The following is a 115,343-nucleotide window of genomic DNA, read 5'->3' as shown; positions in this document are numbered from 1 at the left end:
TTGCATATTCCATACGGGTCGGCCCAAGGATCCCAATGCTTCCTAGTGCCTGCCCATCAAGTGAATAAGTGGCGGTGATCAGACTACAGTTAGCGAACGCTTCGTGATTGTTTTCTGTTCCTATTCGTACTTGAATACCTGTGCCACCCACTGTAGGGGCTAGCATTTTGAGCAGTGTCGGTGTCTCTTCCAGCAGATCAAGAATACTCTTCACCTTGTCTACGTCTTTGAACTCAGGCTGTGTCAGCATATTCGTTGCTCCGCTGAGATAGATGCGCTGCTCTTGATCGCTTTCCAGCGCGGTGTCCAGCACCTGCATTAATTCTTCATAATGTGAGATGTGACGCTGCATTTCTTCGCCAAGCTCGGAATAGAGCCGAGTCTTCAGCTTATAGAGTGGTACATTGACCAGTTTACTATTCAGTAGGTTAACCACTTTCTCCATCTCGGAAACAGAAATCTCCGGCGGAATGTTCACCGTACGATTCTCAACTTGCCCCGTACTTGTGACGATAATGGCCACAGCGGTTGTATCATCTAGTGGTAACAACTGAAAATGACGCAATGAAGTATGAAAAACCTCCGGTCCCAGCAGGATGGAAGTATAATTCGTCATATTGGAAAGAATCATCGCCGCATGTTGGATTACCTGCTCCATTGCATTTAGCTTCTCGGCAAAAAAAGCGCGGATCGTGCCCATTTCTGCCGTTTCGGCGGAATTCCACGGTACCAAATGATCCACATAATATCGGTATCCTTTATGGGAAGGAATTCTTCCCGCCGATGTATGAGGCTGCTCGAGATAACCTAAATCCTCCAGGTCAGCCATTTCATTTCGAATCGTAGCCGGACTGTATCCTACATCTCCCCGTTTAGAAATGCTGCGAGATCCTACTGGCTCTGCCGATGAAATATAATCATCCACAATTGCATTTAGTATCATTCTCTGGCGATCAGTTAACATGTTATTCCCTCCTATCGGCTGTGGCTCCGATTCGTTAGCACTCGACTCAGATGAGTGCTAACCACTAATACAAAAATACCAAACTGACATTGACATTGTCAAGTCAGTTCAGTATCTTAAGTACTGCTATTTCATCGCATGCATGCTGCTTTTTACAATTCACGCAATCTGTCCATACTTTTTCAGGGAAAATCTCTTTCTGGACAACTTCAAATCCATTTCTAAGAAAAAAATCAACAGCATAGGTTAGTGCCATAACCTTTGGGATTTTCTGGTTCCTAGCTTCCTCGACCAGCTTCGCCAATATCATGGAGCCTACGCCTTTACCCTTACCTTCATCATTCAATCCAATTGAACGAATCTCTACGAGATCATTCCCGAGCTTGAAAAGTGAACCACAGCCTACGAATCTGCCTTCGATTTCGGCAACTACGAATTGATCGATCTGGCGTGTCAGCGCCTGCCGGGAACGGGGCAACATGATGCCGCGCTGGGCATACTCTTCTATCATTAGATACAATGGCTCAACGTCTTCTACCACAGCATTTCTACAAATCACCTGTGCGTCTCCCGCTGGAGACGAATGGCGAATCATTTCCGTCTTGGCAAGCACTTTGGTTCACCCCTCTGTTGATAATATGAATAAATATACAACAGAGTGAATTACAATTCAAGGGGTATTTTAAAATTAAACTTCTGTCAGGGCGCCTACAAATTCAGCAAAAACATCGTTCCCAAACAAGATTCCTTGCTTGCTGAGTCGGTAAACCCCTGCTTCTTGTTCCAACAGCCCTGCATGCAGCATTTTATGCAAGGATTTCTCGAATACTTCCTCTATTGAACGCCCGAATTGCGCCTGAAAAGCTTCATTAGAGACGCCCTCATGCATACGCAAGCCGACCATCATAAAGTCTTCCATCGCTTCTGCTTCTGAGATTGGGTATGCATCCAGTCGTGGCAGCCCTTTACGTGTGGCTTCTACATATGGATTTACGCCCTTAACATTAATATGCCGCTGACGTCCCACATATCCATGCGCTCCTGCTCCTAGACCATAATAATCTTCATTACGCCAGTAGGTGATATTATGGCGGCTCTCCATTCCTGGTTTCGCGAAGTTACTGATCTCGTATTGATTGTAACCCGCTTCCTTCATAGAGGACATCAACAGGAGGTACATTTGCAATTCATCTTCTTCATTAGGAAGAGGAAGTTTGTTCTTATTAAACAGCGTGTGAAAAAGAGTATTCTCCTCCACCTTCAAGCTGTAAATAGAATAGTGGGGTAGATCCAGCTCCAACGCCTTGGTGATACTTTCGCCCAACATCTCAACAGTTTGATTAGGCAGCCCAAACATCAGGTCAACCGAAAGATTATTTAGTCCAACTGCACGTGCATTCTCTAGGCTCCGGTATACATCATCTACATTATGAATCCGGCCGATGCCTGTGAGCAGCTCGTTCTGAAATGCTTGAACACCAAAGCTCACCCGGTTCACGCCGCCTTCTTTCATAACCGTCAGCTTGTCCAGATCCGTTGTTCCAGGGTTAGCTTCCATAGAGAACTCAATATCTTTATCCCAGTTTGGGAAATGCGTGCGAACAGACTTTAAGAAATAAGCCATTTCATCAGGTTTTAAAACAGTGGGTGTGCCTCCGCCGACGAAGATCGTTTTGATAACACCCGGAGGGGTGTTCTTGACGGTCTGCTCCATCTCTCGATCCAAAGCTTCGAGATAATCCATAACTGGCTGATCCTTGAGTACATAGGAATTGAAATCACAATAAAAGCACTTATTGGTACAAAAAGGGATATGAATGTATACAGCCTCAGGGGGACGGCCATTAGTCTTCGTTGTCATTAGCTGTCTCCTTTATATAAAAATATCGTTTGAATAGTGTAATCTAAAAAACAAGAAAAGGGAAGCCTGACGGCTTCCCTCCGAGGGCGTTCATTTATAAATGAACTCTATTTTATAATATAAGAAAGTATAAGTTTTACGTTATCCTATATATTTTGTATTTCCCGCAGAAACGGATACCGTCCCTATAAGGACGGCAAAGCCGTTGCTTCTTGATAAATCCGCATTTCCACAAGTTCGGCATGTACTCCACCGTTAGTTTCATGAATAACGATCCGGACAGCATCTGTAAGGACAGGCGTCTCTAATCGATGAACATTCTTCCGGCGATGGTTATCTTTGACACGGAGCATGACTTGCCACGCGCCATCAATGAGCAGCTCTACATCATAGTTCTTTACCAGTTCAGGAATCACTAGAAATGGCGTTTCATGGTGATGTAAGTTGATGAGATCTTCATTGACATCATCATTAAAGGTGAAGTGGATTTCGGAGACTGGAGCAGCATCCGGGAGACGCACCTCTACCCACTCCGATCTACCCGCGGTCATCGGCTCAGAAACCCAGCTATGCGGCCCCGCGAAAGGTCGAACATATCCATCAATGACTTTAGATGCAGCATATGCCGATGTTTCTACTGCAAAGCAGAAATGCCTGCGTACAAGTTGTTTCATGCTCCACTCTATCACCGGCTGATCTGGCTGATGATCCTCCAGCGCTGAATCAACAACGGATTTAGCACCGCGCTCAAATGTAATGACACCTGTGATTGAGGTTTGTGAAATATGCAATTGAAGGTGTTCATTAGCTCGAATAATAGCGAAGATATTACATTCACCGATAAGACTACATTTCTCCTCTTGTATCGGTACTTCAATCCATTGCTGCTCTCCAGCCTGTACTGGTATAACATCAACCTGTTTGCACTCCGCCGGCACGTAATTTTCCGCGCGTCCAGTCGTCCATATCTCCACGGTCAGCTGCGTCTGAATAGTTGCTGACACAAGCAGCCTTAACCCACGGATACTTCCTTCAACCGGAAACAAAATCCCTACATCATGAGAAAGCTCATAAGCTTCGGCTGGACGATCCAGCAGGATACCATTCAACGTGCTGGATGCATGAATCTCGCTTTTTCTGGCGAGGTCCAGTGGATCTTCGTTACGTAATCCAATAATCGAAGCATCTTGCTTTAACATCACCTGTTGTAATTCATGCATATGATGCTCGCGAATTACACGTGGGGTCACACCTTTGATGACGGATAAAGCTGCACCTGCTCCAGCTGCTTCACCCATGATCGCACAGGTTGCCATAACACGTGTGGTTCCAAAAGCCACATGAGATGCACTGATATTACGACCCGCGAAGAATAGATTCCGCACATTCTTCGAATATAGCGAACCAAATGGAATATGGTAGATCCCGTCCGCATGCAGATGCTTGGAGCCACTCTCTTCTGCGTACATCCCTTGCGGTGGATGCAGATCAATCGACCATCCTCCGAATCCAATCCGGTCTGCAAATTCACGCTGCGCAAGAATATCATTTTGCGTTAAGATCGTATCGCCAACAAACCGTCTGTATTCACGTTTACCCGGAATTGAGCCAACCCACTCCAGCGTCATATTTTCGGCATCAAAATGACCTGAGTTTTTAATGTAATCCCAAATCCCATAAATAACAGAGGATAGTTCATCACGTATACGTTCATTCTCATCCACCGTATCAAGCTCGCCGCCCCACTCAATCCACCAGTAGTGACAGCCTGAATCCCCACTCCGAATGACCCGGCGGATCGGGATAGACGTTGTTGTAATATCCTTCGCGAATGAGGGTGCAACATAACGTACCGGTTTTCCAGTATCCTGTGTATAGAATAATAATGTACTGCCTAATGTAATATTATCAGGCACTTCTGGTGCCCATTCCTCATTAAATTCATGACGGGCTTCACGTCCTAATCGAAAATCCGCTCCTGCTAGGAAGCCCACTAAACCATCACCCGTACAATCGATGAAAGCATCGCTCTCGAACGTGATTAAACGCTCAGATCCCATCATCCAGCCGGTCACACTCTGAATCGTACGCTCCTCTGCCTCACCTTCCGCTTCCACTTCACGTACATCGGTATTTAGGAACAAGCTGATATTCGATTCTGCCTTCACCGCTTCGAGCAAGGTTAGATCCCATAGATATGGATTCCCTTCCGGGTTCCGGTATTGATTCTCGATGAACAGCTCACCCATAATGCCTGTCTCCCGTGCATAGCGATTTACACCATGTCCTGTTGCACCACATACCCATACCCGAACCTCTGAACTCGAGTTACCACCAAGTACAGGACGATTCTGTACCAGTGCTACCTTTAACCCAAGACGTGCTGCAGCAATCGCCGCGTTCATCCCTGCAAGTCCACCCCCGACCACTGTCACATCGGATTTAACCGTTTCTGTTCTCATGTCAGTATCCCTCCTATAGTTAGCCTTTCACAGCCGAGCTAGAAATCCCTTGAATAATATATTTCTGACCTATGAAGAAGATAACAATCATTGGAATGATCGCAGCCGACGAAGCGGCCATCATCCCGTTGTAATCCACATTGTTCTCAAGAATAAAATTCTGCAATCCAAGCGGAATGGTATATAGCTTAGGGCTCTGCAAAAATACAAGCGCATTCTCATAATCATTCCATTGCCAGGAGAAATCAAGAATAGCAAACGTAGCGATTGCCGGCTTCGCTAATGGCAGAATTAAGCGGAAAAATATTTTGTAATGACCGGCTCCATCCAGAAAAGCAGATTCCGTAATTTCCTTAGGAATGCCCATAAAGAACTGCCGAAGCATAAATACACCGAAGATCGAGAACATGGCTGGAAGGATTAGGGCCAAATGCGTATTGTAAATCCCAACCCAGTTAAACATGATAAACTTAGGAACAAAAAGCACCTGCGGTGGAACCATCATCATGGATAGATATATGACAAATAGGCCATCCCGCCCTTTAAACGAAGTACGTGAAAATCCGTAAGCGGCAAGGGCAGATAGAAACACAGCTCCCGCAGTCCCAATAATCGATATCTTAAGTGAATTTAAATAATACGGAACAAAATCATAACTTCCTGTCCACACCCGAATATGATTGCTCCAGTTGAGAGATGAAGGCAGCCATTCGTTAAACACCTCGGCAGGTGTCTGAAAAGATGTGCTGAGCATCCATAGAAAAGGCACAATCATAAATAGTCCTAGAACAAACATGATGATCGTTACTGGCAGCTTCACCTTCATGTTTCCTGCTTTTTCATTCATACCGCCTGCTCCTTTAATTTATGGTTTCGGGGTCCCGCAAAGCACCACTTTGTAGGGTTATTTAGTAATGAACCCAGCGCTTTTGGCCGATCCACTGAATGACTGTAATGATGAGAATGATGGCGAACAAGAACCATGAAATGACTGAAGCGTATCCCATATCGTAATAACTGAATGCTGTTTTATAAACGAATAGTGATAAGACCGTCGTACTTCCGCTAGGTCCTCCAGCCGTAATGGCTTGAATAATCGAGAACGATTTCATCGTCATAATTAATCCGGTAATCATTAATAAAAAAGTTGTTGGACTAACAAGAGGCCATACAATTTTCCATGTTGTTTTGAATGTGCTTGCACCATCGATCCGGGCAGCTTCCAGCTGTTCTGTCGAAATTTCCTGTAGTGCTGCTAAATATATGATCATATTGTAGCCAAGCATCAGCCAGATCTGTACGATATCAATGGCATACATTGCGGTTTCCGTATCCGCAAACCACCCTGGCGGCGATGTTATGCCAATCCAGCGAAGCAGTTCATTGATGGGTCCCTGTGAAGGCTGAAATAGCAGCATCCAGACAAATGCAACGGCTACTCCACTAGAGATATACGGCAGGAAAAACATTCCACGCAATAATCCTTTAAGATACACACTGCGGTTTAGAAATAGCGCCACAATAAAAGCGAGCACCATCGATACTGGAACCGATATCAGGAATATCACCGTATATTTGATCGAGGCATAGAAATTATCGTCATGGAACAACCGTTTGAGATTATCCAGCCCGGTAAATTGCCAATTCGGATTTGAAAATTGATAATTCGTAAACATCAGGACAAAGGAAAAGATTGCAGGAATCACAAAGAATAAGAGAATACCAATCATATTCGGGAGAATAAAAGTCATGCCGATCCAGCCTTGTCTGTCCATCCAGCTTCTCCGCTTCACGGTATCGCCGCCTTTCGTATGCTGAAAAATGGGTACACGAAAGAGAAGAACGAAGAATTCTTCCTCCTTCTCTTTTGTGCCAGCTATTTCTTTATTTCATTAACTCTTGCGAACGGGTTTGCATATTTTTCATCGTGGTATCAATATCTTGCTTATTTAAGAAGTATTTTTCATACTCTTCTTTACGTGCATCAATGGCTTGTTGAGGTACATTTAGCTGGAAGGATGGGAATTTGCCGAATACAATATTATTCATTGAATCTGTATCATATTTGTCTTCTACACCATTCAAGAGAAGGCTCATCGCTTCCTTACTGTCCACACTCTTAGAGGCTGGAATACGACCCCCGCTTGCCATTGGCAGCATACCGCCATCCGCATACCATTTTGCGAACTCCCAAGCCGCATCCAGGTTCTTGGACTTTGCATTAAGAGCAAGCATGTCGCCCACACCGCCCGAATATTTATAATCCTTTTGATCTTTATTCACTTTTGGAATAGCGGCGAACGCGGTTTTGAAATCATGCGGATAGTCCTTCAAGTTGTTCGCATTGCGGAAAATAAACTCACCGGCTGCCAGCATTGCCGCTTTGCCTTGCAGGAACATGGTGTCAACCGGCATTTTACTGGTCAGCTGCTCCCCATATTCCGGTGTGGATTTGTCCACGAACATCATGTTATGCAATATTTCCAGTTGCTGTTTCCAGAGATCATTTCCAAAGTTTGAAGTACCATCCGCCTGTTTCACACCCATTCCAGCAAGCGTACCGTCCATCGTTGTTGCGAAGGAGGAATCTGCCTGCAATAATCCGTACACACCAGGTTTCGTTAGCTTCTTCGCATACTCCTCAAGATCTGACCAAGTCCAGTCCACCGCAGGAATCGGTAATCCTGCTGCATCCAGCATATCTTTGTTCAACCATACAAACGCCATGTTTTTCTTTGTAGGAATCCCATAGTATTTATCATTGATTTTCCACATCGCTGCGTCCTCGCCGATCTGGCTGTCGATATCATAATCTGTTTTCGTGCTTAGATCCAAGGCAACGCCTGCATCCATACGTTTCTGTAAATGAGCAAGATCGTAGTTCATGAAAAGGTCTATGTTTTGATTGGTCATCAAAGCAGTGTCCAGCTTTAAGTTGCCTGCATCGTCATTTACATTACGGATATACTCGACTTGAATATCTGGATGATCTTTATTCCAGTTATCAACTACAGCTTGAGGCCCGGCTTCTGCAGGAACTGCCCCCCACATCGTAAGCTTTATTTTCTCCTTTGCTGGTTCTCCATTTGCACTGCCCTGCGATTCATTACTTCCACCACTCCCACAACCAGCCAGCATCGTACCTGCTAATAAGACAGAAAGCAATGCAGGATACCACTTTTTCTTCATAGATAGCTTCCCCCTTGGAAGGATTATGTGTTGTGCTCTACATCTATAACTTTATCATCAGAGCGGATTCTGGGGGATGAACTACATTTGGGAACTTATAGAACGTTTTTTGGTTCTTTACGGAATTCATTTGGCGTGACACCACACCACTTTTTGAAGATTTTTATAAAATAATTATCGTTCTCAAAGCCTACTTGCTGCCCAATCTCGCTAATTGTTAGCTTCGTTTCTGCAAGCAGCATTTTCCCAGCCTGAATCCGACGCTCTTGAATATAATTGGTCAACGTTTTCCCTGTCTTTTTCTTGAATAAGTCACTTATATAGCTGGCATCCATCCGGATCAACTCTGACATGGATTTGAGCGAGATGTCCTCAGCATAATGTTCTTCAATATAAGCTATAATTTTGTTCATCTCCACATGATCTGTCGGTCCCGTTTGTTGCTTCTCAGGAAACCATTTATCGGCTTTCTTCATCTTCACCATTCGCTCCAGCTCGGCCTGAACCTTACCCATCGTCTGCTTCAAACCTTGGAGATCTAAAGATAACTTCAAAATGTAGTCCGAAGCCCCAAATACGAGCGCCTGCCGGGCGTATTCAAATTCACTCAATGCAGTTAACATTACAAACCGGCAGTCGAAGCCTTCCTCTCGCGCAATTTGAAGAAGCTTCACCCCATCCATCACTGGCATATTGATATCCGTCACTACCACATCAGGCTGCAGCTCACGAATCATTTGCAAGCCTACTTCTCCATTCTCCGCCTCACCTATAATTTCAAACGGGATTCCAGCCTTTAAGAATAGCTTCCGTATACTTTTAACCGCAGGTTGTTCATCATCCACAATTAACGTTCTCCACATGTGAGCTTACCTCCATCGTAAGGTTTTGAAATAAGGAATGGAAAATGGATGATCACTTCAGTTCCTGTGTCTGATGACACAATGTCCATACCTGTCCGTTGATTCTTGAACAACAGTTCTAAGCTCTCCCTAATATTCTGAACACCGATTCCTTTACGTTTCCGTATAGCCTTATTCAGCTGTGCTCTTTCTATCCCCATGCCGTTATCTCTAACCTTTAGATACAGCTGTTGCTCAGTCACTTTAGCGGAGATATCAATTCTCCCTTGTTTTACAGACTGACCGAAGCCGTGAATCAAGCTATTTTCAATTAAGGGCTGCAGACAAAATTTAGGGATTAATGCGTATTGCAGTTCCTCGTTGATATCATATTGAATTTCAATCCCATGTCCAAAACGTTGCCGCTGTATCTCCATGTAAGATTCTATTAGTACGATTTCATCCTTTAACAGGATCAAATCGACTTCAGTATTTAAGGTTGTCTCCAATATTTTTCCTAGTGCAACACAAATTCCATAAATTTCATCATCATCTTTATCTAAGGCAATGCTCTTTATCGTATTCAATGTATTTAGTAGAAAATGCGGGTTCATCTGCGAAAGTAATACCTGAAATCGAACGAATTGCTTCTGTTTTTCTTCAAGCTGAAGTCGCTGCAACAGCTCATTTAAATCATGGATCATGATATTGAAACTCTGAGTCAGGGCAAGAATCTCTCCCCGCCCTTGCTCGGGTAATTTCATTTTGAGATTCGTCTTAGCGGTCATTTCCATCTTCTTCTGTAGCTTCTTAAGCGGTACTGTAATCGTCGATGATATGAAATAAGTTAATAGAACAAATAGCAGTAGAATGATTCCAAATCCACCAAAAAACCGTCGTTTCTGCTTGTCTACCTCAAGAAATAGCTGTGCTAGCTGCACCTTTTTAACAACATAGCCATTTAACTCCTCGATGTAGCTGTATGTGTATAAACTTTCCTCCTTCGGATCGACAATGGATGCAGCACGCCCCGTCTGCCGCTGGTTGGCACTCTTCACAATACTCTGCGCAATATCAGGGGAAAAAGTCTCATCCTTAAGCGGATTAAGCATCACACCCCCCAAGGCATCGAGTAGAAATAAAGCCCCTTCCTGTTTACTCCCTAACGTTGATCTGGTAAACCACTCCTCATAATCGATACTTAATCTTGCATAGGCATAAATATTCAAACCATTATCACGCATAACCTCATAAAGACTAAGCATTTTCTTACTTGTTGTACTTTCCCGGACCACATTATTCTTGTCATTCGGATTCCATATATATCGATTCGTTCCTTCTCGCTTCAATGCTTGAACCCAATCCTCTGATTGGATTTCGTCGTAGCTCAAAGTTTCCTTTGGCATAAAGGAAGTGTATGCGTTTCCATGAAGGTCGATTAATGTATAATACACCGTCGCTCCACTCATAAAGAATGTATTTTCAATCGCTCCAAACTTGTTTTCAACGAGTTTTTTTCTCGTGATTTCATCAGATTGCTCGGGATTCTTCATTATCGATAAAATCGTCGTATCTTGTTCGAGTAATGACCCTGTTTTCATCACGAGACTCATGAGATCAACAAAACCATTCTTAATACCAATAAGCTGCTCTATGTTCTTCGTTTCCGCATTATCCTGCAGCATTTGTTCTGTCTCTTTAAAGTTATATAGAACGAGTATGGCAATGGGTGTTAGTACCAACAGCAAGAAGGCTAACAAAATCCGATTCTTAAAGGTACTTGGCGTAAGTTTCAAATATAATCGCTTCACGAGGACTCCCCTCACTTTGTATGTGCTTACAATCCTTCCCCCTATTGTAATCTGCTCCTGCTTAAAAAAATAGAGCCGGGATATTCTCCCGGCTCTACCTATTTTCTACTCATCGATCTTCAGTACTGCCATAAACGCTTCTTGTGGTACTTCTACACTACCCACTTGCTTCATGCGTTTCTTACCTTCTTTTTGCTTCTCCAGCAGCTTCCGTTTACGGGAAATATCGCCGCCGTAACATTTAGCAAGTACGTTTTTGCGCATCGCCTTAACGGTTTCACGCGCAACCACCTTCGTACCCACAGAGGCTTGAATCGGCACTTCGAACATTTGACGCGGGATAATCCCCCGCAGCTTCTCACAAATGATACGTCCGCGGTTGTAGGCACGATCGCGGTGAACGATAAAGGACAAGGCATCGACCTGCTCATTGTTAAGCAAGATATCCATCTTGACCAGATTCGAACGACGGTATCCGCAAATTTCATAGTCGTAAGAAGCATAACCTTTCGTACCGGATTTCAACTGATCAAAGAAATCATAAACGATCTCTGACAGCGGAATCTCGTACGTAATCGTTACACGATTAGTATCTAGATATTCCATATTTACGAACTCGCCGCGTTTGTTCTGGCACAGCTCCATTACAGTACCCACGAAGTCGTTAGGCACAATGATCGCTGCTTTAACATACGGCTCTTCAATATAGTCAATCGTACCGATCTCCGGATAATGTGACGGGTTGTCGATTTGGATCATTTCGCCATTGGTCAACATAATTCGGTAAATAACACTCGGCGCTGTTGTGATTAGCGGCAAATTGAACTCGCGCTCAATCCGCTCTTGAATGATCTCCATATGCAAGAGTCCAAGGAAACCACAACGGAAACCAAATCCAAGTGCGCTTGAACTTTCCGGCTCAAAGCTTAGCGAAGCATCATTCAACTGGAGCTTCTCCAGCGCCTCACGAAGATCGTTATAATCGGAGGTCTCAATCGGATACAACCCGCAATATACCATCGGGTTGATCTTACGGTAACCTGGAAGCGGCTCAGCAGTAGGATTCTTTGCGTCAGTGACAGTATCACCGACACGGGTATCTCCAACATGCTTGATCCCAGCTACGATAAAGCCAACATCACCGATGTTCAATTCATCGACAATGGTCATACGCGGCATAAATGCGCCAACTTCAATGACCTCGAAGGTCTTCTCAGTTGCCATCATCTTAATCTTCGAACCCGCACGGATCTTCCCGTCCATTACGCGCACATAGACGATAACGCCTTTGTAAGGATCGTAGTGAGAGTCAAAGATCAATGCTTTAAGCGGCTCTTCTGAATTACCGGATGGCGCAGGAACCTGCTTCACCACCTGCTCCAGAATTTCCTTGATTCCGATACCGGCTTTGGCAGATGCCATAACCGCTTCGCTGGTATCCAGCCCGATAACATCCTCGATCTCCTGCTTTACCCGGTCAGGGTCAGCGTTTGGCAAATCAATTTTGTTGAGCACAGGTAGGATTTCCAAGTTGTTATCCAGTGCTAAATACACATTGGCCAGTGTCTGTGCTTCAATTCCTTGAGCCGCATCCACAACCAGCAGTGCACCTTCACATGCTGCAAGACTGCGGGAAACTTCATAGGTGAAATCGACGTGCCCCGGTGTATCAATCAAGTTGAGATAATACTCTACACCATCGTCTGCACGATAGGTTAAACGCACGGCTTGCAGCTTTATTGTGATACCACGTTCGCGCTCCAGATCCATCTGATCGAGTACCTGTTCCTGCATTTCACGCGTGGTTAGTGCCCCCGTGTATTCCAAAATGCGGTCAGCTAGTGTCGATTTACCATGGTCTATATGTGCAATAATCGAGAAATTGCGAATTTGTTGTTGTCTTTTCTGAACGTCAGTCATTCCTTACCCCCACAGACAGCCTGATATTAATCCACTTATTATAACAGTACAAGCTTACTCCATCAATCCCGCGCTGGCCCAAAACAAAAGAAACAGCTATACACGATCCCGTGAAATAACCGTTTCTTCTAAATTTGCTGTTAATTTTCTGCCGAAGCGAACAATGAAACTACCCAGCGGATTCCCTTCTGGGAAGCCTGCTGCAAGAGACCTGCCGTCTTATCTGCCAGAACATCGACTGTAGGCTTTTGCTCCTCAGGAATTAGAATTTGCTCCGGAGATTTCGTACTATAATCATCCACAACTTGTTGAGGAGGATCTGCGGCTGGCGTTGTATTGCTATTTTGAGGCAAAGGAGAGACGGCCGTATAAGCACCTGTGACAGGATCGATCACCATTGGCACATATACATAAGTCTGCCCACCCTGTGTCACACCATTCTTTTGCAGTTGTGGCTGTGGCTGCATGCCTGTTACTTGACTGGTGGGTGTAGTCGGGCTGGCATTCCAGCCGGGCAGAATCTTAGAGACTGTTGAACCACCGCTTCCGCCGAACTGCATCCCTAAGAGGATGCCAATCCCTGCCCAAATCCCGACCATAACCAGTTTTTTTCCGAAACGCGACATGTACACCACTCCTTTTTAATCCTTGGTAATTTATTTTAAGAAGCTCCGTTTGATTTCTTTGGTGTTGTAGTGGGATTCGCCACTTTTTCAGGTGCGTTCACCTTCTCAGCGTCATGACTGCTCCAGTAAACATCAGCGATAGCATCCGCCAAAATATCAGCCGTACGCTTTAATTCCTCAGCCGAGTTATCAATTCCGCCCACTTCAATCAAAACACTATTAGGAGAGAGGGTCTGATTGTACTCCCCGTTATTTCCTTTACCCGCAGCTTTTCCCCATATCCCACGAGATATTCCCGGGTAATTCTTTTCAAGCTGTTGATGAATCTTATTGGCAAACTCTTCGTTCTTCTTCCAGTCTTTATTTGCATGTCCAATGATAAAATAGACCTGTGCATAGCTTTTCCCGTCAATAACAGCTGTTGTTTTGCTATGACGCTGCGAATCGCGGTGAATGTCGATAAAACTATCCATTTCCTCATTTGCGCTGAGTGCTGATTTAACCAAGATCCGGGAATATTTATAGGAAAAGTTCCAGTTATAGTCGGTGATTTTGGTTGGAAAATCTTCTTTGGCATGAACCGTACCAATCCCGAGCTGTTCCAGTCTTTTCGTAATATATGATCCTACCAGCATTACATTTTTAGTTGAAACTCCGGAGCTGGGATTTTCATTTGCTGCCCCTAACAGAGGATTGTAGGCCTCTCTAGGATGTGAATGATAGATTAGAATCCGTTTGATCGAGGTATCTTTAGTGCTGTCTGTGCCGCTTTGCGGATCACTCTTATCCGTCCCTTCCTCCGCTGATGGTTCAGGGGATGGTGCAACCGTCGCTTCAGGCTGCTGTGTTGTAGTATCTCCATGCTTGTCCCCTTCGTCCGGAACAGAAGTTTCTGCATCTTCACCACCCTCAGCCAGTTCATCAGTCCCAGGATGATAATCCACTGGTGCTCCTGTAGATCCACCTGAACCTTTCCGCAAAAGAAATGGATCATCCGCCGCCATCCCCGGCACTTCACGAGAGACTAGACTCTTAGGGTCGCCTGGATTCACGCTGGTCAGCAACTGAAATACGAAAGAAGTTACCTTTTCACCTGAAAAAGCGGATGGCTCTTTACCCTGCGGTAAATGCGGCACCTCCATCCCCAGCAGCTCCATGAAAAAACCACTGGACAGGGAGGCGGCAAGCCCCTTCATTGAAGGAATGGGTGAAGAGCTAAGCTTCTGTCCGGCCAATCCACCGGCTCCAAGCAGCATAAAAAATACTAGTGAACCTCCGGCCAACAGCAGCATCGTTCTCCCCAGCGATAAAACATCCAGCATTTTTCCCCTTAAACGGCCGATGTTCCAAAGCTGAAACCATTTTTTATTCATTGTAGTTATGTCCTCCTCCAGCCCTCTGTAATCTCTTATACTCCAAATCTATGAGTGCAAGAGCAATACTAGAACCGAAAATGAGAGAATAGACATAAAGCCCGTACAGGATACCTTAATTCAGCATCCCGCCGGGCTAAACAAACCATAATTCAGTTAGTGGGTATACGCGCCAACATTCTCAGGATCAACCGCATCATGTAAAGCCGCATTCAGACCACTGGCCACAATATTCGCGATCCCTTCAATAAATTCATCGATTTCCTTGGGAGTGACGATCAAATCGTGCCCCAGAGGTTCAAGCACTTCCTTCACTAATGACAAGCGTTCCTGCTCAGAGATATCGTCCAGCATCCCCATGATTTCCTTCGTATGGTTTGCTCCTTGCCCGAAGTGATTTTTCATCATCTCCAGCACATTATTCACAATAGTTGAGGCATAGCAGACAGTGGGCACTCCGATTGCGATACAAGGAACACCCAGAATTTCTTGGGTTAATCCACGTCGCTTGTTGCCAATTCCCGAACCGGGATGGATCCCAATGTCGGCAATTTGAATCGTCGTATTGATACGCTCCAGTGACCGGGATGCCAACGCATCTATGGCGATAATAAGCTCAGGTTTCGTCCGATCCACGATTCCCTGCACGACTTCACTCGACTCAATCCCAGTCAGCCCAAGCACTCCAGGAGCAATAGCGCTCACCTTACGATAACCAGGGGAGATCTGATCCGGAACCAGCTCATAGAACTGCCGCGTAATGAGTGAGTTCTCCACCACCAACGGACCCAGTGAATCCGGTGTAACATTCCAGTTACCAAGACCAACAATCAACACAGATGCATCCTTGCCAATCCCAATTCTGATCAAAAAGTCCTCAAATTCGCGGGCAAAAACTTCTGCCACCTTTTGCTGCAAGCCTGTATCTCCGCCACGCAGAGCGGGTACCTCAAGGGTTACATAGTTGCCAATTGCGCGTCCTATTGCCTGTGATCCGGCAGCATTAGCTACACCAAGACGGGTCACTTTAATCCCATCAGACTCTTCCACTTCTTCGTTCACACCAGGGATCGGCGTTCTTTGTGGGCCTTGAGCCATTTCCTTTGCCTCTAATGCCAAATCGGTGCGCACAGAATATAGCTGCAGATCCGGTTCCATTGTGTACCAGCCTCCTAAAAGTTTTGTAAGCATACACTTCCATGAGTTACTTCGAACAAAACTCACTTCGAAAGCGGCTGCTTAGTTTTGTAAGCATACACTTCCATGAGTTCATCCTCATTTGGCAAGCTTCTGCCTATGCTCTTTTGTCGATAGTGTGCGAGAGAAAGCCAATGTTTATGCAGGATACGGAGGTTTAATTTGAAAGCTTTAAGTATTGCTTTTTGCTACCGGTCATGCTAAACTATTTTAAGTTGTGAATCATTTGATAATGATTTCGAATGTCTTACAGGAGGTGAATGCAATGCCAAATATTAAATCCGCGGTTAAACGCGTAAACACGAACGAAAAACGCCGTGCACTGAATGCTTCCCAAAAATCCGCGCTTCGTACAGCTGTGAAAACTGCTGATGTAGCTCTGACTGGTACGGAAGTAGAAACTGCTCAAGCTGCTTTCCTAGCTGCTTCCAAAAAGCTGGACAAGGCCGTAAGTAAAGGTCTGGTTCATAAAAATGCGGCTGCCCGCAAAAAATCCCGCTTGGCGAAGAAATTGAACGCTCTTACGGCTCAAGCCTAAGACGACATTCATAATGAGCAATTGAAGAACCTGACCGCTATGCTTCATACGGTTAGGTTTTTTTGTGTCTATTAATTAATAATAAGTAGTGTTAGTTACTTTTAAGAGATGTTTATTAAATGAAAGAAGACCGCCTCAGAGAGGCGGTCTTCTTTCATTTATTTATTCTCTTTTTTCATTTCATAATAGTTACCATCCCATAAAAAAATCATCGTTTGATCGTCTTTAACAATAAAACTGCTGCCGGGATTCGTCCAATTATTTATAGATACCGTCTTAACCGATTCCGTCTCGATGCCAAGGTCACTTAATTCATTTCTGTATTCGTTAAAAAAGTCATCCTTTGTAATGCTCTCTTCTTTATATTCAGGGTTCATAATTTCATCTTTATCAAAAGATGCCTTTTCTTGCGAATAAGTTACCCGCATGCCAATAAGCTTTTCATCCTCCGCTGCCGAGACAGGTGTAGAACCTACTAGACCTTGTACACTCCATTCCCCAAAATAAGAAGGTGCATCTGCAGAGGTATTCGAATTCGCAGGCGACTCAGAAGCTGAACCTGACGGTGAATTAGTATCCGTTTTGCCACAGGAACTAATTAATAGAACGAGTAACAGCAGTGCCGAATATTGAAATATTCTTTTCATAGTCAGATCATCTCCAATACTTTTTCCCCTTCTTAGCTCAGACACCTAAACGCAGCATGAACAGCTCCAGCCCTAGCACTTTGTCTATAGCCCCTGTTTTCATTTTATAATCCAGATCCGCCAATGCACTTAAGATTTGCCGCAATCGTTCACTGGAGAACTTATGGGCCTGCTCCCCAGCAAGCTTAACCGCATATGGATGCAATCCGATCTGTGACGCAATCTGTCCCTGCGAATAACTATGTGCTGATAAATCCTTAACCTGCAAAATAATGCGGAACTGCCGCGCAACCAACGCTGCGATCTTGATCGGTTCCTCACGCTGCTTCAGCAGCTCATATAAGGTATCAAGCGCCTTATCAAGACGCAGATTAGCGATATCCTCAACAAGCGTAAACACATTTTGTTCTGTACCACGGTGTACCAGACTCTCTACGGCCCCCGCATCCACAGTGCCGCCCTTACCAGCAAATAAACAAAGCTTGTCCATCTCTGCAGATAAACCTTGCAAGCCTGTGCCTGCATTCGTTATAAGAATTTCTGCCGTGCCAGGTGCCATTACACAACCCCGCTCACGAATTCCTTTTTCCACCCAGCGCAGCAGCTCTTCTGCTCCCAGCGGATTAAAGGCTAATACTGTGCCCACTGATTTGACAGTCTTCACAATTTTTTTACGCTCATCCAGCTTATCATTATTCACCATAAAGACGATTACACTGAAGTCTACAGGATGCTGCAAATAGTCACTTAAAAGATCTATACGATGCTCCAGTTTGGCATTTTCTTTGCCCGCTGTAAATAACGAGGCATCCCGCACCAGCAATAATTTACGTTCTACCATAAATGGCACAGTCTCCGCTTCTTCTACCACAGCCTGCACCGGCGTCTCAGAGAGATCAAAGGGAATAACTGCGAAATCACGATCCTCTTTAGCAATCAGCTGTTCTTCCAGCAGTGCCGTGAATTCATTCATTCGAAATTTCTCACTGCCATATAAAACATATAACGGTGAGATCTTCCCTTGTTTGATTTCTTTTATCGCCGTTTTGGCATCCATCCCGCCACTTCCTTTTCCATTCATCTAGCCCATTTTGTCCAGAGTTCTATTGTAGCAAAAAAAACTACAAAAATGCATGCAAAAACGGAGAAACTCTGGCAGCCATGGCCAAAGCCTCTCCGTTTAAGCGGCGCATCTATATAAACGACGGAGTGCGAAGCTCTAGAAACTCCGCATCCGGCGGTCATACCGATGTTCTGCAAAACCTATACTTTCTAGTTCCTGTCCTGTTGATATAGTATATTCAGAAACTTCGAAAAAAGTTCCAACCCCACTTTAATTTGTTGAAGATGAGGTTGGAGTGTTCGTTGGTGTCGCCCCAGGGGATGCAGCCGGACTTGAAGAAACTGCTTCCTGTACAGTGTACACCTTGGTTACATTCACACCATCTTTTTCAGTCACGTACGTAAACTTCGAGCTGTCCGCAGACCATTCACCAGAAATCCAATTTCCTTCCAGCGGATAAGAGTTTACGGCTAACCGTTCTTCCGTTGAGCCCGCTGGCGACTTCTTATAAATCACAAGCTGCAGCCCAACAAATTCTATAGCATACTGACCATCAGGGGAAGTCCAGGTCTGCACATTAGATTCATCAGAACTGCTTAAGCTCATAACTTCCCGTCCATAGTCATAAGGAATCTTTAAAGAATCCTCCATCAGCGGAGCAGAATCAGCTGCGCTGTCTGAATTCATATCAGCAGTTTGCTCCTTATTATCCACCTTTAGCTGATTGCTACTGGCATTACTAGAATCTGAATTTTGAGATTTCGTGGCGACATCCTGCTTTGGCGAAACAATTTTCTCTGTAGGCTTAGGATCTGCGCTTTGAGGCGGTTCGGTGATCGACCGCCCTCCAGCTCCAGCTCCCGCATCAGCTGCATCCGCCGGTGCACTTGGCATCGAGGTAGGGTCCACTGGTCCCGTCGCTCTATCTAAAGCGGCGTTATCTTCGTTCATCTCTGTTGCATCCGTCTTATACTGGGCAGCGCCCTCGTTCTCTCCACCAGCTGCAGGTGAAGCTCCATCAGAGTTAGCAGTAATAGAAGCTTGTGATTCCATTGCTGTATCCTTAGTATCATCGCTGGCTGTTTTAGCACTATCCTGCATCCTTTGTTCTACTTCTGCCCCAGGCATTTTATCGGGCATATTAAATATTGCGATCCCTAATAGAACGGCAGCTGCAATAGCTCCAATGCCTGTCCGTGTTGCTATAGAGGTTCCCTTGGAAGGTTTACCGCGGGAGCTTTCACGTGAAAATGGAACAACAACCGGCTCCTCAGATCTCACAGCACTTTGTTCACGACTGCTTCGATCCAATTCTGCAAGCTGAGGTAAAATAGAGTCAACCAGACTAAACGGGGGTTTCACGTCTGGCAACTGCTCCAATTCATTGGAGAGAAGTGTCAGGCGCTCAAAGACTTCCGCGCAGGAAGGACAATTATCGATATGACGGAACATCTCAACAATCTCATCTTGACTCAAATCTTTGTCTAAATAGCGGTGCATCCATTCCATCACCTCCGCGCATTTCATCCCGATACACCACCTTTCTGGTACTCCTGAAGTCTATTCTGCAGTTGCTGTCTAGCCCGAAATAAGTATGATTTCACTGTATTCAAGGGCAAATCCAGACAATCTGCAATCTCGTTGTAAGAAAAATCCTGTAAATAGCGCAGGACGATGACTGTCCGATGATGCTCGGGCAATTGATCAATCGCTTCGCGTATATCCTCAGCTAAATAAGAGGATAGAACCTCACGTTCCACATTGTGTTTATCCTGAAACACCATTTCATGTTCATCAATAGAAACTGTAGGTTTAGTTCTTCTGAATTTATCAATGCAAATGTTAGTGACGATTCGCTGAACCCACGTTTTGAACTGGGCCTTCTCCTCATATGAGCCGATTTTTGTATAAACCCGGATCAAGGCTTCCTGAGATGCATCTAACGCATCTTGTTCATTATGCAAAATGTAGAAGGCCGTTTTATATACATGTCCTTCAATTTCTCGCAATAGGGTGATTAGAGCGTCGCGATCGCCCGCTTGAGCGGCTCTGATGAGTCCCTGCTCCACCACGAAGGTTCCCCCTCTCTATGCAATCTTACTGACGCGCAAGACTGCGAATTTGTTGCAACCGTGTAATTAATATTTTTAGAATACCAAACTTTTCTTAGAACGTCATGTTAAGCCAGCCGTTACAACGCGCTATCCCGCATTGCACAGCCAATAATTCCTACTAAGCATACAGGGGAAACAACAATCATTCAAATACTCTTTTTCACTATCTTAGTAACAAAAATGACATCAAAAGAAACGGCCTATCCCCTTGTCGGAAATGAAGCCGTCTGTCTTAAATATTACCCTCCGGTATCGAGCAAGAAACTCTATTTATAGAGCGCAATTTTGCAGAGCATGAAGACCGCGTAGTTTTCCCTAGTCTCATCATCCACCACATAGGCTTCTCCATTCTCAAATAATTGAGGGTTATTGTAATTGCGCTCTAATCTGTAGATCTGCCCTTCCGTCACCTTACAACCATGGAATGCCGACTCAATTTCTACGTACTCAGCATCATCTTCATCCGCTGCTTGATACAGCTTTTTATCATTATAAGCAGGCATATACTCACTCCCGGCTGGATAATAAATCCTGACGTTCAGTCCATGTATCACTACTCTTCTATTATATAGTTTATTATCTTTATCCCGATTCTATACTTTCTAAAAAGCATAGAATAAAAGGAATATGGACAGCTCAAAGAAAATCAACATAAAAAGGCTGCATGGCCAACGTTTGTCAGCCACACAGCCTATAAATAAAAACGCGAATCTGGATTTCAATCTCCGTTCGAACTATACATTAAATCCCTTTTATCTCTTTAAACTTCGCCACATATTGGGCAGCAAGATCGGTAATCTGATCATATCGGCCATTCTTCGCCGGTGCAGTCAAATTCCCCCCAATGCCCACAGCCATGCAGCCGTTTGCAATCCACTTCTCCATATTGTTCAAATCCACGCCACCGGTCGGCATAATATTTACATGTGGCATAGGACCTTTAACCGCTTTTACATAATCCGGACCGAAAGCACTGCCAGGGAACAATTTAAGCACATCCACGCCGTACTTCAGCGCTTCCTTCATTTCATTTAATGTCATGCAACCAGGCATATAGGGAATGCCGTAAAGATTACACATCTTAGCTGTCTCCACTTCAAAGGAGGGACTAACGACAAACTCTGAACCTGCAAGAATGGCTATTCTAGCTGTTAAGGGGTCCAAGACAGTTCCGGCGCCAATCACCGCACGACTTCCGTACTCTGCAACCAATCTCTTAATCGCCACATCCGCGTCTGGTGTAGTAAAAGTTACCTCAATATTATTTAGACCGCCTTCTATACAAGCAACGGACATCTTAAAAGCTTCCTCAGCACTATCTGCTCGAATAACCGCTACAACCCCGACGGATGCCACATTCTGCAATACTTTCATTTTCTTCATCAGTAGACTCCCTTTCTCTTGGTACGATCATAGATAAACAGGAAATACTTTTTAGATAAACTTTTTTATTAAATTTACTAATTATTGCGTTTTGTTCTATAAGGAAATAGTAATAACAATACGATTAACAGTCAATACATTTTTATTACATCAGGTGGAAATAAGTAATAAAACCTAAGAAAAACCTTTATAAAACAAGGGTTTATGGAAACATTATTTTCTTTTTACGAAAAAAGTTTTTTGGTTAACAATCATTCTTTTATTGTACAAAACCGATTTATGTGATAATTTCAAATTACAAATCATTATACTGGGATAAAATCATTACCCTAGGAGGAACTAAAAATGAGTAAACAGCTGGATGCCGTCACTTTCGGGGAGCCGATGGCGATGTTTTATGCGAATGAGGCCGGTCCTCTGCATGAAGTATTTTCGTTCTCCAAAGCATTAGCAGGTGCAGAAAGCAACGTGGCTACAGGCTTGTCGCGTTTGAATCATCCTACAGGTTATGTTACGAAGCTCGGCGAAGATAACTTTGGCACATTCATTGCTCAGGCGATGAAGAACGAGAACATTAATACGGACAATATTACTTTTACTAAAGAGTATTCAACAGGCATGCTTATCAAATCGAAAGTGGTTACCGGCGATCCAAAGGTCGAATACTTCCGCAAAAACTCCGCGGCCTCCACGCTTAGTCTGGAGGATTTCGACGAGGCCTACTTCAATTCCGCAGGACATCTGCATGTTACAAGTATCTCCGCCGCTTTGTCCAAGAGCTGTCATGAATTTTCTATTCACGCTATGGAATTTATGAAGAGTAAAGGAAAGACGATCTCTCTGGATCCTAATCTGCGTCCTAGCTTATGGCCGGATACAGAAACAATGGTGAGTACTATCAATGATCTGGCTACACGCTGCGACTGGTTCCTGCCGGGACTCGGTGAAGGTAAAATCCTTACCGGACTGAGCACACCCGAAGAGATTGCAGACTATTACCTGGAGCGTGGCATAAGTTTAGTCGTCATCAAGCTTGGCCCTGAAGGCGCTTACTATAAATCCTCTGCTGGGGAAGGTTACGTGGACGGATTCAAGGTGGAGCAGGTTGTTGATACGGTGGGTGCAGGTGATGGATTTGCGGTTGGCGTAATCAGTGCGATGCTGGAAAAGCTTCCGATTGCTGAGGCCGTCAAACGCGGCAATGCGATCGGTGCGTTAGCCGTCATGTCGCCAGGCGATATGGACGGACTTCCCACCCGTGAGGAACTTGCGAAGTTTATGCAACAAGAAGTCTAATAATTGCAAAAAGACACAGAGCAGCGATTCTCCTGTTATTGGGGGAGCGCTGCTCTGCTTTTTGGGTCGCTAATTGGCTGCTATGGCTATGCTATGCCTTTGGCTTTGGCTTTGGCTTTGGCTTTGGCTTTGGCTTTGGCTTTGGCTTTGGCTTTGGCTTTGGCTTTGCTATGCTAAGCTTTTGCTATTGCTATTGCTATTGCTATACTTCAGCAGTGTAATCACTTACCTCAGGGCTTTCGGACCCAAAAGACGCTATTTGCAATTTTTTTACCTTTGCGGCGTAGTTTCGGACTCCAGTGACACTATTCCTTATGAAAAAGGGCATTTAGCATGTTTTCCATGCCGATAGCTGCGATGGGGTCCGATAGTACTCCAAATATGGGATTATACCGCATATAAGGTCAGCTGAGTCCGATAGTGACTTCCTACGCGAAAATATTACCCAATCAAACCCAAGTTTAGTGTTTAGATAAACTTAGGTCCAATAAAAGGGGGAGTGCCCAACAAGCTAAGAAATAGCTGCTGGGCACTCCCCTTTTTATAGTTCAAACTTATTTGTAAGACTTCACCGACTGCCCTTGCTGCAAGGTCGGCGGGAAACGATATGTAATTGGAACAGAAGCTCCCTTATCCTCGATACAAGAGAGTATAATCTTGGCAGCCTGCATCCCCATCTCGTAAGCAGGCTGACGGATTGTCGTAATGACCGGATTATAAATTTGCGCGAATTCCGCATCATCTATCCCGATGACCGACAACTGTTCTGGAATAGAGATGGCATTTCGATTCGCATATTTCAGAATTTCCGCTAGTGTGATGTCGTTCGTAGCCAGCAGTGCAGTTGGCGGCTCCGGCAGTGCTAATAAGTGTTCCAGCCCCGAAGCTAATTCCTCTTTGGATACACTGCAAATATACTCCTCACGCAGCGTTATGCCCGCTTCTTCCATCGCTTTTTTGTAGCCACTAATCCGCTCTTTCCGAGGGGTAATCGCATGCTCCCCAATTGGAAGGGACACCAGAGCAATCCGCTCATGGCCTTGCTGAATTAGCTGCCCTACGCCTATCTTTGCCGCCATTTCATTATCCAGCAATAGACTCTGCGTGGTGATTCCATCTACCAGACGATCCATAAAGACTAGCGGGAAATCAGCCTCTACCAGCTTGCTATAGGCAGACGGGTTATTCCCTGTAGGAAAAATAATCAGCCCATCCACCTGACGAGCGATTAAGGTTTCTACATATTTGCTTTCTTTCTCCGCATTCTCATCTGCGTTGCATATGATCACTTGGATTCCGTGATGCTGCAGCTCATTCTCAATCGCCCGGATACATTGGATTGACAGCGTGTAGTCAATATTAGCTACGATGATCCCGACCATATGCGTCCGGTTCTGCTTCAGACTGCGCGCCAGACCATTTGGCTGATAATTAAGCTCCTCAATTACGGCCTCAATCCGGTTTTTCGTCGCTTCGCTCATATATTTAAAACGTTTGTTCAAAAATTGGGAGACCGTACTTTTCGAAACTCCCGCTTTTTGAGCCACATCTTCAATCGTTAACTTCTTCATCGCTTCGGCTCCACTCTTCTCAAAAGAAAATACTTTATCAAAAAGTATAGCTTTTATTTAGTGATTTATCTACTAGGGAGTCTGACTGTAAAATTCCTGATACAGCTCATTTTGTCGCTCTTCTGATAAAAATGCCCAATCTTCATCTAACCACCCTGGTCCACCTTTCGTAAGAATATCCGCTTTATAAAGTTCTCCATTCATCTCATATTCCATGGTTAACGATTGTCCATTAATGTCTCTAAATCCAATGGTCGATGCAGGTGTTTGAATGCTTAAGGTCTCCATATCATAAAGCACTGTTTTGTCTTGGTATGTCTTATCTACCGGGTATTCTAGGTAACTAAATACGATCTGGTCATGCTCCTTATCCACTGCGATTATTGACTTATATTCTAATAGCTCCCAATCAAAGGACGTAAGCTCTTTCGGTACCACAGATTCTCCTGTCGCTGCTTTTTTAACATTTAGAATAAAAAATCTACCATTCTCCATAATGCCTGAACCTATAGTCTTCGTATAGGTAAATAGCAGAGCGTAATCGCCCGCTCCAAAAAATCCACTCAAATATTGATAAGTACTTGCCCCTCCTGCATAAAGAGGTAAAGTATAAATCCTAGTAGCTGAAGAAGCCGATAATTCCGTCTGGTCCTTCGAGCTCAGGTAAAGAGTGAACGGTTCTGTAGGATGTGTGTACTTTGGCTTCTTGTAGTCCACCATCGGGGGTGGCGGCGACCAAAGGATTCCCGCTGTTGTCTCAACGGCATACGCTTTACTCTTATCTCTGTTCATTGGCAAAGGCATGTAGTATTTCTTACCGCTAATCTCAAATTCTACTGGACTTGTCGGAGGCTCTATTGCTTTATCATTAGTTGCAGGACTAGAAGAAGGCAGTATGCCTGCGCCTTGTGACTGAACGGATGACGAATGAATTGGCCCTGTGTTTTTCCATATGCCCATAGGGAAGGTAAGCGCACCTATCAACAAAATCGTAGCCAGACTGGTCAACACCACATTTTTATTTATCCAATAACGTTTGTAAGCTGAACTTTTATTCGCAGCAGCCTGTTCGATCCGCATCATTAACTCAGGCGTAAAACCATCTTCAATGAAAGGATTTTTGCCTGCTTGCGCATACCAATCCGTCTGCCCGATCATCACTGGATTACTATCATCGGCGTTGCGTTTCATTCCCTCTCCTCCTTCTGGATAGCCTCTTTAACCTTCTCTCTCGCCCGCGCGAGCCGAGATTTCACGGTTCCTTGTGCTACATTCAGCAAATCTGACATTTCGGCAATGGATAATCCATGTTGAATATCTAGCACAAGCACCTCTCTGTTCTTCTCTGGAAGGGTCATAATAATTTCCCAGATCCGGTTCGCATACTGATTGCCAAGGGCTTCTTTTTCCGCAGAAGGTGCATTAACAGCAGCAGGTTGATCACCCAAAGCTATGAATCTGCGCCAAAAGCTATTTTTGCTCCAACTGAAGGCCGTATTTCTGGTAATCGTAAGCAGCCAGGTTTTCATCGAAGATTGCCCCCGGTATTTCCCAACATTCTTGTACGCCTTCAAAAACACTTCTTGGCTGATATCATTTGCCTGCTCTCGACTTCTAGTTAAGAAAAAAGCATAATTCCACACATCCGAGCCATACGCCTCCATCATTTCCCGCAAACTCATTGCGGGCGCGTACGCTGCTGTATATGGTATATCTTCGCTTAGCATGTTTCGCCTCACCCCTTGCCTAATAAGACTTTCCAAATTTGAAAAAGTTCCCTCTAAAATAAAAAATAGGTCATTCATAAAAAAACACCACCGATGAACGTTTAAGCGTTCACTAGTGGTGTGTGGATATTTTTTAAAGAGAGCTGAATTTCTCCTGTAGCCGCCGTGCAAGCTCATCGTCCGGTAACGGATTACGATGCGTATTTTCCAGATAGATATGCTTTTCGGTCTCGGGCATCAAATATTCCTTATACCATAAAAACATATCCGGACTATCCCCCTGAATCCGCAAAAATTTACGGGCCGTTTCTACATGATCTATAGTGTTGGCAATATTGGTCAACCAATCAGCCCGATAAAAATGCTCCCACTGGCCGATCTCTGCCCGTAAAAGAGCCTGCTGGCCCTCCTTATAATCCCAAACCGCATGAGAAGCTTCGATAAACGCCTCTGGAAATCGCTCTTCTTGGTAACACATATACGCCTGGCAAAGAGAGGATAATCCTCTGCACCCGCTCCAATGCAGCTCAATTTGAACTAGCAGTTGAACATGCAGCCTGTTTCGCTCTTTTTCGGGTAAAAGTTCCATCACCTCTAGGCACTGCTTTCGCAGCAGATACCAGACTAGTACAACTCGCTCAGCTCGATCCCTGAACCATCGAACCTGCTCTACAAAAGGAACATCCCCTGCGGCCCAGCGCAGTCGCTCATCGCTCTCCGTCTTATTTTGCAGCCAATGCCCTATAATCTGCCTTGCCGGATGATGATAGAATTCATCGCCTGCGCGGTCGTCAGCATTAGGACCATATACTATGGTGTTTTTGAAGTAGCTTTTGTACAATTGTGCAATTCGCCCCTGCTGCGCTGTGTAGAAACGGTTAACGAAGGTCTGAAGCTGTTCATCAGCATCTGCTGTTCCATCCATCCACAACTTTGCTGTCAGATCTAATGTATAGAGATGAGGCAAAATATTCCCTGAATTCACTAGCAGATATTCACTAGCCCCTGCCGCAAATGCCCCCTGTAATTCCTCCACTATAAAGGACGGATCCGTTGGGAATTGTGTTAGATGATTGGAGGCCTGCAAGTCGTGGAAGGTGACGTGGTAATATACCCCGTTTTTGCCTTGATCTCCTGCCTCGGGTAGAGCAGGCACGCGCAGATTCAGATGGCCATGTCGTCGCGACACCATTTTACCGTATCCGTTATCCGCCCATATTTTAATAACACCTTCTGGCACTTCGATCTTTCCTTGTTTATACAGCTCCGCAATTTCTCCGTACATCGCCATACAGCACACAGGCTGGTCCACATATTCACAGATCATATCGTATTGCTTGCGAACTACAAATGAGATCAAATCGCCCCGTTTCTCCGGAGTATCAAAAGAGGGATCATTCTCCCAAAAAGGTTTATCACCCTGTCCGCGGAAAGAGAGCACCCAGAGTGTTTTTTCATCTTTTTGCCGCTCAATGGCCTCTCTCCACAGCTTTTCAAACAATTCTGGATATTCTTTATAGCTGGCTTGCTTGCCCGGAAAAGCACGTAGGAACATTTGCGCGCCAAGCGGCTCCGCATGATGATGTGTGATCCACAGTCCCATATCCACCGCAAGCTGATGATGAATTCCGTTTCTCGGCAAATCCGTCCCGGGGATTACCATATTTCCACCACAGCGCAGCAGCGCTTCAAAAACAGGCTCCCATACCTCCGCCGTCGGAGGATAATCCTCCTTCCAGCCGATAAGACACACTTCATCATTCACGAACCAACCTCGGTAGCGTACCTTTGGCTGAATGCTGTTGTAATCAGAAACAGGTAGATTGATCGCATCTTTCTTAACAGGAGGAAGCTCCGCCCAGAACCAGAAGGGATCGACACCAAGCACGTGGCGGCTATAATGAAGCATCCCATAAATAATGCCCAATTCATCGCGGCCGATAATATGCAAGATCCGATCCTCTTCACTACCTGTAAAACGCAAACAAAAACCCTCCGCCCATTCCGGGCAGCCATCATCCTCTGTCGCATAACGAATAATTACAGTAGCTGCTGCTCCTTGTACCGGAGCTTTTCCGAACACCTGCTCATGATCCCTGGCGATCATCCGCCAAGCATATCCAATTGGATTACTGCGTTCTACTTGAACATCATATACACTTTCCGCTGTGACTCTAAATTCTGCATATGTATTCACTATCGCTTCATCTCCTAATTCGCTACAAAACACGGAGGACACAAGCTTCTCACCACCGCACTTTGCAACATAGTTTAAGTAGGCATAGAGTTTACCAGAATCTTCTATCTCTATTATAAAGCGTTTACATATATTGTGCATGCGTAATAATTACTGGAGGAGGACGACGGCAACTGGATTAGAGCAGCTGGTGCTAGAACAAATGGACTGGGATCATCAGCAAGTAACAGGAACTTATGTGAAAGTTAGTATCGCTACAACGATAATATGTAACTGAGATGCTTTGATATGTTCATATAGAGCGTTTAGTTGCACTTTGTGCAACTAAAAAAGATCTTTCCAGCTCATAAAGTGATTTAGTTGCACTTCATGCAACTATTTCTGCTCAAATTTAGAAAAATAGGCGTTTTTCCAGATTTTAAGTGTACAAAGTGCAACTAAATGAAGAACCAGCTACTTTAAAGTGCGATCTATTGCACAAAGTGCAACTAAACAAGGTTTTAGTTTTATAGTGGTGTAAAAGACCACGAAAGGAGCTTTAAAGGGGCTTTAAAGGGACTTTATAGAGTCTGCGAAAATTAACATACACCACCCAGCGCTCAATCACATTACTCGACTACCTCCCTAATCCGCTCCCTCCGCCAACTTATGACGCACAATAATCCCTTCGGCCCGCACACGCATCTGAATCTCTCCCTGCTGATCCGTTCTATAAATAGCAGCTTGATTAGCTTTCAAACGTTCCAATACCTCAGCTTTCGGATGACCATATAGATTATTTACTCCTGCAGAAATTACAGCAGCGGCTGGGTGCCAAAACTGCAGCCAAGACTCGCCTGTTGAAGTTTTGCTCCCATGGTGAGCTACTTTTAAAACGTCAATGACAGGTCCTGCGTTAATGCGCTTTTGCAGGGCTTGCTGCACAATCTCGTCCTCGGCTTCCAGATCCATATCTCCGGTAAACAGAAAATTTCTTCCGTTCATCTCTAGACGAAAAACTACAGAATCGTGGTTCTGATCCTCCAGCAGTGGGATGCTATTCAGCATAGAAGAACCTGACGCTGCTCCCTCTCTATCTTGTTCTTCCGGCCATAAAAAGGACAGCTCCGTCTTATCATCCGGGGAAAGCCTCATTCCCTGATGTACGGCATACAGTTGAACATTGTTCTCCAGCGCAGTCCGCATCATCTCCATATAAGATTCACGGTCAGCGAGTGTGCCATTAAAAAGCAGTGCCGAAACCGGAATCGCCTCCATAACGGCTTGGAGTCCCCCGGCATGATCCTGATCCCCATGAGTCAAAATAATCGCGTCCAGACGGTGGATCCCACGTTTTTTAAGCAAAGGCACCAACACTTTAGCCCCTACCTCGAACGGGCTGCGGCGAATGCGCCATTCTTCTTTTTGCCCAAAATTTAACGTTCCTCCACCATCTACAAGAATATGAGCTCCTTTTGGTGTAGTGATGAGGATACTGTCGCCTTGCCCGATATCCAGGTAACTAATCGTCCCTTTACCCGCCTGACGTTCTGACTGATAACCCTTGTACAGCATTAGGCCCAGTCCAACCGCAGATAGTAGAACAATCGCTCCGCTCCAACGTACAATCTTAGGTTCATCCAAAAAATACTGTGCGCTCCCCGTTCCCCCAAACCCGCCGTGCTTGTTCACAGATAAACCAATCTCAGCTAACGGCCTCGTCTCATCCTCCATATACTGAGGTGTTGCGCGGGCTTCTACTCTTAGCTTGGCAGCATACAACAGCCCATACAATAAGACATAATACACTCCAATCCACAGCAGTGAAGGCGAGCGCCAAATCAGAACTCCACCAGCAAAACCATTAATCCATTCAACCGCATAAAAAGTAACGTTATTCAGCAGCTCCGTAATATGTGCCAAAAAAATCGCGGCATCTCCCCACAATCGTCCAAGCACTAGCGCAAGCGTTCCTAACGGCAATACGATAAAAGTAATAAAGGGCACAAAAACCAGATTAGCCACTAAAGACAGGAGAGAAAATTGATTAAAATAATAAATCGTCAATGGAAATGAGACCAACTGGGCAACTAGAGTCACAGAGACGGCGCTTTTAAGCCAGCGTGGCAGTGCGCTCAGCAGAGGGTCCATAAGCGGAACGTAGACCATTAATCCTAAGGTCACCAGAAACGACAACTGGAAACTGACACTGAGCAGCATGTAAGGATTCCAAATCAGCATAACCAGTGCCGCTGCAGCCAAAATATTCAGTCCATCCTTCAGCATGCCAACTCGTGCAGCGAGCAATGCAATCATACTCATTAATCCCGCACGCACGATAGACGGACCCGCACCTGTCAACAGGACGTATACAGGAACGAGCACTAAGGTGACTGTTAGCGTGGTTTCTTTTGTCATCCGTAAGCGCCTGAATATAAATAAAAGAACACCAACATACACCGCAACATGCATACCTGAAATAGCGAGGATATGTGTCAAACCAAGTTGTGAGAACTGCTTAAAGGTATCCGGATCGAGATCATCCTGCATCCCAATCACCAAACCCTTCATATATCCAGAGTGGCGCGCTTGAAACAGCCGATCCGTCTCCGCTCCAAGAATTGCCCGCGCTTTATCATTCCAGCGTAAGATCATTAACGGATTCCATGAATCTGGAGCAGTTGCTTGTACATTTTCTGCACCTTGACTCTTTAGAATCCAGTGAATCTTCTGCGTATGCAAATAGGCCCGATAATCAAACCCTCCGTAATTCCGCGCTGTTGCTGGCTCTTCAAGTACACCGTTTAGCGACACCTGATCCCCTCTGCGCCACTCCGCAGCAATAGCGATTTCTTGCTCGGCAAGTAGTTTGATCTGCACCATAATTAACTCCCCATGCACTCTTTTATCTTGTTCGTCCCGCGGATCAGGCGAAGCGGCATCTTCCTCAGTAATCAACGATAACTCTGAGAGCTTCATCGTGAAATCAACCCGGTCCCCGTCCCGTTCCACAACGGAAACTATCGTCCCCTTAGCCTCCACGGCAGTCTCATTCAACTCCGACAATAATCTCCCTAGCGCTTCAGGCAGGTGACTTACATTGCGGCCTTCATTCCATTCCCAATATCCAGCGGATAAACTAATCGCCAAACAAAATATCGCCAGCTGTTTCCATCTCATGTTCACCCAAACCCTCATACTCACCAGTAAAATTAATAAACCAGCCCACGCCAACCACGTTCTAAACCCTGAACCTAAACACGCTGCTGCGCTTCCAGCAATCCAGCACACTGTAAAACTTAATAAGGGTCTCTCCTTCATGCCTCCACTCTCCTCCTTTCGCAAGATTTAACAAAAAAAAAATAACCTCTGCATACGCCATAAAAGCGCACGAGAGGTTCTTCCTCAAGCCATCTTATTCAATTAGGGTTGTACAATACAGCTACTCAGCTACTTTAATCATCGTTTCACTTGGCGGCTCATAGTTCTCCAATTGGCGAAATACGATGCCTTTGGCAGCCATCATTGCTTCTACCTTTTCCATATCCTTACGGTAAGGACGATAATACACAATCTCCACAATACCGCTATTAGCCAGCATATTTGCACAGGTCCAGCAAGGCTCATCCGTCACGTAGACGGTACTGCCTTCCCGGTCAATCCGGTCTGTGAATAGCAAAAGATTCTGTTCGGCATGAATCGTGCGAATGCAGCGCTGTTTCTTCACCATAGTCTCTACGCCATCCACGATCTCCATCTCATATTGCTCCGAGAGCATACAACCTGCCTCTGAGCAATCAGGTACGCCCATTGGCGCCCCGTTGTACGCGGTACCAAGCAGCTTCTTGCCTTGCACCAGTACAGCACCTACATGTCGTCGTGAGCAGCGTGAACGAGTTGAGACCATACAGGCAATGTCCATGAAATAAGTATCCCAGTCTTTACGATAGGCAGTAGTCATAATCAATCTCCATATCCTTCTAAATAGTTGTTAACTATTGTAGCACATCCCCGCAAGTTTTCACTAGGACAACGGTTGTGGCACTTCCAACGATCTTCATTTCTTATTATCTTCAAAATATTACTAAAGCTTTTAACTTCTCCAGCATTTTAGGTCCTATCCCCTTTACCTTCCCCAGATCAGAAAGGCTGCGAAAGGTCCCTGCACGGTTGCGGTAATCCATAATTGCCTGAGCCTTCTTTTCTCCGATACCCGGAAGATCCATCAGCTCCTTAACACCCGCAGTATTCACATTTACTTTACCTTCCTGTGAAGCTGCTGATATGGAAAGCTCAGTCTCCTCCTTAGCCGCAAGTACCTTGCCCCCTGCCGGCGTTTGCTTCCCTGCAATGTTTGGCGTTTGAACTTCTGCCCCTGCTGGTGCTTGGCCTTCTGCCATTGGCGTTTGGCCCGCTCCTTCTGCTCTCTCCCCCGCAACTGCTGTCGAAGCTTTTTCAGCTTCCGAAGTTTGATCAGCTTGTTCTGCTTGCGCTGCCTCCTTAACCTTCTCACCTTCTTCAGCATTCCCAGCAGCTTCAGCCTGCCCTGCATCTTTCTCTAAATGTAGCTTATTTCCCTTCGTCTGATGACCTCCCTCACTGCCCCCAGCAGCTGGAGCGGCACCAGACTCAGCGATTCCAACCGCTTGCTCCATACCAACATTCAAAGTCTCCCACCCGGCAATCCCGGAATCGCCCTTGCTCCCTGCCGCCCATAAAAGCCCACTTCCTATTACAGCAGCAGCCACTCCGAGTACGATACTTCCTTTATTCATATTACTTTCCTCCTCACAAAAATTCTGCTTATGCCTTTTTGTGAATCTTCATACATTCCTGCGGCTGGAAACTCCTTTAATAATTCATACAAAACCTGTCATCTGTCCAAGTCTATCCTGCATACATATAACGAAGAGCATTCATGTCAGTTAGTAAATAAGCAACGCTAGAAAGGAGGAACCACAGGTGAAAGTTGGATTTATCGGAACAGGCAGCATGGGCAGCCTGCTGATTGACGCCTTTCTTTCTTCCGGAGCCCTGAATCCGTGCGATGTACTCGCCAGCAACCGCAGTCTGAATAAACTGCTGGAGCTAGAAGATCGTCATCCCGGCATAAACTTATGCGGAAGCAATAGTGAAACAGCGACTGGAAGTGACATTGTTTTTTTATGTGTAAAACCGCTGGAATTCAAAACCTTAACAGATGAGATCGGCCCTTATCTCCGTAGCGATCAAATCGTCGTATCCATTACAAGTCCCGTTCAATTGCAACATCTGGAATCCGCTTTGCCGTCCAAAATAGCCAAGATCATCCCCAGCATTACACACTGTGTCAAAAGTGGGACATCACTGTGCATATTTGGCAGCAGGCTTAATAAAGAAGACAGGCTCGTGCTGCTGCAGCTGTTGTCTTTCATAGGTGTTCCTTTGGAAATTCAAGAGGCCCATACCCGAATCGCTTCTGATTTCTCCAGCTGCGGACCTGCGTTCTTGAGCTATTTCATTGAACGCTGGATTGAAGCTGCGGTGGAAGTTACCGGGATTGAAGAGACGTTAATCAGCCGGCTTGCAGGTGAAATGCTGCTTGGAACAGGCAAGCTGCTAACAGAAGGAGAATTCACCCCGCAAGAGCTTCAAGAACGTGTAGCTGTCCGTGGTGGGATTACCGCAGAGGCACTGAACCATCTTCGCATTAGCCTTGAGGGCGTATTCGAACGTCTCATCATGACTACCCATGATAAATACGATGAGGATGTTACCAAGCTGGATGCGTTATTTGGGCATGACGGTATTATTCAAAGTCCCGTAGACCGTTAGAAAACAATAAAACCCGCAGCACGGAATTCTCCGTTGCTGCGGGCAATATTGCGTTCTTCGCTTAACCCACTACGATATTTACAAGCTTGCCAGGAACCGCAATGATCTTGCGTACGGTTTTACCTTCTACTGCTGCACTCACATTCGGGAGTGACAACGCATGAGCTTGCATCTCTTCTTGACCCATATCCTGCGGGATCAATGCGCGTTGTACGATTTTACCATTTACCTGAATAACGATTTCAACCTCAGCATCCACCGTCCATGCTTCATCATACGTTGGCCAAGCCACGTAGCTGATACTTCCTTCGTGACCGAGCAGCTGCCACAGCTCTTCAGCGATGTGAGGCGCCAGTGGTGACAACATTTGTACGAAGTGTTCAGCAGCTTCTTGGGACAAAGTTTCTTGCTTATAAGCATCGTTAATAAAAATCATCAATTGGCTAATTGAGGTATTGAAACGCAGATGCTCGAAATCATCAGTGACCTTCTTAATGGTCTTGTGCCAAGTGCGTTTGAACTCGTCAGTGCCACCGTCTGCTGTGATTTTGGTGCTCAGCTTACCATCTTCACTCACGAACAGGCGCCATACACGGGACAAGAAACGGTGAACTCCTTCTACACCCTTTTCATTCCAAGGTTTGGTTGCTTCCAGAGGGCCCATAAACATTTCATACACACGCAGCGTATCTGCACCAAATGCTTCTACAATCTCATCAGGGTTGATGACATTTCCGCGTGATTTACTCATTTTTTCATTATTATTTCCAAGAATCATACCTTGGTTAACCAGCTTATGGAAAGGTTCTTTTGTTTCAACTACGCCGAGATCATAAAGCACCTTGTGCCAGAAACGTGCATAGAGCAAGTGAAGCACGGCATGTTCTGCTCCACCAATATACAGATCTACTGGAAGCCATGCTTTTTGCTTCTCAGGGGAGCAAAGCTCTTGATCGTTTTTCGGATCAATATAACGCAGGTAATACCAGCAGCTGCCCGCCCATTGCGGCATGGTGTTCGTCTCGCGGCGAGCCTTCATGCCAGTCTCAGGATCGATAGTTTCCACCCACTCTGTTACATTCGCAAGTGGAGATTCCCCTGTACCCGAAGGTTTGATTGCCTCTACATCTGGCAGTACCAGCGGCAGCTGATCCACCGGAACAGTCTTCATTGTGCCGTCTTCCAAATGCAGAATTGGAATCGGCTCTCCCCAGTAGCGTTGACGGCTGAACAGCCAGTCACGCAGACGATAGGTTACTTTGCCCTTACCTACGCCCTTCTCTTCCAACCAAGCAATCATCTTCGCAATCGCTTCTTCATTCTTGAGTCCATTCAGGAAATCAGAATTGACATGCGGTCCATCTCCGGAATAAGCCTCTTCTTCAACGTTGCCGCCTTGAACGACTTCCACGATATTCAGGCCGAATTGTTTAGCAAATTCCCAGTCGCGAGTATCGTGACCCGGAACTGCCATAATTGCTCCCGTTCCGTAACCAGCAAGCACATAATCTGCAATCCAGATTGGCGCCTTCGCACCATTCACAAGATTAATTGCATATGCGCCTGTGAAGACACCGCTCTTCTCTTTCGCCAAATCCGTACGCTCCAGATCGCTCTTACGAGAAGCTTTTTCACGATATTCTGCCACAGCAGCACGCTGTGCTTCAGTTGTAATCACATCAACAAGCTCATGCTCTGGTGCCAATACGCAGTAACTTGCTCCGAACAGTGTATCTGGTCGTGTAGTAAACACGGTCAGGTTAGCTTCGTGACCTTCAATGTTAAAGTTCACTTCTGCACCTGTTGATTTCCCGATCCAGTTGCGCTGCATATCCTTGATGCTTTCGGACCAATCCAGCTCTTCCAGATCCTCCAGCAAACGCTCAGCGTACTCTGTAATTCTCAGAATCCATTGACGCATCGGTTTGCGCACGACAGGGTGACCTCCGCGCTCACTTTTACCATCGATAACCTCTTCGTTGGCAAGTACCGTACCCAGTGCCTCACACCAGTTAACAGGTACTTCTGCTACATAAGCCAGGCCTTTGTTATACAACTGGATAAAAATCCATTGTGTCCATTTATAATAATCCGGATCTGTCGTACTGATCTCGCGGTCCCAATCGTAGGAGAAACCCAGCGATTTGATCTGACGACGGAAATTATCGATGTTCTTATCGGTAAAATCACGTGGATGCTGGCCGGTATCCATCGCATACTGCTCTGCCGGAAGTCCAAAAGCATCCCAGCCCATCGGATGCAAAACGTTGAAACCGCGCATCCGTTTGTAGCGAGAAACGATATCCGTCGCTGTGTAACCTTCTGGATGACCTACGTGCAGTCCTGCACCTGACGGATACGGAAACATATCCAGTGCATAAAAATTAGGTTTTTCAGGATCTTCTCCTGTCTTAAAGCTTTTGTTCTCATCCCAGAATTTTTGCCATTTCGGCTCAATAGCCTGCGCCCGGTAACCAGTAGCGGGTATGCTATTTGTTTGATTGTCGCTCATTGTCTGCTCCTCCTTGGAGTGTTACTTCTTAGATTTCTTATTTCTTAACCAAGCATATACGCCCTCGTTGTCTTTATAAGGACAGTAAGCATTTATGCGGGAAATATAAGACATGAAGTATTGCGTGAAACGTATACTCTCTTATATTTACAAAAAAACCTCCCATCCCTAGCGTATTATCGCTAGGGACGAGAGGTTATAATTCCCGTGGTACCACCCTAGTTAGCGGCTGAATATACTTTATTCTGCCACTCACTTTGCACCCTTTAGCGGGGGTGAGGCGACGGCGGTTCATTCATGACATCCATTATCTCTTATGGATATCCTGTAAACTTGCACCGTTACTCCGAGGTGAGTTCACTCTGTTCCGTTAACCGACTCGCACCTTAGTGCCGGCTCTCTGCAATAACGGTATAGAATTAATACTCCTCATCATCGAACAACTATATACTGAGTCATCAGTAATATTCCCCAACATTATATACAAAACTGTTATCAATAGTCAATGATTATCCCTTTATACAGGCTTTCGTTTGATTAAAAACGCCATAAAGTGTTGAATAACGACTTTTGCAGCTGCAAAGAACGGTACAGCAAGGATCAGTCCAATCATCCCTGCCAGCTCACCACCTACCAGCAATGCAAAGATAATAAGCAGCGGATGCAAATGTAGCGTCCTGCCTACTACCTGTGGAGAAATAATATTGCTCTCCACAATTTGGCATAAAGTGTTTACCACAGCAACCAGTAGAACTAATCGAAAAGAGACGGTCGAAGCCATCACAATAGCAGGTGCAGCCCCTAGAAAAGGACCCATATACGGAACAATATTAAATACTGCCACCACACTGGCGAACAGTAAGGCATAAGGCATTCCGACGATAGCATAGCCGATATAGGCGAGCACACCTATAATGATGCAGACCAGAAATTGTCCGCGAATGTAATTGCCGAGCGCGGCATCAATATCTTTTAACAAAGTAACAATAGACTTGCGGCGTGCGCGGGGCAGACAAGAGACCACCGTCCGTTCAAATACGTCAAAATCCTTCAGAATATAGAATACCAGAAACGGCACGATAAAAGCATTGAACAGCAAGTTAATCGTTGTCCCTATGTTATCGAGAAAATGAGAAATCCCTTCGGCCAGACGATTCTCCAGTTGAAAAAACCAGTTGTTCATCCCCATTTCAACCCCAGGTGGTATTAGCCTTGTATTCATATGGCTCATCAGGCCTTGGGCTTGCAGTGTGATCTCAGGCAGATGTTCATTTAACTCTTCAAGCTGCTCAATAAACATCGGGATAAGGTTGATGGCGATCACGGTAATCGCCGTTAGAAACACTGCATATATAAGTAGAACAGCTACGCTACGCGGCATCTTCCGTCCGGCCAGCATACTAACCACGGGATTCAGCACATAGGAAATAATCATAGCTGCCAGAAATGGAGCGAGGATTGCCTTTAAGAATACAAAAATCCCCTGCAGCATCGGACGAAGCAACCAAACAAAATACAAAATGATCAGGGATAGCAGCACTCCGATCATCCAGCGGAACCATTTACTTTGGGACCATTGTTCCATGAGAGTACCCTCCTGCGGTAGAGCCTGGACTAGCTTCGTAAATAAGTATATGTATGGCCGCAGCAAAATAACCATCAAACACACAAAAAAGCGTCAATAACCTTGCAACTGATTTCAGCTGAAAGGAAATTGACGCTTAAGTACATAGAGCAGTCTTGCTTACAAAGCAAGATTCATAGTTAAGACGACGCATGAATTTGCGGGAAATCCTGAGTCATATCATCCCCGGAGAACAGGTCGTCCAGTGAGCTTAGTGTGCCGTCTTCTTCAACTTGATAAACCGACATTTTCTCGCCATTTACCGTCAATTCGATGAAACAGCCCCAGCAATAAAACTGGTGGGAACCGATCTTTCCGATATCTTTGGAGTTGCAGTTTGGACACTTCATATAATACATTCCACCTATCCGTTAACAATATTAATGGCTTTTTGTAGCCGTTCTTCGCTCATCGCAGGAACCATTAATGCATTCTCACCAATGGACATCTCGTCAGAACAAGGCAGCCATTTGCGGCCTTCGATCAAATCAGTGACAAGCCCGTCACTAATTTCCAGCGCTCCTATTGTGTTTCCCAACTTTTGGTCAAAATAAACATCAGATATTCGTCCGAGTATAGTTCCAGTTGTAGTTAGCACTTTTAAATCCTTAAGTTTGTTCTTTCCAAGTAGAAAAGTACAAGGTATATGATCGGCATCTATCTTATCAATCGACTCTTTACTACGAATCATGACAGCATCCTCGCCGTAGGCCACAATATCTTCCCATGCCACAAATTTCACATGGCCACCAAAAAAAGATTTGCTTTCCAGTTCAATACCCGTAATATTCCAGTTTGAATCGAGCAAAATATCGACAATTTTGCCGATTGCGTTACCCTCTTCAACTTCATATACAGCCAAGCCGATCAGATCTTGAAGTTTCATGGCTGCTCGGTCTCCTCACTTTGAGTGTAATTACGAGTTCTCAAAAAGTGAAAGCCCGAATGATCAGGATACCTATCATAGCCTAGAAGTAACTAGTCTCTGATACGCAGCCGATTCAGAATGGTTTCAACTTTTCGAGCAACGTACTCAATTTCTTCAGTAGTATTACCCAAACCCATGCTAAATCGAATCGCGGACCCTAAAATATTTTCTGGAAGCTCCATTGCTCTCAGAACATGGGATATTTCCAGTGATCCTGACGTGCAGGCTGAACCGCTTGCCGCCGCAATCCCGTCCATATCCAGGTTCATCAGCATAACATCTGTTCTAGCTCCCGGGAAGCTCAAATTCAGTATACTTGGCAAAAAATGCTCGGTATTGCCGTTAATCGAATAACTTTCCCGGCCAATCAGCGCATCCAGCTCTTCAAGTAGTCTATTGCGCAGGAGCTGCACTTTTTGTCGACGTTCTGATAGACCTGTAACTGCTATCTCAACAGCCTTGGCAAATCCAGCAGTACCTGCTAGATTTTCTGTTCCGGCTCGTCTGCCGCGCTCCTGAAGGCCACCGTGGAGTCTTGGATGCAGCGGTGCTCCACTCCGCACATAAAGGCCACCGATCCCCCCAGGTCCATTGATTTTGTGAGCTGTAAAGCTCATGTAATCTACCGGAAGCTCCCGCAGTGTGATCGGTAAGGCACCCAGAGCTTGTACAGCATCAACATGGAACAGAATTCCCCGCTCTCTGGCAAGCTGGCCAATTTCCTGAATCGGCTGAACGGTTCCCACCTCATTATTGGCATACATTACACTGATTAGCACCGTGTCTTCCTGCACCGCTGCTTCTACGTCTGCAACGGATACTCGGCCTGTAGAATCCACAGGAAGATAAGTAACCTTAAAGCCTTCCTTCTCCAGCTCTTCGCAGGTATGTAGCACTGCATGATGCTCTATCGCAGAGGTGATAATATGATTGCCTTTCTGGGCAACAGCAGCGACAGCTCCATAGAGGGCTAGATTGTCGCTTTCGGTTCCGCCGCCAGTGAACACCCACTCTTCCGGCGAGCAGCCTAAAAAGGCGGCGATAGTATCGCGCGCCCCATTTAATATTTTCTTGGCTGAACGTCCGAACTGATGTACACTGGACGCATTTCCATATTGTTCTGTCATTATATTCAGCATGACCTTGGCCACCTCGGGATGAACCGGAGTTGATGCGGCGTGGTCCAAATAGATGGTTTTCATCATTCATTTCTCCACTTCTAGGGTATAGGACAATAGTTCGTTTTTAAGAACTATTAAATTATACCGCGCGAGAAGTTAGTTTTCCACAAACTAAAGAACACAATATTGTAATCAATTCCCTACATAGGCTAGGATAATGACAGCCAATTCTCTTCAGAGGTAACTTCTATGCCGTTTTTTCTAAGTAAAGCCGCAGTCACGCCGTTGCCAGCGATCTTCTTCCCTTTGAACTCTCCGTTATAAATCATGGTGCTGCCGCAAGAAGGACTGTTTTCCTTGAGGACTACCATCGTGGCTGAAACCTCTTGAGCTTTTTCAAGCGTAATATAGGCCCCTTTTAAATATAGTTCTGTTACATCTGTTCCCGACCGGTCCACTACTTTTGCCGTTCCTGCAAGCACATCCTCACCATCCCCGCCGACAATTTCAGCTGGCTCTCTAGGCGTAGAGAATCCCCCTAATAATTCCGGACACACAGCAATAGCCTGATTCTCATTCAAAAGCTTCTGAATTTTCTCATCCAAACAATCCGTACCATTATATCTTACCTTCATGCCAGCTAAACAAGAGCTTACCAAAATCACCTATATGCACCGCCTTCTTCATTCATTGTGCTTCGTTTATAATAAGATACAACCCTCAACAGCCGTTCAAGCTAAGAAATATTTCGAGCATAACATGCTGATTACAAGCTGTAAACAAATCTAGCCTCAAAAACGACCGAATGGGAAGTGTATAAAATGTGCGGACGATATACAATAACAGTCACCATGGAAGAGCTAATGGTCAGATATTTTGCCAATGATTCTACCATTATCCACTATGCTCCAACATATAACGCAGCACCCATGCAGCAAATTCCGGCAGTCATTAACACAGGGTCCAGCAATAAACTTGGGGAACTGCGCTGGGGTCTGGTTCCTTCTTGGGCCAAAGATGATAAAATCGGCAGTAAAATGATCAATGCCCGGGCAGAGTCACTCCTTGAGAAGCCTTCTTTCAAGCGATTAGTAAGCTCCCGCCGCTGCATCATCCCTTCTGATGGTTTCTATGAATGGAAGGCACAGGGCAGCAGTAAACAGCCCATGCGAATCGTGATGCGCGATGGGGGTATTTTTTCAATGGCCGGATTGTATGATATTTGGATGGACCCTGAAGGTAATAAATTAAGTACCTGCACGATTATAACGACTACCCCAAATGAACTTATGGCTGAAATCCACAACCGTATGCCAGTTATTTTGAAGCCTGAGGATGAGCCTGAATGGCTAAGCCGGAGTAATCAGGACGCAACTTCGTTAATAAAGCTTCTTAAACCCTATGATCAGCATCAAATGAGAGCCTATCCGGTTTCCACTGCAGTGGGAAATGTCCGGAATAATACGAAGGAATTAATCAATGAGATATAGACAGCAGGAAGTCATATTTATAAAACACATTTAAAAAAGTGGATCGTAGCAGGGTTAGTATTTCTGAGTTTATTTAGAATTCTGTTCTTTATATTAAAAGAGGTTATCTTTTCTTATGTCACTCTCCCTGATCCCTATAACAATATTATTCAAATGGTGGGAATGATTGTCACCCTTTTATTGACACTAATTCTGACCTCGTTGTTAGTCCATGAAAAAACATCTTAACCCTGCAGATTAACCGCAGAGTTAAGACCAGCGCCGCTCAATTTGAATTCTACGTCCCATCAATTGATGATACATCTGTAGAAATCTGTCTGCATACAGCTCGGAGGACAGGTTAGTCCGGATATGCCATTCTCCATTCATCCTGATTCTGGCCCGCAGTGCCGGATCATCCATTAAGGATAGAGCAGCATTCACAGCTTCATCCAGCTGCCCTCTCGTGTATATTTTTCCAGTGTGATTGTTAATGACGAGTCTTCGAACGCCGTCTGAATCTGTAGTAAGTACAGGACAACGGCACAACATCGCCTCAGCAACCGCGTATCCAAATCCTTCCAAAATTGAGGTCGAAAGGAGCAACCCTCCCGAATCACCAATAATGCTCATATAATCTGCCATTTGCTCATGAGGAATATTGGAATACGAAATTAATCGTGAAGAAATCCCTGTCTCAGCTACAAATTGATCAAAGCTTTCTTTTTGCTCTGGATCAAACAACGTATCATCCTGAAAAATCCATAAATAAAGCTCGGGATGGATCGTCAGCAGCCTTTGCCCGATTTGCAGAAATTCCCGCCAATTCTTATTCGTTTGAATGCGTCCTACCCAACCGAGGATAGGGAAACTTTTGGCGGGATAATTGGTATATCCAAACTGATCGCAATCGATCGGATCATCAAAACAATATTGTGGAATGGTTGGAAATCCGCCTTTGAAAAGCGCCTGCAAATGGGTTGTTTCCGGATACAGCAGTGCATCGGTGAGCCTGTAAATGCGCTCTGTAAAATTATTAACGACCTGCTCAGCTTCATCTAAGGTACCTAAACCCTGCACTTCAAAAACAAGCGGCCCTTTATACCCAAACCCTCGAATCCGCTCTGCTAAGTTAATATCCGTACACACTACAATTAAGTCAAATGCTTCCCGAGCAAGCATTGCCCTGATCTCGTCATCACTATTGGTAATATGCGTTTGAATGTTACGGATATTCTGCTGTCCTTTTCCATGGTGTGTATACAGTAAATGGCACTCTACACCGCGAGCATATAACGCTTGGCAGCGAACTCGGTTCAGAGTTTGCATACCACCACTCGGGTTATAAAAAGTGAACAAAATCTTCATCATGATCACTCATTCGCAAATTATTTTAGGTAAAAGAGGTCTTCAACAAATCATACAAATCTGCGCTGCGAAACAGCTCATTATAATAGTGGCTTTTGGTCGAGGGGACATGTCTGTGTCGAAATCCAATCAAGCTATGATCATCCGTGTAGTAGTTGGAGATCGTATCCCCACCCGTAGTAATCAAAGCTTCCAGCATGTACTCAATATCGAGCGCTCCTATAAAAACCTTTGGACCTAAAACTATCGTAAATGGGGTGGATAGCTGCTCAATAGCACTGCAAATCGCGTGTGACTCCACAGCCCCAGGCAGCCAAGCGAACGCTGTCGCAGGATGAGGTATGGTTTCCAATAGAGCTGATGGCTGACGTGTAGTTGATAAATCCAGCACCCGGCATTCATAATTGCTATACGTTTGTTCGTACAGATTCTCTATCCTCGTTATTTCATCCGCACAAGCGTTCACTACAGGATATAAAACGGTAATCATCGCCGGAATCCCTCTGCGAAACCGCGCCTGATGGCGGGTCAAATGATAGGCATATCTCCATCTACGATGATTTTCAACCGAATGTAACTGGGCAGATACACTAAAGGTAGAATCCACACGATAATTCACCAGTTCCACCGGTATAAAGCGAATCTCACAATGTTCAGCCAGTCTCAGCCAGTAATCATAATCTTCCACCGGTTCCATTCCATAAGCTCCAACAAGCTTCGCAATCTGTGTTTTGTACATAAAAGATACGCCAATGAGCGAATAATCCAGCAATCTCTCTTTGGGCTGTGACTGATAATTACGCTGCGTAGCCAATTGATGTTCGTTGTGAAGAAACTTTCCCTCGTTATCGATGCTTTGAAAAGAACTGAACACGATGCCTAACTCCTGTGGACCTCTAACTAGCGCCCCCCGAAGGATTTCGAGGAAACGGGGTTCATAAACATTGTCGCTGGAAACCCAACTCAAATATTGAATACTGGGCTCACTAAACAAAAGATCAAAGCCAGTATTCAGTGCATGTGCTATACCCCTGTTCTGTGCGTAAGAAATAACCGTTACCCTCGGATCTTCGACAATAATGGAGCTCACGAGCGGTTCCATATCTGGTGCTCCATCGATCACAACAACCAGCCGAAAATTGGTAAAAGATTGGTGTAGAACAGACTGCAGAGCTTGCCGCAGAAACTCCGGCTTTTGGGTATACACAGGCATAACTACTCCTACATCCGCCATGATTTTTACCTCTCTCTACATTGGAGTATAAAATCAGTATATTTTGATTCCTCTCATATGATTGTGTGAATGCCCCTAAAATACTTTATTGCGCCTAAAAAAGCAGCAATCGCCCTATTTCTTTCAGCGACTGCTGCTTAATGGTCTAAACGTTACTATTATATAGGGATAGATAATGCCGTAATCTGCGTCAATTCAGATTGAAGCACTCGCTGATCAGTAACTAGATTTCCGAACTCGTCCAGCCCATACACGGAGGTAACTACTTCTGCCAAAGGAAAAGGACTACTAATTTGTACCTCGTAAGCCAAATTGCCCCCAATGAAAAACTCTCTAATATCAGAACTCTTTGCAGGAACGTAATACCCTGTGACATAAAGCGGAGTAAGAGCTGGCATCGAATATGGAACACCAAAAACTTCGACGATCATCATTGCACTCGCATTACTTGTGTTACGAACACTGACTACTACATTACTTGCTGCAGTACCTGTTGCTCTTGTATTTGTAATAAGACCTGTTGTATAAGGCATTTCCTCACTCCTCCTTTTGGTTTCTATCAACTTATTCACCAGGAAGCCGATAGTTGTGAGGCAAGAGGAAGGGGAAACTCGTGGAATAACAGCCAATTAGACAGGTAGAAGATTATATTGATATCATTTCCGTTCCGCTTTGAGGATATGTCGACGGGTGATTTCTGCCTTCTTATAAACAAAAATAAGTACAAATGTTCGCATATAAAGAATAATAGTGTTAAAATAAAGTTATACTAATCCTAAACTAAAGCCTAAGGAGTCTTGCCTAATGAGTCAAAGAGTTGCTTACAATGAAGTTGCACCTGAGGGTATGAAAATCATGATGGATATGGAGATGTACACCAAAAAATCTACGATTAATCGGACTACAAGAGAACTTATCAAAATCAGAGTTTCTCAAATTAACGGATGTGCTTTCTGTATAGATATGCATACATCCGAAGCTCGTAAAATGGGTGAAACTGAACAACGAATTTATTGTTTAAATGTTTGGGAGGAATGTACTTTTTATACACCTGAAGAGAAGGTTGCTCTAGAACTAGCTGAGCATATTACGCTAATCCCTTCCAAAAGAGTTCCGGATGAGCTATATAAGCAAGTACGTGAACATTACGATGAGAAACAATATGTTGATCTTGTGCTGATTATTAATCAAATCAACAGTTGGAACAGAATTTCTATTGCAATGGGAAATACCCCCGCAGCACAATAATTAACATTAATTAACCTTAATGAACACTTTAGGGTGTTCTTTTTTTATTCTCCGCTCCGCACGTTCCACGGCTCCGTTGATATATGAATCATCTCATTAAAATGCCCTGCCAGTATAATCACTAGCAAGGCATTTTTTCTTGCGATCGTGTTGGGTTAGTTCAATAACAATTTCTGATTTTAGTACTCTCTTTTATTTCCCTTCTTTACGTATTCCCACTCAACCTCAACATTTTTCCTAACTCTTTGCAAAAGTCGAAACAAGACTTCCGTTTCTTTTTCAGATAATCCTGCTAACGCAACCAAGTCGGTATGGTCCCCTTCTCTCTTCAGAAAAGAGTAGGCTTGTTTGCCTTTTTCAGTTGTGAATAACCTTTTTATTTTTTTGTTCGTTTCATCGTCTTTCTTTTCAATAAAACCTTGGATTTCAAGCTTCTGAATCGCACGTGCTGCTGTTGTTCGGTCCACCTTTATCATTTCCGACAGCTTTTCTTGAATAATGCCCGGATTCTCATATATCCGGACCAGATATAAATACTGCCCCTTTGTAAGCTCTAATTCCTTGAACTCTATATTACTTATGGAATCTAATGCCCTCGCTATCATTCCAACTTCACGAAGGATCTCTTTCATTCAATCACCTACCAGTTCCAATAATGTTGTATTTACAACAATATTGATTGTATATATACTTATAATTGTCGTTAATTCATTATGACGTTTTTCCTAAAAAAAACAAATACAGAATGGAGTAAGCAAGAATGAATCTTAAAAGAATTACACTAATCGAGGAACTTGAAGCTGCATTTTCAATCAGAAAAAAAGTATTTGTTGAGGAACAAGGCGTTCCCCTTAATGATGAATTTGATGAATTCGATACACTGAATGGAGAATGTGAACATGTCCTGGCCTATTATGATGGGCAACCAGTTGCCACAGGAAGGATCCGCGTTCTTGATGGTATAGGTAAGTTAGAGCGTATTTGCATCCTAGAACCTTATCGTAAATTTGGAATTGGGAAAAAAATTATTTCTGCATTAGAAGAGATCGTGGTGGAAAAGGGGCATCAAATGGTTAAATTGCACGGGCAAACTCAGGCGGAGGGCTTCTATAAAAAACTTGGTTATCGGGCTTCATCTACTGAATTTATGGAGGATGGCATCCCTCATCTTTTAATGACTAAAGATCTTTCTGCTTCAAAAGAATGAAGAAGTTTAGTGTAACTACGTTTTCCATTTTCACTTGCGGGATTTTCATCTTAACCCTAGGCGTTTCACTAACAATAATCTCTGACCTTGGAGCGTCACCTTTTGATGCACTTTTAGTGGGTCTATCCAAAAATGTCGGTCTTACAGTAGGCAGTTGGGAAGTGCTGATCGCATGCCTATTGATTGGATGTAATTCATGTTTATCCAAGCAAAGACCGGAATTATTAGGGCTGGTAACTGCATTCATAGCAGGCTTAGGTATTGATATGTGGCTTTTTTTGTTTAACCATCTGATCGAGCCTAATCTGTGGATCAGTAAAATTGCTTTTTATGGTTTAGGCTTAATCGCAATTGGATTAGGTACATCCATTTATTTATACGCAAATTTCGCACCGATTCCAGTGGACCGGCTAACATTAGTACTGCAAACGATAACTAGGCTTAGTATACTATTTACTAGAACAATCATTTATCTTGTTTTCTTATTTGCCGCCATTATTTTCAATGGGCCTATTGGGATTGGCACTCTACTTACCATTTGTTTAGGCGGATTAATTCTTAATTACTTTATGCCACTTACACAGAAAGTCTTGGACCGATTGCTACAACATTAATAGCGAACTCCGCTAAAGAAACTTGATTTATACAACAAACCATAATCTTATCATTGGGAGTGAATAATTTGGAGATTAGAATCGATAACTTAACCGGAACCGAAATCATAGCATTGATCAGTGAACATCTTCAGAGCATGTTTGAGCAATCTCCCCCAGAGAGTGTACATGCGTTGAATTTAGATAAATTAAAAACACCTGAAATCACCTTCTGGAGTGCCTGGGAGCAGGGCGAACTCTTAGGTTGCGGTGCTCTTAAAGACATGGGTAGCCATCATGGTGAAATCAAATCCATGCGTACTTCTACCAAGCATCTTAGGAAGGGCATTGCATCTAAGATGCTTGCCCATATTATTAAAGAAGCTAAGCAACAAGGCTATCGGCGGCTGAGCTTGGAAACCGGATCCACTGAAGGGTTCGAAGCGGCTAGAAAACTATATGAACAATATGGGTTTGAATACTGTAGTCCGTTTGCAGATTACATTGAAGACCCCTATAGTGTTTTTATGACGAAAGAATTATAAGTACTATGGAGGTGCTAACTTGACTTCTAATCAATGGATACCGATTCTCGCAGCGTTCATCGGAGCCTTTTGCTGCTGGATTGCGCTCCTTAATAAACGTAAGAACAAATAGAATCACAGATAAAAAAAGATAAAAAAAGACTCCCAAATGGGAGCCTAAAGGTTGATTCATAATACTGTTGAGTTATCTTTCATTGGAGATCTAAATATAAAACATGTAATTGTCAGCCAAACTCTCTTCTTTGTAGTTAATCAAATCATAAAGTGTTGTGGAATCCAGCACATCGGCAATACTGTCGCGAATACGCAACCATAAATCCCGTTTCGCTGCATCGTCCTCTTCCGTGAAGTCTACAGGAGAGATAGGACCCTCCAGCACACGGATGATATCACCGGCAGTGATAGCATTCGCCTCACGAGACAAAATGTATCCGCCATATGCTCCACGAATACTTTTTACAAGTCCTGCATTGCGCAGAGGAGCAATTAGTTGCTCCAGATAATGCTCGGAAAGACCATTTTTCTCAGCGATACTCTTAAGTGAAGTTGGTCCTTCACCAAATTTCAGTGCAAGCTCCATCATAATTGTTAGTCCGTAACGACCTTTGGTTGATATTTTCAAAGGGGCACCTCTTTCAGTTTAATGTCTGATTATTGTATACTATTGATTCGGCAAGTCATTTGGATTGTCATATCAAGGTATTCCGATAATTACTCTCAGTTTATGTTATCATATCCGAAGTCACAAATGAAATGGAAAACAAAACATTTTACGAGAATGTTCACCCCAGGTGGACATTTTGTTGTTTCCAGTCTCTTATTTCAGAGGTTTAGAGTAGACAGGTATGTTATAATACATTTTGAGCCGGGTGTTCCATGAATGACCGGTATTTTGGGTACAGAAATGGTGATTACGATGACAAAAGCAAAACAAGACACCCGTGTCGTCGTCGGCATGTCCGGAGGGGTCGATTCCTCCGTCACGGCGCTTCTGCTCAAGCAGCAGGGCTATGACGTCATCGGCATCTTCATGAAGAACTGGGACGATACCGACGAATTCGGAGTATGTACGGCCGAAAGCGATGCAGAGGATGTTCGCCGCGTATGCGAGCAGATTGATATTCCTTACTATACCGTTAATTTCGAGAAGGAATACTTTGATAAGGTATTTTCTTATTTTCTCGATGAATATAAGGCCGGCCGGACGCCAAATCCTGACGTCATGTGCAACCGCGAGATTAAGTTTGGAGAATTTTTGAACAAAGCTCTTCAGCTTGGTGCCGATTATGTCGCAACTGGACATTACGCACGTGTTATAGAAGAAGATGGTGTGTACAAGCTGCTCCGCGGCGTAGACAACAATAAGGATCAAACCTATTTCCTGAATGCACTGGGGCAACATCAACTCTCTAAAACAATGTTCCCTATTGGACATCTGCCGAAACCTGAAGTGCGGAGAATTGCTGAAGAAGCAGGACTTTACACTGCCAAGAAAAAAGATAGCACAGGCGTCTGCTTTATCGGCGAGCGCAACTTCCGCGAATTCCTCAGCCAATATCTCCCGGCACAAGCTGGCGATATGGTTGACATAGTAACTGGAGAGATCAAAGGCCGCCACGACGGACTTATGTATTACACGTTAGGCCAACGCCAAGGCCTTGGTATTGGTGGCTCTGGCAACGGCGAACCGTGGTTTGTAGCTGAAAAAGATCTTAGCCGCAACATTCTTTATGTAGTACAAGGGGACAAGCACCACAGCCTGTACTCCACTAGCCTGATTGCTTCCGGTGTTAACTGGATTGACGGTCAAGCGCTTGGGCAAGAGCCGCTGAAATGCACCGCCAAATTCCGGTATCGCCAGCCAGATCAAGGCGTGACCCTTACAGCGCGTGAAGATGGAACGATTAATGTAGCCTTTGATGTTCCACAAAAAGCGATCACACCTGGTCAAGCCGTTGTCTTCTATCTCGGTGAGCAATGTCTCGGCGGCGGAACGATAGAATACGCGGAGAAGGTTGTTCCTTCAGCACAAGTGTGAATGTAAACCAAAGCTTCTATAAAAGCTTGATCTACAAGTAATCGTAGTAACTCACAATATCTAACTAGCATACCAAAGCACGAAATAGTTGTATTTAATACAGCTATTTCGTGCTTTTTTATTTCTTTTTGGGTTTTAGTTGCACATTGTACAGTTAAACTGAGCTTATATCTCAATAAGTATCCATATACTGATAAATAGTTGTATGAAGTGCAATTAAATTACGTTGGCGCGGCTAGAGCCTATTTTAGTTGTAGGAAATACAATTAAAACGGACATGAAGCCACAATTAGTCGAAGTGCAGTCGCTAACCAGCCAATAACAAAAAAAGCCCCAGCCAAATGGCTAGGGCTTCCCTCATTTAGACTTTAAGGCTCAAGCCCCCATGCTAGAGCACCATTCAAGTACAACGGCACATGATTCCATTCCGTGTACGATGTTTTGGTAGGGTCATAAGAGTAGTCTCCAACCTCGTTGTAATTACTCCAGTCCGTTTTGTTGACCCGGATCTGGATATCACCCGTGTTGGCTCCCGGTGCAAGACTGCCTGCACCTGCGCCAAAGGAGATTTCTAAATAATAGTCCGCTCCAGTTTTGGCAGGGTCTACCTTCACGAATGTTCCCTGTATATTACTTCCACCGATGTTAGCATAGTCAACATTAAATTGTTGAGGTTTATCGCCATCAATCGTGTAATAATACCGCAGCTTTACATCGCTAAGCGCTACAGCCGTATCCCCATTGTTAACAATTTGCAGCTGCGGGCGGAACTGATTATCTCCCGGATTGGCATCACTTGTCCGGTACTTCACCACTAAATCTCCTTGTGCCGGAATCGGTACATCCATAGGCTTGGCGTGAACCTCAGGCGAATTCGGGCTCTCTCCAACCACGTTGGAAGCACTAACTACATAGTAATAATCCGTACCGTTAACCACGGAAGTGTCACTGTAAGTAGCTTGAGTGACAACAGCCACATCGCTGTAAGGACCGCCAGTTGTTGCAGCTCTTTTCACAGTATAGCTTGTAGCTCCAGTTACGTTGTTCCAACTAAGATCTACAACTTGGTTACCAGCGACCGCACTTGGTTTGGAAGGTGCTTTTGGAGCTACTGGCTCCGTAGGCACGCTGCTGTTGATCAATCGATCGTATTCTGCATAAGCAGTTGCCATATCTACTTGCGACCAGAAGCGATGGTAGGTAAATTCAGGGGCTCCATTGTCCCATGTTTTAGTCACTTTATTAAAAGAAGTATTGTATTTGTCCAGCAGATATTGCCACTTAGAGTCATTTACGATATTTGGACGGATATCGGTGTAGCTTGCATATACACCATTTCCGCCTTTAGCAGGATCGGAAGGCACTGTTGATGTACCAGGGATTGTATTTCCTTGGCCGAATGTACCTGTCCAGCCGCTTGGGAAATAGACTTCTTTAGTGAAATAGCGAGAATAATCTGCACGGCTTTCGGTAGTTGCAATACCAATTCCATCGTTATAACCCCATGCCGTGTCTAACAAAGATTTAGCCAGTACCTGAGCTTCTCCTCCCAGAGTACTGTAGCTGCCATGTTCAGCTTTGGTGCCCGCCGCATAGAAGGTAAGTGCCTTAATATAGCTGCCCAGTACACCTGTATCTTGGCTTGGACTCTTAGTTACGGCTTTCAGGTTATTGTTTGCAGTAGAACCACTGAAGCCATTCCACGTATTAGGTTGTCCTGTCCATTCCACATTACCTGGAATCCAGAATTCTCCTGGTGCAGAGACTGTAGCCACTTGCGGATTGGCGCCTCCAAGAATTCGATTTCCTTGGCTGTTCAGATAGTAACCTTCAGCATCCGTAACTGGACGTTTGTTGGCAAAAGCATAATCTTTAGACCAATCTACCCAATTTTCTATAACTTGTTTTGCCATTTGGAAGTTTTCAGATGTAGTGTCTCCGTTAGAAGCAAGGATATAGTACAGCTCTGCTACCCGCTCCACACTCCATGCCTGCATTCCGAACCAGTTATTGGATGGAGGATCGTGGTAGACTGGAGCTTCGTCATAGGCCATGCCATAAAAAGTACTGGTTCCAGCTGGATAAGCCTTGTAAGCGCCTTGATAACTATTGGTCGCTCCACCGGCAATTGCCCCTTCAGAGGACTGCAGCCAAGTATAAAATTCCAATTGACGTTTCAGAGAGTTTTCCCAATCCTGCCCAGCTGTAGCTGATGACGGAATCAGACCACCATCCGAATCAGAAAGTGCGTAGGCAGCTACGACATTCTGATACCCTTGGTGGGCATGGCTCGCACCGATTCTCCAAGCCCAGTTTCCTGTAGCTCCAAGTCCACCGCCCCATGCGGTATACCAAGCCAGAAGATATTGATTAGAGTCTTTGCCAGTCCCGGCATCAGGGGTGCCGTCAGTAGCAGCACTTCCTACTTTTTGGAAGTATTTATCATACATACCGTAACGCAGGAAATCGCCCATTTTCTTAGCTTTATTCAAATACACTGTATTGTTGTAGCCGAGCTCTTTAGCCCAGTACATTGCTTGTACTGCGCGTGCATCGGCATCTGTAGCATTTGTGTAACGCCATTGAGCGGAAGGCACGTTAGCTTCTTTTGTGAACAGACTCATGAAGCCTTCGTTTGCTTTTCCGAACGTTTTGTCATCTTGAGACGGGTGAGGGACCGCCTCCCAAACGGACTCTTGTTCACCCCGTTGGAATGTATTCACATAAGCGGCTGTATGCGTAGGATTCAGCAAGTTGCCGAAGCCGTACCAGTTGTCCACGTCTACCAGCCAGTGCATCAAATAGGTCTGGTTGTTGCCATACGTCGCCTTCAATTCAGCATCTAGCGGATCTTTACCTGCTGTATACTGGCCACCTAGCTGACTTGGATACTGATCCGGCTGAGCATGCTCCGCTGCATACGTAGCCGGGCTGTTCGGATTGTAATAACTCATGGTTGGCTGCTCTTCCTTGCCATCACCTTCGTTAATAGGGATGATATACTTCTCCATGTTGTCCCAAGCGGATTCCAGCTTAGTCCAGTCCCCTGTGTGATAACCATAGAGTACCTCAAGCCACATCCAATAACTGTAAGCTTCTGAGGTCGTCATATGTCCGTAATCAGGGGCTTCACTCATCAAGGTCTCTACCGCATGATAAGGTACTCCTTCGGCAGAGAAATAACCATTTGCGGGGTCTTTTAGCTGCGCATATAATTGCAGAAATCGCGTCTGCTCCGTAGTTGAAGCGTGAGCAGTCTGAGGTCTAAAATTAAATAGACCGGTCATGAGTGAGAGAAACAGGACTGCGGCCATTATTACAGAAACAGGCTTCTTTATTAAGCTCAATTTCATCATCTTAGGCAAGCTCCCTCTCTTGGATATATTTATGGTTCTAAGCCCCATACAAGTGTTTCACCTTGATAAAGTGTAACCTTATTCCAATCGGCAAATGTCTGCTGAACCGCGCTGTAGGAATAATCATCCGTTTCATTATAAGCCGTCCAGTCCGTCTTATTGGTGCGAGCCTGAATCTCGCCGCTATCTCCACCAGGCGCTATACTTCCAGCCCCTGCACCAAAAGAAATCTCCAGATAATAATCCGCGCCCGTACTGGCGGGATTCAGCTTAACAAAACTGCCGCTTAAATTACCACTGCCCACTACAGCATAATCACAATGAAACTGTTGTGGTTTATCCCCATCCACAGTGAAATAATAACGCAGCTTCAAGCCGCTAAGTGCCACAGACTCAGTTCCTGTATTCATAATTCGGAACTGAGGGCGCAGCTGTCCATCACTGGCATTCGTATCATTCGTACGATATTGCACCTTCAAATTTCCCGTTGCGGGCTGTGTCGGTTCTTGGGGTTTAGCACTAACCTGTATAGATGGCAAGCTCTCCCCTACACTATTCGTGGCAGTGATCACATAATAATAAGTGGTTCCGTTCACCCGTCCACTATCCATGTAATCCGTTCCCGTGACATTCTCAAGCACCGTATACGGGCCTCCACTCACTTCACTGCGTTTAACGGTATATTCACTGACCCCGCTAATCGCATTCCAAGTCAAATGGACCGTTCCATTACCTGCTACAGCCTGAACATTAGTCGGACGTGCAGGGACTTGAGGTTCTCCAGGTTGTCCGCCACCCGCTGGAAGTTCTCCATACATGTGTACACCTGCATCAAACACCGGAATGTTCGCTGTTTTTACAGGAGTTACTCCTTGAGCTGCCACCCCTTGGAATGAAAAATCATTAGCATTATTCCAGAAGTTAGTGTTCAGCGGAGCTGCAATTCGGAATTGAATCTCCTTACGATGAGCAGATTGTCCACCCGGATAAATCAAAGTACCTGTAAAATCGATCTTAGTATAGTAGATATGGTTAGCTGCATCGTAAGGCTGAAGTGCAGACACCGTTCCACCCTGATTGTAGCCTCCCGCTGTAACCGTAATATCCTCAGGACCATAACCAGCCGCTATCGCTTCACTAAGATCCACATAATAGTTAAAAGACATCTCTTTACTGGCCCTTGCCGGCCAGCCCGTACGGTTATTCAGCAATGCTCGAATCTCTACAAAGTTGCTGCCACTAGCATTCACAGAGGCTTCGACAAACATCTCATCTTCACGTGTCTCTGCAGGTGGAAATTGTGCAAGGGGCTGTTGCCCTTGTCCATGCAGCAGAACCATTTTTGCAATAGCTCCTGTAAAAGCAGCATTGTAATCGGTTGCAACTTCATTCGAGACATAATCGTTAATGGAGTCGGTGTAGCTGTCTGTTTTGGACGGGCCTCCAACTAGCGCTCCGTACAAGACATGGCGATGATTTACCGGAACGCTCTGACTATCATTCCATGATCCATGTGAGGTTCGATGATGGGGATGCTGAGGAGAATTGTTACCAAAACCGATAACATAACTGCTGTTTCGTGGATTGTCACCAAGCATATACGTAATTTGTCTCTCCGCGAAAGAGCGCGCCGTATCTTTCTTCACCGGATCGCTCACCCAGTCTGAGTAAACGAAGGCCATAAAAGCCTGATTGGCTGCATAACGCAATGCGCCCCATTGATCCAGATGGGCTAGTCCGCCAGGTGTATAGGCAACACGGTCACTTGTTCCACCCACTCCAGTCGTCCAATACTGCATATTCCGTTCAGTGGATTGAATGAACTTGGTCTGCCCGGTGATTCGTGCCAACAGTAATTGAGCGCCATAATGCTTGTCGTCCCAAGACTGTGTCCACTGATACCCCCAGTTTCCAGCCTGATTCGTTCCCCATTGATCGCTTGCTGCAATAGCCTTATTGAGATACTGCTGATCGTTAGTCGCCAAATACAACCAGACAGCCCCCCAGCTCAATTCATCCGCGTAACCGCTCCAAGAATTATAATATTGTTTGACGTCGGTAATGCTGTCGGAATAGGAGCCGCGATAAGTGTCTGCAAAATTGTAAAGCTGTTTAGCATGCAGCAGCAGCTTGTCCGCGTATACGGCATCCGTATCCCTGAAAATAATGGATGCTGAAGCTAACGCTGCAGCTGTTTCTGCGGCAAGATCTGATCCGGGATGAGTGGCATCAATTTTGTAGGAAGGTCTCTGCATCTGCATGACTTCTGCGGGTCCCCACCAATTATGATCGGTTGTTCCGTTACCAACTTGTCCCCACAGCTCGTTAGGAGCGGTATGAGCTTTCACAAAATAATCGGTTGCCCAGCGAATATTGTCTAAAATTTCCTCCAGCTGCCCAGACCCCTCATATCCTTGCTTGTACTCATAAACCGACCACGCCAGCATCGTTGTAGAATAAGCCATAGGCAAACCGAATTTAACGTGATCACCGGCATCGTACCAACCACCAGTCAGATCATGTCCCACATCCGCCCCGTCCAAAAGACCGGAATCGCCCCGCCATTCCACCCGATTGTTATCTGGCAATTCACCAGACCGCTGGGTTTCGTAGAAATAAATAGATTTTTGTAGAACCTCCGCATAGTTGTAGTCTCCGGCCGCTGCCTCTGCTATCGCCGGTTGAAATGCAGCATTTGAACAAAATGTAAGCGTAAACAACAAACTGAACACCAGTCCTTGTTTCCTATACCTCTTGATCATTTCTACTGCCCCTCTCTTCAGTTAATGCCACAAGAAAGATTACACCTCAGTCCCGTAACACCTCCCTCACTCGAATCAGGTACCTGTCATTGCGATCATCCACTCACCTCACTCTAAGAGCTATATTTAAGCGAAAGTTTCGCTCTCACCCAAAATATACCATATCTTTCATTAAAACACTATATTTTAACAGTAAATAATGCACAAAATATAGGAATAATTGTTAATTTAACGGAAAATAAAAAACAGCAGCTCAGGATTTCTCCTTGAACTGCTGTTCATTAATCCCCTCTTACTGAGCCACCGCAGCTTTATCTGCAGAAACCGCAATGTCGTTATAATAGAGTCCGGTTCCATCACCAATTGCAAAGTTTAGAACACGGTTATTAACCGGCACAATCACAGCACGATAAAGTGTTGGGAATACTGGAATCTCATCAACCATAAATTGTTGCCACTCTTTATAGATTTCTTTACGTTTGTCTACATCAAATGCAGCCTCAGAGATCCCTTCGGCGAGCAAACGATCGTTCTCTGCACTGGAGTAACGTGGGAAGTTATAGATTGCATCTTTACCGTACAGGCCTGATGGGTCAACGTCAATCCCTACCCCCCAAGCACCTTGGTACACATCAACAGTAGGATCATCCTCACCATTTTGACCTATGCGATCATAGAAGGTATTAAACTCTACCATTTCCAAAGTTACATTCAGACCAATCGCTTTCCAGGATTGTACATAATATTGAGCCAGCGGCTCAGCAATGTCTCCACCAGTCATCGAAATGAAATTAATCTTCAGCTCGCTGCCATCTGGATTCGTTCTAAATTCACCGTTTAATTTGTAACCAGCGTCATCCAAGATCTTTTTAGCTGCTTCTGGATCAAAAGCTACGCCCGGATTGGTAGTATCATGGAATTCTGGATGGGATGGTGGAATCAAGGTAGTCGCATTCCAACGCAGACCATTATAGAACTTTTTACCAACAGTATCATTGTCAACCGCAGCCCACATTGCTTTACGAAGATTCACATCCGCCATTTTAGCTTTAGGATCGGTAACAACCTCTTTTTTCGTTGCATCCCATTTGCCAAGCTTAAATCCAATATACGTATACGCACGGTCAACCGCCCCGAGATACTCAACATTTGATAGCTTCGCATTATCTGGGAATTGATCAATAGGGAAGGAATCCACCAAGTCAACTCCACCAGATTTCAGTTCTTGTACAATCGTTGTTGGGTTGATAACCTTCAAAATTACTTTATCCAGTTTAGGGGCTCCACGCCAGTAATCTTCATTCTTAACAAATACTACAGACTCACCAGGAACGATACTCTCTACTTTAAAAGCTCCGAAGCCAATTGGCTTTTGGCGGACTTCAGGGGAAGAGGAGATTTTGGCAACATCCATGCCGCCAAAGATATGTTTGGCTAATGGATAAATCCATACGCTACCCGTTAACAAGGAAGGTGTAGATTGCTTATAAGTAATTTGCAGTTTCTTATCACCCAGCACTTTAATCCCGGATATGGTCTTGGCCTTACCGGAATGGTACTCATCCATGCCTTCAATATTAGTGAAGTCAGAACCGTAACGAGGACCATCATAAGCAGGATTACCAATAACTTCATGGGCGAACAACCAGTCTTCAGCCGTTACTGGCTTACCATCCTGCCAGTTTACATTGTCGCGAATCGTAAAGGTAAAGGTACGTCCATCTTCTGCAACTTCATAAGTAGCCGCACCATCATTAGTATAAACATAGTCTTTATCCCAAGTTAACAAACCTTCATCAAACCAGTTCAGAACTTGAGCATCTGGATCTCCAGAATAGAAGTTCCAGTTCAAAGTGCCTTCAAATGGACTATCGGAAACAAGTCCAAATGTAATTGTCCCTCCGTCAATAGCTTCACCTTGGTTAGTCTTAACGTTACTGAAATCTTTAATGTTATAAAGTCCGTCTTCTGCCTCAGGCGCGGCCGTTGCTTCTGCGGTTGCCGCAGGTGCGCTGGCGTTAGGAGCTGCTGTTGATTCAGCCGCTTCGTTGTTGTTCTTGGAGCCGCAAGCCGCAAGAGCGAACAACATTACAAACATTAATGAAACTAGTAAAGCTTTTGAACGAATGGCTTTTCTCATTTAATCATTTCCTCCCTTATTATCCTTTTCTTTGTCTTGCGTCGGTCGCACGTTTTAGCGCTTGACCCACATTATTTATACTCAACATCAATACCAGGATCAGCAATGATGCGGGTAACCAGATCCACCATCTGAACTCAAGAGTCTGCGGATTTCTCGCATAGCTTACTAGAGTACCCAGACTGGGTGTACTTTCTGGAAAACCAAAACCTAGAAAGGATAGGCCTGATTCCAATCCAATATTAGCTGCCAGATTCAAGGTCATTGTTACGATAATGATTGAGCTTAAGTTCGGCAGAACTTGCGTAAACATAATTTTTAGATTGGAGGAGCCTAGGGTCTTAGATGCCTGAACATAATCCAATTCCTTCTCTTGTAATGTCTTGGAACGAATGAGCCTGGCAATCCCCATCCAAAGAAATGCTGTCATGATAAAGGAGAAGGTCAACGTATTGTATTTAGGAACTGCGCTGACAAAAGCTATAACAATCATTAGAAAAGGTAGAATCATGAAGAAATCTACAATACGCATCGCGACATTATCTACCGTTCCCCCAAAGTAACCTGAGACTAAACCTACCAGAATACCGATAATTCCCGTAAAAAATGTAACCATAAAGGCAATAGACATGGAATTTCGTGTTCCTATAATTAATTGACCGAATACATCCCGTCCTCCATAATCAGTCCCCAGCCAATGCACAGCCGAAGGCTTCTCATATAGGGCGAACAAGTCAACCGTGACAATTTCTTTCTGATCTAAAAATAAGGAGATCCCATATACAGCAGCAATAATCGTAAATAGGAAAATCAACGAGACCAGTGCCAGCTTATCCCGCACCATCTCCCGCCAAACAATTTTGAAGCCCGATGGACTTTTATCAGTTTCCTGCAGCAGAGCTATCTCTGCGCTCGTCTTTGCCATTTCATTCACCCCAAAGTGTTCATCTTCTTATTTAATCCGGATACGAGGATCTACGATACTTAAAATAATGTCTGATAACAACGCACCGACGATGGAAGCAACCCCATACAGAAGAACGAGGGCTGTTACCACGCTGAAATCCCGAATCGTTATCGAACTTAGAAACAGCAAACCCATTCCTGGATAGCTGAAGATCGTTTCAACGAACACCGTACCACCGATTAACCCAGTGATCTCATATCCAAAAAATGCAGCGATCGGCAGCAAGGAGTTTCTCAAAATATGACGATTGTATACGCGTGACTCTGAAGCCCCTTTAGCTCTAGCAGTGAGAATGAAATCTTTTTGCTTCGTATCAATGATCTCATTTCTCAGATATTGTACGGTCCCAACCGTTGCAATTAGCGCCATAGATAACGCAGGCAGAAGCAGATGGTAGAATTTACTCCAGAAGTGACTTAGTGTACCTGGAACTTCCCCGGGACTGACACTGCCGCTGGTAGGAAACCAATGAAAATGAAATCCGAAAACCCATACCATTAAAAGTGCAAAAATAAACAACGGTGCAGCAAATCCAATATAGGTATAGCCAGTTATCAAGCGATCCAGCCACGAATCGTTATAACGTCCGCTGGTAATACCAAGCGGGATAGCAATAAGGTATGTAAGAATCAGCGTAACAATGGCCAGCCAAAGTGTATTCATCAGGCGTTGTCCGATTAGCTCTGAGACCGGCATTTTGAAACGGAAGGACTGGCCGAAATCCCCTTGTATCGCTTTAGTGATCCAATCCCAGTACTGGATGTACCATGGATCATTTAGACCGAGCTTTTCTCTCATCGCATCAATGGCCGCCGGATCAATATTCGGATCGAGCATTCCTGAGAGTGCGTCACCAGGCATCGCCTTCGCCATAAGAAAAACAAGAATACTTAATAGAACTACTTGAGGGATCATTATAAGAATTCTACGAACGATAATCTTCCACATATTCTCAACCTTTCTCAGGCAAGGCTACCAGATGAGTCTCGGAAATTGATTTTAATGGATAAGCCATGCCTTCTTCATCAAAATAATTCCGGTGCGCTTGTTCATATTCCTTGCTTACTGATTTTCTGAATTCCGTCTGCTTTTCTCTCTGTTTCGGATCAATATCAGGAATGGCGGCAATGAGTCGTTTGGTATAAATATGCTGAGGATTGTCAAAAATATCTTTAGCAGTCCCTTGCTCCACATGTCGTCCTTTATACATAATCCCTATATGATCGCACATATGCCTGATGATCCCGAGATCATGACTGATAAATAGAAAAGTAAGATTCAGCTCTTTTTGAATGTCCTGCATGAAGTTAAGCACCTGTGCCTGTACTGAGACATCTAGCGCAGATACCGGCTCGTCAGCAATAATAAGTTTTGGCTTGAGTGCAATTGCTCTGGCAATTCCGATCCGCTGCCGCTGGCCGCCAGAAAATTCATGCGGATATTTCAGGATGTTCTCAGGACTTAAGCCTACTTGTAAAAGCAATTCCTGCACCCGGCGTTTTTCTTCCCCTGGAGACATTTTTTCGAAATTACGCAACGGTTCTGCAATAATATCGAGTACACGCTTCTTAGGATTTAAGGAAGAGTACGGATCCTGAAAGATCATCTGAATGTCTTTGCGGACATTTCTTTGCTTTCGTACACCCCTCAAGGCCAAATCTTGCCCTTCAAAAATCACGCTGCCGCTAGTAATAGAATTAAGACCTATAATCGCGCGACCCGTTGTCGTCTTTCCAGAACCAGATTCACCAACCAGACCATAGGTTTGCCCAGCTTCAATGGTAAAATTAACATTATCGACAGCCTTAACTACGCCAACTTCCCTTCGAAAAACACCGCCGTGGATCGGAAAATGTACTGCTAAATTTTTAACCTCAAGAAGTCCCATTGTGGATTGCCTCCTCGTTAGTATCAGGGAAATGGAAATTGTTATAACAGGTGCAGCGAACGAAATGTCCGGGTGCGACTTCATGCAGCTGTGGGTTCTCCTCATGCTCCGATTCAGGAATCCAAGGCGTCCGTGCCGAGAAACGGCAGCCCTTACGCGGAAGGTTTTGCAGTGGTGGAACAATCCCCTGAATCACATGCAACCTGGATTTTTCTTCTTTTGCCGTTGGAATGGAGTTTAATAAGGATCTCGTATATGGATGTTTCGGATTAGACGTCAACGTAAGAATATCTGCGATTTCGACGATTTGTCCGGCATACATCACCGCAACACGGTCAGCCATTTCGCTTACAACCCCTAAGTCATGAGTGATTAAGATAATGCCTGCTTCCATATCGTTTTTTAATTTTTTAATAAGTTCAAGGATTTGTAATTGGATAGTCACATCTAGTGCTGTGGTAGGCTCGTCGGCGATCAAAAGCTTGGGTCCATTGGCTATCGCAATGGCGATAACCACCCGCTGCCTCATGCCACCGGATAATTCGTGGGGGTATTGCTGATATGTATGCTCGGGACGGGAAATTCCAACCTTGGTCAAAAGATCAATGACCTTCTCTTTTCGCTGTTTCTTAGAAAGCTTGGAATCATGTAGGATAAGTACTTCTTCAATCTGTGAACCGATGATCATTAGCGGGTTTAAAGCGGATAAAGGATCTTGAAAAATCATAGACATTTCTTGGCCGCGCAGCTTGTTTAGTGCAGCAGGAGACATAGTAACGATGTCCTGGCCCTTGTATTTGATTTGTCCGTCAATTCTGGCTCTGGTATGCAGCCCCATAATGGAAAAGGCGAGCGCACTTTTTCCTGAACCAGATTCTCCAACGATAGCCAGAATTTCATTTTTGCGAACAGACAGGGTAACATCATCAACCGCAGCATAATAGTCGTCTGCAATTCTGAACGATGTCGACAAATTTTTGATTTCTAGTAGTTCTTCGCCCATATTCATCACCCTAACGACAAGGATTTCAAAATTAACACAATGAAAATATTATGTAAATTTTGATATAAATAGTGTTGATTTTCATGAAACATTTTGAAATAACCAATGTGATGATAATTAACACTGTTAAGAATACTACCAGTAGTTCAATCGGAAATAAAAATGAACATCTCGTAACTTTGTAGTTCATTTTAATTAACTTATGGTAAATTATCAATCTTTTCCTATAAAAAATTTTCAATCGATGTGATTAAAAGTAACGTAGGCAACAAAAAAACGGCTCTAGGCCGCCTTTTTTTGGGAATTATTTAGTTCGACTGAAAGTTAAAATTTTTGGCTTTCCAGCATGAAATTGGAAGGTATTACAGTCGCTAGCTGCTCACTGCTCCCGCCGAAGCTTTTGATTATGACGTATCTTAATCTCATTGCCTTGCTCAGTAGCTTGATAAAAAACACGCTGAGAAATCTCCTTAGGCAAATACTCTTGCTTCACATAATGCCCCGGAAAATTGTGCGGATATTGATATCCTTCATGCCCTAACGCAGTTGCACCTTTATAGTGCGTATCACGCAGATGCAGCGGTACCTCCGCTGATTTGATCTCATCCATACTTGCCATTGCATTGGAAATAGCCATAACCACAGCATTAGACTTCGGACTTTCCACTGCAAAAAGAATAGCTTGGGCAATGTTCAGCTTCGCCTCTGGCCAACCATTGTTTCGATACGCATCCAGCGCACTCACCGCTTGAACCATAGCTTGGGGATTAGCCAAGCCGATATCCTCACTGCTGGCTGCAATCAGGCGCCGAATAAAAGTCATAGGGTCCATTCCAAGCTTTTCTACCGCATACAGAAACCAAAACAACGCGGCGTCGCTGGAACCGCGAATACTTTTATGAAAAGCGGATAGCACATCATACTGCGTAGATTCATCAGCCTTCACAATGGGGCGCCGAATGGATTCCTCCGCCACCTCCAGCGTGATATGAACACTTCCATCAACTTGTGGTGCGGTAGTCAGGGCTGCCAGCTCCAGTGCATTTAGTGCCCGCCGGATGTCTCCATTAGCCATTGTTGCAATATGCAACAAAGCCTCCTCATCGACCTGAAGCTCCATAAATCCAAGACCTTTCTCTTTGTCCGCCAAGGCTCTGCGCATTGCGATCAAGCTGTGTTCACTCGTTAATGCCTCCAGCTGAAATAAGGTGGAACGGCTCATAAGCGCCCCATTAACATAATGAAACGGGTTCTCTGTAGTCGCTCCAATGAAGGTGATGGTCCCTTTTTCTACCGCCGGCAAAAGCGCATCCTGGCGTGAGCTATTAAATCGATGCACCTCATCCAGGAACAGGATCGTCTTAGTGCCGTACAATGTTTGATTGTTCTGAGCTCGCTCAATAACCTCCCGTACATCCTTCACGGTAGCTTCCACCGCATTCAGACGTACGAACTCTCCTTGTGTGTGATGAGAAATAATATGCGCGAGTGTCGTCTTGCCGCATCCCGGGGGACCATAGAGCAAAATCGAAGAGACTTGATCCGCCTCAATCGCTCTTCGCAGCAGCTTCCCCCGACCTATGATATGCTCTTGACCAATATATTCATCAAGATTCTCCGGTCTCATCCGGTCCGCAAGCAGCCGTCCGCCCCCGGTGTCCTCTCCGAAAGAAAATAAATCCATAACTCCACTTCCTTGCTATATTCTTGTAAAAGCTCAATGTAAATCCCTTTCTATCATACCATATCACAGGGAAGGATTAGGATGTCCTGCCGGGTCAAGGTAACAGTATCAGCATAAACTTATTTTGCGCCAAAATAAAAAGAGCATGATCTCGTCTTAGAAAGGCGGGAGCCATGCTCTTTTTTCAAAATATAAGAAAGTATAGGTTTCACGCTATACTTTATCCTTATGATTTCTCGCATAACGCTTACCGTCCTTCTAAGGACACCAGAGGCGTTTATGCTTGAATTGCAAGCTAGCAATTTACTGCCAGCCGCATTTTTGATATGATTTTACGAATGCTTTCTTCCGATAGATGGTACTTCTTCTGAAGTTCCGCTACGGAATCACCGCTTCGATGACAACTGAAAATTTCCTTGTTCCGGTTCGCTATTTCTTTCCTCGAACCGCTGTTCTCGCCCCATCGAACCCGCTCTTCCGTCTTCTTTGGGATGTAGAGCAGTTCACCTTGGATGTATCCCTGAAGCTCTTCGAGCAAGCCAGGGGGGAGCACATCCTTCCCATTTACATAACTCAACTTGCATTTCCTCCTTCAACAGGTGTGTCCCTATGCGTCGGTCAACTAAGTTTTTAGTTATAATCACGTCACCTGCCTCCTTTCTTCTCCTCATATTTGGAAAAATCCGTAATTTCATTATATAAAAACCTTTTGGTAGCGTCTACATTCGATTTCATAAATTTCGTTCTTATGGATAAGTGTGGTACTTCTTATGTTAGTAATAAGGAGGCCGTAAGGCCTCCTCGCTTTAAGCAGGTTTCCGTCTTAAACGGAAACCACCTCGTATACTGAAATCATTTCAATCAGCCTCCTTCCAGAAGTGTTCTTGCCCGGCCGGACACTTATTATTAAGCCATACCTATGGGGGAGTTACAAGACCAAGAACAGTTATAACCATTCTCCACCAGTCTTACTCTCCCTCAGAATCGCTTCCAGCCGCCGTTTGCACATAGGAAGGAACTTCCCCATTATGGAGCAGCCACAGCTCATGGAGAGCACGTGTACAGCCGACATACATCAGCTTCGCGTCCCAAGCCGTCGCTCCGTAATGGTCTTGATCGGCATCTGCTAAGATCACCGCATCGAACTCCAAACCTTTTGATAAATAGACAGGCAGCACCGATAACCCGCCCTGATATTGCGTCATACTGCCATCAATCAGATGAATATCTTCAAAATGCTGTGCCAGCTCCGCATATAGTTCTGCAGCCTCATGAAGATTTCTTGTTAGGACAGCCACCGTACGGTATTCCCTTCCTGACAGAGACTTCAGTGCAGAGGTTATTGTCCGCAAGCGAGCTTGCTCATCAGCCACCAGTTCCCCGGCATCCTCGCCATAGGCGATCATACGCACGGGATCTCCACTACGAAACACAGGAACAGCCAGCAATGAGCTCTCCACACCTGAAGATAGAATTCCATTAGCGAAGTCTATAATTTCCATAGTAGAACGATAGCTGCGTGTCAGCGCGTGATAAGCCGTGTTCTCAGGTGCAAACAACGTCTGCATCTCTTCCCACGCGTGTACGCCTTTATAGGCATGTATGCCCTGCGAGAGATCACCCAGGATCGTAAAGGAATGGCCTCGCACATATAAATCCAGAACGGCAATTTGGAAAGGTGAAAAATCCTGAGCCTCATCGATTACTACATGGTCAAAGCGAGTAACGCCCTCATCACCATTCAAAAGATAATGGATATACAGCAGCGGAGGTAAATCCTCTTCACGTATGATGCCTTTTTTCAGCTCTTTTGCCGTTTCCTTCAACACAGCTGCCGGAATTTCCTCTGGCGGTTCAACCGGCCAATCCTCAGGAAGTTTAGCTGCTCGGAAAATTTGCTTATAGATCGTTAATGGATCATATTTAGGCCATTTGGCACTATAAGCCTTCTCTCGCTGCGCGCCTTTTTTCTTGCGATCCTTCATAGCAGCAGCTGAAGGACTCTTCTTCAGTTCCATCTCAATCCAGCGATGAATCCGCGCCATTACCCGTTCCTTGCGCTTGGCTGGAGGATAGGGAGCATACTCCTCATTATGCCAGCGCAAAATCATAGAACGGCGTAGCACCGCACCCTCCCACGGGCTAAAATCACCCTCAGGTACAGAGCTGCTTTCCAATAGCTTGATGCTGGACTCTATGATTCCCATCAGCACCGTGGAACCCTTGAAGCGCCCTGGTGTCTCTTCTGTAATTACCGGCATGCCGCCAGGGGTTTCGAACCAGCGGTTCATCGTCTCTGTCGCATCCTGTTCCGGCAATTCCAGTCCTAGTACATTAGCCGCCCAATCCGGAAATGTACTTTGAGCAATATTACCTACCCCGAGCTCAGGTAATACATCCGAGATGTAATCCAAAAACATCCGGTTTGGTGCAAAAATGATCATTTTTTCCGCAGAAACCTGATCCTTGTATTGATACAGCAGAAAAGCAAGCCTGTGCAGTGCAACGGTTGTTTTACCGCTTCCTGCCACGCCCTGAATGATTAGCGCTGTATTTTTGGCAGCACGGATAATCTTGTCCTGCTCCTCTTGAATGGTCGATACGATATCCCGTAGACGATTATCCTTGTTCTCCCCAAGTCGATAGACGAGAAACTCATCCGATACAATCGGTGCATCGCTTTCCCGATTGTACGTATCCGCGACCCGCTCCAGAATTTGCTTCCGAATCACCACGTTGCGTTTGAGGTATACCAGCCCCTCTATCAATCCCTCAGGAGCTTCATAGGTGGCTGGCTCCGTACCGCCGGTAAACGAATAGAACAGGCTTGCTACCGGTGCGCGCCAGTCGATGACTAGCGGACGGTCGCTTACCTGCTCGCGGTCTACGCCGATTTTGCCTATATAGAGTGCCTTCCGTTCATTCTCATCATTGCCTTGAAAATCAAGCCGTCCGAAATAAGGCTCCTGCCTAAGCTTGGCAAGATCTTTGCGCTTCTGATCACGGTTCGCTTCCAGCACCTGTTCCGTATAGTCATGTCCCGTGTACACTGGTGTCTGCTGGAGCTTCTCCAGCAAAGTGTCAATTTCAGTAAGCGCTTGATTCAGCCTGTCTTCTTCCTCTTGATAGGCACTTTGAAAGTTGTCTTCCAATTTCAGTTACCTCCTAAAAGTTTATCGAGCTTAAATTTTCATGCTCCTACGCCCATTTCTCACGCAAAAGGATACCCATTGTAGCACAATCAGCACTTAAATACCAAATCTTTCAAATGATTTGACTAAACTTAACTTATAAGTTCTTCAACCTCTAAAGCCCTTTGGTGCTCCTTAGCTCGCACAAGCGTCGAATGTTTGGGACAAACCAAAGGCTTTTTTGCCTTTGGTTTCAGCGTTCGCACGCATTTAGCTCCGAGCAGAGGCTTTTTTGCCTTTGGTTTCGGCGTTCGCACACGTTCGGCTGGCATCAGAGACATTTTTGCCTTTTATTTCAATGTCCAGGCACATTTATCTTCCATCTACGGTATTTATCCCTTTGATTTCGGCATCTACGCGCATTTAGCTCCAATCTACGGTATTTATCCCTTTGATTTCGGCATCTACGCGCATTTAGCTCCAATCTACGGTATTTATCCCTTTGATTTCGGCGTCTACGCACATTTAGCCCCAATCAACGGTATTTATGCCTTTGGTTTCGGCGTTCGCACACGTTCGGCTCGAATCAACGGCATTTTTGCCTCTGTTTTCGACGTTCGCACACGTTTAGCTCGAATCTGAGGCATTTTTGCCTTTAATTTCAGCGTTCGCTCACATTTGGCTCGCATCAGAGGTATTTTTGCCTTTGGTTTCGGCGTTCGCACGCATTTAGCTCCGATCAGAGGCATTTTTGCCTTTGATTTCGACGTCCAGGCACATTTAGCTCGCATCAGAGGCATTTTCGCCTCTGTTTTCGGCGTTCGCACACATTCGGCTCGAATCAACGGCACTTCTGCCTTTGATTTCAACGCTGGCAGTAGAGCTAATTAGTGTGCAACAGGTCCCTCGCAATCAAAGAAACTGGATGCCGCACTATAGCACAGCCTGCAAAATAAAGTTAGCCACAAACAAACCAGCAATTCCATACAGCGCAGGTGGCACTTCCTTCCCTTTGCCCAACGCCAGCTTCACAATTGGGTAGGTAATAAAACCAAAAGCCATACCGTCCACGATGCTATAGGTGAATGGAATCATAACCATGATTAGAAAAGAAGGGAACAGCTCGGTCAAATCACTCAAGTCCATCTCACGCACATTCTGTACCATTAGCCCGCCGATCACAATCAGGATCGGTGCGATCGCACTGTCGGGAATATAAGATAACAGCGGTAGGAATAAGAAGGTCGCCCCAAATAGAAGCCCTGTCACCAGCGAGGTGAGACCCGAACGCCCGCCCGCAGCTATTCCTGCATTGGATTCTGCAGCGGCCACGACCGGACTGCTTCCGAAAAGACCTGCGGCGATATTAGCAAGCGAGAGCGCACGCAGGCTGCTTTTGAAGCGTTCTGGACGGCCTGCCATCATCGTCTGCGAGGCTACAAGACCGATATTTTCAAATACAACGATTAACAATAACAGGAATACAGCAATCCAGAACACCAGGCTCACAATGCCGCTCCAGTCCATTCCGAAAAATAGGCCGCCATAACCTGAGAATACATGCCCTGAGGCCTGTTTTTCCGGTGCATGTGCAGCTCCCAGCAGATAGGCTAGTCCTGTACCAACCAGCATACTTATCAGCAGGCCACCATTAGTTCCCCGGATAAATAACACTAAAGCCAGCAATAAAGTCACACAGGATGTAATAACTGCAGGATCACTAAAATGTCCTATGGCAACAAAAGTAGTCTGATGGGCAATCACTATCCCACTCTTTTGCAGCCCTATAAAGGTCAGAAACAGCCCTATACCGACTGTAATGGCATGCTGCAGGTTTTGGGGAATTGCCTCACTAAGAATACGATAAAGTGATGTAAAGGCCACGATAGCGAATAACACGCCTGTTATAACGACTACAGTAAGCGCCTCTCTCCAGTCCAGTTTCATGGAATGAACAAGCGTATAAGTGAAAAATGCGTTAATCCCCATCCCGGGAACCACGATGATAGGCGTCTTCCCGCCAAAAGCCATCAGCAGACAGCCGGTAATAGCAGTCAACAGTGTAGCCACCATTGCCGGTCTAAGCGGCATCCCCGCGTCATGGAGAATCGTCGCATTCACCATAACAATATAAACTGAAGCAAAATAGGAGAGAATCCCTGCAGCCCATTCCCGTTTCCAGTCATTCTCAGGCGCAAGCCCCACACTATTTCGCCAAAAATTCGATTTCATGTACAAAAACCTCCACTGATATTAAGTTCCGCAGGCGGATATTACCCGGATTATAAATCTAAATCAGCCGTTCATCCCGGTTCAGCTATTATGCCTATTTGTGGCCTGCTTCTTGCAGAACCCGCCTGTTTAACGACAACAAAAGGGCGTACGCAGCCGGATTCCAGCTACTCGCCCTTTTGTCCATTACTCTAATCCTATAACTATAATTGAAACAGCCTCAGCTCAGCGATTCACTTACAAGCTGACGCCTCCAGCCTCAAGCAAATCCCGCACGGCAACGCTGACCATAATTAGGCCGGCTACCGGTGGAACAAATGAATTGCTGGCTGGCGGTTGTTTCGCTTTACGTCGATCCGGCGCATTCTCCGGAACAATCTTGTCCGTAACATCCTGACGTGGCTTCATTGGCGGCTCCGTAGAGAAAACCACCTTCACGCCTTTCTTAATCCCATCCTTACGCAGCTTCTGGCGAATGACCCGGGCAATCGGATCATACGTTGTTTTGGAAATGTCCGCTACCTGGAATCTTGTAGGATCCATTTTGTTGGCAGCGCCCATGCTTGAGATCATAGGAATTCCACGTGCCAGACATTCTTTAATCAAATGGACCTTGTAGATAATCGTATCCGAGGCATCAATCACATAATCCGGTTTCAGCTTGAACAGTTCCTCATAGGTTTCTTCCGTATAGAACATGTTCAGCGCAATTGCTTCACATTCCGGATTAATCAGCCTCACACGGTCTACCATCAGTTCGGCCTTCTTTTGCCCAACCGTTGTAGTAAGTGCGTGGATCTGCCGATTCACATTGGTAATGTCGACGGAATCCTTATCAATCAGAATCAGTCTGCCGATCCCGCTACGAGCCAATGCCTCAACAGCCATACCGCCAACACCGCCGATACCAAGTACCGCTACTGTGCTGTTCTTCATAATCTCCAGACCTTCCGGTCCGATCGCCAGTTCCGTACGTGAGAACTGATGCAGCATGAGGTCAGCCTCCTTCAAAAGCTATGGCGAAGCAGAAATCTGCCTCGCCCGCTTTATTTAATTATTCTTTTTCTTTTTCTTTCTTTGGTTTAAGAGCCAGCTTAATATGCAGTTGCTCCAATTGTGAACCGTCTACTGGTGCAGGTGCATCCATAAGCAGGTCCGTTGCACTTGCCGTTTTCGGGAATGCGATGGTTTCGCGTAGATTTGTACGACCCGCCAGCAGCATAATTAGACGATCTAAACCGAAGGCAATACCACCATGTGGAGGTGTACCATATTCGAACGCATCCATCAGGTAACCAAATTTCTCGTAAGCAACCTCATCTGAGAAGCCGAGAGCTTGGAACATTTTTTCCTGTACTTCACGTTTGTAAATCCGCATGGAGCCGCCGCCTACTTCATAACCGTTCAGAACGATATCGTAGGCTTGTGCACGAATTGCACCTGGATCTGTGTCGAACAGATGCAGATCCTCTTCACGTGGACGAGTGAACGGATGGTGTTCTGCTACATAACGTTTCTGATCTTCATCATAACCAAGCAATGGGAAGTCAGTCACCCAAGCGAACTTGAACACGTTATCGTCGATCAGACCCAGCTGACGTCCGATTTTGACACGAAGGGCACCTAGAACGTCCGCTACAACCTTTTTGGTATCAGCGGAGAACAACAGTAGGTCGCCTTCTTCAGCGCCTGTACGCTCCTTCACAGCGGCAATTTCTTCTTCAGTGAAGAATTTGACAATCGGCCCTTTGAACTCGCCGTCTTTCACTTGAATCCAAGCCAAACCTTTCGCTCCATAACGCGCAGCATAAGGTCCGAGATCATCGATTTCTTTACGAGTCCAAGTCCCACAGCCTTTAGCATTTAGACATTTCACTTCTCCGCCTTTTTCGATCACGGAAGCGAATACCTTTACGCCACTTGTGGCAACAATATCGTTCATTTCCACAAGCTCTAATCCAAAACGCAGGTCAGGTTTGTCTGAACCGTATTTGCCCATAGCCTCAGCATAAGTCAAACGTTGGAATGGAAGTTGAATATCCGCTCCTACAGTTTCTTTAAACAAACGCTGCATCAGGTTCTCCATCATGCCAAGCAGCTCATCCTGAGACAGGAATGAAGTCTCGATGTCCACTTGTGTAAATTCCGGCTGGCGGTCAGCACGCAAATCTTCATCACGGAAACAACGAGCAATTTGATAATAGCGTTCAACGCCACCCACCATCAATAGCTGCTTGTAGATTTGTGGAGATTGTGGCAATGCGAAAAATTCGCCTTCATGCACACGGCTTGGCACCAAATAATCACGCGCACCTTCCGGTGAGCTCTTAGTTAGGATTGGTGTTTCTACATCAATAAATCCTTCACTGTCAAGGAAATCGCGGAAAATCTTAGAAGCTTTCGAGCGTAGCAACAGCGTTTTTTGCATTTCTGGACGACGCAGATCCAGGTAACGATATTTCAGGCGAAGAGATTCGTCTACTTCCACTCCATCTTCGATGAAGAATGGAGGGGTCTTAGCAGCGTTCAGCACTTCGATATCTGTAATTTGAACTTCAATCTCACCTGTTGGCAGATTGCGGTTAATGGTTTCTTCATCACGTTTAACCACTTTTCCTTTGACAGCCAAAACATACTCACTGCGAACCTTATCCGCAATTTGCAGTGCTTCGCCGGAGTAGTCCGGGTTGAATACAACTTGCACAATACCGCTTCTGTCACGCAGGTCAATAAAAAGTACGCCCCCAAGGTCGCGGCGGGTCTGGACCCATCCGTTCAAGGTTACCGTTTGTCCAATATGTTCTGGTGTTAATTGCCCACAGTTATGACTTCTTTGCATAATTCACCATTCCCCTTTTTATTTAAAAATACATTTCTACTTAAAAAGTCTTCTTCTATACCAACGCCTGAGCCAGCTCTTCGAGCTTCACAGTCTGCTGTTCCCCTGTGCTCATCGACTTCAGCGCAATTACACCATTCTTCAGCTCGTCTTCGCCAAGAATCGCAGTATAACGTGCCGACATACGGTCAGCTGACTTCATCTGCGCCTTCATCTTCCGGCCGAGGTAGTCGCGTTCTGCCGAGAACCCTTGGCTACGCAGAAAGTATAGCTGCTTGGAGATTTCAATGTCAGCCTCTTCGCCAAGAGCTACAAAATACACATCCAGTGGCTTCGCAGTCTCCAGCTCTACCTTCTGATCTTCCAGAATAAGAAGAATACGCTCCAGCCCGATCCCAAAACCAATACCCGGTTGATCCGGTCCACCGATTTCTTCAACCAAACCGTTGTAACGGCCTCCGCCGCCTACGGTATCAATAGAGCCAATGCCAGCTGCTTTATATTCAAACGCAGTATGCGTGTAATAATCCAAACCACGTACAAGACGAGGATTAATCGTGAACTCCACACCCATGATGTCGAGATGCATCTTAACCTTCTCAAAATGAGTTATGCATTCATCATCCAAACTGTCCAAAATGGAAGGCGCATCTGTAAATTTATCCTGATCCACCTTGCAATCCAGCACACGAAGCGGATTACGCTCGATTCGACGCTGACAGTCACTGCAGAGGTTATCCTTCATCGGTCTAAGGAATCCCAGCAGCTTCTCCCGGTAAGCCGCACGGCTTGGTGCATTACCCACGGAATTAAGCTCCACTCTTACATCCTTAAGACCTAGATCCTTATAGAATTGATAGCCCATAGAGATTACTTCTGCATCAATAGCCGGATCCACGGCCCCAAACGCCTCAATCCCAAACTGATGGAACTGGCGATATCTTCCGGCCTGCGGACGCTCATAACGGAACATAGGTCCGATATAATACAGCTTGCTTACATCAGGTTCACCGTATAGCTTGTTCTGAACGTAAGCCCGCACGACACCAGCCGTTCCTTCTGGACGAAGAGCCAAATCACGGTCGCCTTTGTCCTTGAACGTATACATTTCGCCTTCCACGATATCCGTTGTTTCGCCTACTCCACGTTCGAATAACCCTGTGTGCTCAAACATAGGTGTGCGAATTTCCCGGTAGTTAAAACGGCGGCATAAATCTCTGGCCTTCCCCTCAATATACTGCCATTTCTCCACAGCACCCGGAAGCACGTCCTGCGTTCCTGTTGGTTTCTCGAATCTTTCTTTAGCCACAGTCTATCCCTCCTAAAAAATAACCCCTCTAAAGCTGTTCTCTTCATCTGTTTCTATTGCAGAAAAAGCAAAAAATCCCTCGCCCTGTTTTATAAAAAAACAGGGACGAGGGATTATCATAACCAATAATACACCACGTGGTACCACCCACATTCCGGATCAGTAAAAATATACTGAAGCCGCTCAAAGCGGTTAACGCCCGCCTACGCGTAAACGGCTACTGATCGCGGCAATCAACACTGCCCACTTTCGCCGTACGTTCTCGGGGAGGTCATTCATTCGCTCATCAACAGAATCCTTGCAGCCAAGCGATACCGGTTCATCATCCACTTAAGTAGATGTCATCCGAATCGACAAGGGATTCTTCTCTGGAGTTGTGGGTTCTCGAATTACTTGGTCCCGTCATCAAAACCATATGATAAAATCGTATATTGTTAATATTCTACTGAACTACTGCATTAAAGTCAAGGAAGTAAAAAGGATGCCTGGTATAAATTTTGACAGCTTCCGAGTTTTTTATTCAGCAATTATATTGTAACAAAAAAAATGACCTGCAGCCGAATGCTGCAGGTCCATCATCATATATTATTAAAAAGGGGGTCATGCCTTTATTATAAACACGCTATATTAAGGAATCATGTACGTAATATTACGATTATATTACATTCCATGAAAGCGGTTTATTTTTAATAGAATACTATTCGAATTGTTCAACATAGGCCCCTTTGCCCCGAAGGATTTCCACAACTTCATTATAATTTTCTTCTGCTATACTTAGCTCCATCACATAACGAAGTTCACTTAAATCCCCATCTTCGAGATCTCCTTCTGCCACGTTCGCACTAACCTGATCTTCATTCACACTATAATGTGTTTCAGGGTCAGCCCGAGTGTCGGAAGCGGCAATGCCAGGAACCAGCATAGCTCCAGCTGCAGGTGTGCTAGCCGTTCCAAGCGTTCCAGTTGTGCCTGCGACTACAGATGCACTATCCAGTGGAATGATTGGAAACAGAATATTACGATCATTGCCGATAGGGTCTGTGAGTGGCCAAACCTCCAAGCCATCCACCTTATAGCTAATCAATGCTGTTTTTGCGCCTTCTGCTTCATTTTCAGTTCTGAAATACGCTTGGATTTTTCTGCTCATTGCCATTACCTCCTTGGATTATAAGACTCTAAAATAAAAAATGCTTATTTATTTCAGGACCTTCAATATTTCACGAACAAATGCAGGCTCATCTTTTGGTGTACGCGAAGTAATGTAATTGCGATCAACCACTACTTCCTCATCCTTAAACTCCGCGCCGGCATTCACAACATCATCCTTCAGCGGAGGATAAGAGGTAATGGTGCGTCCCTTAAGCAAGTCTGCACTGATCAGAATTTGCGGTCCGTGGCAAATAGAGGCGATAGGCTTGCCTGCTTCATTTGCTTCTTTTACAAACTTCAAAATATCAGCATTTTGCCGTAAATTCTCGGGGGAAGAACCACCCGGGATGACAATCGCGTCATAATCACTTGCTTGAACATCGGCGATCGCCTTGTCTGCTGCGTAGGAGACTTCTTTCTTTTTACCTAGCAAGGTCTCCCCTTTTTTCAAACCAATAATGTCAGCTTGATGTCCTGCCTTTATAATTTCATCATAAGGAACCTTCATTTCAGAATCTTCAAAATCATTAGCCAGTAAGAAAGCAACGTTACTCATGTAATAGTTTCTCCTCTCTGTCTTTAGCAATTAATGATGTTCTAATTATTCTTTCTTGTGGTCTATTACCCTTATGAGGATGCTTTCTAACCTTTAATCGGAAAAAAGGCTTCCTTCACAACACCGAAAAAGCCGCATTTTCCACCCGCTTCAGGTACGCGGCAAGAGATTGCGGCTTCTTCCTTTCATCACTAGTGGTTCGGTCTCGCCGTCTAGCTTTTTGGCTAATGCACAGGCTTCCATAGGACTCCCAGTCGGTAGTGCCGGGATACTTCTCCATACCCATGCCTTCTGTGATTGTCTCATTCTTAAACTCCCTGCCTTATGCGTGATATCTGCCTGCATTTAGTTTATCCAGCCCAAAGAAGCTCTATCCGCATAAAAAAAAGATGTCGAAAGTTAGCTCCGGCCAGAAGCAATCTTCGACATCCTCTATTTCGTTAGCTGCGGCTATCCAGAATGAGAGTAACTGGGCCCCAATTGGTCAGCGACACATCCATCATCGCTCCAAATATGCCCGTCTCCACCTGAAGACCTCCAGCTCTAAGCTCTTGATTAAAATAATCATAAAGACGCTCGGCCTCCGCAGGAGCTGCAGCTCCCATGAAATTCGGCCGTCTTCCCTTACGGCAATCTCCGTATAAAGTAAACTGGGACACTGAAAGAATAGCTCCGTTAGTATCCGTGACACTATAGTTCATTTTGCCAGCATCATCTTCAAAAATACGCAGTCCAGCTATTTTATCCGCTAAATATTTGGCATCCTTCTCTGTATCTTCATGGGTAACGCCGACAAGCAGCATCAGGCCATTGCCAATCGCTCCGGTCACTGTCTCATCCACGGTTACTTTGGCGTCCTTACAACGCTGTACTACAACTCTCATCGCACTACTTCGCTCCTTGCCTTATTGCATGATCCGATTCACTGTATATACATCCTTGACTCGTTTCACTTTATCTACAACGGATTGCAGATGCTCCGTATTACGAATAAGGATGGTCATATGAATCATTGCCATCTTATTCTTGTCAGAGCGCCCAGTGACCGCTGAAATGTTCGTTTTGCTCTCGGACACAGCCTGCAGTACTTCATTGAGCAGTCCATTGCGGTCATGGCCTGTAATCTCAATATCCACACTATAGTTTGCTTCCATCGTGCCTTCCCATTCCACTTCAATCACTCTAGCTGCTTCTTCTCCGTCACCTTCACCCGGAATGTTAGGACAATCCTGGCGGTGTACAGATACGCCCCGGCCCCGTGTAACATAACCTACAATGTCGTCACCCGGAACCGGGTTGCAACATCGTGCAAAACGAACAAGTAAGTTTTCAATTCCTTTTACACTAACGCCATTGGTGGGTTGATTTCGTCTCTCGCCGGAAGACTTGATCTCCTTCATCTCTGAAGTAAGCTCCAAGTGGTTAGCAGCTTCTTCCTGCTCCTTGCGCAGCTTCTCCGTCAAACGGGAGGCAATCTGCGAAGCGGTAATCCCACCAAAACCAACGGCAGACAACATATCCTCTACATCATTAAAAGCAAATTTTTTCGCAGCTTCCAACAGTTTTTCATCAGAAATCCACTCGGAAACTTCAACATTCAGGCGCTTCAGCTCACGTTCAATCGCTTCGCGACCTTTTTCGACATTTTCCTCACGTTTTTCTTTTTTGAACCATTGTTTAATTTTGCTTCTTGCGTGAGAGGATTGTGCAATTTTGAGCCAGTCACGGCTAGGTCCGTAAGAATGCTTAGACGTCAAAATCTCAACAATATCGCCCGTCTTCAGCTTGTGATCAAGCGGCACGATCCGCCCGTTCACCTTGGAACCAATCGTACGATTGCCCACTTCTGTATGAATGCGGAACGCGAAGTCAAGAGGCACAGAACCGGCAGGAAGCTCAATAACCTCACCTTTAGGAGTAAATACAAACACGAGGTCTGAGAAAAAATCCATTTTTAGTGATTTTACGAACTCTTCGGCATCCTTAGCTTCATGCTGCAGCTCCAATATTTCGCGAAAGAAAGGCATCCGATTCTCCGGATTAGCATTATTACTGCTGCCTTCTTTGTATGCCCAGTGTGCGGCTATCCCGTATTCTGCCGTGCGGTGCATTTCCCAGGTGCGAATTTGCACCTCAGTAGGCTCTCCGCCTGGTCCTACCACAGTAGTATGCAGAGATTGATACATATTGGCTTTTGGCATAGCTATATAATCTTTAAAACGCCCCGGCATTGGCTTCCATAAGGTATGAATAATTCCAAGGGTTGCATAACAGTCCTTGATATTATCCACAATGATACGAATGGCCAGCAGGTCATAAATTTCATTAAACTGCTTATTTTTTGTGCTCATTTTGTTATAAACACTGTAAATATGCTTCGGGCGACCGGAAAGATCACCTTCAATGCCCATTTCATCCAGCTTGGCACGAATACGGCCAATTACGCTGTCGATAAATTGCTCACGTTCAGCCCGCTTCTTATGCACCAGATTAGCAATCCGGTAATACTGCTGCGGGTTCAAGTAACGAAGCGCAATATCCTCCATCTCCCACTTAATCGCGGAAATCCCCAGCCGGTCAGCTACAGGACAGAAGATCTCCAACGTCTCATAAGAAATACGGCGCTGGCTCTCTTCAGATTGGTATTTTAACGTTCGCATATTATGCAGACGGTCCGCCAGTTTAATGACAATGACCCGGATATCCTGGGCCATAGCAATAAACATTTTGCGGTAATTCTCGTTCTGCTGCTCTTCCTTTGAGCGAAAGCGAATGCGTTCCAGCTTCGTTAAGCCGTCAACAAGCATTGCGCAGGTATCGCCAAATTTAGCGCGGATTTGTTCCAGTGAGACCGTCGTATCTTCCACCACATCATGCAAAAGCGCTGCAACAATAGATATAACATCCATTTGCATATTGACGACAATATCTGCCACCGCCAGCGGATGCAGAATGTATGGCTCCCCCGACTTGCGGATCTGCCCGTGATGAGCCTGATCGGCAAATTCATAAGCTTCCCGGATGCGGAGAAGATCTTTATCTTTTATATAGGCGCCAGCCTTATCAATTAATCGCTCAATGCCCATTCTCGTCGTATCCGATTCCTTTCTATAATAAAATGAACCCGCAACTGTTCAAAAATCTGCAGGTTCCAATCATTTCATTTGTCCAAGCTTACTTACGCCCTTATTCAAAGTTGTCTATAATTATGAGGCTTAAGGAGGATTACGTCAACACTTGCCATCTCATGGTATTCCAGAAGTAAAAGTAATTAAATTCGGACAAATTAATAACACTTGTGAAAATGTTGTTGTAAAAAAGCCAAGTTCTATTTAATCTAGTAAAGGCGGATTTTCGCCGGACAACCTAATATCAGATAAGAAAGAGGAGTGAACTCCATTGCAACGCGAAATTCAAGTTAACGAAAAACTTCCATGGGGCCCAGGCTTTCTATTAAGTCTCCAGCATTTGTTTGCCATGTTTGGCAGTACAGTGCTAGTGCCTAACTTGTTCGGGGTCGACCCTGGAATGATTTTGCTTATGAATGGTATCGGTACATTGCTGTACATTTGGATCTGTCGTGGTAAAATCCCTGCGTACCTTGGTTCCAGCTTTGCCTTTATTGCACCGGTATTGTCAGTACTCAGTCGTTACCCAAATGATCACATGAAAGGATACTCGCTTGCTTTGGGTGCTTTTATCGTCACTGGTATTATATTCGTGCTCGTGGCATTGATCATTCGTTATGCAGGAACCAAATGGATTGATGTTGTTTTCCCTCCGGCAGTAATGGGAGCTATCGTAGCTACGATCGGACTTGAACTTGTACCTGTTGCCGCACGAATGGCAGGACTTATTGCTCCTGAAGGCGTTGCAGTTACAGACTGGACTCCAGATGGCAAAACAATCGCACTTTCTATGGTGACACTTGGTGTAACTGTAATTGGAGCTGTACTCTTCCGCGGTTTTCCAAAAATCATTCACATCCTTATTGGTATCGTCACTGGTTATGGTTTAGCATATATTTTGAAAATGGTGGATACCGCTGCTATCTCTAATGCAAAATTTTTAGCGCATCCTTCCATTGTTACTCCTTCATTTGATTGGAATGTAATATTCACTATTATCCCGGTATCATTAGTTGTTATTGTTGAGCATATTGGACATTTACTTGTTACAAGCAATATTGTCGGCAGAGACTTGGCAAAAGATCCTGGACTTGACCGCTCTCTGATGGGGAACGGGATATCTACAATTATCTCCGGTTTTATCGGTTCTACTCCAAATACAACCTACGGTGAAAATATCGGGGTTATGGCGTTGACTAAAGTATATTCGGTATATGTAATCGGCGGCGCAGCGGTGATTGCTATTCTGCTTTCATTCTCTGGTACTTTCTCCTCCGTTATCGCTAATATTCCAACCCCTGTAATGGGTGGTGTATCCCTGTTGCTGTTTGGTGTAATTGCGGCTTCCGGATTACGTATTTTCGTTGAGCAAAAAGTTGATTTTTCCAAAGCTACGAACATGATCATGGCTACGTTGGTACTCGTTGTCGGAATCAGTGGTACAACCCTTACTATGGGCAACGTTAAACTAAGTGGTATGGCGCTGGCTACAATTGTTGGTATCGTATTGGCATTGTTCTTCAAACTCATTGAAGTGCTTGGACTGTCTAATGATGGCGGAGAAAGTGATAAAACTGCCCATTAATCAATTGTAAAAATAGAATTTTAAAAAAGCTGCTCCAACATCCATTTATGGACTTGGGCAGCTTTTTTTATTAACGCAGATACAAAACAGCAACTCTCCGCCACAAGGCAGACAGCTGCTGTTATTATCTTACATTTTCCAATTAATGTTTAACTTCCACACTTTGCGTCACGCGTTAATCTTTGCACTTTTCAGCATAATTCGAGCGCCGAATCCCCGTTTATTTCCCGGGAAAAGACAAACTTTACAAGATTAATCCTCGTAATTCACCAAGGAAAGAACTTCAACTCCAGAAAGCTTATTACGCCCAGCAAGCTCAACCAGCTCAATCAGAAAAGCAGCACCTACCACTTTACCGCCAAGCTGTTCTACAAGGTTAACCGAAGTAGCAATGGTTCCACCAGTAGCCAATAAATCATCAGCGATCAATACTTTTTGACCAGGCTTGATGGCATCTGTGTGAACAGCAAGGGTGTCCTTGCCATACTCAAGATCATAACCTACCTCTATAGTCTCATATGGAAGCTTCCCGCTTTTACGAATCGGCACAAAACCTACTCCCATCGCATAAGCAAGAGGTGCTCCAACTACGAAGCCACGTGCTTCTGGTCCAGCGATAACGTCGATTTCCAAATGCGCTACGAGAGCTTTCAACGCGTCAATCGCTTGGCGGTAAGCCTCACCGTCTTTAAGCAATGTGGTGATATCTTTAAAACTAATACCTTCTTTAGGGAAATCAGGAATCACACGAATACTATCTTTAAAATCCAAATTTATCATCTCCTATAAGTTTTGTAAGCATAAGCTGCTTTGATTTCAGATCGACAAAACTTGCTTCGTAAAGCTTTGTTTTGTAAGCATAAGCTACAGTGATTTCAGATCGGCAAAACTTGCTTCGTAAGCATTCGCTTTGTTATATGAGCGTTGCATTTTTATACACCATTGGGTACGCTCAGCATCTCATATTCGCATGGATTATGATACGCCTAAACGACGCGATAACATCCAGTCCTGTAACTCTGACAGGCTGCCCTCCATGAAGTATTGCTCCATCTCCGCCATCTGTCCCAGTCTAACAAAATGACTCGATGCTGTCAGACTTTTAGCTACTGGCTGAGTAATAAACGCCACACTTCCCTGACTTCTTTTAATAAAATCAAGCTCCTCAAACACATCAAGCATGTTGTTAAGCATGCGGATACTTAACGAGGACTGGCGGCTTAACCGCAGCAAAACTTCGTTCTCAGGCGTTGCAACTGAGGTGATCGAAGCCAACAGTTTATATAGTATTTTGAAATGATCCCGCGTGGGAGTAATAAGTCGTTCTCGGCCATCCTTGATAGAATGCAATAACGCAATATTATCAGCATTAGGGAAGGTTTGGAGCAGCGCATCCAGTTGTTCAGGAGTCTCCGGCATATCCAGTATGCATAACAGAGAGACATGCCCTGACTCCTGAAGGGGCTCATCCTTAACAGCAGCGCTAATGCCAGCTTCTTTATCATATACCCATAAAGACATTCCTATCAATTCACTTGCAGGCGTACTACGTCCGTTCTGAAACACTGCAGCAGCTCGATACGGACCCGCACCACTATAAGGAAGAAGTAGTTCTCTAATATGTGCGGCTTGCCGTACGGCGTCAGCAGCACCACGAAGATCGAATAACTGGGCATCCTGCACAGATAAATCCTGCAGCATCAGCTGTGATTTGCGTGAGCCATTCCATTCATTGATCGACAGCTCAGCTAACACGTTGATCGTAGTACCCGCCGGTAGCAGCCTGGATAAAGCGCCTTTACCAAACGCCAAGGCTTCAATGCTGTTTTTCCCCTGCTGCAATACAATCTTCAGGTGTTTTCCATCTTGACCCATTGTACGTGTCTCTTTCACGGTAGCCCCACGAATAATAAACTTCGGCAACGGATTAGACATTCCGAAAGGTGCAAGCCTTTCCAATTCTAGCGCGGTCTGCAGTGATAAATCCGAGATTGACACCTCTGCATCAGCGGAAGCAACAGGAACGAAATGCTCTGGCGTTAACACCCCGGACGCATATTCATTTAATGCTGCAGCAAAGGCTTCTAATCCATCCCGATGCAGGCTCATTCCCGCAGCGGCTGGATGACCTCCAAAATGATCCATTAAATCAGAACAAGAAGAAAGTGCAGCGTAGATATCAAGTCCAGGTATGGAGCGAGCAGAACCTTTGCACATTCCGGTCTCTGGATGTATATCCAGAATGATCACAGGCCGATAATAACGCTCCAGTAGTTTGGAAGCCACTATACCTACCACACCTACATTCCAGCCATGATCAGCAAGAACAATGATGTCTGGGATTTCGCCACCCTGTGTCATCTGCTCCAGCTTGGCAGTGGCCTCAACAACAATTCTTTCTACCACCAATTGGCGTTCTTTGTTAAGCAGGTCAAGCTCTCCAGCTAGCTGCTCTGCCTCAGCCGCATGCTCGGTAGTGAGGAGGGACACAGCCCGTCCAGCATGATCCAGGCGACCACTGGCATTGATGCGCGGCGCCATGCCAAAAGCGATATTGACCGCACTCACAGTGCTCATGTTCACACCGCTGACAGCGAGTAAGGCACGAATCCCCGGGAAACTTGAATGCCGCATACTTTCCAAGCCATTTCTAACAATCTCACGGTTCTCGCCAAGCAGCGGCATTAAATCCGCAACCGTTCCTATCGCTGCAATCTCTGCCCATTCTGTGGGAGTCTCTTCCCCTAGAATAGCCTGAGCAAGCTTATAAGCCACACCTACACCCGCTAATCCTTTGAACGGATAAGGGCAATCTGGCAGCTTGGGATTAATAAGCGTATAGGCCTCTGGCAAAAGCTCAGGAGGTTCATGGTGATCCGTAACGATCACATCGATCCCCAGTTCATTAGCGTAAGCAACCTGATGATAAGCGCTAATGCCAGTATCTACTGTAATGATTAAGGAGACACCTTGCTGTAAAGCCCAATCCAGGGCATGATTATGCAGCCCATAACCCTCGTTAGAGCGGTGTGGGATATAAATATCAAAGGAAGCGCCTAAATAGCGCAGCAGATGAATCATAAGTGCTGTGCTGGACACCCCGTCGGCATCATAATCGCCATAAATAAGAATATGTTCTTCATCTTTTAAAGCCTTTCTAATTCTAGGAACCGCTTCAGCCATTCCTTTGAGTAGGAACGGATCATGCTGTTCTTCCTCACTGCCATCCATAAAGCATAGAGCTTCATGAGGCGTGTTCATTCCTCTATTTACTAATAGTGAGGATAAGAGTGGAGAAATAGAAAGGCTCCGGGCCATATCCCTAACTGTGTCGGGATTGGCTGCCGGAGATTGCCATCTTGTTTTTGAATAAAGCAATAGAACTCACCTTTCTCTCACCTTGCAAACTACTGAAGCAACGTAGGAATATCATTATCCGGCAATTCATAATTGCTTTTGTACGGATAGCCGGGATCATAAGGAACAACGTCCATATGCACCTCACCGACATGAACAAACCGGTGCTGCAGCAGCTTCCTAGCGCATTCCGAAATATCCTGTGCTTCCATCACCGTAATCCGCGGATTCACACTGATTTTCACTTGAAGATTCACATAATTCCCTTGCTCAAGTGCCTTCAAATGTTCTACGCGAATGACGCCATGAACACGTTGCACTGTTTCAATAAAATTAGCGGCTTCCTCCGAAGGAAGCTCCTGCGCATTTTTAGTGTTAATAGAGCTAGCAATGAGTGAATAGCCTTTACGAAGAATTAAAACTCCGGTTAAGAGTGCGGCAATAGGATCCATATAAGATAGAGGATGCCAATAGGTACCACCCATGGATAACGAAATTCCGACTAATACTGTGATAGATGTATATAAGCTGAAACGATGACTATTAACATATGCAGCATGACTGCCATCACCTATTTTTTTAAAGTAGCGATATTGATATTGAAAAACAGCTTCTTTAAACACAATAGATACTAAGACAGTTACAAACGCCAGCTGTCCGTGTGTAGATGATTTTCCATCTGTTAAGTCGCGGATTGCAGAGAATGCGATCTGCAGTCCCCCCATAAGAATAAATACCGAAAAAAGTATAGCCAGCAGCGGCTCCTTAGTGCCCCGCCGTTCTTCGATCCGTTGCTTACTCTTTCTCCCTTGCTCAGAGCGCCACGGAAGAATATCCGCCAGTTTAGCTGCTGCATCTGCTCCGGAATACAAAGCATCCCCCATTAATGCCTTGCTCCCTGAAATATAGCCAAAACTCCCCTTAGCTACTGCCAAAGTAACATCGCTAATGATCCCTGTCCAAGCAACCGTCTCGCTTTGCGGTGATCGTTCTTTATTCATACGAGGCCCTCCTTACCAATAGCAAGTAATCTCATGATGATTCAATACACATGACATGACCCTAAAGATTTCGAAAGCCGCGTCGCATTTGACGCGGCTTTCTTAAACGTATAAGAAAAGTAGAACTTCGATGCTAATTTCTTCTAACCTTTATTCGGGCTGCTCTTCACTTTAACCTTCTCACGCTTTTTAAGCACTAACCAGAGTGGACTTGCAATAAAGATGGAAGAGTAAGCTCCGAAGAGCAAACCGATTACCATCGCAAGCGAGAACATCTTAATCGACTCGCCTCCGAACAATAACAGGAAGAACGCCGCAATAAATACGGTAAATGCAGTATAGAGAGAACGCATGAGCGTTTGAGCCACACTTTTGTTCACAAGGTGTTTCAAGTCTTCATAAGTTTTCTGTTTACCAAAACGTAAATTCTCACGGATACGGTCAAAGATAACGATCGTATCATTGATGGAATAACCGATGATCGTAAGCACCGCTACAATGAACGTCAAATCCACTTCCAAGCGGAAGATAGAGAAGAGCGCGACTACGATAAAGGCATCATGGAGCAAGGCCACAATCGATGCCACGGCGAAACGCCATTCAAAACGAATACTTACATAAATAATAATCCCCAGACAAGAAATCAGAACTGCATAAATAGCATTACGTGCCAATTCTTTAGCCATTTCAGTGTCCACTGTGTTAATTTCAAATGATGCTTTGTCATCCAGCTTAAGGATTTCAGCTTTTAGGGCTTCATCTTGAGCCTCATCAAGAACTTCGTCATAACGAATATTCACACGCTGATCACCAAACGAAATCGTCGGTTCATGATCGACATCGATTGCACTAGTTGCAGTCTTAACCTGATCCAAGTTCAAATTCTTGGATAGGGAGATGTCCACATTAGATCCAGCTTTAAAGTCAACGCTGTAATTCAGGCCAAATGTCGCCAGGAAAATCAATCCTGCTACTGTCAATGCGATAGAGAAAATATAGAAATATTTACTCAAATGTACGAAATCAAGCTCTTTCTTAAAGCGCACGGATTTCACTCTCCTTAACACCGAAGCTCTTCGGTTTGTTCAGCTTACCCGCTTTGACAAGCTGGCTAAGCAACCAGTGGGAGAAATAAAGATTCGTGGCGATACTCAGCACGATTTCTACAATCAGCACCAATGCAAAGCCTTTGACCGCACCTGTACCGAAGGCAAACATAACTGCTGCCACAATAATAGTAGTCACATTGGAGTCCATTACTGTCCGGAAAGAGGATTTATTCCCTGCCTTAACGGAGGACAGTATACTTTTTCCACTGCGCATTTCTTCCCTTATCCGTTCGTTGGTAATGATATTGGCATCGACCGCCATACCTATACCCAGAATAAATGCGGCTATACCAGGCAGCGTCAAGGTGAAGTCCGCGAAGACGAAGACCGCAATTAGCGCCCATGTATGCAAGAGCAAGGCAAAACTAGCCAAAAGACCTGGCAAACGATACATTCCGATCATGAAAATAAGGATAATCACAGAAGCCAGCAGACCTGCTCGAATCGTTTGATCAAGCGATTGCTTACCCAGGGTAGCACCCACACTTTGGGAATATTTCTCCGTCAGCTTCAGTGGCAATGCACCTAGGTTAATCGTGTCTGCAAGTTCGCGCGCTTCCTTAATTGTATAGTTACCAGAAATAGAAGCACTGCCATCGGTAAGTACTGCTTGTACCGTAGGGTCAGATAGTTTGTTCTCATCCAAGTAAATTGCGAGATTCTTTCCCAAGAGACGTTTAGTAATCTCTGCAAATTTGTCCTTGTCCTTAATCTTGATGCTGATGATTGGCTGATTCAGGTTATCCCGTCCAACTTCTGCAGCACCTTCAACAAAATCACTACCTACCAGTTCGATTTTGCTGTAAGTTCCCTCAGCGTCACCTTCAGCAGCACTACGGAAAGTCAGAACTGCAGGTTCCTTCATTTTTTTACGAACCTCGGCTTCATCCGTTACGCCCGCAATTTTCAAACGGATACGGTCCGTACCTTCAGTAGTTACCTCTGGTTCACTTGTTCCGAGCGCATTCGCCCGTTTTTCTAAGCTTTCCGCTGTCTTCAGCAGAGAAGCTCGGGACAATGCTGCTCCCGCTTCCATAGGCTCAGCATGATACAAAATCTCAAATCCGCCTTTCAGGTCAAGACCAAGTCTAACCTTGTCCAGCAGTCCAGGAGTAGTAAATGCCATAACGCCTGTCAAAACGAGCACGGTAATAAAAAAGCCCATTAGTCTCTTCATGCTCTAGCTAGTTCCCCTTTCATTAACTCAATATTCCTATTATAGCTACACGCGAAATGACCGTCAATTCACAGCATTGATAGAGCTATACTCACACAAAGAAACGGCCGCCCCTGCTTAAATCAGCAAGACATCCGTTTTAATAGGAGATGTGGAGTTATTATTCTCTTACTTTACTGCTTTATCAGGCAGTTCGCAAAAAGAAATATGTGGTTTATTGTTCAGTTCAACCCCCGATAGGCCGCAATAGTCAAATAATTCATGTAACTATTGGCTTTCAAGGAATAAATGTCGTTTACCAGCTTATGTAGGGGAGGCAAGCCTTCCTTATCATAATTACGGCTGATGCAATCCCAAATATCCTTGCTGGTTACATACTCATAGCCGAGGAGCCGGAATTCTTCAGCTTTGCTGCGGCACATGGCTTCGATTTCTTCACTATGTTGATCATGATTCCACTGTTCCGATTCCACGTGTTGACACCTCCAAAGATCGCTCATGTTCGTATGCTCACCATAGATATTCGACTCTTGTTCTTCGCTTTCCTTCTTCCGTCACAAAAAGTTAATGCCACTAAAACAAGGCATGCCGAGATAGGGGTACAGCATATCCATAAGAATAGACAAGTTCGCCAGCGTTTTATTTCATTTTGGGAAGAAGGCGTGACCTTTGAAGAAACAGAGCTTTATACAAGGAACTTTAATCTTGCTAGCCGCCGGCATCATTAATCGGATGCTTGGATTTATTCCCCGGATTGCTTTACCCCGTATTATCGGAGCAGAAGGTGTGGGTCTGTATCAGCTCGCGTATCCTTTTTTTCTTGTGCTGGTTACTGTCATTACAGGCGGGATTCCACTGGCGATAGCCAAGATGGTGGCGGAAGCAGAAGGAGAGAATCGGCCTGAAAAATCACGGCTGATTTTACGTACTGGACTTGCTCTTAGTATTGGACTTGCAATCTTCTTTACATTGGTTGCTTTGGTAAGTGCCTCATGGGTCTCCAATGTTATCTTAACAGACCATCGAGTTTATTATACGTTTATTGCCATGATCCCAATGATTGGGATTGTCGCCGTATCTGCAATTTACCGCGGTTATTTCCAAGGCAAGCAGAACATGATACCATCGGCGCTCTCCTCCATCTTCGAATCTTTAGTTCGAATATTCTTTATGCTCTGGTTCTCCTGGTTGTTGCTTCCTAAGGGTATTGCTATGGCGGCGGCTGGAGCGATGTTAGGTGTGACGGTAGGAGAAATTGGCGGAATGTTAGCGATTCTGTGGCAATATTATGTCATTACTAAAAAAGATAAAAAGCAGACAAATCCGACTCCAGAGCAACCCGCTCTCGAGCCGGAGGTTATCCCATCTGATACACAAGGTGTGAAAGCCAACTCCCCCATATTACGGCGGTTACTAGGCATATCCATTCCCGTTACGGCAAGTCGGCTTGTAGGCTCTTTTTCTTATCTGCTGGAATCTATTATTACTGTGCGCAGTCTCGCCTTGGCAGGTATAGCCGCTGCTGCCGCTACAGCTCAGTACGGGTCTTTACAAGGGATGGTTGTTCCTTTATTGCTGCTGCCCGGGGCATTAACCTCTTCACTTGCTGTGTCTCTGGTTCCTTCCATATCAGAAGCTGCGGCAAGAAAGGACTTGCCCACCATTCACAAGCGTATGCATCAAGCGTTGCGGCTTGCGCTGGTAACAGGGGCTCCTTTTGCTGTTCTTATGTATATCCTGGCGGTTCCGCTATGCAATTTGTTATATGGTAACGCGGATACAGCTCCTATGCTGAAGCTCATGGCTCCATTCGCCTTGTTCATTTATGTTCAAGCTCCTTTACAAGCTGCGCTGCAAGCTATGGATCGACCGGGCAGGGCACTCATCAATACCTTAATTGGAGCAGTAGTCAAAATCATTCTGATCGTAATACTGGCATCGCAACCTGAATATGGAATTTACGGCGCCATCATAGCCATTATTGTGAACAGCATTCTGGTTACGATGCTTCACGGATACAGTGTGGTCAGTCTGATTTCATTATCTTTAAGAGTAACCGAAACCATAAAAACCTTATGTGCAATGGTCATTATGGGAGCGGGCGTGCATTATGTGTACACTTCCATTCCCATTGCAGATGTACAATGGATTCAATTTATATTTGCCTCTGCGATAGGAATGGTCCTGTATTTCGGAATCAGTCTGTTAGCTGGCCTTATCTCAATTCGTGATTTGGACCGTCTGCCGTTTATCAAACGCAGGCTCTAAAAAGCTATCTGTTGTCCAAACGGTCGACATAAATTCTGCCCTTATGATCTATGGAGCATAGAAATACATTTTTGAAATCAGATACTCCTTTTTGACGAATTTGAGTTCTTAACCAAAATCTGGTTTTTCCAATCATCTCTAAATTCTGATCCTGCACCTTTCCATCCATAATCAGAGGGATTGGAAGTCCTTCATATCTGATCTTATTCTTCGGCAGCTCTATCTTACGGTTCTTGTTCCCTTTATTATCGTCACTCTTTTTATGCTCAGCAGCTGCACTGCTATTGCCTGATGGGTTAGAGGATGAACTCCCCTTCTCTTTCTCGAATACCGTTAGCTGTCCACTAGGCTCCAGGATTGCAAATTCCACGTCAGCAGGACTGGCGATGTTCTGTCCACGCAACTGCTGCAGCAGATCATCAATATTATATCTCTGCCTACGCATTTCGCCCCGGTGCAGCTTGCCGCCAGAAATGAGTATGCTCGGTTTGCCGTCCATTAAAAGTCTGAGCTTTCTGCTCTTAAGACTGAGCTGAGCCACAATTACCTGTATCAACACCAATGTTGCCATCGGAACGACTCCTTCATAGATCGGTCGATTAATGTCCTCAAGCACAAAAACAGCAATCTCAGCAATCATGATGGAGATCGTTAGATCAAATACAGACAGCTTACCTATTTCCCTCTTCCCCATGATGCGCATACACAGGAATATGAAGAAATACATCAGCACGGTCAAGAAAATATGGGTAGAGATATGCTGGAACATATAGCTTCGCTCCCCTCCATTCTCACCCGCAGACTTGTTTCCCCGGGTGGATTAATGTAACCCTATTCTGACCGCTCTGTGCAGGGAACATTCGGAAGCCGGCATATTAATTAATGGTAAAAAGGCTGCAATGCCCTTTCTTGTACTATTGGGGCAAGCCATCCCATACAATGAATAATAACTATGTTGATTCTTTTTCCTCAAAAAAACTTTAGGAGGTTGTACCATGTATTTAATCCGGCGCATGTTCTCGTGGAGAATAGCCAATCCTGTGTTATCTGGCCTATGTCGATCATTCCTTTGGATGCTGATGGGTGCGTTTGTCCTCTCACTTTTGTTATGGGGCAGCAGTCTGAAGGAGCAGGATCTCTCAATGTACACATACATTGTACACGGCATAGCTGCAGCATTCGGAGGACTAACCGCCGGTCGCAGAGCCACGAGCAAAGGCTGGTATCAAGGAAGTCTTACAGGCGCATTTTATGGAATTATCGTTCTGTTGATCGGTTTTTTGGCACTGGACAGCGCACCCTCTGGTGTGGATCTGCTATGGGTTCTGGCAGCTGCAGCAATTGGCGCTCTCGGCGGAATGTTTGGCGTTAATTTACAAAAAAGCTAAAATTATAATTCCATTAAATTCGAAACATTCCTTGAAAATATGTTAAACTGTGATCATCTGACTTCATTAAGAGATCAAGGAGGCTTCGATTGCTTTGTTTTACCAATCAATGAACCATATTGTTTTGTACACAGTTGCATTAGTAGTGATATTAGTATGGATTGGCGCTAAACGTAATCCACTCATGGCATTGGTTGGAATTGGGAAAGAGATGCTGCGATCCTATAAGTTTTTGTTGCTGATTGCAGGAATGTTTGGCGTATTAGCCATAAATAAATATGAACTGCAAATTGAACAAAAAATGCATCTTACCTCTGATTATACGCCGTTTATATTTGGTCTAGAGGGTCATTTTGTCCAAGCCGTTCAGGATATATTCTACAGTCCATGGTTAACACCGATCATCGTCTTTTTCTACATTTTCATGCTTCAGTCTGTTCTAGCAGCATCATTAGGGGTCTATCTGTTAGATAAAAACCGGGTGATGTTATATGCCACCTGCTATGCTATTATTATCAACTATGCCTTGGCGATTCCATTCTATCTTTACTTCCCGGTAAACGAGGTTTGGTCCTATCTGCCAGCGGGCGTCAAATTTACTATGCTGGATGTATTTCCGAAATTCGAACAGGAATATAGACCGCTATCCGGTCTCAATAACTGCTTCCCGAGTCTACATACGTCCATATCTGTTACAATGGCACTTCTGGCCTTCCGTTCAGGGAACCGCCGCTGGATGGCCATCACTAGTATTTCCGCAGTTGTAATCGTCTTTGGAATTTTCTATCTGGGCATTCATTGGCTTACAGATATGATTGGTGGAACCTTGCTAGCTGTACTAGCCTCTACAGTTGGCGTTCAACTCGCCAAATTAACTTTGCGGGGACGTGAAGAGTCGCTTACCGTTCCGAGCCGCGTAACAAATGTACGTTAAAGTTAAACTGCTAAATCTTAATAACCTTAAAGATCAAAAAAGCGGTGTCCTCTCCAATGAGAAGACACCGCTTTTTATGTACTTAAATAACAAGTCTATACTTTCTCTTCGACATCCGTCGCCACAGCGTGGCTGATGGAACCGCGATCAAAAGTCAGCTTAGTTACATCGTTGACCCGCAGAACCACGATATCATCGGAAATCTCCATGATCGTACCGTGAAGTCCTCCAATAGTAACGATTTTATCGCCCTTTTTCAGAGCTTTCAACATTGCGTTACGAGTTTTGGTCTTCTTTTGTTGCGGACGAATCAGCAAGAAGTAGAATACTACAAACATAAGGACAAAGGGACCTACCAGGCCTAGTATACTACCTCCACCACCTGCGCCAGCTGCATATTGAAACGATTGAATCATATTTCTCCCCCCTTTCAAAGTACATTAAAGCATGACTCTTAAATCAAACCCTAAAAGCCTTTAAGATTATCATATAATCCGTATTTGGCAAAAAACTCATCGCGAAAATCAAGCAGCCGATCTTCTTTGATGGCTTCACGCACTTTACGCATTAAATCCAACAAGAAGTGCAAATTGTGGTATGTCGTCAATCGAAGTCCGAAGGTTTCATCGGCTTTGATTAGATGGCGCAAATAAGCGCGGGAATAATTCCGGCATGTATAGCAATTGCACTCCGGATCAAGCGGCCCAAAATCACGGGCATACTTAGCGTTGCGTACAACGAGTCTTCCCTGACTGGTCATCGTTGTTCCATTACGGGCAATACGAGTAGGCAAGACACAATCGAACATGTCTACTCCTCGGATTGATCCTTCCAGCAGCGCATCCGGTGAACCCACGCCCATCAAATAGCGAGGTTTGCCTTGTGGCAGCAGGGGAACTGTATAATCCAGCACTTCATACATTAGCTGCTTGGACTCTCCGACGCTGAGCCCCCCAATAGCATACCCCGGGAAATCCATGGAAGTCAAATCAGCCGCGCTCTGACGGCGCAGATCTTCATACATGCCCCCTTGCACGATAGCAAAAAGACCCTGATCGTTAGGACGAGCATGACTTTTCAGGCAACGTTCTGCCCAGCGCGTGGTGCGCTCCAGTGATTTTTTCACATAATCATATTCGGCCGGGAATGGAGGACATTCATCAAATGCCATCATTATATCTGAACCCAGAGAGTTCTGAACCTCCATCGCTACTTCCGGAGACAGGAATTTCTTATCCCCATTTAAATGGGAACGGAAATGAACTCCTTCTTCTGTAATCTTGCGCATGTCGCTTAACGAGAATACTTGAAACCCGCCACTGTCTGTCAGAATCGGGCGATCCCAGTTCATGAACTTGTGCAGTCCACCAGCTTCACGAACAATATCATGGCCTGGTCTTAGAAATAGATGGTAAGTATTGCTCAAAATAATATGGGCATCCATCTCTTTCAGCTCTTCAGGACTCATGGTCTTAACTGTAGCTTGTGTGCCGACTGGCATAAATGCTGGTGTCTCAATCACACCATGTGGAGTGTGGACTCTTCCAAGTCTGGCTCCGGATTGTTTGCACGTTTTGATGTGCTCATAAGTAATTGCTGCCATAAGTTAACCCATCCTCTTACCTTAATAAATAAACATTGCATCTCCAAAGCTAAAGAATCGGTACTTCTGCTCTATCGCTTCTTCATAAGCAGCTAGAATATGTTCCCGACCTGCCAAAGCGCTAACCAACATAACCAAAGTAGACTTTGGCAGGTGGAAATTAGTAATTAGCGCATTTACTACACTGAACTTATACCCTGGATAGATAAAAATATCCGTCCAGCCGCTGCATTCCACAAGCGGACCACCTTCACATTGTCTTCCGACCGTTTCAAGTGTCCGACAAGACGTTGTGCCAACTGCAATAATACGGCCGCCTCGTGCCTTAGTAGCATTTATGGTATCTGCCGTTTCTTGAGACATTACGAAATACTCAGAATGCATAACATGCTCTTCAACCTTCTCTACAGACATCGGACGAAAAGTACCGAGACCTACATGAAGGGTGATATAAGCGATATTTACACCCTTAGCCTCAATCTGTTTCAGCAATTCTTGGGTAAAATGAAGCCCTGCGGTAGGCGCAGCGGCCGATCCCTCATGCCGAGCATACACAGTCTGATATCGTTCACGATCATCCAGTGTTTCCTTAATATAAGGTGGCAACGGCATCGTTCCCAGCCTGTCCAGAATCTCCTGAAAAATACCCTGATATATGAAACGAAGCGTACGGCCGCCCATATCAGCTTCGTCCTCGATAACGGCACGAAGCTCATCACTAAAGATGATCACCGCGCCTGTCTTGAGCTTTTTCCCTGGCTTTACAAGAGCTTCCCAGCGATCATCCCCAAGATTCTTCAGGAGAAGCACTTCCGCCTTAGCACCAGTATCTTCTTTCACTCCAAACAATCTCGCTGGAATGACTCTCGTATCATTTAGAACAAGCGTGTCTCCGGGATTAAAATAATCAATAATATCGGTAAAATGCCGGTGAGCCAGCTCTCCATCCTCCTTATTCACTAGAAGCAGTCTAGAAGCACTGCGATCAGCGAGAGGTGTCTGTGCAATCAATTCTTCCGGCAAATGAAAATCATAAGCATCTACATTCATGGTCTGTCTTCATTCCTTAACTATAGTAACGTTCTTATAATAGTGTTGCAATATTTGCTTGTAATCATACCCGCTGTCCGCCATGCCTTTCACGCCCCACTGCGACATGCCTAGACCATGGCCGTTGCCTTGTCCAATGAACAGAAAGCCCGAGCTGTTAGTGATCACTCTGGCCGCAGAATCTCCGCCCATCACTACAGTTCCACTGCCATTCACATTAACCTTCCCCGATGCGGAAAGCACGCCAGCACTCTGCGAGCTGCTAATTGTGGTGGTAGCGCCGTCAGCGCCTAATACAGTATAACTTCCGGGTGCCACAATATCAAACAATGTACTAGGTAATCCATTAAACGCGGAGCGGAACATATCAGGATATTTCACATTCAGAGCCTGACCATTAGCTTTCACCTGAATCGCTCTTCCAGAAGGACCGCGCTGGGTGACCTGCAGGTTAGAGATGCTGGAAGGGAGCGTGCTTGTTGTTTTACCCTGCAGGCTTTTTAGAAGTTCAGCAGAGGTATACGGCCCTTTGATCCAGCTATAGCTACCAGACTCATATACTTTATCCAGAGCCACAGCGTTCTCACCCGGATTCAGCTTTCCGACTGCACTAACACTGCTCTCAATAACTGGCAGAGGACGTATATTCACATCTTTGGTTGTAGCGGTAACTATATCGAGTCCGGCAGCGGTTTTGCTGCCCGTCAATTTAATATTATCTTCACGTGCATAACCAGAGGTACCATTCGCAAGCAGAACATAATACCACTTCTTAGCAGCAGCTGCCGAAACATCTTCAACGCTTGGAACACTAGCAAATACATCGCCACCATTCGCCCAAACCTCTGAAGGGTCAGCTGTCATACCACCACTATTGGAAGAAAATACAGCCTCAACAACTTTACCACCACTCATCAGCACTTCACCAGCAGTAGTATCTACAGCTTTGATAATGGAGGGAGCTTCAGACCCGATTCCGTTATATACCTGACTAAGAGTGGTATCTACTACATTCGCTACATCAAAACGGTTGCCTTGGGACAGCGCATAGCTGCGGGCGGCGACAGCCTGAGCTTTTAGCGCTTCTTCTGGCCAGCTGGAGGAAACCTCTCCTCCAACTACGGCATACAAATATTGCTCCAGCGGCACTACATTAATTACAGCCAGCGATCCGCTCAAATTGCTCAGTTCCAAATTACCGCGATATGTACGCTTGGATCTTTCCACTAACTGAATCCCAGCCTCGCTGCCTGCAGCAAGAAATTTAGCATTGCTTCCAGAAACCAGATAATGATCGGCTTGAGTTTCACTGCTAAAATCCAGTCCGGCATCCTTACGCAGTATTAATCCAGGCGAGGTCGCCACCGAAACCGTAAATTGTGGTGCCGCCGTAGACACAGCGGCCTGAACAGCTGTTAAATCACTATCGTTGGCAGCTTCGCCTACCCATACCTCTACTTGTGCACTGCCATCGTTTCCTGCCAGAAACACCTTCCAAGCATCCAAACCAGCTGCGGTGAGGCTATTAAGCGCCACATCTGCTTCCTGCTCCGAAGAATAGCGGCCAGCTGATAAATGTTTATTACCTTTCACCGCTGGGGTTTGGTCAGCAGGAATACTCAACCCTGCTTTGACTACACGGGTAAGCCCATCCTTGGCAGCTGCTTCACTAGCATAGACGCCCGTGTACAACTGATACACAGTCGCTCCATTTCTGGAGATTGCAAAAATCTGCGGTTTATCGGAGGTGGATTGGAGCTTTTTAGCTGCATCCGCTGCTGTCTGCCAGCTTGAAACCTCCATCACCTTAACTCTATATCCGTCCAGACTTATACGAATTTGCTTCTGTGCTGGGACAGATACCAAAGGAGCACTTCCTGCTTGATCCGACAGCAAAGTAAAGCTTTGCGTTGATTGCAGTGTTACTACTGGCACAGTTGATTTATATTTACTTCCAATATCAGCATAAAGAGCAACTCGTATCGTGCTATTAGAATCGGCATGACTGGCACCCGCAGGGATCAGGAAACTTCCTACAGCAAGCGCAGCCGCAAGCAATCCTTTGCTTAGCGGGGCGACCCCTCTCCATTTCCTCTTCGTATGCTTCATCCAGCATCCTCCTTTATAATTGTAGTGACGAACTAGTGCTGCTCCGGAGGGAGCGGAAGCCCTAAATGATGATAAGCGGCCGGGGTTACAATTCTTCCACGCGGACTCCGCTGCAAGAAACCTATCTGCAGCAGGTACGGCTCATATACGTCCTCAATCGTCTGACTTTCCTCACCAATCGTAGCTGCAATCGTATCCAGTCCTACAGGACCGCCGCGAAAGCTTGAAATCATAGCACTTAACATCTTGTGGTCAATACTGTCCAGCCCACGTGGGTCCACCTGAAGCATCTTCAATGCTTCCCCAGAAATTTCAGGAGTTATAATTCCATCTCCGCGCACTTGAGCAAAATCACGGACCCGCTTCAATAAGCGGTTAGCAATCCGCGGCGTGCCCCGCGAACGAAGCGCGATCTCTTCTGCTGCATCGCCAACAATCTCAATGCCTAAAAGATCCGCATTTCGAGAAACAATGTAACTCAGCTCATCTATGTTATAGAATTCCAGGCGACTGACCACTCCGAAACGATCACGCAGTGGCGCAGACAGTAGTCCTGCCCGGGTTGTGGCACCTATCAGTGTGAACGGCGGCAAATCCAATCGTACCGAACGGGCACTTGGCCCTTTGCCGATCATGATATCCAGCGCGAAATCCTCCATCGCAGGATACATAACCTCCTCAACCGTGCGGTGTAAACGGTGAATCTCATCGATGAAAAGCACGTCGCCTTCCTGCAGATTCGTCAGCAGAGCGGCAAGATCGCCTGGACGCTCTATCGCAGGGCCGGAAGTTGTTCGCAGGTTCACACCCAGCTCATTGGCGATAATATTAGCGAGCGTTGTTTTGCCCAGACCCGGAGGTCCGTACAGCAGTACATGATCCAGCGCTTCGCTTCTCATTTTGGCCGCTTCTATATATACCTTCAGGTTTTCTTTCACCTGAGTCTGGCCGATATATTCTCCCAGATAACGAGGACGCAAGCTTAGTTCTACCGCCTGCTCATCCATCATCAAATTCGCGGATATAATCCGGTCATCCATTTCCTATCGCTCCCTTTCTTTAGGATGTGTACGGCTTTACTTAGCTATATATAGCAGCCCTAGTGCTTTCTTCATCAGCACATCTACAGTGCCTGTCTCTGATCCCTCTTTCTTCAACGCGAGCCACACGCGGTCCAATTCGCTTTCGGTATAACCCAGCCCCTTAAGCGCATCCCGCGCCTCTTGCCAGGCCAATCCATCCGTTGCTTCTTCCGTTGGCACTGCAAACAATCCCGTTTGCATTGAAGCCATACTGAGTCCGTCCAGCTTGTCCTTCAAATCAAGGATCATACGCTGTGCCGTCTTTTTGCCAATGCCCGGTAATTTCGTTAAGAACGTTATATTCTCTTGATAAATCGCTGAAATCAACTGATCCGGTGTTCCACCTGTCAGGATTCCAAGCGCAACCCTAGGACCGATGCCAGATACCTCTATCAGCTTGCGGAACAATTTTTGTTCCTCACGAGTCGGGAACCCAAATAATAGCGTAGCGTCCTCACGTGTTTGGTAATGAATATAGATCGTTACAGGTCCTTCTACTTTAGCAAAAGCATAAGGATTCGGGCAGAATACCCGGTATCCTACTCCCTGCACATCCAGCACCACATATTCCGACTCCAAATGAACGACGGGGCCTCTTAAGAAATCTATCATTTTCGCAATACCTCATTTAATTTAGAATTAAGACTGCTCGAATGGGCATGGCATACCGCTACCGCCAGCGCATCCGCCACATCATCGGGTTTCGGAATCGCCGATAGCTTCAGCAGCAGCTTCACCATTTCCTGGACCTGCCGTTTCTCAGCCTTACCATAACCCACAACAGCCTGCTTTACCATCATAGGTGTATATTCCGAGACGGGGAGACCCCGCTGCACAGCAGCTAATATAGTCACACCGCGGGCCTGCGCCACTGGCAATGCTGTAGTAACGTTGCGAGCGAAAAACAGCTTTTCTATCGCCACAGCATCGGGTTTATATTTATCAATGAGCTGACCCATGCCTTCATAGACATGCAGCAGTCGTTCTTCTTCAGGCGTATGAGCCTCAGTCTGAATACAACCATATTGGACGGGGGTCAGTTTATGTCCTTCCTTATCCACAAAGCCAAAGCCGACGATCGCCAGCCCCGGATCAATTCCCAAAATACGCAAACACGATCTCTCCTCTATAACAGGCAGATTATTCCACCGTTTTCATCCATTCCTCCGCCATGAAGCGAACATATGTATTCCTTCTAACCATTATAGCAAAAATCGCCCTTGCGGGAGAAAAAAAGTTTACTGTTTGCAGCGAAATGGCAACTTTAGGCCTACAGCTAAGACTCTTCCCCGTTTCATTTCACACAAAAAAGCTGCCCTCAGCCATTAATAATGACTTTAGGACAGCTTTATCAAAGCTATTGCTTGTTCTGCATGACATGCTCAGCAGCTTCGCGGGCATAATCACTGAAGGTAGACAGCACACTGTTGTACTCTTCAATATCCTGAACACGAATCCCCTCATGAAGCTCTTTCCAAATATTTTCCGGCAATGAGGATTTCAGGGAACCCATATCCATTTGAAAAAAAGTCTTCAGTACCTTCTCCTGAACTGGCGGACCTTTAAACAAGGTCAAATTCCCAAACGCATCTACACCAATGTAAGCTTCATTTTTTATCATTGTCGATAAATCATTCACTTTTTGTTCCAGCCACAAATCCCCTTCTGAACTAATCCAACCGCTCCATTCAGGGTGTTCATTGATTATAGTCTTCAGCTGAAGCGGGTTCTTTACGCCCGGCAACGTCTGAATCTCTTCTCCGGACACATAGGTTGTTTTTAAATGAACGGTTCTGCTGAGCCCACTTTGGGTGATGGTTTGCAGCAGTTGTTCATTATTTAAAGTGCCCTTCTCTTTTGCCTCATCACTGTCCTCGCCTACTTTAAAGACAGCTGCGGCCAGCTCACTATCGGCACTATCCGCCCAGCTAGAATTCGTCAGCAGTCCACTGATTTCCTCAGGTACCTGCATACTGCGCCAAGCCAGTACAGTAAAAGCTATACAAGCAGCTCCTACCCAAAGCGCCTTTTTCCAACGTCTCCATCGCCGCCAAAGTTGTTTTTTTAAGCGAAACGCGTTCACGTTAATCCCTTCATTCTGGTTTTTCCCTATTGTGACCTAAGAAGGGAGCATTTATGCGCTTTTCTGTGAATAATCGACATTTCTCCAAAAATACAAGGTTGACCTTGCAGTATAGTTCAAGATTTATGGTATAAGTCTGGAAGGGGGATTCTGGGGAGAGGTTTCACATACCGGCCTTAGGTGATACCTATTTCATGACGATCGACCATTTCTTGCACCAAAGCTTTTGCTTCGCCAATAGACTATTTAGTTCTTAGTGTGCTATGCCATTGGATTGGGCGATGGCGTTTGGGATGGTGGCGATGTAGGCGTTCTGCGTTTGCGTGCTGGGGAATGCGTTCTGGTGCTGGGAGTATGTGTTCTGCGTTTGCGCGTTGTGCGGAGTGGATCTAAAACTAATTAGGGAAAAACTCCCTGAAAGTAGGAGAAATTTGCTCTAAATGAACGAAATCAGGGAATTCCTCCCTAATAAATAGGCTGTTTTCCTTATTTTCGGGGAATCAGACATAAAATTAGGGAGTTTTTTCCCAATTATATGCCTGACGACCAGAATCCTAAGAATTTCAGGGAGAAATTCCCTAATCGCTCTATAAGTGTTTTACTTTTCGCTTCAATTGAAGCATAAGCTCATTCTTCACTTTTTGTTTCACCTAGGCCGCACTCGGTGTTCACTCAGTACTCTCTCGGTACGCCACTTGAAGCATCATTGCTCATCAAATGCTGCTTCAGCTTCAAGTGTTAATTCCCTTTACCTTTGTTCAGCCCCTTCTTCGTATTAAAGTCACATTTAAGATTTAGGAACCACCGGCAGCTTCACATGGCTCGGATACTCACGATTATGGTAAACAGTCTGCAGCACCGTAATCGCTTCTGAATCTTCATACGGATTACTGCCTGTATTTGTATTAGGGAAAGCAACGAATTTACTGGACGAAGTAATCGAGAACCGAATTCGGTGCCCCACAGCAAATCTATGAGCAATATTCGGCATGAAAATATCATATTTCTCCACCTGCCCAGGAATCAGCAGCTCAGGCGCCTCCAATCCATGACGGTATTTAGCTCTGACAATATAATTGGATAACCGGATAGAGTCCCCTTGTTCATTCACGTCACTAAGCGTAACAACCCAATCCGTATCTTTGCCAGTGCTGGCAGCATAGATAACCGCAGACAATTCTCCGGCCACAGTCAGCTCATCCGTCAGAATATCACTAGTGTAGACAAGGATATCATTGCGCAGCTCGTATTTCCGCAAATTCTCAGGCTCTCGTTCACCGCTATCATTCATAGGATCATGAGGATTATAGATATAAGTATCTTCAGGAGAATGTTCCTCAGGCGCTGCAAGCAGTTGCCCATCCCCTTGTCCTGAATTCGCTCGCCCGCCGCTGGAAAGGTAGAAGGAAGAAGTTGTGGCTTCAGCAGGTGTCCAATCCGCAGACGTTCTCCACTGATTTTCACCAACAACATAATAAGAGGCTCTAGGCTCCTGATCTATTCCATTTGGAATGCCTTTGAGGAAGCGGTCGAACCAGCGCAGCACAGAAACATCGTAATCATAGACTACAGCATCATTGCCGAAGCTCACACCTTCATAGTCTCTGGCTCTGTTAGGCCCGTGCTCCCAAGCGCCCAGACGGATTTTTCGATTTGGCACATCATGTTCTGTTAGCATTCTCCATGTTTCCGATACGCCGGCGCTGTCGCCGTCATACCAGCCTGAGATAACATACATAGGCACCTGCACCTGATCACCGCGCTCGGTAAAAGTACAGTTTTTCCAGAAATCATCATACTCCGGATGCTGGCTCCACAGATCCCATGGACCTGATGTTTTGCCAATCATTTGCTGAGGGATCTCTTTAATCGGTCTTGCATCAACGGCTGCTTCCGGATTCACCGTAATGCCTCCAAAGATATCAAAATCCGTCCGAGTACCCACAGATTGAGCAAGAGTCCAAGAGAGCAATGGCCAAGAACAAAGGGTTCCCCCTTTGCGAACGGTATCAACAAATGGAGAGCCCACGTTCACTTCATCCACAACCGCCTTCAGATTCGGGTGCCCACTGGTGGCCGCCGCCACAACAACAAAACCTAGATAGGATGCGCCCCACATGCCGACGTTGCCATCCGACCATTCCTGAGCAATAATCCAGTCAATCGTATCATAACCGTCATCCCGTTCATTATAAAAAGGAATCAGTTCGCCTTCCGAATCTGCCCGACCTCTAACATCCTGCGATACTACTGCATAACCTTTATTGGCCCATCTCATAAAAATCTCTTTTTTTCCGTTGCGGTCATAACATGTTCTTACGAGAATTGTCGGCAGCTTAGTTCCCGGCTTAATGCCCTCTGGTAAAAAAACATCTGTCGCCAACTTCACCCCATCACGCATCGGAATCAGATCAGTACCCAAATCGTTCACACCATATTCTGCCTTGGATAGAAGAGGATCGTCGTAGACCACTAACGGAGTCAGCTTCTCATAACCTGCTTTAACCATAAGCTCAATACCATACCGATTCGGCGTTAAAAAAGCGATAATTTCCCCGTCCAAAGTCACAATGTCCAGAGCCGTCTCTTTGCGCAGCGCCCATACTTGTGAGGTCAGTTCGCGGCCTTCAATCTGCGCCTGATACTGGATATGCTTTTGATAGATATCGCCATTACTCAGCACTACCTCGTCTTCTGCCCATTCTGCATTAGCATAAGCATCCAAATGTTTATGGATTTTTTGAAGCGGGAGTACGGTCTTGAACTGTCCATCCAGCACATTGTCCTGCATTTGCGTTCTTCTGCGCGGATCGACCTTAGCTAGCATGATCTGTTGCTCTGTAAAATGAATTTTGCCTGTATAAACACCAGAAAAGTAGACGTTAAATGTAGATGTGTGTAAGTAGGTTGTCATCTGTTTATCCCCTATCCGCAAATTTCTTCAAATACGCGCAGCCAGTTGCCGCCCATGATCTTAGCAATATCTGCATCCGCATAACCGCGGGCAACCAAACCTCTAGTAAAGTTAATAAAATAACTATATTTCTCAAGTCCAGCAACGTTTTCTGTAGAAGGACCGTCTCCTTTGGCGAATCCAAGCTTGGGTGCGATATGTTCTTTAAAATAAACCAATGACCAGAGCACATCGCTCATCGGCCAATCCGTTCCAATTCCGACATGATCCACGCCTACAAGCCGGATTACATATTCGATATGATCCAGCACATGATCAATAGTTGTATGTTTAGGATCTTCATGAACAAACCAAGGCATAGCAAAAATACCAATAACTCCACCCGTCTTGGCTATCGCGATAATCTCCTCATCACTTTTACAGCGCATATGCGGATAGATCGCCTCTACACCCGTATGTGAAGCAATCACCGGAGTTGTGGAATAAGCGCAGGCATCTAATGTAGTCTGTTTCCCGCAATGCCCCGTATCTACAATGATCCCCAGCTTGTTCAAGCGTGCAATGAATCTTTTCCCAAAATTAGTGACCCCGGCGTTCGATTGTTCTGCGCAGCCCGCCCCAATCTGGTTCTGATTGTTGTAGGTCAATTGTAGAATTCTTAATCCGAAGTTATAAAGTACATCTAATTGATCGAGATTCGTGCCCAGACCATCCGTTTCTTGTGCTGTGATAATGCCCGCTTTATAACCATTACGCTTGGCAGCACGTATGTCTTCGGCAGTTAAGGCTTTGATTAACCAATCTGCAGAATCGAATTGCAGTTGCACCTCTGCCATGCTTGTAATGATGCTGTCTAAGGATTCCAAATGAAGTTCGCGGTTCCCTGCTGTAATTCCGGACTTGTACCACTCTTCCTTATACTCAGGGATCTCTCCGCTCGCAGATAGCTTTGTGATGATTTTTGCAGGCATACTGCTGTATACCATTGGCTCATCTTTATAAGGCTCACATAATTCTTTGATTCTGTCAGAGATAGAGTCTGGAATCGCGCTTGGAGATAAGGGACCTTGAAACAGCAGATCGATAATAATGTTCTGCTCATGCAAGCGTTTAGCCCGCTCCTCCTCTTGCTCCGTCAACTTGAAATCATACAGACCTTCATAAGTGCTCATCGTGTAGTCGCTCCTTAGAATGCAATTTCAGTGCCTTTATGTAATCTAACAGCTTCATTATATATAAAATTAGCTGCTGCTAAATCCTCTATGGCCAGCCCTAATCCTTTAAAAAGAGTAATGTCAGCTGCCGACCTTCTGCCCTCGATAGTGCCACTGATCAGCTCACCAATCTCCCCGACAATATGATCTGCTGTAATTTTGCCTTCGTTCAGCGGGATTAAATAATCACCAGATTCATTCTGAGCGGATTCCAGCCGATCTACATATAACTTAGCTAATTGGACGGTCTCCGAATCCAGCTCACGGTCATTTGGTCTGCATGCGCCGACAGCATTGATATGTACACCCGGTTTCAGCCATTCTCCCTTGAGCACAGGTTCGGTGGATGCTGTCACGGTACAAATGATATCCGCTACGCTGACTGCCGCTTGAACTGTCTCGGCAACAATGATCTGCACATCATATTTTTGGCTCATCTCCATTTGAAAATCCTGTGCCTTTGCGAGTGTCCTGCTCCATACTTTTACCTCACGGATGGGTCGAACCCGCAACATCGCTTCCAGATGACTTTTTGCTTGTTCCCCAGTTCCAAGAAGAGCAAGGATTTCGGCATCCTCTCTGGCCAGATATCGGGTTGCTGCTGCACTGACTGCCGCCGTACGAATGGCTGTAATCTTTTGTCCATCCACTATAGCTTTCAGAACACCCGTAGATGAATCGAATAGGGTAACAAGACCTTGATGAGAAGGCAGGCCTGAACCATGATTGCTGGGAAATACACTGATGATTTTGGCACCAGCTACCTCTTCATGCTGCAAATAACCCGGCATTAAGCCGAGCAGATTGCTCTTTTGTAAAGGAAGCACTTGTCTTAAGCTTTGTACGGCTTGTCCAGCGGACAGAGCCTTCAAAACAGATTCCATAACGGAGATGCAAGATTCCATAGCTAACAGTTCGGCCACTTCATTTTGATTAATGACTAGCATAAGACGGACCTCCTTCTCCTCATCATGATTGCACGAACGCAAATATAAAATTTTTCTTACTATCATAACTTATCCGGTTTAAATATTCATGTATAAAGCTGGAAGGCAAAATTTGTCCTGACCCGAGTTATTCTCTATACTTAATATAGTACGTATTATATTTTAAGGAGCTGACTATTGATTATGGCTAATAAAATAACTTTAGGAAAAACCAATCTGCAGGTTCTCCCGCTGGGTCTGGGTGCCAATGCTGTTGGCGGGCATAATTTATTTCCGGGTTTAAATGATGAAACCGGCAGAAATATTGTGCGCAGCGCTCTGGATCATGGGATTAATTTTATTGATTCCGCCTTTATTTATGGACCAGGAAGATCCGAGGAACTGATTGGCGAAGTGCTGAAGGAAAGAGGCGGCCGCGACAATGTGGTCATTGCTACTAAAGGCGCTCACGTGATTACCGGTGACAAGATTACACTCGACAACTCTCCAGCTTTTCTAAGACAGTCTGTAGAAGACAGCTTGAAACGCCTCCAGACCGATTATATTGATCTTTACTATATTCATTTCCCTGATGAAAGCACACCTAAGGACGAAGCTGTAGGTGAACTTAAGAAGCTGAAGGATGAAGGGAAGATTAGAGCCATCGGGGTGTCTAACTTCTCCATTGATCAGCTGAAAGAAGCCAACAAAGACGGTCATGTGGATGTTCTTCAATCCCACTACAATCTGCTGCATCGTGATGCGGAACAAGATTTGCTGCCTTATACGCAGGAGCATGGCATTTCTTTCGTGCCCTATTTCCCACTTGCGTCGGGTCTGCTGGGCGGCAAATATAAGCAAGGCGATACATTCAGCGACATTAGAAAAAATGACCCGCTATTTCAAGGGGAGACCTTTGCCAAGAATCTGGAGAAGGTGGACAAGGTTCGTCAGATTGCCAATGCTAAAGGTGTCGAAGTCGCACATGTCGTACTTGCCTGGTATTTGACCGTACCTTCCATCGATGCGCTTATTCCGGGCGCCAAACGTCCTGAGCAGATCGTTTCCAACTTAGAGACGCTGAAGGTGCAGCTGACACCAGAAGAGATCAAAACTATAGATTCCATATTTAAGGCGTAATCTAGCCTCATTAGATTAAGGGGTTGTCCCATGGCCACGAAATGGCTGCTGGGGCAGCCCCTTTTGTGCTTTGGTTCATCGGATGATTCGGGTTAGATAGTTCGATTGCCACGATTCGTAAGATTCGTCATTCGTTCGTTTTATTTCCTTCGTACGTTCGGTCGACCTATCACAGCTCCCCGCACAAGGCCCCTATCGGACACAGTTGACCCTTAACGCAGCATTTATTGCACATTTGGAATTCCAACGGACCTCATAGCCGCTATTGGCACGAAATACACCTAATATGAACCTTTTTCTAAGCAATAACGTCTCTGGGGTCCGAAACCCTGCTGAAAAGGCGATAAATTTGCATATAACGTCATCTGGGTCCGTAAGCGGCAGCGGATGGCAGTCGATCGTAGTGGAGAGCAGTCATTCTTCTCCAATATCCTAAATTCTTTGTATTAGTAAATATTGTTTGCTATACTTTCTCTGAAGTAACATTGGACTTTAATTTTTATAAAAAGGGGAATTCCTTGATGATTATTCAACCTAAAACTCGCGGATTTATATGTACAACAGCCCATCCAGAGGGATGCGCCAAACAAATACAACAACAAATTGAATATGTAAAAGCACAAAAGAAAATTGAGGGACCTGCTAATGTACTAGTCATTGGCGCTTCTACCGGATACGGACTAGCTTCCAGAATTTCAGCCGCTTTTGGTGCGGGCGCCAACACCATTGGTGTTTTCTTTGATAAAGCTGCTGAAGGTCAACGTACAGCTTCTGCTGGCTGGTACAACTCCGCAGCTTTTGAACAACAAGCAGCGCAGCTTGGACTTAAATCTCACAGCATAGTTGGCGATGCCTTCTCCGATGCTATCAAAGAGAAGACCATTGAATTGATTAAAGCTGAATATGGCACAGTTGATTTAGTTGTCTATAGTGTCGCTTCACCACGCCGCACTCATCCGGTAACAGGAGAAACCTTCTCCTCCGTCATTAAACCGGTGGGAACCGCTTATTCGAACAAAACCTTGAACTTCCACACAGGTGAAGTTTCCATGACCACTATTGAGCCTGCTTCAGAAGAGGAAGTACGTCAGACCATCGCAGTTATGGGCGGCGAAGACTGGAGAATGTGGATCGATCAGCTTCAAGCAGCTGGCGTGCTTGCCGATGGAGCTACAACCGTTGCTTACTCCTATATCGGGCCTGAAATCACTCACCCTATCTATCGCGACGGAACGATTGGTCAAGCCAAACATGATCTGGAACAAACAGCGATCCAACTGAATGATCGCCTGTCCACTCAAGGTGGACGTGCTTTTGTTTCCGTGAACAAAGCTCTGGTAACCCAATCCAGCTCCGCGATTCCTGTAGTCCCTCTTTATATCTCTGCATTGTATGAAGTAATGAAGGAAAAAGGGCTGCACGAGAACTGTATTGAACAAATGTACCGTTTATTCTCTGAGCATCTTTACAGTGGGGGCGAAGCTACTGCTGACGGAGGCTGCTTGATCCGAATTGATGACTGGGAAATGCGTGAGGATGTTCAGACTGAGGTTATGAAACGTTGGGACGAGCTGACAACCAACAATGCAGGTGAGCTTGCTGATCTTGAAGGCTACCGCCAAGATTTCTTTAATCTGTTTGGTTTTAGAACAGAGGGTGTAGACTACGAAGCTGACATTGATCCTAATGTCGACATTCCAAATATGTATTAATAACTGATCTATAGACAAATGAGGTTATCTCTGAAGTAGTGAATTCTACTGACGAGATAACCTCTTTCTCTTTTAGATAGACATTGGCTTACCTCCCCTCTTTATGATATGGTTTGATTGAATACTGCATGTTCTACTAACATTCGAAGGAGTGAGTCACTTTTGGTTAAAAAAATTAGTGTAGCAAACGGCGCACTTGAGGTGTCACAAATTTCGCTTGGCTGTATGCGGATTGCTGATTTATCTGCAAAAGAAGCAGATACACATGTACATAGTGCCCTCGAGCTCGGAATAGACTTTTTTGACCACGCCGACATCTACGCAGCTGGCAAAGCCGAGGAAGTATTCGCAGGTGTACTGGAGAACAATCCGGGTATGCGTGATAAAATGATGATCCAAACCAAATGCGGAATCCGCAACGGTTTTTTTGATTTCTCCAAGGAACATATCCTGCAATCCGTGGAAGGCAGCCTTAAGCGCTTGAAAACAGACTATATCGACGTCCTACTGCTTCACCGTCCTGATACGCTATTCGAGCCAGAAGAAGTCGCTGAGGCTTTTGATATTCTGGAAAGCAAAGGTATGGTCAAACACTTTGGTGTCAGCAATCAGAACCCGTTGCAAATCGAGCTGCTTAAAAAAAGTGTAAAGCAACCGCTGCTGTTCAACCAGCTGCAATTGAGCATTATGGTCACTGGCATGATTGATACAGGTTTCAATGTGAATATGACTAACTCCGGTTCAGTTGTTCATGATGGCGGGATTTTGGAGTACAGTCGCCTGCATGACATGACCATTCAGCCTTGGTCGCCTTTCCAATATGGCTTCTTTGAAGGCGTATTCTTAGATAACGATAAGTTCCCTGAATTGAACGAGGTCATTAACCGCTTAGCAGCTGAAAAAGACGTAACCAATACAGCGATTGCCATCGCATGGATTCTCAGACATCCGGCAAATATGCAGCCTGTCGTTGGCACAACTAATACGCAGCGCTTGCGTGATATTGCCAAAGCTTCCGATATTACTCTCACTCGGCAAGAATGGTATGAAATCTACCGTGCTGCCGGCAATGTCCTTCCATAAACACCTAAAGCCACGAGGTACGTTATTAACGTACGCCGTGGCTTTTTTACCAGAGAGCGATTCAATCCTCACGTTCTAGTAAAACTAGATAGACAGCGTCAAGATATTCGTATACTCACAAAAAGAACACAAAAAATAATAACTACTACCGAAATACTTAAGATCATAGTGAATCTTTTGTTATCCTTTTTCATAATCCATCCTTCCTTCCTATAGATGCACATCTCTCTTTTCAAAAGAAATTAAAGCAACGCTCAAGCAAACTCCTATGATTACAACAGGGATTAGGATCATACGAACACCCTCGTTTAGGGTATATATTTCATGTGAATTTACAGCAGAGAATTTAAAAATTTGCGTCGTTAGCGTATTTTCAGAAATCACTCTCAGATATACATACGAAGAGTCTTTCAGATAACCACTGAGCAGAAAATCGCCAAATACAAAAACAAACGTGGCAATAACAGCGGTAGCCGATTTTTTCATCAATACTCCTAACAACAGCACGACAGCGGAATAAGCTGCGAGATACAAAATATTGAATCCAATAGCCCCCATAGCAACGATAAACTTCCCCTCTAAGCTTTCATTTCCGATATGGGAACCCGTAACAAGCGCTGCCAGCATATACAATACATAAAAAAGACCAAAAAATTGAATTACCCACCATAATACAACTTTTAATTCGGTCAGATATTTTCCCAGTAAATATAATGACCTGCTCTGACCCGAAGCGATAATGGTTTGAACCGACCCATACTCAAATCCCTCGGTAGCAAAAAAACAAACGTAAATCGGAATAATGAAATACAGAAAAAAAGATAACTGAATGCTAGTAATTAAAGGCTCTAAAGGACCGTCTATATCAAATCCTACTTGTACCCCCATCCAAACCAGTAATAAGGCGCTTCCAAACAGCAAAAGAAGACTTATCCCCTTGAACATGGGATCCTTGGTTACATAATAAGCTTCAGCCTTAAGAAAATTCCTCATTCGTTACCTCCAGCAATTAGATCCATATAATAGTTCTCAAGATTTGGTGCCGACAGGTTAATCCCTTCAATATGGATGCCCCGCTTTAGAAAAAAAGACATCAGCTCTTCCAGATTTGTACTCTCTTTAGGAATTTGAATTTCTCCAGCTTCGGTGATCGTAATGGTTTCTAGTTGGAGTTCACTTTTCAAAATCTGAAGTGTCGCTGCGGGATCAGCCGTTCGAATACAGATCTTTGTTTCCGCCGTATGTAAGAGTTCCTCCGCAGAAGCTTCTTTGATTAACCTTCCTTTATGAATAAAACCGTATTGGGTCGCTAGTAGCTGCAACTCACTTAAAATATGACTGGAGATTAGTATAGTCACTCCTTGTTCTTTAGATAGCTTCTCCAGGATCTTTCGCACTTCTACAATGCCTGACGGATCAAGACCATTAATAGGCTCGTCCAATACCAGAAATTTGGGATCGTTAAGTAGAGCAATAGCCAGACCTAAACGTTGTTTCATCCCAAGGGAGTATTCTGAGGTTAGCTTAGAACCGGCATCTGCCAGAGAAACTGCCTGCAATACTTCTGCAATTCTGCTCTTATCCTTAATCCCAAACGCACGGCAATAAAACGTAAGATTTTGCTTCGCATTTAGATTAGGATAAAGCGCTGGCCTTTCAATTAGAAATCCAACCTTTCGCCTCGCCTCGTGAACAGCTTTTGTGTCCTTTTTTTCAAAAAGAGAGATTTCGCCATGTGTCGGATGTACCAATCCGCCTATTATTTTCATTAATGTAGTTTTACCTGCCCCATTTTCGCCAACAAACCCATAAATATCTCCTACCCCAATCGTCATATAGACATCCTGAAGCGCAAAAGACTCTCCGTATTGTTTGCTTAAACCTTTGGCCTCAAAGATCGTTTGAGTCAAATCAAACACTCCTCTTTTCACTTTTCCACATCCTAACATGTTGCCATGAACTCTACATTCAAACTGTAACAATCAAGTTAGTTAATGTAATTATTAAGAAGGATTTGTATAATGTGACTTATATGGTCGACAAATTCCCGGATATTTTGGACAATTCTTGTCGAAAGGAATGATAAAGTGATACGTATTGCTGTCTGTGATGATGACTTTCCCACTACTGAATTAATAGAGAGACTTATTCTGGAGACTCAAAGGAATTTCACAAGGAAAATAGAGGTGTCGATCTTTTATTCCGGAGAAAGCTTCACTAAGGCCATTCAAGAGGCCTGCGCGTTTGATATTATTTTTATGGACATTGAAATGGCGGATATGGATGGAATAAAAGCTGGGTATGTACTGCGGGGAAATGATGAAAATGATCTAGTGCAGCTTATCTATGTCTCTAGTCATGATGAATATCATCTGCAACTCTTCGATGTTCAGCCCTCGGGATTTATAAAGAAACCTATCGATTCAGAGATATTTAAGCAAAAACTGATTTCTAAGATTGAAAAAGTAATTCGCAAGCTGCAGCAAGGCAAAAAAAACTTCTTATCACTACAGCAAAAAGGAAAAGAAATTCTAATCCCCTATCGAAATATCATCTATCTGGAAAGCAACCGGCGGAGAATTATTCTTTATTCCTGCAACGATCAACTCGACTACTACAGTACACTAAACGAGGAAGAGCAGAAGCTTCCTGTGAGCGATTTTGTCCGAATCCATCAATCCTACATCGTTAACTTTTACTTTATTAAAGAAATCAGTAACCAGGGAGTAATTCTCCTTAATGGCGAAGCCTTACCCATTAGTGCAAAATACAGTGCCGATTTTAAGAAAAAATATCTGAAATTCAGGGGGAGTCTTGTTGGATAATATCTTTCTGGAGGAGTTATTTTATCTAGTAACGCTTCCACTTTTACCTATCATCATTCATTACTTCTACAGCCATTGTTTCATTAGCCGACTTACCACCAAAGCCAATCTTGTTATCGTGTACTCTCTATATTTCCTCTGTATTGTCTTTCTGCACTATAGCTCACTGCCAGGCTCAATCCTACTCACACTCAATATTGGCCTGATTGCTCTCTTATCTTTTTTTTACAATGGAAATATCAAATGGCGGATCGTTGCCGCTCTTTTTCTGGTTGCGCTTATTACGCTTAGTGAGTTATCACTGCCCCTATTTTACTCGACAAAGGGATATATTCTGAACCAGTTTCTTTCCAAGCTGCTGATGTTTATATTAGCTTTTGTATCCGTGCGCGTAGCTAAAGCCTTTGGAAATGGCGGGTTATCTAAATGGTATTGGGTTCTATTATTTATTTGCCCTTCTATAAGCACACTAGGGATCTACAGCTTCGCATCCAGCCTTTATATGCAGTCCTTCCCTACCCTTGTTCCAATCCTGTCCACAGGACTACTCATTATAAATTTATTGATATTTATCTTATGTGACCGTATGTTAGTTATCCAATCTGCGCAGAACCAAAGTTATTTACTTGAGCAACAAAATGCTTACTATGTAAATCAATATCTTTTGACAAAAGAAGTACAGGAAGAATCTTTTAAGTTCCAGCATGATATTAAAAATATTCTCATAGGTTTACGCGCAAAGGTACAATCCGGTGAAGCTGCCAATCTAAATGAGTTGGACAACTTACTGGGGCAAATAGACAATCCAATAGGCGTCAGCAATAGCGGGAATACGATTATTGATTCCATTATCAACTACAAGCAGCAGGTCGCTGAGAAGCATCAGATCCCCTTCAAGTTAGACTTGAACATCCCTGCACAGCTGACGCTCGACACCACAGTTATCAGTGTGATTTTAGGAAATGCACTGGACAATGCCATTGAAGCTTGTTGCGATAAAAGAAATGAAGAGTGCTATATAACCATACATATGCATTATCTTAATGAAAGCTTGTTCATCCGGATTCAGAATCCTTATGTGAATGAAATTCATACGAATCGTTTTGGCGACATCTGCTCCACAAAAACTAATAAATCCGGTCATGGTATAGGCTTGAAAAGTATCCAGAAGGTCGTAGAGGATAGTAATGGTTTAGTAGATATTTCATATAACAATAATCTATTTCAAGTCGAAATTGTTCTTTTTATGGTCCCCTGTAAAAAAAGGATTTAGAAGCTTATCATAAGCTTCATCATAAACCCAAGTGATTCCTTCATCTTTACTGGTAAGATATATAGTTCCTGCCACACCGGTATCTTGATCAATTAACGAGATAGGGAACAGTCCTTCCTTTCTATTAAAGATAGGAGAAAGGGGATTTTTTTTTTATTTATCAAACTTTTCTGGAATTTAATAAGCTCTGAAAATGAAAAAGGTCTATAAAATCGCTTATTAAGCAATCTTATAGACCTTTTTAGTATACGGTGAGAGGCTCGAACCTATCGATATTTATTTTGAACGCATTAATAGATATAGAAAATAAGGCACACTCAGCATTGTTACAATAATTCCTGCGGGAATATCTGACTTAAAGCTGACCGTTCGAGCAATCGTATCCGCTACAAGCAGCAATAGCGCACCAATAAGCGCTGAAGTAGGTAGAAGCACTTTGTAGTCGTGACCTACCAGCTTGCGAGCCACATGCGGACTAATCAATCCAATAAAGAAGATCGAGCCCCCGAGCGCTACACAGCCAGAAGCTATGCCTACAGCCGCAATTGCCAAGCGCAAAAATTTCTTCTTTACAGCGACTCCTAATCCTATCGAAATTTCGTTGCCTAGCACCAAGACGTTCAATGTCCTGAAATTAGAAAGAATATATGCGAATAGCAGCAATACCCAAGGTGCCAACAAGCTGATATAAGACCACTTGTCCCCCCATAAATATCCTGCTTGCCAACGCTGCGCAAACTCATACTTCTGGTCATCAAGCTTTAAAGTCAGGAATAGCGACAGCGCACTAAACCCCATATTGATCGCAACACCAGTCAAGACAAGTCGTGTAGAAGAAATCATACGACGTTTTCTATAGGCTAGAACATAGATCAGAGCTGCTGCCAGCAGACCACCTAAGAATGCCATAGACGGCAGTAATAATGTTATAGCGGCGCCTTGAATGCTTACCGTTGAGATAATCAGCAACACCATAAGACCTGAACCTGAGCTAATACCAAGCATGCCGGGATCAGCCAGATCATTGCGCAGCAAAGCCTGCATAACTGCACCTGCCAGTGCCATCCCAAATCCAACAAGTATCGCTAATACGATCCGAGGAAGACGAAACTTATAAACAACGAGATTATGCTCCTCTGGACCTTGTCCAAGCAATACTTGAAATACTTCAAGTGGATTGAGGGACACCTTTCCCATATTAAGACTAAGAATAGCTCCTGCAATAAGCAGTATTAAAAGAGATAGAATCCATATTGTAGCCTTATGCGATTTAACAACATTCATTTGAAGGCTCTCCTCTCTTTGCTCGCAATTAGCAAGAAGAAAGGAACACCAATCATTGCAAAAATAATGCCCAGTGCTGTCTCTGCCGGACGATTAATCAGCCTTCCTGCGATATCCGCTACAACCATAAGTGCGCCGCCGTAAATGGCTGATGCCGGAATAATATAACGATAATCTACACCTACAAAAAAACGCATAATATGCGGAATAATCAACCCTACAAAGCCGATTGGCCCTACAAGTGCAACAGCTACACCCGCTAGTAAAAGGACCGCAAGCGTAGCTATCATCTTAACGAGAACGATCCGTTGCCCGAAGCCTTTCGCAATCTCTTCCCCCAAGTTTAAAACAGTGATAGAGCGTGCAATGAATAGTGACAAAGCCAGTCCACCTAAGAACCAAGGTATAACTAGCCTAATTTCCACCCATGTTGCTCCAGCCACACTACCCGAAGTCCAATAAGCAAGGGCACGACCAATTCCATAGTTTAATGAGATAAATGACCCCACAGCTCCAAATAGCATTGTAATTGATATTCCAGCTAGCACCAGTCGTTGAGGTGTCATTCCTGAACGATTCAATGAAGCGGCAAGATACGTTAATCCTGCACCAAGTCCTGCGCCAATAAAGCTAACCAGCAAGGTTGTTGTCTGCAGTTGCCCTGGAAGAAAAACTAGTGTAACGGCCATTGCAAGTGCTGCTCCTGCATTTACTCCCATTAATCCGGAATCTGCTAAGGGATTTCGCGTATAGCCCTGCATAACCGCTCCTGCTACCGCGAGACACATACCTGCAATAATATCAGCTGCTGTACGCGGAATTCGAAGGGCATGAATAATCTGATGCTCGGTCAGTTCAGGATCAAAATTAAAAATCGCTGTCCATGCCATCTTCAGGCTCATGGAAGCAGAGCCAAATGAGATAGAAGCTGCTACTGAAAGCAGCAGCAGCAGTATCCCTAGGAGTAGAAACAGACCGAAATACGATTTTCCTCTTAAATCAGGGATAACGGTTGTTCTATCATCTAGCTTTCTATTTTTTTTCATACGCTGACACTAGCTTCTCAACTACAAAATCTAGCTGCTTATCAAGAGAGTAGATATCGGAATAATATGAAAAATCAAACCCAATTTCGATCAATCTACCTTCTTTGATTGCTGGAATGCTGTTCCAAATTGGATTGTCCGACAAATCATCAGCCCCATCCCATACAGAGCGGAACACGAAGTCTCCTATATACTCAGGTAACACCTCTAAGGAAACAAACCCTCCAGTAGCCTTCTCTCTGCCATCAATCTTTTTCTGAAGAATCTCTGGTGCTTTTAGCCCTAAATATTCATAAATGATCTGAGAGCCCCTTCCATAAAGCTTGCTATCGATCACCGCCATCTCTTTTTTGCCGCCTTCGATAATGGTTACTGTCTTATCCAAAATTCCAAGTTCATCAAGCTGCTGCTTGCTCTTCTCCAACTTCTCGTGGAAATTATCTAATAGAGCTTGTGCCTCCTGCTCCTTGCCAAATACCTCGCCAATCTTCATTACACGTTCATCCGTCGCCATTTTTTCATAAGGAATTGGAACGGTCGGTGCAATATCCTTAAGGATTTCGTAAGTTTCTTCA

The 115,343-nt window shown here is 44.9% G+C and carries 100 protein-coding genes (2 of these 100 running past the window's edge); 20 read left to right on the top strand and 80 right to left on the bottom strand.

The window, feature by feature from the left end; genetic code table 11:
• The 13 genes from hrcA to gpr form a co-directional block, all read right to left on the bottom strand.
• Window positions 1–964, bottom strand: the 5' portion of a protein-coding gene (gene hrcA / locus MHH63_RS04185) for a heat-inducible transcriptional repressor HrcA (protein WP_036677493.1). Its footprint begins 68 nt before the window's first position; the window shows 964 of its 1,032 coding nt (coding positions 1–964); the start codon lies at window positions 962–964; its stop codon lies off the left edge, out of view.
• Between the two features lie 103 nt (window positions 965–1,067).
• Entirely contained in the window at window positions 1,068–1,559 is a 492-nt protein-coding gene (locus MHH63_RS04180) for an N-acetyltransferase (RefSeq protein WP_051490987.1), read from the bottom strand.
• Window positions 1,560–1,652: 93 nt separating this feature from the next.
• A complete protein-coding gene (gene hemW / locus MHH63_RS04175) occupies window positions 1,653–2,825 on the bottom strand; it encodes a radical SAM family heme chaperone HemW (protein WP_076141559.1) in 1,173 nt (390 codons plus the stop codon).
• Window positions 2,826–3,010: 185 nt separating this feature from the next.
• The gene (locus MHH63_RS04170) at window positions 3,011–5,287 is read right to left on the bottom strand and encodes an FAD-dependent oxidoreductase (protein WP_341171237.1); all 2,277 of its coding nucleotides are present in this window, start codon (window positions 5,285–5,287) and stop codon (window positions 3,011–3,013) included.
• Between the two features lie 19 nt (window positions 5,288–5,306).
• On the bottom strand, window positions 5,307–6,134 hold the full coding sequence (locus MHH63_RS04165; RefSeq protein WP_076129699.1) for a carbohydrate ABC transporter permease: 828 nt from the start codon (window positions 6,132–6,134) through the stop codon (window positions 5,307–5,309).
• 61 nt (window positions 6,135–6,195) lie between these two features.
• On the bottom strand, window positions 6,196–7,080 hold the full coding sequence (locus tag MHH63_RS04160; RefSeq protein WP_341171236.1) for a carbohydrate ABC transporter permease: 885 nt from the start codon (window positions 7,078–7,080) through the stop codon (window positions 6,196–6,198).
• A gap of 91 nt (window positions 7,081–7,171) precedes the next feature.
• Window positions 7,172–8,476: an ABC transporter substrate-binding protein gene (locus tag MHH63_RS04155; protein WP_341171235.1), complete on the bottom strand. Its 1,305-nt coding sequence runs from the start codon at window positions 8,474–8,476 to the stop codon at window positions 7,172–7,174.
• 95 nt (window positions 8,477–8,571) lie between these two features.
• Window positions 8,572–9,339 (bottom strand): response regulator transcription factor, encoded by a 768-nt coding sequence (locus tag MHH63_RS04150; protein ID WP_076141556.1) that lies wholly within the window; start codon window positions 9,337–9,339, stop codon window positions 8,572–8,574.
• Window positions 9,324–11,129 (bottom strand): sensor histidine kinase, encoded by a 1,806-nt coding sequence (locus MHH63_RS04145; protein ID WP_248549491.1) that lies wholly within the window; start codon window positions 11,127–11,129, stop codon window positions 9,324–9,326. The genes MHH63_RS04150 and MHH63_RS04145 overlap by 16 nt, the downstream gene beginning before the upstream one ends.
• 105 nt (window positions 11,130–11,234) lie before the next feature.
• Complete coding sequence (gene lepA / locus MHH63_RS04140) at window positions 11,235–13,049, bottom strand: translation elongation factor 4 (protein ID WP_036677511.1); 1,815 nt, start codon at window positions 13,047–13,049, stop codon at window positions 11,235–11,237.
• Window positions 13,050–13,189: 140 nt separating this feature from the next.
• Entirely contained in the window at window positions 13,190–13,675 is a 486-nt protein-coding gene (locus MHH63_RS04135; protein WP_076185487.1) for a hypothetical protein, read from the bottom strand.
• Between the two features lie 35 nt (window positions 13,676–13,710).
• Window positions 13,711–15,048 carry a stage II sporulation protein P gene (locus MHH63_RS04130; protein WP_076129693.1) on the bottom strand — a complete coding sequence of 446 codons (1,338 nt, stop codon included), beginning with the start codon at window positions 15,046–15,048 and terminating at the stop codon, window positions 13,711–13,713.
• 156 nt (window positions 15,049–15,204) lie between these two features.
• Window positions 15,205–16,206, bottom strand: a complete 1,002-nt coding sequence (gene gpr / locus MHH63_RS04125) for a GPR endopeptidase (RefSeq protein WP_036677518.1) — start codon at window positions 16,204–16,206, stop codon at window positions 15,205–15,207.
• 304 nt (window positions 16,207–16,510) lie between these two features.
• Here gpr and rpsT point away from each other — a divergent pair, with 304 nt between their 5' ends.
• The gene (rpsT, locus tag MHH63_RS04120) at window positions 16,511–16,783 is read left to right on the top strand and encodes a 30S ribosomal protein S20 (protein WP_036677521.1); all 273 of its coding nucleotides are present in this window, start codon (window positions 16,511–16,513) and stop codon (window positions 16,781–16,783) included.
• 158 nt (window positions 16,784–16,941) lie between these two features.
• Here rpsT and MHH63_RS04115 read toward each other — a convergent pair whose 3' ends face one another.
• From MHH63_RS04115 to MHH63_RS04090, 6 genes are all read right to left on the bottom strand, one after another.
• On the bottom strand, window positions 16,942–17,430 hold the full coding sequence (locus MHH63_RS04115) for a hypothetical protein (protein ID WP_076281207.1): 489 nt from the start codon (window positions 17,428–17,430) through the stop codon (window positions 16,942–16,944).
• Window positions 17,431–17,467: 37 nt separating this feature from the next.
• Window positions 17,468–18,487 (bottom strand): DNA polymerase III subunit delta, encoded by a 1,020-nt coding sequence (gene holA, locus MHH63_RS04110; protein ID WP_036677525.1) that lies wholly within the window; start codon window positions 18,485–18,487, stop codon window positions 17,468–17,470.
• A gap of 276 nt (window positions 18,488–18,763) precedes the next feature.
• Entirely contained in the window at window positions 18,764–20,020 is a 1,257-nt protein-coding gene (locus MHH63_RS04105) for an anti-sigma factor family protein (protein WP_076129691.1), read from the bottom strand.
• Entirely contained in the window at window positions 20,017–20,565 is a 549-nt protein-coding gene (locus tag MHH63_RS04100; RefSeq protein ID WP_036677530.1) for an RNA polymerase sigma factor, read from the bottom strand. Before MHH63_RS04100 ends, MHH63_RS04105 begins: the two co-directional genes overlap by 4 nt.
• Window positions 20,566–20,873: 308 nt before the next feature.
• Window positions 20,874–21,110, bottom strand: coding sequence for a hypothetical protein (locus tag MHH63_RS04095; protein WP_038572950.1), 237 nt, complete (start codon window positions 21,108–21,110; stop codon window positions 20,874–20,876).
• Window positions 21,111–21,348: 238 nt separating this feature from the next.
• Window positions 21,349–21,990, bottom strand: a complete 642-nt coding sequence (locus MHH63_RS04090) for a bifunctional 2-keto-4-hydroxyglutarate aldolase/2-keto-3-deoxy-6-phosphogluconate aldolase (protein ID WP_038572952.1) — start codon at window positions 21,988–21,990, stop codon at window positions 21,349–21,351.
• 345 nt (window positions 21,991–22,335) lie between these two features.
• Between MHH63_RS04090 and MHH63_RS04085 the strand changes: the two genes are divergently transcribed.
• A complete protein-coding gene (locus tag MHH63_RS04085) occupies window positions 22,336–23,286 on the top strand; it encodes a sugar kinase (protein WP_339169374.1) in 951 nt (316 codons plus the stop codon).
• Between the two features lie 3 nt (window positions 23,287–23,289).
• Window positions 23,290–23,463, top strand: coding sequence for a hypothetical protein (locus MHH63_RS04080; protein ID WP_341171234.1), 174 nt, complete (start codon window positions 23,290–23,292; stop codon window positions 23,461–23,463).
• A 377-nt stretch (window positions 23,464–23,840) separates the two neighbouring features.
• Here the strand turns inward: MHH63_RS04080 and MHH63_RS04075 are convergent, their stop codons facing one another.
• The 7 genes from MHH63_RS04075 to MHH63_RS04045 form a co-directional block, all read right to left on the bottom strand.
• Window positions 23,841–24,857: a LacI family DNA-binding transcriptional regulator gene (locus MHH63_RS04075; protein ID WP_341171233.1), complete on the bottom strand. Its 1,017-nt coding sequence runs from the start codon at window positions 24,855–24,857 to the stop codon at window positions 23,841–23,843.
• Window positions 24,858–24,929: 72 nt separating this feature from the next.
• Window positions 24,930–26,048 carry a hypothetical protein gene (locus tag MHH63_RS04070; protein WP_341143448.1) on the bottom strand — a complete coding sequence of 373 codons (1,119 nt, stop codon included), beginning with the start codon at window positions 26,046–26,048 and terminating at the stop codon, window positions 24,930–24,932.
• Complete coding sequence (locus MHH63_RS04065) at window positions 26,045–26,539, bottom strand: RNA polymerase sigma factor (RefSeq protein WP_341171232.1); 495 nt, start codon at window positions 26,537–26,539, stop codon at window positions 26,045–26,047. Before MHH63_RS04065 ends, MHH63_RS04070 begins: the two co-directional genes overlap by 4 nt.
• A gap of 178 nt (window positions 26,540–26,717) precedes the next feature.
• Window positions 26,718–28,781 carry a glycosyl hydrolase 115 family protein gene (locus tag MHH63_RS04060; RefSeq protein WP_341171231.1) on the bottom strand — a complete coding sequence of 688 codons (2,064 nt, stop codon included), beginning with the start codon at window positions 28,779–28,781 and terminating at the stop codon, window positions 26,718–26,720.
• A gap of 624 nt (window positions 28,782–29,405) precedes the next feature.
• A complete protein-coding gene (locus MHH63_RS04055) occupies window positions 29,406–31,940 on the bottom strand; it encodes a ComEC/Rec2 family competence protein (protein ID WP_445321751.1) in 2,535 nt (844 codons plus the stop codon).
• Window positions 31,941–32,202: 262 nt separating this feature from the next.
• Window positions 32,203–32,721 (bottom strand): deoxycytidylate deaminase, encoded by a 519-nt coding sequence (locus tag MHH63_RS04050; protein WP_076137388.1) that lies wholly within the window; start codon window positions 32,719–32,721, stop codon window positions 32,203–32,205.
• A gap of 112 nt (window positions 32,722–32,833) precedes the next feature.
• Entirely contained in the window at window positions 32,834–33,535 is a 702-nt protein-coding gene (locus MHH63_RS04045; RefSeq protein WP_341171229.1) for a helix-hairpin-helix domain-containing protein, read from the bottom strand.
• A gap of 187 nt (window positions 33,536–33,722) precedes the next feature.
• On the opposite strand from MHH63_RS04045, the gene comER reads away from it, so the two are divergent.
• Window positions 33,723–34,574: a late competence protein ComER gene (gene comER / locus MHH63_RS04040; protein ID WP_036677548.1), complete on the top strand. Its 852-nt coding sequence runs from the start codon at window positions 33,723–33,725 to the stop codon at window positions 34,572–34,574.
• Window positions 34,575–34,635: 61 nt separating this feature from the next.
• On the opposite strand, the gene leuS is transcribed toward comER, so the two are convergent.
• The 6 genes from leuS to MHH63_RS04010 form a co-directional block, all read right to left on the bottom strand.
• Window positions 34,636–37,086, bottom strand: a complete 2,451-nt coding sequence (leuS, locus tag MHH63_RS04035) for a leucine--tRNA ligase (protein WP_341171228.1) — start codon at window positions 37,084–37,086, stop codon at window positions 34,636–34,638.
• A 517-nt stretch (window positions 37,087–37,603) separates the two neighbouring features.
• Window positions 37,604–38,671, bottom strand: coding sequence for an AI-2E family transporter (locus MHH63_RS04030; RefSeq protein ID WP_036677553.1), 1,068 nt, complete (start codon window positions 38,669–38,671; stop codon window positions 37,604–37,606).
• Window positions 38,672–38,850: 179 nt separating this feature from the next.
• Window positions 38,851–39,060 (bottom strand): hypothetical protein, encoded by a 210-nt coding sequence (locus MHH63_RS04025; RefSeq protein WP_036677557.1) that lies wholly within the window; start codon window positions 39,058–39,060, stop codon window positions 38,851–38,853.
• Window positions 39,061–39,074: 14 nt separating this feature from the next.
• Window positions 39,075–39,596, bottom strand: a complete 522-nt coding sequence (locus MHH63_RS04020) for a PRC-barrel domain-containing protein (protein ID WP_036677560.1) — start codon at window positions 39,594–39,596, stop codon at window positions 39,075–39,077.
• Between the two features lie 92 nt (window positions 39,597–39,688).
• Window positions 39,689–40,840, bottom strand: coding sequence for a cysteine desulfurase family protein (locus MHH63_RS04015; RefSeq protein ID WP_076278813.1), 1,152 nt, complete (start codon window positions 40,838–40,840; stop codon window positions 39,689–39,691).
• A 128-nt stretch (window positions 40,841–40,968) separates the two neighbouring features.
• The gene (locus MHH63_RS04010) at window positions 40,969–41,424 is read right to left on the bottom strand and encodes a DUF523 domain-containing protein (protein ID WP_076129681.1); all 456 of its coding nucleotides are present in this window, start codon (window positions 41,422–41,424) and stop codon (window positions 40,969–40,971) included.
• Window positions 41,425–41,580: 156 nt separating this feature from the next.
• On the opposite strand from MHH63_RS04010, the gene MHH63_RS04005 reads away from it, so the two are divergent.
• Window positions 41,581–42,249, top strand: a complete 669-nt coding sequence (locus MHH63_RS04005; protein ID WP_076129680.1) for an SOS response-associated peptidase — start codon at window positions 41,581–41,583, stop codon at window positions 42,247–42,249.
• Window positions 42,250–42,498: 249 nt separating this feature from the next.
• Here MHH63_RS04005 and MHH63_RS04000 read toward each other — a convergent pair whose 3' ends face one another.
• The 3 genes from MHH63_RS04000 to MHH63_RS03990 all read right to left on the bottom strand — a co-directional run bounded on the left by MHH63_RS04000 (window position 42,499) and on the right by MHH63_RS03990 (window position 45,363).
• On the bottom strand, window positions 42,499–43,557 hold the full coding sequence (locus MHH63_RS04000; protein ID WP_254849017.1) for a glycosyltransferase family 4 protein: 1,059 nt from the start codon (window positions 43,555–43,557) through the stop codon (window positions 42,499–42,501).
• Between the two features lie 64 nt (window positions 43,558–43,621).
• Window positions 43,622–44,830, bottom strand: a complete 1,209-nt coding sequence (locus tag MHH63_RS03995) for a glycosyltransferase family 2 protein (protein WP_076129678.1) — start codon at window positions 44,828–44,830, stop codon at window positions 43,622–43,624.
• Window positions 44,831–44,988: 158 nt separating this feature from the next.
• Window positions 44,989–45,363: a hypothetical protein gene (locus MHH63_RS03990; RefSeq protein WP_076129677.1), complete on the bottom strand. Its 375-nt coding sequence runs from the start codon at window positions 45,361–45,363 to the stop codon at window positions 44,989–44,991.
• Between the two features lie 271 nt (window positions 45,364–45,634).
• Here MHH63_RS03990 and MHH63_RS03985 point away from each other — a divergent pair, with 271 nt between their 5' ends.
• The gene (locus MHH63_RS03985; protein ID WP_076179371.1) at window positions 45,635–46,078 is read left to right on the top strand and encodes a carboxymuconolactone decarboxylase family protein; all 444 of its coding nucleotides are present in this window, start codon (window positions 45,635–45,637) and stop codon (window positions 46,076–46,078) included.
• 179 nt (window positions 46,079–46,257) lie between these two features.
• Here the strand turns inward: MHH63_RS03985 and MHH63_RS03980 are convergent, their stop codons facing one another.
• Complete coding sequence (locus MHH63_RS03980; RefSeq protein WP_076179370.1) at window positions 46,258–46,710, bottom strand: MarR family winged helix-turn-helix transcriptional regulator; 453 nt, start codon at window positions 46,708–46,710, stop codon at window positions 46,258–46,260.
• Between the two features lie 128 nt (window positions 46,711–46,838).
• Here MHH63_RS03980 and MHH63_RS03975 point away from each other — a divergent pair, with 128 nt between their 5' ends.
• From MHH63_RS03975 to MHH63_RS03965, 3 genes are all read left to right on the top strand, one after another.
• Window positions 46,839–47,285: a GNAT family N-acetyltransferase gene (locus tag MHH63_RS03975; protein ID WP_280753808.1), complete on the top strand. Its 447-nt coding sequence runs from the start codon at window positions 46,839–46,841 to the stop codon at window positions 47,283–47,285.
• The gene (locus MHH63_RS03970) at window positions 47,282–47,899 is read left to right on the top strand and encodes a YczE/YyaS/YitT family protein (protein WP_076179369.1); all 618 of its coding nucleotides are present in this window, start codon (window positions 47,282–47,284) and stop codon (window positions 47,897–47,899) included. The genes MHH63_RS03975 and MHH63_RS03970 overlap by 4 nt, the downstream gene beginning before the upstream one ends.
• A gap of 68 nt (window positions 47,900–47,967) precedes the next feature.
• Window positions 47,968–48,423: a GNAT family N-acetyltransferase gene (locus tag MHH63_RS03965; protein WP_076179368.1), complete on the top strand. Its 456-nt coding sequence runs from the start codon at window positions 47,968–47,970 to the stop codon at window positions 48,421–48,423.
• 202 nt (window positions 48,424–48,625) lie between these two features.
• Here the strand turns inward: MHH63_RS03965 and cymR are convergent, their stop codons facing one another.
• Window positions 48,626–49,045, bottom strand: coding sequence for a cysteine metabolism transcriptional regulator CymR (cymR, locus tag MHH63_RS03960; protein WP_036677599.1), 420 nt, complete (start codon window positions 49,043–49,045; stop codon window positions 48,626–48,628).
• A 294-nt stretch (window positions 49,046–49,339) separates the two neighbouring features.
• Here cymR and mnmA point away from each other — a divergent pair, with 294 nt between their 5' ends.
• Window positions 49,340–50,461: a tRNA 2-thiouridine(34) synthase MnmA gene (gene mnmA, locus MHH63_RS03955; protein ID WP_076129704.1), complete on the top strand. Its 1,122-nt coding sequence runs from the start codon at window positions 49,340–49,342 to the stop codon at window positions 50,459–50,461.
• Window positions 50,462–50,829: 368 nt separating this feature from the next.
• Here mnmA and MHH63_RS03950 read toward each other — a convergent pair whose 3' ends face one another.
• The 10 genes from MHH63_RS03950 to MHH63_RS03905 form a co-directional block, all read right to left on the bottom strand.
• A complete protein-coding gene (locus MHH63_RS03950) occupies window positions 50,830–53,814 on the bottom strand; it encodes a glycoside hydrolase family 48 protein (RefSeq protein WP_341171991.1) in 2,985 nt (994 codons plus the stop codon).
• A 32-nt stretch (window positions 53,815–53,846) separates the two neighbouring features.
• Complete coding sequence (locus MHH63_RS03945) at window positions 53,847–56,579, bottom strand: glycoside hydrolase family 9 protein (protein ID WP_341171227.1); 2,733 nt, start codon at window positions 56,577–56,579, stop codon at window positions 53,847–53,849.
• A gap of 292 nt (window positions 56,580–56,871) precedes the next feature.
• Complete coding sequence (locus MHH63_RS03940; RefSeq protein WP_076218485.1) at window positions 56,872–58,719, bottom strand: oligopeptide ABC transporter substrate-binding protein; 1,848 nt, start codon at window positions 58,717–58,719, stop codon at window positions 56,872–56,874.
• Between the two features lie 19 nt (window positions 58,720–58,738).
• Window positions 58,739–59,644: an ABC transporter permease gene (locus MHH63_RS03935; protein ID WP_076129671.1), complete on the bottom strand. Its 906-nt coding sequence runs from the start codon at window positions 59,642–59,644 to the stop codon at window positions 58,739–58,741.
• 27 nt (window positions 59,645–59,671) lie between these two features.
• Complete coding sequence (gene opp4B, locus MHH63_RS03930) at window positions 59,672–60,634, bottom strand: oligopeptide ABC transporter permease (RefSeq protein WP_036677612.1); 963 nt, start codon at window positions 60,632–60,634, stop codon at window positions 59,672–59,674.
• A gap of 4 nt (window positions 60,635–60,638) precedes the next feature.
• The gene (locus tag MHH63_RS03925; protein ID WP_036677615.1) at window positions 60,639–61,574 is read right to left on the bottom strand and encodes an ABC transporter ATP-binding protein; all 936 of its coding nucleotides are present in this window, start codon (window positions 61,572–61,574) and stop codon (window positions 60,639–60,641) included.
• Window positions 61,561–62,577, bottom strand: coding sequence for an ABC transporter ATP-binding protein (locus tag MHH63_RS03920; protein WP_341171226.1), 1,017 nt, complete (start codon window positions 62,575–62,577; stop codon window positions 61,561–61,563). The genes MHH63_RS03925 and MHH63_RS03920 overlap by 14 nt, the downstream gene beginning before the upstream one ends.
• Window positions 62,578–62,956: 379 nt before the next feature.
• Entirely contained in the window at window positions 62,957–64,261 is a 1,305-nt protein-coding gene (locus tag MHH63_RS03915) for a replication-associated recombination protein A (protein ID WP_076129668.1), read from the bottom strand.
• Between the two features lie 295 nt (window positions 64,262–64,556).
• Window positions 64,557–64,838, bottom strand: coding sequence for a CD3324 family protein (locus MHH63_RS03910; protein ID WP_076129667.1), 282 nt, complete (start codon window positions 64,836–64,838; stop codon window positions 64,557–64,559).
• Between the two features lie 391 nt (window positions 64,839–65,229).
• Window positions 65,230–67,413, bottom strand: a complete 2,184-nt coding sequence (locus MHH63_RS03905; protein WP_076218484.1) for a HelD family protein — start codon at window positions 67,411–67,413, stop codon at window positions 65,230–65,232.
• Window positions 67,414–67,611: 198 nt separating this feature from the next.
• On the opposite strand from MHH63_RS03905, the gene MHH63_RS03900 reads away from it, so the two are divergent.
• Window positions 67,612–68,034 carry a hypothetical protein gene (locus MHH63_RS03900; RefSeq protein ID WP_341171225.1) on the top strand — a complete coding sequence of 141 codons (423 nt, stop codon included), beginning with the start codon at window positions 67,612–67,614 and terminating at the stop codon, window positions 68,032–68,034.
• 291 nt (window positions 68,035–68,325) lie between these two features.
• Here MHH63_RS03900 and MHH63_RS03895 read toward each other — a convergent pair whose 3' ends face one another.
• The 10 genes from MHH63_RS03895 to MHH63_RS03850 all read right to left on the bottom strand — a co-directional run bounded on the left by MHH63_RS03895 (window position 68,326) and on the right by MHH63_RS03850 (window position 78,563).
• Window positions 68,326–69,624 carry an NCS2 family permease gene (locus tag MHH63_RS03895; protein WP_036677630.1) on the bottom strand — a complete coding sequence of 433 codons (1,299 nt, stop codon included), beginning with the start codon at window positions 69,622–69,624 and terminating at the stop codon, window positions 68,326–68,328.
• Window positions 69,625–69,861: 237 nt separating this feature from the next.
• Window positions 69,862–70,617, bottom strand: a complete 756-nt coding sequence (locus tag MHH63_RS03890; protein ID WP_076277219.1) for a tRNA threonylcarbamoyladenosine dehydratase — start codon at window positions 70,615–70,617, stop codon at window positions 69,862–69,864.
• Between the two features lie 61 nt (window positions 70,618–70,678).
• Window positions 70,679–72,463, bottom strand: coding sequence for an aspartate--tRNA ligase (gene aspS, locus MHH63_RS03885; protein WP_076193219.1), 1,785 nt, complete (start codon window positions 72,461–72,463; stop codon window positions 70,679–70,681).
• A 55-nt stretch (window positions 72,464–72,518) separates the two neighbouring features.
• On the bottom strand, window positions 72,519–73,772 hold the full coding sequence (gene hisS / locus MHH63_RS03880) for a histidine--tRNA ligase (RefSeq protein ID WP_036677635.1): 1,254 nt from the start codon (window positions 73,770–73,772) through the stop codon (window positions 72,519–72,521).
• Between the two features lie 192 nt (window positions 73,773–73,964).
• Window positions 73,965–74,102, bottom strand: coding sequence for a hypothetical protein (locus MHH63_RS03875; protein WP_155288182.1), 138 nt, complete (start codon window positions 74,100–74,102; stop codon window positions 73,965–73,967).
• A gap of 367 nt (window positions 74,103–74,469) precedes the next feature.
• Entirely contained in the window at window positions 74,470–74,919 is a 450-nt protein-coding gene (locus MHH63_RS03870; RefSeq protein WP_036677637.1) for a hypothetical protein, read from the bottom strand.
• Window positions 74,920–74,967: 48 nt separating this feature from the next.
• A complete protein-coding gene (locus MHH63_RS03865; RefSeq protein WP_076105448.1) occupies window positions 74,968–75,477 on the bottom strand; it encodes a type 1 glutamine amidotransferase domain-containing protein in 510 nt (169 codons plus the stop codon).
• Between the two features lie 150 nt (window positions 75,478–75,627).
• The gene (locus tag MHH63_RS03860; RefSeq protein WP_175617366.1) at window positions 75,628–75,783 is read right to left on the bottom strand and encodes a hypothetical protein; all 156 of its coding nucleotides are present in this window, start codon (window positions 75,781–75,783) and stop codon (window positions 75,628–75,630) included.
• Window positions 75,784–75,917: 134 nt separating this feature from the next.
• A complete protein-coding gene (gene dtd / locus MHH63_RS03855; RefSeq protein ID WP_036677641.1) occupies window positions 75,918–76,361 on the bottom strand; it encodes a D-aminoacyl-tRNA deacylase in 444 nt (147 codons plus the stop codon).
• A gap of 21 nt (window positions 76,362–76,382) precedes the next feature.
• Window positions 76,383–78,563, bottom strand: coding sequence for a RelA/SpoT family protein (locus MHH63_RS03850; RefSeq protein ID WP_036677643.1), 2,181 nt, complete (start codon window positions 78,561–78,563; stop codon window positions 76,383–76,385).
• Window positions 78,564–78,876: 313 nt separating this feature from the next.
• Here MHH63_RS03850 and uraA point away from each other — a divergent pair, with 313 nt between their 5' ends.
• Window positions 78,877–80,190 (top strand): uracil permease, encoded by a 1,314-nt coding sequence (gene uraA / locus MHH63_RS03845; RefSeq protein WP_340976741.1) that lies wholly within the window; start codon window positions 78,877–78,879, stop codon window positions 80,188–80,190.
• Window positions 80,191–80,442: 252 nt separating this feature from the next.
• On the opposite strand, the gene MHH63_RS03840 is transcribed toward uraA, so the two are convergent.
• The 6 genes from MHH63_RS03840 to MHH63_RS03815 form a co-directional block, all read right to left on the bottom strand.
• Window positions 80,443–80,961 (bottom strand): adenine phosphoribosyltransferase, encoded by a 519-nt coding sequence (locus MHH63_RS03840; protein ID WP_036677647.1) that lies wholly within the window; start codon window positions 80,959–80,961, stop codon window positions 80,443–80,445.
• Window positions 80,962–81,165: 204 nt separating this feature from the next.
• Window positions 81,166–83,568: a single-stranded-DNA-specific exonuclease RecJ gene (gene recJ / locus MHH63_RS03835; RefSeq protein ID WP_341171224.1), complete on the bottom strand. Its 2,403-nt coding sequence runs from the start codon at window positions 83,566–83,568 to the stop codon at window positions 81,166–81,168.
• Between the two features lie 29 nt (window positions 83,569–83,597).
• On the bottom strand, window positions 83,598–84,548 hold the full coding sequence (locus MHH63_RS03830; RefSeq protein WP_036677651.1) for a cation diffusion facilitator family transporter: 951 nt from the start codon (window positions 84,546–84,548) through the stop codon (window positions 83,598–83,600).
• A gap of 143 nt (window positions 84,549–84,691) precedes the next feature.
• Window positions 84,692–85,594: a protein translocase subunit SecF gene (secF, locus tag MHH63_RS03825; RefSeq protein WP_052097271.1), complete on the bottom strand. Its 903-nt coding sequence runs from the start codon at window positions 85,592–85,594 to the stop codon at window positions 84,692–84,694.
• Window positions 85,584–86,834 carry a protein translocase subunit SecD gene (gene secD / locus MHH63_RS03820; protein ID WP_036677653.1) on the bottom strand — a complete coding sequence of 417 codons (1,251 nt, stop codon included), beginning with the start codon at window positions 86,832–86,834 and terminating at the stop codon, window positions 85,584–85,586. The genes secF and secD overlap by 11 nt, the downstream gene beginning before the upstream one ends.
• A gap of 221 nt (window positions 86,835–87,055) precedes the next feature.
• Window positions 87,056–87,307: a post-transcriptional regulator gene (locus MHH63_RS03815; protein WP_036677655.1), complete on the bottom strand. Its 252-nt coding sequence runs from the start codon at window positions 87,305–87,307 to the stop codon at window positions 87,056–87,058.
• A gap of 196 nt (window positions 87,308–87,503) precedes the next feature.
• Here MHH63_RS03815 and spoVB point away from each other — a divergent pair, with 196 nt between their 5' ends.
• Entirely contained in the window at window positions 87,504–89,102 is a 1,599-nt protein-coding gene (spoVB, locus tag MHH63_RS03810; RefSeq protein ID WP_076185511.1) for a stage V sporulation protein B, read from the top strand.
• Window positions 89,103–89,106: 4 nt separating this feature from the next.
• Here the strand turns inward: spoVB and MHH63_RS03805 are convergent, their stop codons facing one another.
• Window positions 89,107–89,871: a DUF421 domain-containing protein gene (locus MHH63_RS03805; protein WP_076130399.1), complete on the bottom strand. Its 765-nt coding sequence runs from the start codon at window positions 89,869–89,871 to the stop codon at window positions 89,107–89,109.
• Window positions 89,872–90,097: 226 nt separating this feature from the next.
• On the opposite strand from MHH63_RS03805, the gene MHH63_RS03800 reads away from it, so the two are divergent.
• Both MHH63_RS03800 and MHH63_RS03795 read left to right on the top strand, forming a co-directional pair.
• Complete coding sequence (locus MHH63_RS03800; protein WP_036677660.1) at window positions 90,098–90,490, top strand: TIGR04086 family membrane protein; 393 nt, start codon at window positions 90,098–90,100, stop codon at window positions 90,488–90,490.
• 94 nt (window positions 90,491–90,584) lie between these two features.
• Entirely contained in the window at window positions 90,585–91,424 is an 840-nt protein-coding gene (locus MHH63_RS03795; protein WP_341171223.1) for a phosphatase PAP2 family protein, read from the top strand.
• A gap of 95 nt (window positions 91,425–91,519) precedes the next feature.
• Here MHH63_RS03795 and yajC read toward each other — a convergent pair whose 3' ends face one another.
• From yajC to MHH63_RS03740, 11 genes are all read right to left on the bottom strand, one after another.
• Window positions 91,520–91,840: a preprotein translocase subunit YajC gene (gene yajC, locus MHH63_RS03790; protein WP_038572999.1), complete on the bottom strand. Its 321-nt coding sequence runs from the start codon at window positions 91,838–91,840 to the stop codon at window positions 91,520–91,522.
• 50 nt (window positions 91,841–91,890) lie between these two features.
• Window positions 91,891–93,027 carry a tRNA guanosine(34) transglycosylase Tgt gene (gene tgt, locus MHH63_RS03785; RefSeq protein ID WP_036677666.1) on the bottom strand — a complete coding sequence of 379 codons (1,137 nt, stop codon included), beginning with the start codon at window positions 93,025–93,027 and terminating at the stop codon, window positions 91,891–91,893.
• A gap of 21 nt (window positions 93,028–93,048) precedes the next feature.
• Window positions 93,049–94,077, bottom strand: a complete 1,029-nt coding sequence (gene queA, locus MHH63_RS03780) for a tRNA preQ1(34) S-adenosylmethionine ribosyltransferase-isomerase QueA (RefSeq protein ID WP_076130401.1) — start codon at window positions 94,075–94,077, stop codon at window positions 93,049–93,051.
• 9 nt (window positions 94,078–94,086) lie between these two features.
• Window positions 94,087–96,186 (bottom strand): SpoIID/LytB domain-containing protein, encoded by a 2,100-nt coding sequence (locus MHH63_RS03775; protein ID WP_341171222.1) that lies wholly within the window; start codon window positions 96,184–96,186, stop codon window positions 94,087–94,089.
• A gap of 32 nt (window positions 96,187–96,218) precedes the next feature.
• Window positions 96,219–97,226 carry a Holliday junction branch migration DNA helicase RuvB gene (gene ruvB, locus MHH63_RS03770; RefSeq protein WP_036677672.1) on the bottom strand — a complete coding sequence of 336 codons (1,008 nt, stop codon included), beginning with the start codon at window positions 97,224–97,226 and terminating at the stop codon, window positions 96,219–96,221.
• A 36-nt stretch (window positions 97,227–97,262) separates the two neighbouring features.
• Window positions 97,263–97,880 carry a Holliday junction branch migration protein RuvA gene (ruvA, locus tag MHH63_RS03765; protein ID WP_341171221.1) on the bottom strand — a complete coding sequence of 206 codons (618 nt, stop codon included), beginning with the start codon at window positions 97,878–97,880 and terminating at the stop codon, window positions 97,263–97,265.
• Window positions 97,877–98,380 (bottom strand): crossover junction endodeoxyribonuclease RuvC, encoded by a 504-nt coding sequence (ruvC, locus tag MHH63_RS03760; RefSeq protein ID WP_036677679.1) that lies wholly within the window; start codon window positions 98,378–98,380, stop codon window positions 97,877–97,879. Before ruvC ends, ruvA begins: the two co-directional genes overlap by 4 nt.
• A 245-nt stretch (window positions 98,381–98,625) precedes the next feature.
• Window positions 98,626–99,351, bottom strand: coding sequence for a BofC C-terminal domain-containing protein (locus MHH63_RS03755; RefSeq protein WP_076130403.1), 726 nt, complete (start codon window positions 99,349–99,351; stop codon window positions 98,626–98,628).
• Between the two features lie 787 nt (window positions 99,352–100,138).
• Window positions 100,139–102,265, bottom strand: a complete 2,127-nt coding sequence (locus MHH63_RS03750) for a CocE/NonD family hydrolase (RefSeq protein ID WP_341171220.1) — start codon at window positions 102,263–102,265, stop codon at window positions 100,139–100,141.
• 11 nt (window positions 102,266–102,276) lie between these two features.
• Entirely contained in the window at window positions 102,277–103,437 is a 1,161-nt protein-coding gene (locus tag MHH63_RS03745; protein WP_341171219.1) for a dipeptidase, read from the bottom strand.
• A 14-nt stretch (window positions 103,438–103,451) separates the two neighbouring features.
• Window positions 103,452–104,426: an ornithine cyclodeaminase family protein gene (locus MHH63_RS03740; protein WP_341171218.1), complete on the bottom strand. Its 975-nt coding sequence runs from the start codon at window positions 104,424–104,426 to the stop codon at window positions 103,452–103,454.
• Window positions 104,427–104,609: 183 nt separating this feature from the next.
• Here MHH63_RS03740 and MHH63_RS03735 point away from each other — a divergent pair, with 183 nt between their 5' ends.
• The 3 genes from MHH63_RS03735 to MHH63_RS03725 all read left to right on the top strand — a co-directional run bounded on the left by MHH63_RS03735 (window position 104,610) and on the right by MHH63_RS03725 (window position 108,340).
• Complete coding sequence (locus MHH63_RS03735; RefSeq protein ID WP_076185518.1) at window positions 104,610–105,545, top strand: aldo/keto reductase; 936 nt, start codon at window positions 104,610–104,612, stop codon at window positions 105,543–105,545.
• A gap of 521 nt (window positions 105,546–106,066) precedes the next feature.
• The gene (gene fabV, locus MHH63_RS03730; RefSeq protein WP_341171217.1) at window positions 106,067–107,257 is read left to right on the top strand and encodes an enoyl-ACP reductase FabV; all 1,191 of its coding nucleotides are present in this window, start codon (window positions 106,067–106,069) and stop codon (window positions 107,255–107,257) included.
• Between the two features lie 174 nt (window positions 107,258–107,431).
• Entirely contained in the window at window positions 107,432–108,340 is a 909-nt protein-coding gene (locus MHH63_RS03725) for an aldo/keto reductase (protein WP_370510776.1), read from the top strand.
• A 210-nt stretch (window positions 108,341–108,550) separates the two neighbouring features.
• Here the strand turns inward: MHH63_RS03725 and MHH63_RS03720 are convergent, their stop codons facing one another.
• Both MHH63_RS03720 and MHH63_RS03715 read right to left on the bottom strand, forming a co-directional pair.
• Window positions 108,551–109,333: a hypothetical protein gene (locus MHH63_RS03720; protein WP_076130409.1), complete on the bottom strand. Its 783-nt coding sequence runs from the start codon at window positions 109,331–109,333 to the stop codon at window positions 108,551–108,553.
• Window positions 109,330–110,271 (bottom strand): ABC transporter ATP-binding protein, encoded by a 942-nt coding sequence (locus MHH63_RS03715; protein WP_341171216.1) that lies wholly within the window; start codon window positions 110,269–110,271, stop codon window positions 109,330–109,332. Before MHH63_RS03715 ends, MHH63_RS03720 begins: the two co-directional genes overlap by 4 nt.
• A gap of 156 nt (window positions 110,272–110,427) precedes the next feature.
• On the opposite strand from MHH63_RS03715, the gene MHH63_RS03710 reads away from it, so the two are divergent.
• The gene (locus MHH63_RS03710) at window positions 110,428–111,165 is read left to right on the top strand and encodes a LytR/AlgR family response regulator transcription factor (RefSeq protein ID WP_341171215.1); all 738 of its coding nucleotides are present in this window, start codon (window positions 110,428–110,430) and stop codon (window positions 111,163–111,165) included.
• On the top strand, window positions 111,158–112,438 hold the full coding sequence (locus tag MHH63_RS03705) for a GHKL domain-containing protein (protein ID WP_341171214.1): 1,281 nt from the start codon (window positions 111,158–111,160) through the stop codon (window positions 112,436–112,438). Before MHH63_RS03710 ends, MHH63_RS03705 begins: the two co-directional genes overlap by 8 nt.
• 276 nt (window positions 112,439–112,714) lie before the next feature.
• Here MHH63_RS03705 and MHH63_RS03700 read toward each other — a convergent pair whose 3' ends face one another.
• The 3 genes in view from MHH63_RS03700 to MHH63_RS03690 are tightly spaced (each overlapping or abutting the next) and all read right to left on the bottom strand, a layout consistent with a single transcriptional unit that may run on beyond the window.
• On the bottom strand, window positions 112,715–113,722 hold the full coding sequence (locus MHH63_RS03700; RefSeq protein WP_076098983.1) for a FecCD family ABC transporter permease: 1,008 nt from the start codon (window positions 113,720–113,722) through the stop codon (window positions 112,715–112,717).
• A complete protein-coding gene (locus MHH63_RS03695; protein ID WP_080742574.1) occupies window positions 113,719–114,768 on the bottom strand; it encodes a FecCD family ABC transporter permease in 1,050 nt (349 codons plus the stop codon). Before MHH63_RS03695 ends, MHH63_RS03700 begins: the two co-directional genes overlap by 4 nt.
• Window positions 114,755–115,343: the final stretch of an AraC family transcriptional regulator gene (locus tag MHH63_RS03690; RefSeq protein ID WP_341171213.1), read on the bottom strand. It continues 1,397 nt past the right edge of the window; only the last 589 of its 1,986 coding nucleotides appear in the window; its start codon lies off the right edge, out of view; it ends in the stop codon at window positions 114,755–114,757. The genes MHH63_RS03695 and MHH63_RS03690 overlap by 14 nt, the downstream gene beginning before the upstream one ends.

Origin of the sequence: Paenibacillus sp. FSL H3-0310, assembly GCF_038002785.1 — a bacterium.
Classification (GTDB): domain Bacteria; phylum Bacillota; class Bacilli; order Paenibacillales; family Paenibacillaceae; genus Paenibacillus_AQ; species Paenibacillus_AQ odorifer.
This window is presented reverse-complemented; position numbering and strand designations above follow the sequence as displayed.

What these genes read in the sequence shown, in the direction of transcription:
- MHH63_RS04130 (WP_076129693.1), bottom strand. Translation starts at nt 15,048, where the DNA reads ATGAATAAAAAATGGTTTCAGCTTTGGAACATCGGCCGTTTAAGGGGA.
- MHH63_RS03980 (WP_076179370.1), bottom strand. Translation starts at nt 46,710, where the DNA reads ATGAAAGAGATCCTTCGTGAAGTTGGAATGATAGCGAGGGCATTAGAT.
- MHH63_RS04050 (WP_076137388.1), bottom strand. Translation starts at nt 32,721, where the DNA reads ATGACTACTGCCTATCGTAAAGACTGGGATACTTATTTCATGGACATT.
- MHH63_RS04000 (WP_254849017.1), bottom strand. Translation starts at nt 43,557, where the DNA reads ATGCAAACTCTGAACCGAGTTCGCTGCCAAGCGTTATATGCTCGCGGT.
- MHH63_RS04065 (WP_341171232.1), bottom strand. Translation starts at nt 26,539, where the DNA reads ATGAGTTTGCGGGAAATGATGGAGGCGTATGGCTCGGATGTGTGGAAT.
- MHH63_RS03805 (WP_076130399.1), bottom strand. Translation starts at nt 89,871, where the DNA reads ATGTTCCAGCATATCTCTACCCATATTTTCTTGACCGTGCTGATGTAT.
- MHH63_RS03870 (WP_036677637.1), bottom strand. Translation starts at nt 74,919, where the DNA reads ATGAGCAGAAAAATCCAAGCGTATTTCAGAACTGAAAATGAAGCAGAA.
- MHH63_RS03895 (WP_036677630.1), bottom strand. Translation starts at nt 69,624, where the DNA reads ATGAAATCGAATTTTTGGCGAAATAGTGTGGGGCTTGCGCCTGAGAAT.
- MHH63_RS04070 (WP_341143448.1), bottom strand. Translation starts at nt 26,048, where the DNA reads ATGAAACGCAACGCCGATGATAGTAATCCAGTGATGATCGGGCAGACG.
- MHH63_RS04030 (WP_036677553.1), bottom strand. Translation starts at nt 38,671, where the DNA reads ATGGAACAATGGTCCCAAAGTAAATGGTTCCGCTGGATGATCGGAGTG.
- MHH63_RS04015 (WP_076278813.1), bottom strand. Translation starts at nt 40,840, where the DNA reads ATGAAAACCATCTATTTGGACCACGCCGCATCAACTCCGGTTCATCCC.
- MHH63_RS03995 (WP_076129678.1), bottom strand. Translation starts at nt 44,830, where the DNA reads ATGGCGGATGTAGGAGTAGTTATGCCTGTGTATACCCAAAAGCCGGAG.
- MHH63_RS03915 (WP_076129668.1), bottom strand. Translation starts at nt 64,261, where the DNA reads ATGGATTTATTTTCTTTCGGAGAGGACACCGGGGGCGGACGGCTGCTT.
- secD (WP_036677653.1), bottom strand. Translation starts at nt 86,834, where the DNA reads ATGAAGAGACTAATGGGCTTTTTTATTACCGTGCTCGTTTTGACAGGC.
- hemW (WP_076141559.1), bottom strand. Translation starts at nt 2,825, where the DNA reads ATGACAACGAAGACTAATGGCCGTCCCCCTGAGGCTGTATACATTCAT.
- MHH63_RS03850 (WP_036677643.1), bottom strand. Translation starts at nt 78,563, where the DNA reads ATGGGCATTGAGCGATTAATTGATAAGGCTGGCGCCTATATAAAAGAT.
- mnmA (WP_076129704.1), top strand. Translation starts at nt 49,340, where the DNA reads ATGACAAAAGCAAAACAAGACACCCGTGTCGTCGTCGGCATGTCCGGA.
- MHH63_RS04105 (WP_076129691.1), bottom strand. Translation starts at nt 20,020, where the DNA reads ATGAAATGCGCGGAGGTGATGGAATGGATGCACCGCTATTTAGACAAA.
- MHH63_RS03935 (WP_076129671.1), bottom strand. Translation starts at nt 59,644, where the DNA reads ATGGCAAAGACGAGCGCAGAGATAGCTCTGCTGCAGGAAACTGATAAA.
- MHH63_RS03920 (WP_341171226.1), bottom strand. Translation starts at nt 62,577, where the DNA reads ATGGGCGAAGAACTACTAGAAATCAAAAATTTGTCGACATCGTTCAGA.
- MHH63_RS03700 (WP_076098983.1), bottom strand. Translation starts at nt 113,722, where the DNA reads ATGAATGTTGTTAAATCGCATAAGGCTACAATATGGATTCTATCTCTT.
- dtd (WP_036677641.1), bottom strand. Translation starts at nt 76,361, where the DNA reads ATGAGAGTTGTAGTACAGCGTTGTAAGGACGCCAAAGTAACCGTGGAT.
- MHH63_RS03985 (WP_076179371.1), top strand. Translation starts at nt 45,635, where the DNA reads ATGAGTCAAAGAGTTGCTTACAATGAAGTTGCACCTGAGGGTATGAAA.
- MHH63_RS04055 (WP_445321751.1), bottom strand. Translation starts at nt 31,940, where the DNA reads ATGAGATGGAAACAGCTGGCGATATTTTGTTTGGCGATTAGTTTATCC.
- MHH63_RS03975 (WP_280753808.1), top strand. Translation starts at nt 46,839, where the DNA reads ATGAATCTTAAAAGAATTACACTAATCGAGGAACTTGAAGCTGCATTT.
- holA (WP_036677525.1), bottom strand. Translation starts at nt 18,487, where the DNA reads ATGGATGCCAAAACGGCGATAAAAGAAATCAAACAAGGGAAGATCTCA.
- MHH63_RS04025 (WP_036677557.1), bottom strand. Translation starts at nt 39,060, where the DNA reads ATGAAGTGTCCAAACTGCAACTCCAAAGATATCGGAAAGATCGGTTCC.
- MHH63_RS04155 (WP_341171235.1), bottom strand. Translation starts at nt 8,476, where the DNA reads ATGAAGAAAAAGTGGTATCCTGCATTGCTTTCTGTCTTATTAGCAGGT.
- MHH63_RS04090 (WP_038572952.1), bottom strand. Translation starts at nt 21,990, where the DNA reads ATGAAGAAAATGAAAGTATTGCAGAATGTGGCATCCGTCGGGGTTGTA.
- MHH63_RS04170 (WP_341171237.1), bottom strand. Translation starts at nt 5,287, where the DNA reads ATGAGAACAGAAACGGTTAAATCCGATGTGACAGTGGTCGGGGGTGGA.
- MHH63_RS03750 (WP_341171220.1), bottom strand. Translation starts at nt 102,265, where the DNA reads ATGACAACCTACTTACACACATCTACATTTAACGTCTACTTTTCTGGT.
- aspS (WP_076193219.1), bottom strand. Translation starts at nt 72,463, where the DNA reads ATGCAAAGAAGTCATAACTGTGGGCAATTAACACCAGAACATATTGGA.
- leuS (WP_341171228.1), bottom strand. Translation starts at nt 37,086, where the DNA reads ATGAGCGACAATCAAACAAATAGCATACCCGCTACTGGTTACCGGGCG.
- MHH63_RS04115 (WP_076281207.1), bottom strand. Translation starts at nt 17,430, where the DNA reads ATGAAAAGAATATTTCAATATTCGGCACTGCTGTTACTCGTTCTATTA.
- MHH63_RS03800 (WP_036677660.1), top strand. Translation starts at nt 90,098, where the DNA reads ATGTATTTAATCCGGCGCATGTTCTCGTGGAGAATAGCCAATCCTGTG.
- MHH63_RS04075 (WP_341171233.1), bottom strand. Translation starts at nt 24,857, where the DNA reads ATGAAGAAGTTAACGATTGAAGATGTGGCTCAAAAAGCGGGAGTTTCG.
- rpsT (WP_036677521.1), top strand. Translation starts at nt 16,511, where the DNA reads ATGCCAAATATTAAATCCGCGGTTAAACGCGTAAACACGAACGAAAAA.
- MHH63_RS03740 (WP_341171218.1), bottom strand. Translation starts at nt 104,426, where the DNA reads ATGCTAGTCATTAATCAAAATGAAGTGGCCGAACTGTTAGCTATGGAA.
- MHH63_RS04005 (WP_076129680.1), top strand. Translation starts at nt 41,581, where the DNA reads ATGTGCGGACGATATACAATAACAGTCACCATGGAAGAGCTAATGGTC.
- MHH63_RS03745 (WP_341171219.1), bottom strand. Translation starts at nt 103,437, where the DNA reads ATGAGCACTTATGAAGGTCTGTATGATTTCAAGTTGACGGAGCAAGAG.
- MHH63_RS03830 (WP_036677651.1), bottom strand. Translation starts at nt 84,548, where the DNA reads ATGAATAAAGAACGATCACCGCAAAGCGAGACGGTTGCTTGGACAGGG.
- MHH63_RS04135 (WP_076185487.1), bottom strand. Translation starts at nt 13,675, where the DNA reads ATGTCGCGTTTCGGAAAAAAACTGGTTATGGTCGGGATTTGGGCAGGG.
- MHH63_RS03735 (WP_076185518.1), top strand. Translation starts at nt 104,610, where the DNA reads ATGGCTAATAAAATAACTTTAGGAAAAACCAATCTGCAGGTTCTCCCG.
- opp4B (WP_036677612.1), bottom strand. Translation starts at nt 60,634, where the DNA reads ATGTGGAAGATTATCGTTCGTAGAATTCTTATAATGATCCCTCAAGTA.
- MHH63_RS03865 (WP_076105448.1), bottom strand. Translation starts at nt 75,477, where the DNA reads ATGAGTAACGTTGCTTTCTTACTGGCTAATGATTTTGAAGATTCTGAA.
- MHH63_RS03860 (WP_175617366.1), bottom strand. Translation starts at nt 75,783, where the DNA reads ATGAGACAATCACAGAAGGCATGGGTATGGAGAAGTATCCCGGCACTA.
- fabV (WP_341171217.1), top strand. Translation starts at nt 106,067, where the DNA reads ATGATTATTCAACCTAAAACTCGCGGATTTATATGTACAACAGCCCAT.
- MHH63_RS04165 (WP_076129699.1), bottom strand. Translation starts at nt 6,134, where the DNA reads ATGAATGAAAAAGCAGGAAACATGAAGGTGAAGCTGCCAGTAACGATC.
- MHH63_RS04085 (WP_339169374.1), top strand. Translation starts at nt 22,336, where the DNA reads ATGAGTAAACAGCTGGATGCCGTCACTTTCGGGGAGCCGATGGCGATG.
- MHH63_RS03990 (WP_076129677.1), bottom strand. Translation starts at nt 45,363, where the DNA reads ATGCCTTATACAACAGGTCTTATTACAAATACAAGAGCAACAGGTACT.
- MHH63_RS03720 (WP_076130409.1), bottom strand. Translation starts at nt 109,333, where the DNA reads ATGAGGAATTTTCTTAAGGCTGAAGCTTATTATGTAACCAAGGATCCC.
- MHH63_RS04180 (WP_051490987.1), bottom strand. Translation starts at nt 1,559, where the DNA reads ATGATTCGCCATTCGTCTCCAGCGGGAGACGCACAGGTGATTTGTAGA.
- queA (WP_076130401.1), bottom strand. Translation starts at nt 94,077, where the DNA reads ATGAATGTAGATGCTTATGATTTTCATTTGCCGGAAGAATTGATTGCA.
- lepA (WP_036677511.1), bottom strand. Translation starts at nt 13,049, where the DNA reads ATGACTGACGTTCAGAAAAGACAACAACAAATTCGCAATTTCTCGATT.
- tgt (WP_036677666.1), bottom strand. Translation starts at nt 93,027, where the DNA reads ATGGCAGCAATTACTTATGAGCACATCAAAACGTGCAAACAATCCGGA.
- MHH63_RS04045 (WP_341171229.1), bottom strand. Translation starts at nt 33,535, where the DNA reads ATGAATAAAGGAAGTATCGTACTCGGAGTGGCTGCTGCTGTAATAGGA.
- MHH63_RS03950 (WP_341171991.1), bottom strand. Translation starts at nt 53,814, where the DNA reads ATGAAATTGAGCTTAATAAAGAAGCCTGTTTCTGTAATAATGGCCGCA.
- MHH63_RS04020 (WP_036677560.1), bottom strand. Translation starts at nt 39,596, where the DNA reads ATGAAACTTCAAGATCTGATCGGCTTGGCTGTATATGAAGTTGAAGAG.
- yajC (WP_038572999.1), bottom strand. Translation starts at nt 91,840, where the DNA reads ATGATTCAATCGTTTCAATATGCAGCTGGCGCAGGTGGTGGAGGTAGT.
- ruvA (WP_341171221.1), bottom strand. Translation starts at nt 97,880, where the DNA reads ATGATAGATTTCTTAAGAGGCCCCGTCGTTCATTTGGAGTCGGAATAT.
- ruvB (WP_036677672.1), bottom strand. Translation starts at nt 97,226, where the DNA reads ATGGATGACCGGATTATATCCGCGAATTTGATGATGGATGAGCAGGCG.
- MHH63_RS03970 (WP_076179369.1), top strand. Translation starts at nt 47,282, where the DNA reads ATGAAGAAGTTTAGTGTAACTACGTTTTCCATTTTCACTTGCGGGATT.
- MHH63_RS03775 (WP_341171222.1), bottom strand. Translation starts at nt 96,186, where the DNA reads ATGAAGCATACGAAGAGGAAATGGAGAGGGGTCGCCCCGCTAAGCAAA.
- MHH63_RS03890 (WP_076277219.1), bottom strand. Translation starts at nt 70,617, where the DNA reads ATGCTGCATCAGTTCTCACGTACGGAACTGGCGATCGGACCGGAAGGT.
- MHH63_RS04150 (WP_076141556.1), bottom strand. Translation starts at nt 9,339, where the DNA reads ATGTGGAGAACGTTAATTGTGGATGATGAACAACCTGCGGTTAAAAGT.
- gpr (WP_036677518.1), bottom strand. Translation starts at nt 16,206, where the DNA reads ATGGAACCGGATCTGCAGCTATATTCTGTGCGCACCGATTTGGCATTA.
- MHH63_RS03695 (WP_080742574.1), bottom strand. Translation starts at nt 114,768, where the DNA reads ATGAAAAAAAATAGAAAGCTAGATGATAGAACAACCGTTATCCCTGAT.
- MHH63_RS03925 (WP_036677615.1), bottom strand. Translation starts at nt 61,574, where the DNA reads ATGGGACTTCTTGAGGTTAAAAATTTAGCAGTACATTTTCCGATCCAC.
- MHH63_RS03945 (WP_341171227.1), bottom strand. Translation starts at nt 56,579, where the DNA reads ATGATCAAGAGGTATAGGAAACAAGGACTGGTGTTCAGTTTGTTGTTT.
- MHH63_RS03940 (WP_076218485.1), bottom strand. Translation starts at nt 58,719, where the DNA reads ATGAGAAAAGCCATTCGTTCAAAAGCTTTACTAGTTTCATTAATGTTT.
- MHH63_RS04095 (WP_038572950.1), bottom strand. Translation starts at nt 21,110, where the DNA reads ATGCCTGCTTATAATGATAAAAAGCTGTATCAAGCAGCGGATGAAGAT.